115 protein-coding genes, 4 tRNA genes and 1 pseudogene (1 of these 120 running past the window's edge) are annotated in these 110,546 nt (G+C 72.1%); 52 read left to right on the forward strand and 68 right to left on the reverse strand.

Going from position 1 to position 110,546, the window contains the following annotated elements; genetic code table 11:
• Positions 1–226: 226 nt before the first annotated feature.
• The 4 genes and pseudogenes from ABTW87_RS00005 to ABTW87_RS00020 form a co-directional block, all read left to right on the forward strand.
• A pseudogene (locus ABTW87_RS00005) lies at positions 227–448 on the forward strand (type IV toxin-antitoxin system AbiEi family antitoxin domain-containing protein); the annotation flags it as partial.
• A 48-nt stretch (positions 449–496) separates the two neighbouring features.
• Entirely contained in the window at positions 497–1,243 is a 747-nt protein-coding gene (locus tag ABTW87_RS00010) for a type IV toxin-antitoxin system AbiEi family antitoxin (RefSeq protein WP_350647561.1), read from the forward strand.
• 83 nt (positions 1,244–1,326) lie between these two features.
• A complete protein-coding gene (gene purD / locus ABTW87_RS00015; RefSeq protein ID WP_350646939.1) occupies positions 1,327–2,577 on the forward strand; it encodes a phosphoribosylamine--glycine ligase in 1,251 nt (416 codons plus the stop codon).
• A 264-nt stretch (positions 2,578–2,841) separates the two neighbouring features.
• Positions 2,842–4,689: a cell wall-binding repeat-containing protein gene (locus ABTW87_RS00020; protein WP_350646941.1), complete on the forward strand. Its 1,848-nt coding sequence runs from the start codon at positions 2,842–2,844 to the stop codon at positions 4,687–4,689.
• A gap of 137 nt (positions 4,690–4,826) precedes the next feature.
• Here the strand turns inward: ABTW87_RS00020 and ABTW87_RS00025 are convergent, their stop codons facing one another.
• The 3 genes from ABTW87_RS00025 to ABTW87_RS00035 form a co-directional block, all read right to left on the reverse strand.
• Positions 4,827–6,389, reverse strand: a complete 1,563-nt coding sequence (locus ABTW87_RS00025) for an AMP-binding protein (RefSeq protein WP_350646943.1) — start codon at positions 6,387–6,389, stop codon at positions 4,827–4,829.
• A gap of 78 nt (positions 6,390–6,467) precedes the next feature.
• Positions 6,468–7,682: an acyl-CoA dehydrogenase family protein gene (locus ABTW87_RS00030; protein WP_350646945.1), complete on the reverse strand. Its 1,215-nt coding sequence runs from the start codon at positions 7,680–7,682 to the stop codon at positions 6,468–6,470.
• Between the two features lies 1 nt (position 7,683).
• On the reverse strand, positions 7,684–8,136 hold the full coding sequence (locus ABTW87_RS00035) for an SCP2 sterol-binding domain-containing protein (protein ID WP_350646947.1): 453 nt from the start codon (positions 8,134–8,136) through the stop codon (positions 7,684–7,686).
• Between the two features lie 69 nt (positions 8,137–8,205).
• Here ABTW87_RS00035 and ABTW87_RS00040 point away from each other — a divergent pair, with 69 nt between their 5' ends.
• On the forward strand, positions 8,206–8,844 hold the full coding sequence (locus ABTW87_RS00040; protein ID WP_350646949.1) for a TetR/AcrR family transcriptional regulator: 639 nt from the start codon (positions 8,206–8,208) through the stop codon (positions 8,842–8,844).
• 58 nt (positions 8,845–8,902) lie between these two features.
• On the opposite strand, the gene ABTW87_RS00045 is transcribed toward ABTW87_RS00040, so the two are convergent.
• The 3 genes from ABTW87_RS00045 to ABTW87_RS00055 are packed head-to-tail and all read right to left on the reverse strand — an operon-like array spanning position 8,903 to position 11,828.
• Positions 8,903–9,508: a DedA family protein gene (locus ABTW87_RS00045; RefSeq protein WP_350646951.1), complete on the reverse strand. Its 606-nt coding sequence runs from the start codon at positions 9,506–9,508 to the stop codon at positions 8,903–8,905.
• Between the two features lie 56 nt (positions 9,509–9,564).
• Positions 9,565–10,470, reverse strand: a complete 906-nt coding sequence (locus tag ABTW87_RS00050; protein ID WP_350647563.1) for a MaoC/PaaZ C-terminal domain-containing protein — start codon at positions 10,468–10,470, stop codon at positions 9,565–9,567.
• Entirely contained in the window at positions 10,470–11,828 is a 1,359-nt protein-coding gene (locus ABTW87_RS00055) for a 3-oxoacyl-ACP reductase (RefSeq protein ID WP_350646953.1), read from the reverse strand. The genes ABTW87_RS00050 and ABTW87_RS00055 overlap by 1 nt, the downstream gene beginning before the upstream one ends.
• A gap of 55 nt (positions 11,829–11,883) precedes the next feature.
• On the opposite strand from ABTW87_RS00055, the gene ABTW87_RS00060 reads away from it, so the two are divergent.
• A complete protein-coding gene (locus tag ABTW87_RS00060) occupies positions 11,884–13,176 on the forward strand; it encodes an acetyl-CoA C-acetyltransferase (RefSeq protein ID WP_350646955.1) in 1,293 nt (430 codons plus the stop codon).
• 146 nt (positions 13,177–13,322) lie between these two features.
• Here the strand turns inward: ABTW87_RS00060 and ABTW87_RS00065 are convergent, their stop codons facing one another.
• Both ABTW87_RS00065 and ABTW87_RS00070 read right to left on the reverse strand, forming a co-directional pair.
• On the reverse strand, positions 13,323–13,820 hold the full coding sequence (locus ABTW87_RS00065) for a hypothetical protein (protein WP_350646956.1): 498 nt from the start codon (positions 13,818–13,820) through the stop codon (positions 13,323–13,325).
• Positions 13,817–14,185, reverse strand: coding sequence for a hypothetical protein (locus ABTW87_RS00070; RefSeq protein WP_350646958.1), 369 nt, complete (start codon positions 14,183–14,185; stop codon positions 13,817–13,819). Before ABTW87_RS00070 ends, ABTW87_RS00065 begins: the two co-directional genes overlap by 4 nt.
• A 418-nt stretch (positions 14,186–14,603) precedes the next feature.
• Between ABTW87_RS00070 and ABTW87_RS00075 the strand changes: the two genes are divergently transcribed.
• Both ABTW87_RS00075 and ABTW87_RS00080 read left to right on the forward strand, forming a co-directional pair.
• On the forward strand, positions 14,604–15,146 hold the full coding sequence (locus tag ABTW87_RS00075) for a UTRA domain-containing protein (RefSeq protein WP_350646960.1): 543 nt from the start codon (positions 14,604–14,606) through the stop codon (positions 15,144–15,146).
• Between the two features lie 18 nt (positions 15,147–15,164).
• On the forward strand, positions 15,165–15,884 hold the full coding sequence (locus ABTW87_RS00080) for a GntR family transcriptional regulator (protein ID WP_350646962.1): 720 nt from the start codon (positions 15,165–15,167) through the stop codon (positions 15,882–15,884).
• A gap of 138 nt (positions 15,885–16,022) precedes the next feature.
• On the opposite strand, the gene ABTW87_RS00085 is transcribed toward ABTW87_RS00080, so the two are convergent.
• Positions 16,023–18,353, reverse strand: coding sequence for a right-handed parallel beta-helix repeat-containing protein (locus ABTW87_RS00085; protein WP_350646964.1), 2,331 nt, complete (start codon positions 18,351–18,353; stop codon positions 16,023–16,025).
• A 120-nt stretch (positions 18,354–18,473) separates the two neighbouring features.
• The gene (locus tag ABTW87_RS00090; RefSeq protein ID WP_350646966.1) at positions 18,474–19,217 is read right to left on the reverse strand and encodes an SDR family NAD(P)-dependent oxidoreductase; all 744 of its coding nucleotides are present in this window, start codon (positions 19,215–19,217) and stop codon (positions 18,474–18,476) included.
• 122 nt (positions 19,218–19,339) lie between these two features.
• Here ABTW87_RS00090 and ABTW87_RS00095 point away from each other — a divergent pair, with 122 nt between their 5' ends.
• On the forward strand, positions 19,340–19,939 hold the full coding sequence (locus ABTW87_RS00095) for a hypothetical protein (RefSeq protein ID WP_350646968.1): 600 nt from the start codon (positions 19,340–19,342) through the stop codon (positions 19,937–19,939).
• Positions 19,940–20,001: 62 nt separating this feature from the next.
• Positions 20,002–21,426, forward strand: coding sequence for an adenylosuccinate lyase (gene purB / locus ABTW87_RS00100; protein WP_350646970.1), 1,425 nt, complete (start codon positions 20,002–20,004; stop codon positions 21,424–21,426).
• A gap of 111 nt (positions 21,427–21,537) precedes the next feature.
• Here the strand turns inward: purB and ABTW87_RS00105 are convergent, their stop codons facing one another.
• The gene (locus tag ABTW87_RS00105; RefSeq protein ID WP_350646971.1) at positions 21,538–22,104 is read right to left on the reverse strand and encodes a YbjQ family protein; all 567 of its coding nucleotides are present in this window, start codon (positions 22,102–22,104) and stop codon (positions 21,538–21,540) included.
• Between the two features lie 24 nt (positions 22,105–22,128).
• Positions 22,129–22,812 (reverse strand): S1 family peptidase, encoded by a 684-nt coding sequence (locus ABTW87_RS00110; RefSeq protein WP_350646973.1) that lies wholly within the window; start codon positions 22,810–22,812, stop codon positions 22,129–22,131.
• 393 nt (positions 22,813–23,205) lie between these two features.
• Between ABTW87_RS00110 and purS the strand changes: the two genes are divergently transcribed.
• The 4 genes from purS (at position 23,206) to ABTW87_RS00130 (ending at position 27,796) form a co-directional block, all read left to right on the forward strand.
• A complete protein-coding gene (gene purS, locus ABTW87_RS00115) occupies positions 23,206–23,466 on the forward strand; it encodes a phosphoribosylformylglycinamidine synthase subunit PurS (RefSeq protein ID WP_350646975.1) in 261 nt (86 codons plus the stop codon).
• Positions 23,463–24,143 carry a phosphoribosylformylglycinamidine synthase subunit PurQ gene (purQ, locus tag ABTW87_RS00120; protein WP_350646977.1) on the forward strand — a complete coding sequence of 227 codons (681 nt, stop codon included), beginning with the start codon at positions 23,463–23,465 and terminating at the stop codon, positions 24,141–24,143. The genes purS and purQ overlap by 4 nt, the downstream gene beginning before the upstream one ends.
• Before the next feature lie 67 nt (positions 24,144–24,210).
• A complete protein-coding gene (purL, locus tag ABTW87_RS00125; protein WP_350646979.1) occupies positions 24,211–27,033 on the forward strand; it encodes a phosphoribosylformylglycinamidine synthase subunit PurL in 2,823 nt (940 codons plus the stop codon).
• Positions 27,034–27,037: 4 nt separating this feature from the next.
• Positions 27,038–27,796 carry a 2-phosphosulfolactate phosphatase gene (locus ABTW87_RS00130; protein WP_350646980.1) on the forward strand — a complete coding sequence of 253 codons (759 nt, stop codon included), beginning with the start codon at positions 27,038–27,040 and terminating at the stop codon, positions 27,794–27,796.
• Positions 27,797–27,970: 174 nt separating this feature from the next.
• On the opposite strand, the gene ABTW87_RS00135 is transcribed toward ABTW87_RS00130, so the two are convergent.
• Positions 27,971–29,905: a hypothetical protein gene (locus ABTW87_RS00135; RefSeq protein ID WP_350646981.1), complete on the reverse strand. Its 1,935-nt coding sequence runs from the start codon at positions 29,903–29,905 to the stop codon at positions 27,971–27,973.
• Positions 29,906–30,068: 163 nt separating this feature from the next.
• Here ABTW87_RS00135 and ABTW87_RS00140 point away from each other — a divergent pair, with 163 nt between their 5' ends.
• The 5 genes from ABTW87_RS00140 to amcA all read left to right on the forward strand — a co-directional run bounded on the left by ABTW87_RS00140 (position 30,069) and on the right by amcA (position 34,862).
• Positions 30,069–30,422 (forward strand): sterol carrier family protein, encoded by a 354-nt coding sequence (locus ABTW87_RS00140; protein ID WP_350646982.1) that lies wholly within the window; start codon positions 30,069–30,071, stop codon positions 30,420–30,422.
• Between the two features lie 159 nt (positions 30,423–30,581).
• Positions 30,582–32,168 (forward strand): amidophosphoribosyltransferase, encoded by a 1,587-nt coding sequence (gene purF, locus ABTW87_RS00145; RefSeq protein WP_350646983.1) that lies wholly within the window; start codon positions 30,582–30,584, stop codon positions 32,166–32,168.
• 62 nt (positions 32,169–32,230) lie between these two features.
• Complete coding sequence (purM, locus tag ABTW87_RS00150; RefSeq protein ID WP_350646985.1) at positions 32,231–33,385, forward strand: phosphoribosylformylglycinamidine cyclo-ligase; 1,155 nt, start codon at positions 32,231–32,233, stop codon at positions 33,383–33,385.
• Positions 33,386–33,553: 168 nt separating this feature from the next.
• A complete protein-coding gene (gene amcB, locus ABTW87_RS00155; protein WP_350647565.1) occupies positions 33,554–34,657 on the forward strand; it encodes a cyclophane-forming radical SAM peptide maturase AmcB in 1,104 nt (367 codons plus the stop codon).
• Complete coding sequence (amcA, locus tag ABTW87_RS00160) at positions 34,626–34,862, forward strand: multiple cyclophane-containing RiPP AmcA (protein WP_350646987.1); 237 nt, start codon at positions 34,626–34,628, stop codon at positions 34,860–34,862. Before amcB ends, amcA begins: the two co-directional genes overlap by 32 nt.
• A gap of 148 nt (positions 34,863–35,010) precedes the next feature.
• Here amcA and ABTW87_RS00165 read toward each other — a convergent pair whose 3' ends face one another.
• The gene (locus tag ABTW87_RS00165) at positions 35,011–35,226 is read right to left on the reverse strand and encodes a DUF3073 domain-containing protein (RefSeq protein ID WP_155329428.1); all 216 of its coding nucleotides are present in this window, start codon (positions 35,224–35,226) and stop codon (positions 35,011–35,013) included.
• Between the two features lie 295 nt (positions 35,227–35,521).
• Positions 35,522–36,604 carry a Glu/Leu/Phe/Val family dehydrogenase gene (locus tag ABTW87_RS00170; RefSeq protein WP_350646989.1) on the reverse strand — a complete coding sequence of 361 codons (1,083 nt, stop codon included), beginning with the start codon at positions 36,602–36,604 and terminating at the stop codon, positions 35,522–35,524.
• Between the two features lie 222 nt (positions 36,605–36,826).
• Here ABTW87_RS00170 and ABTW87_RS00175 point away from each other — a divergent pair, with 222 nt between their 5' ends.
• The gene (locus ABTW87_RS00175) at positions 36,827–37,666 is read left to right on the forward strand and encodes a DUF8083 family protein (protein ID WP_350646991.1); all 840 of its coding nucleotides are present in this window, start codon (positions 36,827–36,829) and stop codon (positions 37,664–37,666) included.
• Positions 37,667–37,917: 251 nt separating this feature from the next.
• Entirely contained in the window at positions 37,918–38,127 is a 210-nt protein-coding gene (locus tag ABTW87_RS00180) for a BldC family transcriptional regulator (RefSeq protein ID WP_007073996.1), read from the forward strand.
• Positions 38,128–38,206: 79 nt separating this feature from the next.
• Here the strand turns inward: ABTW87_RS00180 and ABTW87_RS00185 are convergent, their stop codons facing one another.
• Positions 38,207–38,587 (reverse strand): PPOX class F420-dependent oxidoreductase, encoded by a 381-nt coding sequence (locus tag ABTW87_RS00185; protein ID WP_350646999.1) that lies wholly within the window; start codon positions 38,585–38,587, stop codon positions 38,207–38,209.
• Positions 38,588–38,745: 158 nt separating this feature from the next.
• Between ABTW87_RS00185 and ABTW87_RS00190 the strand changes: the two genes are divergently transcribed.
• The 3 genes from ABTW87_RS00190 (at position 38,746) to ABTW87_RS00200 (ending at position 41,210) form a co-directional block, all read left to right on the forward strand.
• Entirely contained in the window at positions 38,746–39,546 is an 801-nt protein-coding gene (locus tag ABTW87_RS00190; RefSeq protein ID WP_350647001.1) for a class I SAM-dependent methyltransferase, read from the forward strand.
• A 66-nt stretch (positions 39,547–39,612) separates the two neighbouring features.
• Positions 39,613–40,470 carry a 3-hydroxyacyl-CoA dehydrogenase family protein gene (locus ABTW87_RS00195; protein WP_350647003.1) on the forward strand — a complete coding sequence of 286 codons (858 nt, stop codon included), beginning with the start codon at positions 39,613–39,615 and terminating at the stop codon, positions 40,468–40,470.
• Positions 40,467–41,210, forward strand: a complete 744-nt coding sequence (locus ABTW87_RS00200) for an enoyl-CoA hydratase/isomerase family protein (protein ID WP_350647005.1) — start codon at positions 40,467–40,469, stop codon at positions 41,208–41,210. The genes ABTW87_RS00195 and ABTW87_RS00200 overlap by 4 nt, the downstream gene beginning before the upstream one ends.
• Positions 41,211–41,263: 53 nt before the next feature.
• Here the strand turns inward: ABTW87_RS00200 and ABTW87_RS00205 are convergent, their stop codons facing one another.
• A complete protein-coding gene (locus ABTW87_RS00205; RefSeq protein ID WP_350647006.1) occupies positions 41,264–42,616 on the reverse strand; it encodes an ABC transporter substrate-binding protein in 1,353 nt (450 codons plus the stop codon).
• Between the two features lie 155 nt (positions 42,617–42,771).
• Here ABTW87_RS00205 and ABTW87_RS00210 point away from each other — a divergent pair, with 155 nt between their 5' ends.
• Positions 42,772–43,161: a hypothetical protein gene (locus ABTW87_RS00210; RefSeq protein ID WP_350647008.1), complete on the forward strand. Its 390-nt coding sequence runs from the start codon at positions 42,772–42,774 to the stop codon at positions 43,159–43,161.
• 48 nt (positions 43,162–43,209) lie between these two features.
• On the opposite strand, the gene ABTW87_RS00215 is transcribed toward ABTW87_RS00210, so the two are convergent.
• Positions 43,210–43,659 (reverse strand): hypothetical protein, encoded by a 450-nt coding sequence (locus ABTW87_RS00215; protein ID WP_350647010.1) that lies wholly within the window; start codon positions 43,657–43,659, stop codon positions 43,210–43,212.
• A 123-nt stretch (positions 43,660–43,782) separates the two neighbouring features.
• On the opposite strand from ABTW87_RS00215, the gene ABTW87_RS00220 reads away from it, so the two are divergent.
• Positions 43,783–44,487, forward strand: coding sequence for a DUF2786 domain-containing protein (locus tag ABTW87_RS00220; protein ID WP_350647012.1), 705 nt, complete (start codon positions 43,783–43,785; stop codon positions 44,485–44,487).
• Positions 44,488–44,556: 69 nt separating this feature from the next.
• Here the strand turns inward: ABTW87_RS00220 and ABTW87_RS00225 are convergent, their stop codons facing one another.
• A complete protein-coding gene (locus ABTW87_RS00225; RefSeq protein WP_350647014.1) occupies positions 44,557–45,075 on the reverse strand; it encodes an SRPBCC family protein in 519 nt (172 codons plus the stop codon).
• A 260-nt stretch (positions 45,076–45,335) separates the two neighbouring features.
• On the opposite strand from ABTW87_RS00225, the gene ABTW87_RS00230 reads away from it, so the two are divergent.
• Positions 45,336–46,415 carry a hypothetical protein gene (locus ABTW87_RS00230; RefSeq protein WP_350647016.1) on the forward strand — a complete coding sequence of 360 codons (1,080 nt, stop codon included), beginning with the start codon at positions 45,336–45,338 and terminating at the stop codon, positions 46,413–46,415.
• A 60-nt stretch (positions 46,416–46,475) separates the two neighbouring features.
• Here the strand turns inward: ABTW87_RS00230 and ABTW87_RS00235 are convergent, their stop codons facing one another.
• The 12 genes from ABTW87_RS00235 to ABTW87_RS00290 all read right to left on the reverse strand — a co-directional run bounded on the left by ABTW87_RS00235 (position 46,476) and on the right by ABTW87_RS00290 (position 53,689).
• Positions 46,476–46,811 (reverse strand): YnfA family protein, encoded by a 336-nt coding sequence (locus ABTW87_RS00235; RefSeq protein ID WP_350647018.1) that lies wholly within the window; start codon positions 46,809–46,811, stop codon positions 46,476–46,478.
• Positions 46,808–47,116: a hypothetical protein gene (locus ABTW87_RS00240; protein WP_350647020.1), complete on the reverse strand. Its 309-nt coding sequence runs from the start codon at positions 47,114–47,116 to the stop codon at positions 46,808–46,810. The genes ABTW87_RS00235 and ABTW87_RS00240 overlap by 4 nt, the downstream gene beginning before the upstream one ends.
• Positions 47,100–47,555: a MerR family transcriptional regulator gene (locus ABTW87_RS00245; protein WP_350647022.1), complete on the reverse strand. Its 456-nt coding sequence runs from the start codon at positions 47,553–47,555 to the stop codon at positions 47,100–47,102. The genes ABTW87_RS00240 and ABTW87_RS00245 overlap by 17 nt, the downstream gene beginning before the upstream one ends.
• The gene (locus ABTW87_RS00250; RefSeq protein WP_350647023.1) at positions 47,552–47,908 is read right to left on the reverse strand and encodes a hypothetical protein; all 357 of its coding nucleotides are present in this window, start codon (positions 47,906–47,908) and stop codon (positions 47,552–47,554) included. The genes ABTW87_RS00245 and ABTW87_RS00250 overlap by 4 nt, the downstream gene beginning before the upstream one ends.
• A 185-nt stretch (positions 47,909–48,093) precedes the next feature.
• A tRNA-Phe gene (locus tag ABTW87_RS00255) sits at positions 48,094–48,167 on the reverse strand.
• A gap of 97 nt (positions 48,168–48,264) precedes the next feature.
• Positions 48,265–48,341 (reverse strand) — tRNA-Asp (locus ABTW87_RS00260).
• Between the two features lie 25 nt (positions 48,342–48,366).
• Positions 48,367–48,439 (reverse strand) — tRNA-Glu (locus ABTW87_RS00265).
• Between the two features lie 142 nt (positions 48,440–48,581).
• Entirely contained in the window at positions 48,582–49,379 is a 798-nt protein-coding gene (locus tag ABTW87_RS00270) for a polysaccharide deacetylase family protein (RefSeq protein ID WP_350647024.1), read from the reverse strand.
• Between the two features lie 94 nt (positions 49,380–49,473).
• Positions 49,474–50,451 (reverse strand): MerR family transcriptional regulator, encoded by a 978-nt coding sequence (locus ABTW87_RS00275; RefSeq protein WP_350647026.1) that lies wholly within the window; start codon positions 50,449–50,451, stop codon positions 49,474–49,476.
• Positions 50,441–51,031: an isopentenyl-diphosphate Delta-isomerase gene (gene idi / locus ABTW87_RS00280; RefSeq protein WP_350647028.1), complete on the reverse strand. Its 591-nt coding sequence runs from the start codon at positions 51,029–51,031 to the stop codon at positions 50,441–50,443. Before idi ends, ABTW87_RS00275 begins: the two co-directional genes overlap by 11 nt.
• Positions 51,028–52,509 carry a phytoene desaturase family protein gene (crtI, locus tag ABTW87_RS00285; protein ID WP_350647029.1) on the reverse strand — a complete coding sequence of 494 codons (1,482 nt, stop codon included), beginning with the start codon at positions 52,507–52,509 and terminating at the stop codon, positions 51,028–51,030. Before crtI ends, idi begins: the two co-directional genes overlap by 4 nt.
• A 31-nt stretch (positions 52,510–52,540) precedes the next feature.
• Positions 52,541–53,689, reverse strand: a complete 1,149-nt coding sequence (locus tag ABTW87_RS00290) for a polyprenyl synthetase family protein (protein WP_350647030.1) — start codon at positions 53,687–53,689, stop codon at positions 52,541–52,543.
• A gap of 64 nt (positions 53,690–53,753) precedes the next feature.
• Between ABTW87_RS00290 and ABTW87_RS00295 the strand changes: the two genes are divergently transcribed.
• Positions 53,754–54,719 (forward strand): phytoene/squalene synthase family protein, encoded by a 966-nt coding sequence (locus ABTW87_RS00295; RefSeq protein ID WP_350647032.1) that lies wholly within the window; start codon positions 53,754–53,756, stop codon positions 54,717–54,719.
• Here ABTW87_RS00295 and ABTW87_RS00300 read toward each other — a convergent pair.
• A complete protein-coding gene (locus tag ABTW87_RS00300; RefSeq protein ID WP_350647034.1) occupies positions 54,700–55,506 on the reverse strand; it encodes a PH domain-containing protein in 807 nt (268 codons plus the stop codon). The two genes, ABTW87_RS00295 and ABTW87_RS00300, sit on opposite strands and share 20 nt — an antisense overlap.
• Positions 55,507–55,650: 144 nt before the next feature.
• Here ABTW87_RS00300 and ABTW87_RS00305 point away from each other — a divergent pair, with 144 nt between their 5' ends.
• The gene (locus tag ABTW87_RS00305; RefSeq protein WP_350647567.1) at positions 55,651–57,102 is read left to right on the forward strand and encodes a dihydrolipoyl dehydrogenase family protein; all 1,452 of its coding nucleotides are present in this window, start codon (positions 55,651–55,653) and stop codon (positions 57,100–57,102) included.
• Here ABTW87_RS00305 and ABTW87_RS00310 read toward each other — a convergent pair.
• Positions 57,099–57,860 carry a crotonase/enoyl-CoA hydratase family protein gene (locus ABTW87_RS00310; RefSeq protein WP_350647036.1) on the reverse strand — a complete coding sequence of 254 codons (762 nt, stop codon included), beginning with the start codon at positions 57,858–57,860 and terminating at the stop codon, positions 57,099–57,101. The genes ABTW87_RS00305 and ABTW87_RS00310 overlap by 4 nt on opposite strands.
• Positions 57,861–57,958: 98 nt before the next feature.
• On the opposite strand from ABTW87_RS00310, the gene ABTW87_RS00315 reads away from it, so the two are divergent.
• Positions 57,959–58,810, forward strand: a complete 852-nt coding sequence (locus ABTW87_RS00315; RefSeq protein WP_350647037.1) for a Rieske (2Fe-2S) protein — start codon at positions 57,959–57,961, stop codon at positions 58,808–58,810.
• A gap of 111 nt (positions 58,811–58,921) precedes the next feature.
• Here the strand turns inward: ABTW87_RS00315 and ABTW87_RS00320 are convergent, their stop codons facing one another.
• From ABTW87_RS00320 to ABTW87_RS00375, 12 genes are read right to left on the reverse strand one after another with little or no spacing between them, the layout of a single operon-like run.
• Positions 58,922–60,115 carry a LysM peptidoglycan-binding domain-containing protein gene (locus ABTW87_RS00320; protein WP_350647039.1) on the reverse strand — a complete coding sequence of 398 codons (1,194 nt, stop codon included), beginning with the start codon at positions 60,113–60,115 and terminating at the stop codon, positions 58,922–58,924.
• A gap of 14 nt (positions 60,116–60,129) precedes the next feature.
• Positions 60,130–60,561 (reverse strand): pilus assembly protein TadG-related protein, encoded by a 432-nt coding sequence (locus ABTW87_RS00325; protein ID WP_350647041.1) that lies wholly within the window; start codon positions 60,559–60,561, stop codon positions 60,130–60,132.
• Positions 60,558–61,031 carry a TadE/TadG family type IV pilus assembly protein gene (locus ABTW87_RS00330; protein WP_350647043.1) on the reverse strand — a complete coding sequence of 158 codons (474 nt, stop codon included), beginning with the start codon at positions 61,029–61,031 and terminating at the stop codon, positions 60,558–60,560. The genes ABTW87_RS00325 and ABTW87_RS00330 overlap by 4 nt, the downstream gene beginning before the upstream one ends.
• Entirely contained in the window at positions 61,016–61,471 is a 456-nt protein-coding gene (locus ABTW87_RS00335) for a TadE/TadG family type IV pilus assembly protein (protein ID WP_350647044.1), read from the reverse strand. The genes ABTW87_RS00330 and ABTW87_RS00335 overlap by 16 nt, the downstream gene beginning before the upstream one ends.
• A 4-nt stretch (positions 61,472–61,475) precedes the next feature.
• A complete protein-coding gene (locus ABTW87_RS00340; protein ID WP_350647046.1) occupies positions 61,476–61,667 on the reverse strand; it encodes a hypothetical protein in 192 nt (63 codons plus the stop codon).
• A 25-nt stretch (positions 61,668–61,692) separates the two neighbouring features.
• Positions 61,693–62,559 (reverse strand): type II secretion system F family protein, encoded by an 867-nt coding sequence (locus ABTW87_RS00345; protein ID WP_350647569.1) that lies wholly within the window; start codon positions 62,557–62,559, stop codon positions 61,693–61,695.
• Positions 62,559–63,503, reverse strand: coding sequence for a type II secretion system F family protein (locus ABTW87_RS00350; RefSeq protein ID WP_350647571.1), 945 nt, complete (start codon positions 63,501–63,503; stop codon positions 62,559–62,561). Before ABTW87_RS00350 ends, ABTW87_RS00345 begins: the two co-directional genes overlap by 1 nt.
• Positions 63,464–64,987, reverse strand: coding sequence for a TadA family conjugal transfer-associated ATPase (locus ABTW87_RS00355; RefSeq protein WP_350647048.1), 1,524 nt, complete (start codon positions 64,985–64,987; stop codon positions 63,464–63,466). The genes ABTW87_RS00350 and ABTW87_RS00355 overlap by 40 nt, the downstream gene beginning before the upstream one ends.
• Positions 64,977–65,777: a CpaE/TadZ family protein gene (locus ABTW87_RS00360; RefSeq protein ID WP_350647050.1), complete on the reverse strand. Its 801-nt coding sequence runs from the start codon at positions 65,775–65,777 to the stop codon at positions 64,977–64,979. The genes ABTW87_RS00355 and ABTW87_RS00360 overlap by 11 nt, the downstream gene beginning before the upstream one ends.
• Before the next feature lie 3 nt (positions 65,778–65,780).
• Positions 65,781–66,440 (reverse strand): SAF domain-containing protein, encoded by a 660-nt coding sequence (locus ABTW87_RS00365; protein ID WP_350647051.1) that lies wholly within the window; start codon positions 66,438–66,440, stop codon positions 65,781–65,783.
• The gene (locus tag ABTW87_RS00370) at positions 66,437–67,363 is read right to left on the reverse strand and encodes a hypothetical protein (RefSeq protein ID WP_350647053.1); all 927 of its coding nucleotides are present in this window, start codon (positions 67,361–67,363) and stop codon (positions 66,437–66,439) included. The genes ABTW87_RS00365 and ABTW87_RS00370 overlap by 4 nt, the downstream gene beginning before the upstream one ends.
• Positions 67,357–67,923 carry a hypothetical protein gene (locus tag ABTW87_RS00375; RefSeq protein ID WP_350647054.1) on the reverse strand — a complete coding sequence of 189 codons (567 nt, stop codon included), beginning with the start codon at positions 67,921–67,923 and terminating at the stop codon, positions 67,357–67,359. Before ABTW87_RS00375 ends, ABTW87_RS00370 begins: the two co-directional genes overlap by 7 nt.
• A 583-nt stretch (positions 67,924–68,506) precedes the next feature.
• Here ABTW87_RS00375 and ABTW87_RS00380 point away from each other — a divergent pair.
• The 3 genes from ABTW87_RS00380 to ABTW87_RS00390 all read left to right on the forward strand — a co-directional run bounded on the left by ABTW87_RS00380 (position 68,507) and on the right by ABTW87_RS00390 (position 72,511).
• The gene (locus ABTW87_RS00380) at positions 68,507–69,259 is read left to right on the forward strand and encodes a prepilin peptidase (RefSeq protein WP_350647056.1); all 753 of its coding nucleotides are present in this window, start codon (positions 68,507–68,509) and stop codon (positions 69,257–69,259) included.
• 39 nt (positions 69,260–69,298) lie between these two features.
• Positions 69,299–69,976 carry a DUF1028 domain-containing protein gene (locus tag ABTW87_RS00385; RefSeq protein ID WP_350647058.1) on the forward strand — a complete coding sequence of 226 codons (678 nt, stop codon included), beginning with the start codon at positions 69,299–69,301 and terminating at the stop codon, positions 69,974–69,976.
• A gap of 150 nt (positions 69,977–70,126) precedes the next feature.
• Positions 70,127–72,511 (forward strand): glycoside hydrolase family 65 protein, encoded by a 2,385-nt coding sequence (locus ABTW87_RS00390; protein ID WP_350647060.1) that lies wholly within the window; start codon positions 70,127–70,129, stop codon positions 72,509–72,511.
• Between the two features lie 27 nt (positions 72,512–72,538).
• Here ABTW87_RS00390 and ABTW87_RS00395 read toward each other — a convergent pair whose 3' ends face one another.
• Complete coding sequence (locus ABTW87_RS00395; RefSeq protein WP_350647062.1) at positions 72,539–73,018, reverse strand: DUF8243 domain-containing protein; 480 nt, start codon at positions 73,016–73,018, stop codon at positions 72,539–72,541.
• A gap of 219 nt (positions 73,019–73,237) precedes the next feature.
• Positions 73,238–73,606 carry a zinc finger domain-containing protein gene (locus ABTW87_RS00400; RefSeq protein WP_350647064.1) on the reverse strand — a complete coding sequence of 123 codons (369 nt, stop codon included), beginning with the start codon at positions 73,604–73,606 and terminating at the stop codon, positions 73,238–73,240.
• Positions 73,607–73,646: 40 nt separating this feature from the next.
• Between ABTW87_RS00400 and ABTW87_RS00405 the strand changes: the two genes are divergently transcribed.
• The 4 genes from ABTW87_RS00405 to ABTW87_RS00420 all read left to right on the forward strand — a co-directional run bounded on the left by ABTW87_RS00405 (position 73,647) and on the right by ABTW87_RS00420 (position 79,107).
• Positions 73,647–74,480, forward strand: coding sequence for a helix-turn-helix domain-containing protein (locus tag ABTW87_RS00405; protein WP_350647066.1), 834 nt, complete (start codon positions 73,647–73,649; stop codon positions 74,478–74,480).
• A gap of 142 nt (positions 74,481–74,622) precedes the next feature.
• The gene (locus ABTW87_RS00410) at positions 74,623–75,561 is read left to right on the forward strand and encodes an alpha/beta hydrolase (protein WP_350647573.1); all 939 of its coding nucleotides are present in this window, start codon (positions 74,623–74,625) and stop codon (positions 75,559–75,561) included.
• Positions 75,542–77,365, forward strand: a complete 1,824-nt coding sequence (locus tag ABTW87_RS00415; RefSeq protein ID WP_350647068.1) for an ABC transporter ATP-binding protein — start codon at positions 75,542–75,544, stop codon at positions 77,363–77,365. Before ABTW87_RS00410 ends, ABTW87_RS00415 begins: the two co-directional genes overlap by 20 nt.
• Complete coding sequence (locus ABTW87_RS00420) at positions 77,362–79,107, forward strand: ABC transporter ATP-binding protein (RefSeq protein WP_350647070.1); 1,746 nt, start codon at positions 77,362–77,364, stop codon at positions 79,105–79,107. Before ABTW87_RS00415 ends, ABTW87_RS00420 begins: the two co-directional genes overlap by 4 nt.
• Here ABTW87_RS00420 and ABTW87_RS00425 read toward each other — a convergent pair.
• Positions 79,104–80,993: a cell wall-binding repeat-containing protein gene (locus ABTW87_RS00425; protein WP_350647072.1), complete on the reverse strand. Its 1,890-nt coding sequence runs from the start codon at positions 80,991–80,993 to the stop codon at positions 79,104–79,106. The two genes, ABTW87_RS00420 and ABTW87_RS00425, sit on opposite strands and share 4 nt — an antisense overlap.
• 122 nt (positions 80,994–81,115) lie before the next feature.
• Here ABTW87_RS00425 and ABTW87_RS00430 point away from each other — a divergent pair, with 122 nt between their 5' ends.
• Complete coding sequence (locus tag ABTW87_RS00430; protein WP_350647074.1) at positions 81,116–81,958, forward strand: hypothetical protein; 843 nt, start codon at positions 81,116–81,118, stop codon at positions 81,956–81,958.
• Here the strand turns inward: ABTW87_RS00430 and ABTW87_RS00435 are convergent.
• The 6 genes from ABTW87_RS00435 to ABTW87_RS00460 all read right to left on the reverse strand — a co-directional run bounded on the left by ABTW87_RS00435 (position 81,933) and on the right by ABTW87_RS00460 (position 85,983).
• On the reverse strand, positions 81,933–83,204 hold the full coding sequence (locus ABTW87_RS00435) for a hypothetical protein (protein ID WP_350647076.1): 1,272 nt from the start codon (positions 83,202–83,204) through the stop codon (positions 81,933–81,935). The two genes, ABTW87_RS00430 and ABTW87_RS00435, sit on opposite strands and share 26 nt — an antisense overlap.
• Positions 83,201–83,584, reverse strand: a complete 384-nt coding sequence (locus tag ABTW87_RS00440) for a hypothetical protein (protein WP_350647078.1) — start codon at positions 83,582–83,584, stop codon at positions 83,201–83,203. The genes ABTW87_RS00435 and ABTW87_RS00440 overlap by 4 nt, the downstream gene beginning before the upstream one ends.
• A 101-nt stretch (positions 83,585–83,685) precedes the next feature.
• Positions 83,686–84,450, reverse strand: coding sequence for an ABC transporter permease (locus ABTW87_RS00445; protein ID WP_350647080.1), 765 nt, complete (start codon positions 84,448–84,450; stop codon positions 83,686–83,688).
• A complete protein-coding gene (locus ABTW87_RS00450; RefSeq protein WP_350647082.1) occupies positions 84,447–85,259 on the reverse strand; it encodes an ABC transporter ATP-binding protein in 813 nt (270 codons plus the stop codon). The genes ABTW87_RS00445 and ABTW87_RS00450 overlap by 4 nt, the downstream gene beginning before the upstream one ends.
• Positions 85,256–85,633: a DUF1048 domain-containing protein gene (locus ABTW87_RS00455; RefSeq protein WP_350647084.1), complete on the reverse strand. Its 378-nt coding sequence runs from the start codon at positions 85,631–85,633 to the stop codon at positions 85,256–85,258. Before ABTW87_RS00455 ends, ABTW87_RS00450 begins: the two co-directional genes overlap by 4 nt.
• A gap of 2 nt (positions 85,634–85,635) precedes the next feature.
• Positions 85,636–85,983, reverse strand: coding sequence for a PadR family transcriptional regulator (locus tag ABTW87_RS00460; protein WP_350647086.1), 348 nt, complete (start codon positions 85,981–85,983; stop codon positions 85,636–85,638).
• 196 nt (positions 85,984–86,179) lie between these two features.
• Here ABTW87_RS00460 and ABTW87_RS00465 point away from each other — a divergent pair, with 196 nt between their 5' ends.
• Entirely contained in the window at positions 86,180–87,514 is a 1,335-nt protein-coding gene (locus ABTW87_RS00465; RefSeq protein ID WP_350647088.1) for a low temperature requirement protein A, read from the forward strand.
• A gap of 21 nt (positions 87,515–87,535) precedes the next feature.
• Here ABTW87_RS00465 and ABTW87_RS00470 read toward each other — a convergent pair whose 3' ends face one another.
• The gene (locus ABTW87_RS00470) at positions 87,536–87,898 is read right to left on the reverse strand and encodes a DUF1330 domain-containing protein (RefSeq protein ID WP_350647090.1); all 363 of its coding nucleotides are present in this window, start codon (positions 87,896–87,898) and stop codon (positions 87,536–87,538) included.
• A gap of 121 nt (positions 87,899–88,019) precedes the next feature.
• On the opposite strand from ABTW87_RS00470, the gene ABTW87_RS00475 reads away from it, so the two are divergent.
• Complete coding sequence (locus tag ABTW87_RS00475; protein ID WP_350647092.1) at positions 88,020–89,087, forward strand: DUF2855 family protein; 1,068 nt, start codon at positions 88,020–88,022, stop codon at positions 89,085–89,087.
• A gap of 616 nt (positions 89,088–89,703) precedes the next feature.
• On the opposite strand, the gene ABTW87_RS00480 is transcribed toward ABTW87_RS00475, so the two are convergent.
• The 5 genes from ABTW87_RS00480 to ABTW87_RS00500 all read right to left on the reverse strand — a co-directional run bounded on the left by ABTW87_RS00480 (position 89,704) and on the right by ABTW87_RS00500 (position 93,303).
• A complete protein-coding gene (locus tag ABTW87_RS00480; RefSeq protein ID WP_350647094.1) occupies positions 89,704–90,156 on the reverse strand; it encodes a SitI3 family protein in 453 nt (150 codons plus the stop codon).
• Positions 90,157–90,171: 15 nt separating this feature from the next.
• Entirely contained in the window at positions 90,172–90,558 is a 387-nt protein-coding gene (locus ABTW87_RS00485) for a CdiA C-terminal domain-containing protein (protein ID WP_350647575.1), read from the reverse strand.
• Positions 90,559–90,758: 200 nt separating this feature from the next.
• Entirely contained in the window at positions 90,759–91,286 is a 528-nt protein-coding gene (locus tag ABTW87_RS00490) for a DUF6244 family protein (protein WP_350647096.1), read from the reverse strand.
• Between the two features lie 122 nt (positions 91,287–91,408).
• The gene (locus ABTW87_RS00495) at positions 91,409–92,089 is read right to left on the reverse strand and encodes an HAD family hydrolase (RefSeq protein WP_350647098.1); all 681 of its coding nucleotides are present in this window, start codon (positions 92,087–92,089) and stop codon (positions 91,409–91,411) included.
• Positions 92,086–93,303 carry an NsdA family TPR-like regulatory protein gene (locus ABTW87_RS00500; protein ID WP_350647100.1) on the reverse strand — a complete coding sequence of 406 codons (1,218 nt, stop codon included), beginning with the start codon at positions 93,301–93,303 and terminating at the stop codon, positions 92,086–92,088. The genes ABTW87_RS00495 and ABTW87_RS00500 overlap by 4 nt, the downstream gene beginning before the upstream one ends.
• A 223-nt stretch (positions 93,304–93,526) precedes the next feature.
• Between ABTW87_RS00500 and ABTW87_RS00505 the strand changes: the two genes are divergently transcribed.
• From ABTW87_RS00505 to ABTW87_RS00550, 10 genes are all read left to right on the forward strand, one after another.
• On the forward strand, positions 93,527–94,192 hold the full coding sequence (locus ABTW87_RS00505) for an HAD family hydrolase (RefSeq protein WP_350647102.1): 666 nt from the start codon (positions 93,527–93,529) through the stop codon (positions 94,190–94,192).
• Positions 94,189–95,028, forward strand: a complete 840-nt coding sequence (locus ABTW87_RS00510) for a nucleotidyltransferase domain-containing protein (RefSeq protein WP_350647104.1) — start codon at positions 94,189–94,191, stop codon at positions 95,026–95,028. Before ABTW87_RS00505 ends, ABTW87_RS00510 begins: the two co-directional genes overlap by 4 nt.
• Before the next feature lie 926 nt (positions 95,029–95,954).
• The gene (locus ABTW87_RS00515) at positions 95,955–97,007 is read left to right on the forward strand and encodes an aminotransferase class I/II-fold pyridoxal phosphate-dependent enzyme (RefSeq protein ID WP_350647576.1); all 1,053 of its coding nucleotides are present in this window, start codon (positions 95,955–95,957) and stop codon (positions 97,005–97,007) included.
• A 29-nt stretch (positions 97,008–97,036) separates the two neighbouring features.
• Positions 97,037–98,095 (forward strand): tryptophan--tRNA ligase, encoded by a 1,059-nt coding sequence (gene trpS / locus ABTW87_RS00520; protein ID WP_350647106.1) that lies wholly within the window; start codon positions 97,037–97,039, stop codon positions 98,093–98,095.
• An 11-nt stretch (positions 98,096–98,106) separates the two neighbouring features.
• Positions 98,107–99,165, forward strand: a complete 1,059-nt coding sequence (locus ABTW87_RS00525) for a phosphotransferase (protein WP_350647108.1) — start codon at positions 98,107–98,109, stop codon at positions 99,163–99,165.
• Positions 99,165–100,091 (forward strand): LLM class flavin-dependent oxidoreductase, encoded by a 927-nt coding sequence (locus ABTW87_RS00530; protein ID WP_350647578.1) that lies wholly within the window; start codon positions 99,165–99,167, stop codon positions 100,089–100,091. The genes ABTW87_RS00525 and ABTW87_RS00530 overlap by 1 nt, the downstream gene beginning before the upstream one ends.
• Positions 100,092–100,238: 147 nt before the next feature.
• Positions 100,239–100,310: transfer RNA gene (locus tag ABTW87_RS00535), tRNA-Lys, on the forward strand.
• A 422-nt stretch (positions 100,311–100,732) separates the two neighbouring features.
• Positions 100,733–100,870, forward strand: a complete 138-nt coding sequence (locus ABTW87_RS00540) for a hypothetical protein (protein WP_350647110.1) — start codon at positions 100,733–100,735, stop codon at positions 100,868–100,870.
• Between the two features lie 129 nt (positions 100,871–100,999).
• The gene (locus ABTW87_RS00545; RefSeq protein WP_350647112.1) at positions 101,000–101,476 is read left to right on the forward strand and encodes an anthrone oxygenase family protein; all 477 of its coding nucleotides are present in this window, start codon (positions 101,000–101,002) and stop codon (positions 101,474–101,476) included.
• A gap of 84 nt (positions 101,477–101,560) precedes the next feature.
• Positions 101,561–102,622: an NAD-dependent epimerase/dehydratase family protein gene (locus ABTW87_RS00550; RefSeq protein WP_350647114.1), complete on the forward strand. Its 1,062-nt coding sequence runs from the start codon at positions 101,561–101,563 to the stop codon at positions 102,620–102,622.
• Between the two features lie 3 nt (positions 102,623–102,625).
• On the opposite strand, the gene ABTW87_RS00555 is transcribed toward ABTW87_RS00550, so the two are convergent.
• The 7 genes from ABTW87_RS00555 to ABTW87_RS00585 form a co-directional block, all read right to left on the reverse strand.
• Positions 102,626–103,801 carry a hypothetical protein gene (locus tag ABTW87_RS00555; RefSeq protein ID WP_350647580.1) on the reverse strand — a complete coding sequence of 392 codons (1,176 nt, stop codon included), beginning with the start codon at positions 103,799–103,801 and terminating at the stop codon, positions 102,626–102,628.
• 85 nt (positions 103,802–103,886) lie between these two features.
• Positions 103,887–105,080: a GNAT family N-acetyltransferase gene (locus tag ABTW87_RS00560; RefSeq protein ID WP_350647116.1), complete on the reverse strand. Its 1,194-nt coding sequence runs from the start codon at positions 105,078–105,080 to the stop codon at positions 103,887–103,889.
• A gap of 47 nt (positions 105,081–105,127) precedes the next feature.
• The gene (locus ABTW87_RS00565) at positions 105,128–105,847 is read right to left on the reverse strand and encodes a PP2C family protein-serine/threonine phosphatase (RefSeq protein ID WP_350647118.1); all 720 of its coding nucleotides are present in this window, start codon (positions 105,845–105,847) and stop codon (positions 105,128–105,130) included.
• A gap of 79 nt (positions 105,848–105,926) precedes the next feature.
• Positions 105,927–106,283, reverse strand: coding sequence for a hypothetical protein (locus tag ABTW87_RS00570; protein WP_350647120.1), 357 nt, complete (start codon positions 106,281–106,283; stop codon positions 105,927–105,929).
• Positions 106,284–106,312: 29 nt separating this feature from the next.
• On the reverse strand, positions 106,313–106,558 hold the full coding sequence (locus tag ABTW87_RS00575; RefSeq protein WP_350647122.1) for a hypothetical protein: 246 nt from the start codon (positions 106,556–106,558) through the stop codon (positions 106,313–106,315).
• 82 nt (positions 106,559–106,640) lie between these two features.
• Complete coding sequence (mscL, locus tag ABTW87_RS00580) at positions 106,641–107,099, reverse strand: large conductance mechanosensitive channel protein MscL (protein WP_350647124.1); 459 nt, start codon at positions 107,097–107,099, stop codon at positions 106,641–106,643.
• Positions 107,100–107,138: 39 nt separating this feature from the next.
• Positions 107,139–107,822 carry a FadR/GntR family transcriptional regulator gene (locus ABTW87_RS00585; RefSeq protein WP_350647126.1) on the reverse strand — a complete coding sequence of 228 codons (684 nt, stop codon included), beginning with the start codon at positions 107,820–107,822 and terminating at the stop codon, positions 107,139–107,141.
• Between the two features lie 278 nt (positions 107,823–108,100).
• On the opposite strand from ABTW87_RS00585, the gene ABTW87_RS00590 reads away from it, so the two are divergent.
• Positions 108,101–109,282, forward strand: coding sequence for an MFS transporter (locus ABTW87_RS00590; RefSeq protein WP_502891512.1), 1,182 nt, complete (start codon positions 108,101–108,103; stop codon positions 109,280–109,282).
• 6 nt (positions 109,283–109,288) lie between these two features.
• On the opposite strand, the gene ABTW87_RS00595 is transcribed toward ABTW87_RS00590, so the two are convergent.
• The gene (locus ABTW87_RS00595; RefSeq protein WP_350647130.1) at positions 109,289–109,645 is read right to left on the reverse strand and encodes an STAS domain-containing protein; all 357 of its coding nucleotides are present in this window, start codon (positions 109,643–109,645) and stop codon (positions 109,289–109,291) included.
• A gap of 163 nt (positions 109,646–109,808) precedes the next feature.
• On the opposite strand from ABTW87_RS00595, the gene ABTW87_RS00600 reads away from it, so the two are divergent.
• On the forward strand, positions 109,809–110,546 hold the 5' portion of the coding sequence (locus tag ABTW87_RS00600) for an STAS domain-containing protein (protein ID WP_350647132.1). The gene runs 120 nt beyond the window's last position; 738 of the gene's 858 nt are visible here — the first part of the coding sequence; it begins with the start codon at positions 109,809–109,811; its stop codon lies off the right edge, out of view.

Below are 110,546 nucleotides of genomic sequence, written 5' to 3' on the forward strand. Positions count from 1 at the left end.
TGGCGGACGAACCTTCCCTACCGGGGCTCCGCTGCATTAACACCCATCAACACACCCTTGACACCGAACCGCTACCGCTAACTACGCGGCATTGCCCCTAACCCTCCACCCGTTACCCCCCGTCCCCGCCGCCCGTCCCGCGCGCCCTCCGCGTTGATCATGAAGTTATAGCTCTGCGGATCGGCGTGTCGCCGCTATAACTTCATGATCAACGGGGCGGCGGGTGATGGGCGTTGTCCACAGGTGGGCGAGGGTTATCCACAGGGGGTTCCGGGGCTTCGCGTCGGCCGGGACAGTTGCCGGGGTGGATCCTCTGACTGTGGTGAGGTGGGTCGCGGCGACCCGGGACGGGATCGTGACCCTCGCCCAGGCGCGAGCGGCCGGGCTCTCCGTCCATGACGTGCAGCGGCTCTGTCGGTCCGGCCGTTGGCGTCCCGTTGCGCGAGGCTGCTATCTGTTAGACGCGGATCGCCACGAGGTAGTCTCCCGCCGCGCCATGATCAGGGCCGCCGTGGCGTCCTTCGGCCCAGCGGCAATCGCCGTGTTGTCGACCGCGGCCGAGTTGCACGGCTTGGCGGGGTTGCGGCGGACCGACGAGATCCACGTGTCCATGCCGGGCGGCGCGGCGCGACCGGCCCGGCCCACCCAGCCGGGCGTGATGGTCCACCAGCTCACGATCCCGCCGGGTCACCAGACCCGGGCCGACGGCATCGCCGTGACCACACCGCTGCGGACCATCGCCGACCTGATCCTTCGGGAACGTCGGTATCCCGCCGTCTGCCTGCTCGACTCCGCGCTGAACAAGGGGCTCGTCACGGAGCCCGACCTGTCCGCCGTACCCGGGATGATCAGGGGACGGCGAGGCGCCGTGGCGGCGCGAGGCTATCTGGCCGAGGCGGACGGGCGGGCCCAGTCCCCGCTGGAGACGCGGACGAGGCTGCGCTGCGTCGACGGACGGGTTCCTCCGGACGTCCTCCAGATCCAGGTACGCGACGACGACGGCTACCTGCTCGGTATCGGCGACCTCGGCTGGCGCGCCCCGCGGGTGATCGCCGAGGCGGACGGCCGGGCCCCGCACGAGATCCCCGAAGCGGTCTTCGCCGACCGCCGCCGCCAGAACAGGCTCGTCAACGCCGGCTGGACGATCCTCCGCTTCACCTGGCAGGACACGCTGGACCCCGGCTACATCCCCTGGGTGGTCCGCCAAGCGTTGACCTCCCCCGCTCGAACATATCGATCATGAAGTTGTCGCCTTCCCCACCGGCGTGTCGGCGCTACAACTTCATGGTCAACCGATGTGGGGACGGGTCCCGTAGGATCTGCGCCGTGCGGGTTCTTCTTCTTGGTGGCGGCGGGCGGGAGCACGCGCTCGCGCTCGGGCTCAGCTCGGATCCGAGTGTCGAGGCGTTGATCGCGGCGCCGGGGAATCCGGGGATCGCGGGGATCGCCGAGATCCGGAGCGTCGATCCCCTCGACCCGGCGGCCGTGGCCGCCCTGGCGGTGGAGACCGCGGCCGACCTGGTCGTGATCGGTCCGGAGGCGCCGCTGGTCGCCGGGGTGGCCGACGCCGTACGCGCCAAGGGTATCGCCGTCTTCGGCCCGTCCGGTGAGGCGGCCCGCCTGGAGGGCTCGAAGGCCTTCGCCAAGGACGTGATGACGGCGGCCGGCGTGCCGACCGCTCGCGCGTACGCCTGCACCGACGCGCGGAGCGTCGCGGAGGCGCTTGCCGAGTTCGGCCCGCCGTACGTGGTCAAGAACGACGGTCTCGCCGCCGGCAAGGGCGTGGTCGTCACCGACGACCGCGAGAAGGCCGAGCAGCACGCGCGGGAGTGCGGCCGGGTGGTGATCGAGGAGTACCTCGCCGGCCCCGAGGTGTCCCTCTTCGTCGTCACCGACGGCGACACCGCCGTCCCGCTGCTGCCCGCCCAGGACTTCAAGCGCGTCGGCGACGGCGACACCGGCCCGAACACCGGCGGCATGGGGGCGTACGCGCCCCTGCCATGGACGCCACCGGGCCTGGTCGACGAGGTGATGCGGGACGTGGTCCACCCGACGCTTGCGGAGATGCGCCGCCGGGGCGTCCCGTTCTCCGGCCTGCTCTACGTCGGTCTCGCCATCACGACCGCGGGCCCCCGGGTGATCGAGTTCAACGCGCGCTTCGGTGACCCGGAGACTCAGGTCGTCCTGGCGCTGCTCGAGTCGCCGCTGGCCGGGCTGCTGCACGCCGCCGCCACCGGCACGCTGGCCGCGCACCCGCCGCTGCGCTGGCGCGACGGCGCAGCCGTCACCGTCGTGGTCGCCGCTGAGGGCTACCCGGCGAAGCCGCGTGCCGGAGACGTGATCACGGGAGCGGAGCGCCCGGGCGTCATCCACGCCGGCACCGCCCGCCGGGCCGCCGACGGCGCGTTGCTCTCCGCCGGAGGCCGGGTTCTCTGCGGTACGGCCACCGGCCCCGACCTGGCCGCCGCGCGCGACGCCGCCTACGACCTGGTACGCGGCATCGACCTGCCCGGCTCGCACCACCGCACCGACATCGCGGCGGACGCCATCGAGGGCCGGATCGCCGTTGCCCGCTGAAACGGCGGACGTGCGCGACCTGCCGCTGGCCGAGTCCGCGATGCCTCGCGTCATCCGTTCGACCGAATATCCCTGCTGAGCGGCGTCCAGGGCTGTGCGTAGCCGTGGATGATCTTCTAGGGTGCTGATCGTCCGCTCCGGATCAGCCGGTGGACGGGTGCATTCCACGACACCTCACTGCAGCGGGGAGTTTCCTTGCCTTCATCCTCCGTTCGCCGTTCCGCGGTGCTCGTGTCGGCCCTCGCGTTGGGCTCGACCGCGCTCGTGACTGGCGTCCCTACCGCCAGCGCCAGCCTGCCGGGCTCCGGCAATGTGCTGACCACCAGCAACAACGGCGTCTCGCTGCAGATCTTCAATGACCCCAGCCGCAGCACCATCGGCAATCCCTACGGCGAGGCGATGCGTGACGTCGCCTGGTCGCCGGACGGTAGTGTCGGCGCTCACATCGACATGCAGGGTGGCCTCAGCGTCATCCGGTGGGACGGCGCAGAAACCTACCACCGCCTGTTCCGTGACAGCGTGAACACGCATCTCGAGAGCCCTACCTGGCTGGGCGACGGCACCAGCTTGGTGTGGGCGGAAAAGTCGGAAGGCGTGCCCTGGCGGATCCGCATCGCGCCGAGCTCGCTGTCCTCCGGGGACGCCGTAGAGCAGTTGTCCCCGATCGGTGATACGCGGCACTACCGCAACCCGGACGGCGGTCCGGACCAGAAGGTGGTGTTCCAGCGCCAGGCGGACAACGGCTCGGGCAGCCCGACGGGCCAGTCCAGCGTCGTGCTCTACGATCCGGCGAAGCCGGCGGAGCAGCGCATCACGCTGGTGGATGACAACGGGTCCAATCCGGCCCTGTCGCCCGACGGGACGAAGGTGGCGTTCGTGCGCGGCGAGCAGATTCTCGTCTCGGATCTGGCTGGCGGCAACGAGATCGTCGTGGCCGGCAACGCCGGTGTGAAGGACAACCCGGTCTGGTCGCCGGACGGCAAGACCATCGCCTTCAACCAGGGCGGCGCCCTGGTGGCGACCGTCGCCACGAACGGCTCGCAGGCGGCCGGCCCGGTGACCGTGCCGGGTGCCACCGGGAAGCCGGCGTACCAGCCGCGGAAGCGGGACCGGGTGGTGCGGTTGGCCGGGCAGACCCGGTACACCACGGCCGTCGCCGTCTCCCAGTCGCACTGGAAGACCGTCGCGGACGCGTTGGACACCCGGGAGCAGGCGCGGTCGGTGGTGCTGTCGCGGTCGGACACGTTCGCTGACGCGCTGGCCGGTTCGGCGCTGGCGGTGGCCAAGCGCGGTCCGTTGCTGATGACCCCGCCGACGGCGTTGCAGGCCGACACCAGGGCAGAGATCCAGCGGGTGCTGGTCCCCGGCGGGACCGTCTATCTGCTGGGCAGCCCGGGTGCGCTGTCCACCGACGTGGCGAACGCGGTCAAGGCATTGGGCTTCTCGGTGGAGCGGCTTCAGGGCACGGACCGGTTCGGCACGTCCGTGGCGATCGCCAAGGAGATAGACCCGACGCCGGACCTGGTGCTGCTCGCGACCGGGATGAACTTCCCGGACGCGCTCGCCGCAGGTGCGGCCGCGGGTTCGTACAACACCCCGGGCAGCCCGCTGTCCGCGGTGGTGGTCCTCACCAACGACCACGTACTTCCCCCGATCACCAGGAGTTTCCTGGACACCCTGTCGGGGACGGACCGCACCCTCTACGGCGTCGGGGGTTCCGGCTGGTTTGCTGGATCGACCTACGACCCGGCAGTCATCGAGGTCGCCGGCGAGACCCGGTACGAGACGGCGCGGCAGGCCGCGTTCCGGTTCTTCGGCGGGCAGAGCCACGTGGGTATCGCGACCGGCACCAACTGGCCGGACGCCCTCGCCGGCGGTGCGCTGATGGGCCTGCTCGACGGCCCGCTGATGCTCACCCCGGGCACCGCCAACGACCTCGGCTCCCAGGCCGCGTTCCTGCTCGGCCAGTCCGGCGGGTCAACCCGGGAGGTGCTGGTCTTCGGCTCTGCTGCCGTGGTGACCGACCGGCAGCGTAGCCAGGCGGGCTACTGGATGAGTGGCCCCCTCGGCGCGGCGGCGGTGACCAACCCGACCGACGTCACGGGCCGCTGATCGCGCGCGGCGGCTGGCGCCGTCCGCGCGGTCAAGCCGGCCGGGTCGAGGACTGCGCCGGCTCGGCCGCGCGTCGTGCGAGCCGAGGTTGCCCGAGCTGGTCGAACACTTCGCTGGCGAACGAGTGTGGGTGGCCCTCAGTCGTAGTAGCGGCGCAGCTCCCGGGTGAGGACCTTGCCGGTGGCGTTGCGGGGCAGGTACTTCACGAACACGACGTCCCGCGGCACGGAGAACCGGGCCAGGTGCCGCCGGACGTACTCGCGTACCGCCTCCGGGTCGAGTGTCTCGTCGGGGTGCAGGGCGAGGAAGGCGGCCAGCCGTTGCCCGTACTCGCTGTCCGGTACGCCGATCACGGCCACCTCCCGGACCTGGGGGAGTTGGCCGAGCAGGGTCTCCACCTCGGACGGGAAGACGTTCTCCCCACCGGAGACGATCATGTCGTCGGCGCGGCCGTCGACGAACAGCAGGCCGTCGGCGTCGAGCCGGCCGAGGTCGCCGGTGTCGACCAGGCCGTCGCGGCGTTCCCGGTCGGCGCCCGACGTGTAGCCCTCGAAGAGCATCTCGTTGCCGACGAAGATCCGCCCGACCTGACCGCGCGGCACCGGCGCGCCGGTCTCGTCGAGGATGACCAGGCGGGTGCCGTGCGGCGGCCGCCCGGCGGTGGTCGGGGCGGCCCGCAGCTCCCTGGGACCGGCGATCGAGGCCCAGGAGACCTCGGTGGAGCCGTACAGGTTGTAGAGGACGTCGCCGTAGGCGTCCATGAAGGCGGTCGCGAGGCCCCCGGGCAGCGCCGATCCGCTGAGCGCGACCGCCTTGAGCCGGGGCCGCGGTTCCGGCGGCGGCACCTCCAGCAGCCGCTGCACCATCACGGGTACGGCGAACAGCGCGTCGCACCGTTGCGCCGCGAGGGCGGCGAGCGTGGCGGCCGGGTCGAAGCGGCGGTGCAGCACCACGGTGGCCCGCAGCGCGAAGCAGATCTGGAGCGCGGCGAAGCCCCAGGTGTGGAAGATCGGGGCGGCGATCAGCACGCGGTCCCGGGCGTGCAGCGGGATCCGGTCGATGATCGCGACCAGCGGACCGAAGCCGTGCGGGGTGGGCCGGCGGGCACCCTTCGGCGCGCCGGTGGTGCCCGAGGTGAGCACGATGATCCGGCCGTCACGTTCCGGCGGGCTCAGTACGCCGGGCAGGGAGTTGGCGACCAACCCCTCCCGGGCCTGCTCGGTCACCCGGGGCAGCTCGGCGGGGAGCCCGAGGAGGCGTTCGGCGAACTCGTCGTCGTGGACGAGCACCCGCAGCCGCTGCTCGTCGGCGACGGTGGCGAGCTGGGTGGCGGACAGCCCGGTGTTGACCAGCACGGCGTCGACGCCGAGCACGGTCGCGGCGACGATCGTCTCGATCAGGCCGTGGTGGTTGCGGCAGAGCACCCCGATCCGGTCCCCGGCCTGCAGCCCGTACGTGGCGCGCAGCGCCCGGGCCAGCGCCTCGGCGCGGCCGAGCAGGTCCGCGTACGTCAGCTCGGCGCCCTGCTCGTCGATGACGGCGGTGCGGCCGGGGTCCCGGGCGGCGGCCTGGCGGAGCTCTCCGGCGAGGCTGAAACCCCACCGGCGCAGCGCGTTGAGCTGGGCCGCGACGCGGACCGGACGGCCGGGGGTGAGCAGCCCGCGCCGGGTGAGGGTGGTGACGACGAACGGCAGGTCCATGGGGGTGGGCCTCCTTCGGCGGTACGCGAAGGGCCCCCGTTCCCGGGGGCCCTCAGCGCGCTTGGTCAGGCGTGCCGGTCAGCGGATCTGCATTCCGGAGATGGCCCGCGAGATGACGAGCCGCTGGATCTCCGAGGTGCCCTCGAAGATGGTGTAGATCTTGGCGTCCCGGTACCAACGCTCGACCGGATGGTCGCGCAGGAAGCCGGCGCCGCCGAGCAGCTGCACCGCCTTGTCGGTGACGGCGACGGCGACCTCGCCGGCCTTGAGCTTGGACATCGAGCCCTCGCCCGCGGCGAACGGCCGGTTGTTGCGCCCCATCCAGGAGGCACGCCAGACCAGCAGCCGGGCGGCGTCGATCTCCATCTTCATGTCGGCCAGCGCGAACGCCACCGCCTGGTTCTCGATGATCGGCCGCCCGAACTGGACCCGCTCCTTCGCGTAGTCCAGGGCGTACTCGTAGGCGGCCCGGGCCACGCCGAGCGCCTGCGCGCCCACCGTCGGCCGGGACAGCTCGAAGGTGCGCATCGCCGCCTGGCCGGAGGCCCGTTGCCCGGAGCGGGCCCGGGCCAGCCGCTCGTCCAGCGCGTCCTTGCCGCCGAGCAGGCAGCGCCCGGGCACGCGTACCCCGTCGAGGAAGACGTCGGCGGTGTGCGAGGCGCGCAGGCCGAGCTTGCGCAGCTTGCGGGTCGCGCTGAGCCCGGCGGTGCCCGGCGGTACGACGAACGCGGCCTGCCCCCGCGACCCCAGCTCCGGGTCGACCGAGGCGGTGACCACGTGCACGCCGGCGATGCCTCCGTTGGTGGCGTACGCCTTCTGCCCGTTGAGCACCCACTCGTCGGCGGCCTCGTCGTAGACGGCGCGGGTGCGCATCGCCCCGACGTCGGAGCCGGCCTCGGGCTCGCTGGTGCAGAACGCGGCGACGGCGGGGGAGTCGACGTCGCCGAAGCACTGCGGCACCCACTCGACGAGCTGGTCGGGCGTGCCGGCGCCGTAGATGGCGGCGACGGCGAGCGAGGTGCCGAAGATGCTCAGACCGATGCCGGCGTCACCCCAGAAGAGCTCCTCGCTGGCGATCGGCAGGGAGAGGCCCGTCGGGTCGGCCCAGCAGGTCGCGAGGAACTCGAAGCCGTAGAGCCCCACCTTGGCCGCTTCCTGGATGACCGGCCAGGGCGTCTCTTCCCGCGCGTCCCACTCGGCCGCGGCCGGGCGCACGACCTCGGCGGCGAAGCCGTGCACCCAGTCGCGGAGATCCCGCTGTTCCTCGGTCAGGTCGAGCGAGAACTCGGCCACGTCAGGCCTTGGGGATGTCGAAGAGGTTCGAGATGTTGGCGGCCAGGCCCAGGTCGCCCTTGGCCTTCAGCTTGCCGGTCATGAACATCATGACCGGGTTGGCGCCACCGGAGACGGTCTTGAGGAACTCGACCGGGCCCATGGTGAGGCTGAGCTTCGGGTCGTGCTGCGGGGTCTGGTTGACCGTGCAGGTGCCGTCGGCGATGACCACCTCGTAGGTGTCGGTGCCACCGTCCGGGCGGCCGGTGATGTTCCAGTGGATGACCGCGTTGGTCGAGCCGGCCCGGTCGGCGCGGAACAGCTGCGGCATCCGGCCGAAGACCTCGTCGAGGATCTTGCCGCGCATCTCGCCGGACATCACCTCGGCGATCTTGTCGTCGGGGGTGGACTTGACCAGCTGCGCGAACTCCTTGGGGCCGACGTTGGCGAAGTTGGCCGGGTCGAAGTCAGTCATGAGGGCGCACCTTCCGAGATTTTGGCTACTCGTGCGTAACCCTACGCACGAGTAGGTATGCTCGCAAGAGTGCCCAGCCTCCCCACCTTCAAACGCCTGCCCCGGGCCGTCCGGGAGCAGCAGATGCTCGACGCGGCCGTCAAGGTCTTCTCCCGGCGGGGCTTCCACGCGGCGAGCATGGACGAGATCGCCGACGACGCCGGCATCTCCAAGCCCATGGTGTACGCGTACCTGGGCACCAAGGAGGAACTCTTCGTCGCCTGCCTGCACCGCGAGGGCACCCGGATGATGCAGGCCATCGCCGGTGCCGCCGCCCCGGACCTGCCGGCCGACGAACGGCTCTGGCGCGGCCTGCGCGCCTTCTTCGGGTTCGTCGGCGCCCACCGGGACGGCTGGGCGGTGCTCTACCGGCAGGCCCGGGGCGAGCAGCCCTTCGCCGGGGAACTCGCCGCGATGCGCAGCCGGATGGTCGAGGTCGTCGCCGGGATGCTCGACCACGCTTTGCGCGCCGACGGGCGTGAGGTGCCCGAGACCGAATTGGAGGTCGTCGCGTACGCCCTCGTCGGCGCGACCGAGTCGCTCGCCGACTGGCTGGCCGACCACCCGGAGGCCGATCCGGAGAAGACCGCCACGCGGATGATGAACGTCGCCTGGCTCGGCGCCGCCCAACTCCTGCGCGGCACCACCTGGCGCCCGCCCTCGACGTAAGGAAGGGCCCCTTCTTAACGCCTGCGGTAGAGGAAGGGCCCCCTGTTAACAGCGAAACTCACCGACGGGCCGCGACCCGCCGCCGGACCCGGCGGACCGCCTCGATCAGCAGCGTGACCACCACCGACAGGCCCAGCCCGGCCAGTACGGCCCGGAGCGGATCCTCCTGGAAGGCCAGCCCGCCGAAGTAGCCCAGCAGGACGCAGTAGAGCGCCCAGCTCAGCCCCGCGACCGCGTCGTAGAGCAGGAACCACCGGGGCGGGTAGCGCAGCGCGCCCATGGTCAGCGTGACGGCCGTCCGGCCGCCCGGGAGGTACCGGGCGGTGGTGAGGATCAGGCCGCCGTGCCGGCACACCGCCCGGCGGGCCCACTCCGAGCTGGCCCGCCGTCTGCTCTCCTCCGGCAGGCGGGTCAGCCGGCGGGCGCCGCCACCGCGCCCGATGGCGTAGGAGGCGTGGTCCCCGGCGACGGCACCGAGCGCGGCGGAGGCGGTCACCGCGACCAGGTCCGGCTCGCCGCTCATGGCGAGCACCGCCGCGGTGATCACCGCCACCTCACCGGGCACCACGGGGAAGATCGCGTCGGCTGCGGTGAGCGCGAACAGCAGCAGGTACACCAGGGGCGAGGTGACCAACTGCCGGAGCAGGTCGAGCGCGGACTCCATGCCCTCATGCTCTTGGGCCGAGGTGTTAACAGGGGGCCCTTCCTATACAAAAGGCGTTAAGAAGGGGCCCTTCCTTCCTCCGTGACCGTGCCCTGGAGGTGGGGGCGGCCGCGCGAGTCGTGCAGGGCGAAGTCGCCGGCCGGGGTGCTGCTGAAGCTGACCGTGCTGGGCAGCGGCAACGGCAGCTTGAACGCCACGTCGACGTGGTACGCGTCCGGCAGCCGGTTCTCCAGTGCTCCCAGGCACCGGGCCTTGCTCCACATGCCGTGCGCGATCGGGCGCCGGAACCCGAACAGTCGCGCCCCGAGGCGAGAGGTGTGGATCGGGTTGTGGTCGCCGGAGACCCGCGCGTAGGCCGGACCGACAGCCGGTTCGACCCGCCAGTGCGCGGAGGCGGCCGGCGCCGGAGGTCGCTCGCCCCGGTCGCGCCGCTCGCCCCCGCCGGGCGTGCGCTCCCGGCCGAGGTACGTGGACACGCCGCGCCAGACCTCCTCCCCGCCGACCGCGCCGATCAGCACCACGTCGATCTGCCGGCCCCGGTCGTGCGGGCGCAGGTTCTCCGCGTACGTGGTGAAGTCGAGTGTCTCGTCGGCGCCGATCGGCCGGTGGACGGTGATCCGGTTACCGACGTGCACCACGCCGGTGAGCGGGATCGGGAAGTCCGGGGTCGTCATCAGGCGCAGCGCGAGCGGGAAGCCCATGATGTGCGGGAACGTCGCCGGCAGCCGGTCGGTGAGCCGGAACCCGCAGACCCGGTCGTACGCGGCGAGGTGCGAGCGGTCGACGGTGACTCCGTCGACGCACAGCTCGACGGCCGGCGGGTGGGCGGGGCGCCGGCCGCCGAGTCCGGGCAGCGCACCGAGCAGCGCCCGGCGGTACAGCGCGCCCGCCGCCGGCACCTGCGGCAGCTGGATGCGGTTCCGGGTGACCGACGTGGCCGGTTCCCTGCTGCTCTCCACCATCACGCCCCCAGCAGGCTCTGGCCGCAGACCCGGACGATGTTGCCGCTCACCGCGCCGGTCGCCGGCCAGGCGAGCCAGCCGATCGTCTCGGCGACGTCGACCGGCAGCCCGCCCTGGGCCATGCTGTTCATCCGCCGGCCGGCCTCGCGGAGCATGAGCGGGATCCGGGCGGTCAGCCGGGTCTCGATGAACCCGGGCGCGACCGCGTTGACGCTGACGTGGCGGTCCCGCAGCGCCGGGGCGAGCGACTGGACCAGACCGATCACACCCGCCTTGCTGGTGGCGTAGTTCGTCTGCCCTCGGTTGCCGGCGATCCCCGCGATGGAGGAGACCGAGACGAGGCGCCCGCCGGCGGGGATCAGCTCCCGCTCCAGCAGCACGTCGTTGATCCGCTCCTGGCTGGACAGGTTGACGTCGAGCACGGCGTCCCACCGGTCGGCGTCCATCCGCCCGAGCGTCTTGTCCCGGGTGATGCCCGCGTTGTGCACGACGACGTCGACCCGGCCGTGCCGCGTGGCCAGGTGCTCGGCCAGCCGGGCCGGCGCGTCCGGGGCGGTCAGGTCGAGCTGGACGGCGGTCGCACCGATCTCGTTCGCGACCCGGGCCAGCTCGTCACCGGCGGCCGGGATGTCCAGGGCCACGACCTGGGCGCCGTCGCGGGCGAGGACCCGCGCCAGCGCCGCGCCGATTCCGCGCGCCGCGCCGGTCACCAGGACGATCTGTCCGTCCAGCGGTCGGTCCCAGTCCGCGGGCGGCTCCGCGCGCCCCGCGCCGACCCGGATCACCTGACCCGAGACGTACGCGGACCGCCCGGAGAGCAGGAACCGGAGGGTGGCCTCCAGGCTGGTGGTCGTGCCCTCGTCGCCGTCGGTGGTGACCTGGACGAGCTGGGCGGTGACGCCCCGGCCGAACTCCTTGCCGATGCTGCGGGTCAGCCCTTCGAGGGCGCGCTGGGCGGTGGCCTCGCGGGGCGACGGGCACTCGGCGGGCGGGGTGCCGAGCACGATCACCCGGCCGCTGGGCAGCACCGACCGGGCGTGCGGGTGGAAGAAGTCGTAGAGCTGGCGCAGCCCGGTCGAGTCGGTGATGCCGGTCGCGTCGTACACCAGGGCACCGAAGCGCGCCGTGCCGTCGGTGCCGGCGGCCGGGTCGCGCAGCTCGACCCCGGCGGCGGTCAGGATCTTGCCGACCGGCCCGGCGAGGCGGCCACCCGCGGCGGCGCCGAGCAGGACGGGCCCGGGTACGAGGGGGTCGCCGGGGCGGTGCCGGCGCAGTCGCGGAGGGTCGGGCAGCCCGAGGCGCTTGACCAGCGCGCGGCCGGCCCCTGTCTGGACGAAGCTCGCGTACCTGTCGGTCATAGGCGTAGCCTACTGGCGAGTAGGTTGAGGGCAAGCCTTTCGAGGAGGCGGGATCGTGCAGAACATCCGGCGGGTAGCGGTCATCGGCGGCAACCGCATACCCTTCGCCCGCTCCAACTCGCGCTACGCCGAGGCGTCCAACGCGGACATGCTCGGCGCGGCGCTGGACGGGCTGGTCGCCCGGCACGGCCTGGCCGGCCGGCGGGTCGGTGAGGTGGTGGCCGGGGCGGTGCTGAAGCACTCGCGGGACTTCAACCTGACCCGCGAGGTGGTGCTCGGCTCGAAGCTCGACCCGCACACCCCCGCGTACGACATCCAGCAGGCCTGCGGCACGGGCCTGGAGGCGGCAATCCTCGTCGCCAACAAGATCGCCCTCGGTCAGATCGACGTCGGCATCGCCGGCGGCGTCGACACCACCTCGGACGCGCCGCTCGCCGTCAACGAGGAGATGCGCCGCACGCTGCTCAAGCTGAACAGCGCCCGGACGCTCGGCGAGCGGCTGAGGATCGCGGCGCGGCTGCGCCCGACGCAGCCGTTCCGGCCGGACATCCCGCGCAACGCGGAACCACGGACCGGCCTGTCCATGGGCGAGCACGCCGCCCGCACCGCCCTCCGGTGGCAGGTCGACCGGCGGGCGCAGGACGAGTTGGCGCTCCGCTCGCACCAGCGGCTGGCCGCCGCGTACGAGCGCGGTTTCTTCGACGACCTGCTGACGCCGTACCTCGGCCTGACCCGGGACCAGAACCTGCGGCCGGACACCACCCTGGAGAAGCTCGGCGGCCTGAAGCCGGTCTTCGGGACGAAGGGGCCGGACGCCGACCAGGCCACCATGACCGCCGGCAACTCCTCACCGCTGACCGACGGCGCCTCCACCGTGCTGCTGGCCAGCGAGGAGTGGGCCCGGGAGCACAACCTGCCCGTGCAGGCCTGGTTCACCTGGTCGGAGGCCGCCGCGGTGGACTTCGTGCACGGCGACGAGGGGCTGCTCATGGCCCCCGCGTACGCGGTGCCGAGGATGCTGGCCCGCGCCGGCCTGACCCTCCAGGACTTCGACTTCTACGAGATCCACGAGGCGTTCGCCTCGCAGGTGCTGGCGACACTCGCCGCCTGGGAGTCGCCGGAGTTCTGCAAGGACCGGCTCGGGCTGGACGCTCCGCTCGGCGCGATCGACCGGGACAAGCTGAACGTCAACGGCTCGTCGCTCGCCGCCGGCCACCCCTTCGCGGCGACCGGCGGGCGGATCGTGGCGACGCTCGCCAAGCTGCTCGCCGAGAAGGGCAGCGGGCGTGGGCTCATCTCGATCTGCGCCGCCGGCGGCCAGGGCGTGACCGCGATCCTGGAGCGCTGACCGCCGGCACTGGGCTGCACCGCTCTGCACCGCTTCCCGGAGCGGGTGAGGAGCACAACGCACCTGGGGCCCTTTGGAGGTGATGTCGCGAACGAATCGCTGCACACCTGGGCTTCGCGATCTTCCGCGCCAGCAGCGACAGCTACCTACCCTCCGGTCGGCCCGCCGGCAGCTTCGGAGAAGCCTCGGCGGTCGGGCAGCCAGCCGAGGAACCGCTCGTAGAGCAAGGCCGGCGGCACCTGGCGCAGGTCCGAGGCTGCTTCGGCCAGTTGGGTGCCGAGGTAGACGTGCAGGGTGATGCGTTCGATGGCGTACCGCTCCAGTAGCCGCCGGCGGCGGTCGGGGCACGGCCACGCCTGCCCGCAACCGGTGCAGGTCCAACTGGGCCGGGCGGGTAGGTGCGCGGCGGGTCGTTGCACGGCTGCCGGGCGTACGGCGTCTATGCGGGCCAGCACCCGGCGCTGGCGTGGCCCGCGTGGGTCGCCGAGGTCGACACCGCGTAGGTGGATCCAGAGCCCGTCGCTGTGCTGCTCCCGGCGGCCCAGCTCCACGATCCGCAACGTGAGCTTGCCCAGGCCGTAGCAGTAGTGCTGCTCGGCCAGGTCAACCACATCGCCCACGGCGAACGGCAGTGCCCCGGTCACGGGGTGACCCCGCCAGCGCGGGCCGCCCCGAGCCGGACGATCCAGGCGTACGTGAGCAGTGGCGCCCGGCGCGGCGGCAACCGTCGGGGCGGCGATTCCGGGCTGGATCGGTCCGTCCGCCTCGGGGCGAACCAGCCGCGTAGGCCGGTGCGCCGCTGTCTCGGCTCGATGGCCGGCAGCACCGGTCGACCGAGGTCGACCAGGCGGTTGGCCGCCGCGTTGGCCGGCGTGCACGGCCCGGGACGCAGGCAGATCACACAGAGGCCGGTATCCCGGTCGGGCACGTGGCTGGCCAGGATCTCGCGCGCCGCCTCGGCCTCCGCCTCCTCGCGGTGCCAGGACACGCTCGATCGGTAGACGCCCATCTCCCACTCCTGTCGGTTGAGGGCGGGCGCACGGCACGCACCGGGCCGCGCCGCGGGGGCATCGCGGTCGCGGTCGGGTGCCGGACGCGGACGTACGCCCGCCCCGTCACGGGCCGGTGCCGGGCAGGTCGGCGCGGCACCGGGTTGGTCGGGAACGGTCACGGCCGGACGCGCCACGCCCATCACCGGGTACGCGCTGACGCGCGGACGGTGGTAGACAGGAGAAGAGTCGATCCCCGGGCGTGGTCTAGCGTGGCTGCTCCCTCGACTCGTCCGGACCGGAGTGGGAGGCCGCCAAACCAACCCCACTCCGGTCCGCTTTCGTGTTCCGAGGTAACCTTACTGCGATATCAGTAAGGCATCAAGGCTGTCGTGAATGGTTCGGCGGGTGCCAGGCCGACGATCAGTGGGAGAGAAGATGAGCGCAACTGAGTGGCTCAGCGTCTCGACGCCCTATGTCCTGCCTCGGTCTGAGGGGCAAGGGGATGCCTGGGCTGAGGAGGCCGCACAGCAGGGCGGTGTCGGCACTCAGCGCCTCCTGAGGGTCGGTGAGTTGATGCCCGCTGCGCACGTTGCACAAGCTCTGGGCATCGAGGACGACGAGCCGGTGGTTGCCCGACAACGGTTGATGTTGTTGGATGATCGGCCGGTCGAACTGACTTACTCGTACTATCCGGTGTCGATCGCCCGGAACACCGCCCTTGCCGAGCCAGGCAAGATCCGCGGAGGTGTGGTCAGCCTTCTCGCGGAATTGGGCTATCGTCCGAGACGGATCATGGAGGACGTGTACACGCGCCAGCCCGACGACGCCGAGCGCCGTCTGCTCGACCTGAGCGATCGAGAGTGGGTGTTGGGCCTCACCCGCGTGTCGAGCACGGACCAAGGGTGCCCGGTCGAGGTGAGCGTCATGACTATGGTGCCGTGGGGGCGGCGCCTGCGATACGAATTGTTGGTCGACTGACAGAGCGGAGCACCTGACATGGCGAGCGGAACCGACGGCCGCCCGCGCCATGAGCAGATCGCGGCCGACCTCCGCGCACGCATCATGTCCGGAGATCTCGCCCCAGGGTCCCAACTGCCGTCGATCCCGATACTGGTGACGCAGTACTCCGCCGCCACTGCAACAGTGCAGCGCGCACTCGCCTCGCTGAAGGCGGAGGGATCCGTGCACAGCGCGGTTGGCAAGGGTGTCTATGTCCGGGACCGGCGACCGCAGGCAGTGGAGGCGGTTCCGTACCTTGCCCCCTCGGTCGCCGGCTATGCCTATCGGCTCATCGCCGTCCGGGAGGTCGTACCGCCGATCGAGGTGGCGGAGAGCCTAGATCTGGCCGACAACGACCGAACGGTACTGCGGCATCGGCTGCTCCTGCACGACGGCGAGCCGGTCGAGCTGTCCTGGTCGTATTACCCGGCCAGCATTGCTCGCGGCACTGAGCTGGCGGAGCGACGCAAGATCCGTAGTGGAGCGCCGCGAGTGCTGGCAGAACTTGGCTACCCGCCACAGGAGATGCGCGATCGAATCTCTGCGCGGATGCCGACGACGGAGGAGGTCGAGACGCTGTCCTTGCCACCGTACGTACCCGTGCTCCGGCAGGTCCGTGTGATCTGCTCGGTGGATGGCCGGCCTGTTGAGGCGTCCGTCCTGGTCAAGGGTAGTCACCTGCACGAGCTGCATTACCGCCAGCGGCTGGATTCCTAGTCGAACGGGATGACGCGGGAAACGTCCCGGCTCGCGCGCCGCTTCGCCATCCGGCCATGCCGTGGTGGCTATGGCGCCGCGATCAGACACGCTCGGCGCCCGCCACGAGTGTTCGTGACGGGCGCCGAGCGTGGTGGGTCAGCGCAGCAGGAAACGCTCGGTGAGGCCGATCGAGGTACGGCTGGCGGTCAGCGGCGTGGTGGTGCTGGTGCCCACCGTGACGTACCGGTTGTTGGCGGCGGCCTTGAGGCTGACCGTGCCGTCGGTGTTGCGGACCAGCGTGAACGTCGCCGTCGGGCCGACCGCGCCGGTGCTGTTGATCAAGGGCAGCGAACCGTTGTTCGGGGTCCAGACGAAACGGTTGTTGGCGTGCGCGAACAGGGCGACCTTGCCGCTGCCGAGGTCGACGACGTCGAACCGCTGGTTCCTGCCGAGCGTGGTGCCGCTGGCGGTCAGCGGCTTCGCGGCGGCGGTGTCCGCGGTCACGTACTGCTTGCGGATCGCCGGCCGCAGGCTCCTACCGGCGTCGGCGAGGTTCACCCGGTGGAACTTCTCCGTCAGCCCGACCTGGCTCGCTTCCGGGATCAGGGGCCCGCCGGAGCCGTACGTGCTGACGTACCGGCCGGTGGACGCCTTCAGGCTGAAGCTGCCGTCGGAGTAACGGGTCATGGCGAACGTCTCGTTGGGACCGACGGCCGCGGCGCGACCCGTCACCACGTAACCGCCGTCGTGCTCCAGGGTCAGGTAGCCGCCGGTGGCGTGCGAGAGCAGGGCCACCTGGCCGGTGCCCACGTTCACCAGGTCGAACGCCTGCGCGGTGGTCAGGGTCGGGTGATCGGCGTGGAGGGCGGCGCCCGGCTTCGACGGGCGGCCGACGCCGACGTAGCGGTGGTGGGCCGGTGACAGGAGACCGATCGTTCCGGCGCGCGGCAGGAAGCTGACCTGGTACGCCCTGCTGCCCGTCATGGTGTCCACCAGGGTGGCCTGGATGCTCACGGTGCGCGTCCCGTGCGTGCGGTACTGGTGCCGGGCCACCGGCCCGGCCTGGGTCACGACCGTGCCGTCACCGAAGTCGAACCGGTACGACGCGACCGGACTGAAGCCCGGCGCGGTGGACGAGGCGTCGACGGTGACCCAACCGGTGCCCGGTTCATGCTTGAAGGAGGCGACCACGGTCGGTTGGGCGAGGGTCTCCCAGGGGCCGCGGTCGGCCCAGGGGACCGGACCGGCACCGAGGTTGGCCCGCGACGGGTCGTCCCCGCGGCCGCGCCCGTCGAAATCCCTGGCCGGGAAGCCCGGTGCCGCCGAGTTGGCCGAGTCGATGCGGCCGAACGTGGTCGTCTCGCGGATGTCGTGGGCGGCCTGCCCGGACGCGGCCCGGAACTGCTCCAGGGTCATCGGTGCGCCCCAGGCGTAGCCCCTCTGCGAGTTGGCCGTGTTGTTGTAGTCGACCACGGCCTTTCCGCGCGACTCGCCGTACACCCCGATCTCCACTCCGTCAGTGGGAGCGGACTCGCAGAGACTCGTGGCGCCCGGGCCGCCGTACCCGTTACGCAGGACGAGATTGTTCTGCACGGAGATGCGTTCTGACGGGCCGTCGACGCGGACGCCGTTGCCGCAGCGCTTCTCCACCCTGTTGTTGCTGAGGGCGGTGCCGGTCGCACCTCGGATCTGGATGCCGTCGCCGTAGCCCTCGTCGATCTGGCTGTTGGCGATCACCGTGTGGACCGCACCTGAGCGGACGGCGATGCCCGCCCCGCGGAACCCGGACACGAGAGTCTCGAGAATCCGGGTGTCGGAGGAGGCGACGTCGATGCCGACGCCTTCCCCGGCCTCGGTATTCCGGTTGGTGAAGATGGCCGACGTGATGGTCACCCCGCTGCTTGCCGAATCCAGAGACAGGCCGTTGGCGAGTCCCGGCCCGGAGGCGATGACATGCTCGCCGGTGAATCCGGTAACTGCGGACAGGCGAAACGCCGGCTGAGTCGAAGCCGCCGTCGCTCTCACCATCAGCCCGTTGACGGCGACCCCGCTGGCTTGATGCAGGTCCACCGCGGGTGCCTCGAGTTCCCCGTACACCTGGAAGCCCTGAATGGTGACGTGGCGCTGGCCGCGGATGACGAAGCCCGCGGTCGGCCCCTGGAGCAGGGTGCGGGGGCCGCTCGCGGACGCCCACCCATCGATGGTGATCGGCCGGTCCGCCGTGCCGGAGACGGGGACGTCGACCCGTTCCGCGTACGGCCCGCCCGACACCTGGATGGTCTGACCGGGGCCGGCTTTGGCGGCGGCCGCTCCGATGGTGCAGAAGGGCAGCTCCAGGCTGCCGCCCTCGGTGTCGGAGCAGGCCTCGGGGTCGATGTTGTTGACGTAGAGCCTGGTGCCGTCGGCGTGGGCGGGGGTCGCGGGCGACAGCAGGGTGCCGCTGATCATCGCGACCGCCGCGAGCCCGACGAGGCGGGATCTGCGCATGCGGTGTCTCTCAAGCGAAGAGGATGGAGGCGGCCGAACTGGCCGGAGACCTCTGATCATGACGTATCGGCCGCGTTCTGTCCGCCCCGAACTCGCGGCAGCGACAATTTCCGCCGCCGGTCAGGCGGTCGAGCCGCCGTCGACGGCGATCGACGCGCCGGTGATGTGCCGCGCGCCCTCGCCGACCAGGTGGCTGACCATCGCCGCCACGTCGGCGGGCGTCGCGTACCGGCCGAGGGCGATGTGCGACCGCTGCGCGTCGGCGCCCGCGCTGTCCGCCGGGTTCATGTCGGTGTCCGTCGAACCCGGCAGGATCAGGTTGACGGTGATGCCGCGCGGGCCGAGTTCCCGGGCGAGGGCTCGGGTCAGACCGTTCACCGCACTCTTGGTCATGGCGTACGCGCTCACCCCGGGCGCCGGGACGCGGCTGGCGAAGCTGCTGCCGATGTTGACGATCCGCCCGCCGTCCCGCAGGTGGCGCACCGCGGCCTGGGTCACCAGGTACACCCCGCGGACGTTCACCGCGACGGCGCGGTCGAGGAGGTCGAGGCCGACCTCCTCGATCCGCCCGCCGGCGAACACCCCGGCGTTGTTGACGAGGATGTCCAGCCGGCCCAACCGGGCGACGGTCCGCTCGACGGCGTCGACCGCCGCCGCCGCGTCGGCACTGTCCGCGCGGATCGCCAGGCCGGTGCGGCCGTACGACTCGATGTCGGCCACGACGGCCTTCGCCTCGTCCTCGGCGGCGCGGTAGGTGAACGCGACGTGGGCGCCGTCCTCGGCCAGTCGGCGTACGACGGCGGCACCGATACCGCGGCTCCCGCCGGTCACCAGGGCGACCTTCCCGGTAAGTCTGGACGTCATCGTCCGATCCTGACAGTCGACTCAGGATGGAGATCATCCGGGGCGGGTGTTGCCGGTCGTGCCTACCGTGGACGCCAGCCCGCCGGTGAGCGCTGGCGGCGGCACCCGTGAGGGGAGTGGTCATGTCAGATCAGGTCCTGCTCCGCACCACCGTCGTCGCCCTGGCCGCCGTGCTGGCGGTCACCGGCTGCGGCTCCGGCGGCACGACGTCCACGGAGGCCACCGCCGCCACCGAGGTCACCGGGGCACCCGGCGACGCGACGGCGGGGTCCGCCGCTCCGGCTCCGGCGACCACCGCGGCCGTCGAGCCCGGCAGCGGTCCGACCGGCGGCGGATCGACGGGCGGTGGGTCGACCGGTGGCGGCACCGGCAGCAGCGGTGGGAAGTCGGGCACCAGCACCGGCCCGTCCATCGCCTACTTCCGGGTCGCCCAGAAGCCGTCCTGCCCGGCCGGCACCACGGCGAACCCGATCGCGGGCACGCCGGTCGTCCTGGAGTGGAAGGCCAGCAACGTCGACTACGTCGCGCTCTCGATCGACGGTCCCGGCGTCTACGCCGACAACTATCCGCCGACCGGCAGCGAGACGTTGAACTTCCCCTGCTCCGGCGCCGGGGGCGACGTCCAGAAGCACACGTACCTGCTGACCGTGCGCAACGCTCAGGGCAAGCAGACGAAGACGCTCGTGGTGAGTGCGACCGTGCACGACATTCCGGAGGTGTGAGGCAGCCCGGCCGACGCCGGGGGCGGTGCCGGGGACGCCGGCCGGTGTCCGAGAATGGCGAGGTGACGACGATCCCGAACGTGCTCGCCAACCGGTACGCCTCGCCGGAACTGGTCGCCCTCTGGTCCCCGGAGGAGAAGATCCGGATGGAGCGGCGGCTCTGGCTGGCCGTACTCAAGGCCCAGCGGGACCTCGGCGTGGCCGTGCCGGACGGGGTGGTCGAGGCGTACGAGCGGGTGCTCGACCAGGTCGACCTGGCCTCGATCGCGGAGCGTGAGCGGGTCACCCGGCACGACGTGAAGGCCCGGATCGAGGAGTTCAGCGCGCTGGCCGGGCACGAGCACGTGCACAAGGGGATGACCTCCCGGGACCTCACGGAGAACGTCGAGCAGCTCCAGGTGCGGGCGTCGCTGGAGCTGATCCGCGACCGGGTGGTCGCCACCCTGGCCCGGCTGGCCCGGCTCGCCGTCGAGCACTCCGATCTGGTCCTGACGGGTCGTTCGCACAACGTCGCGGCGCAGGCCACCACGCTGGGCAAGCGCTTCGCGTCGGCCGCCGAGGAGTTGTTGATCGCGTACGAGCGGCTGGACGACCTGATCGGCCGGTATCCGCTGCGGGGGATCAAGGGCCCGGTGGGCACCGCCGCGGACCAGCTCGACCTCTTCGACGGCGACGCCGACCGGGTGGCCGAGCTGGAGCGGCGGGTCGCCGGGCACCTCGGCTTCCGCCGGGTGCTGGACAGCGTCGGGCAGGTCTATCCGCGCTCCCTCGACTTCGACGTGCTCTCGGCGCTGGCGCAGGTGGCGGCCGGGCCGTCGTCGCTGGCCACCACGATCCGCCTGATGGTGGGCCAGGAGCTGGCGACCGAGGGCTTCAAGCCGGGTCAGGTCGGGTCCAGCGCGATGCCGCACAAGATGAACACCCGCTCGTCGGAGCGGGTGAACGGTTTCGCCGTGATCATCCGGGGCTACCTGTCGATGGTCGGCGAGTTGGCCGGCGACCAGTGGAACGAGGGCGACGTGTCCTGCTCGGTGGTCCGCCGGGTGGCCCTGCCGGACGCGTTCTTCGCCGCCGACGGCCTGTTCCAGACGTTCCTCACCGTGCTCGACGAGTTCGGTGCGTACCCGGCGGTGATCAACCGGGAGCTGGAGCGGTTCCTGCCGTTCCTGGCCACTACCAAGATCCTGGTCGCGGCGGTCCGGCGCGGTGTGGGTCGCGAGGTCGCCCACGAGGTGATCAAGGAGCACGCGGTGGCGGTGGCCCTGGCGATGCGCGAGAAGGGTGCCCCCGAGAACGACCTCTTCGACCGCCTGGCGGCGGACGGCCGTCTGGGGCTGAGCCGAGCCGAGATCGACGATCTGGTCGCCGACCGCACCGCCTTCACCGGTGCCGCCCCCGCCCAGGTGGCGGCCGTGGCCACCCGGGTAGCCACGGTGGTCGCCGCCCACCCGCAGGCCGCCACCTACACCCCACCCCCCATCCTCTGACCACCACCCCCCGGCCTCCGCGCGTTGATCATGAAGTTGTCGCGGCGACACGCCGTGTCGTGCCGCTACAACTTCATGATCAACGGGATGGGGCGCGGGGTGGGCGGATGGTCAGGAGTCGCGGGTGGGGGTTTCGGCGGCGGTGCGAAGGTTGGGGGCGCTCGCCGGTTCGGCGATGCCGCCGGGTTCCTCCGCGAACTCGCCCTCGTGGGCGGTCTCGGCCGCGACCAGGGGCTGGTCCGGGGGCATGACGTCGGGGACCTTGGGTACGACGATCACCGCTGTGCCGTACGCGCAGATCTCCATCCACATCTCGCCGCAGTCGCGGCTGTCGAAGCGCATGCCGATCACCGCGTTCGCGCCGAGCCGGCGGGCCTCCTCGCCGAGCCGGGCCACCGAGTCGGTACGCCAGCGGGTGAGGTTGTCCGGCGCCATCGGGTCGTACGCGCCGCCGCGCAGGTTCTTCACGCCCTCGCGGTACGGGTTCCGCGTCCTGGCCATCGAGGAGACCACCTCGCCGAGGATCTGGCGGACCTCGTAGCCGGGAAGTTGATCCGTCGTCACGACCAGCACGGTTCCGATGCTGTCAGCCGATCGTGGGGCCCATCGTGAGGCTTGTTCACCTGGTCGGATGCTGAAAAACGGCGCGGCGCGGACGGCCGGCGCTCCGCCGACCATCCGCGCCGCCCGAGGCGCTAACCGTCAGACACCGGCCACCGAGGTGATCCAGGCCCGGTTGTAGGCCACACTGCCGTAGTTCTGGATGTTGTAGCCGTCGGCGGTGGAGGCGACACCGACCTGGCGGCCGTTGTAGAACTGCGGGCCGCCCGAGTCGCCCCGCCACGCGTTCCCGTTGATCCGGGTGCTGCGGATGGCCTGCCCGCCGTACGCGTCGCTGGCGTTGTTGCTGGTCACCTGGACGCTCGCGGTCTTGAGTTGGCTGGAGGCGGAGCAGCCGCTGTAGCAGGTCATGCCCCAGCCGTAGATCTGGTTGGTCGAGCCGACCGGCGGGTTGCTGCTGGCCAGCGTCACGTAGCTGGTGCTCACCGAGCTGGAGAGCCGCATCAGGGCCAGGTCGTAGCGGCCGTAGGTGGCACTCACCGTGCGGGTGACGCCGCCGGAGGAGCGGTAGACGCTGCCGACCCGGACGGACATCGAACCGCCGAGGCAGTGCCGAGCGGTGAGCACCCACTGCGGGGCGATGATCGTGCCGGAGCAGGTGAACGACCCGTTGCTGAACACCGCCGCCGCCCACGGGGCGGACGAGACGTAGCCGCCGCCGATGATGTACGGCGTGGGGGTCGGGTTGGCGAGGGCGCCGGAGCTGGCGCCGAGCACGCCGGCCAGTGCGGTGGCGAAGACCGCGACCAGGGATCGGATGCGCATGGGGCTCCTTCGGGGATGGGACCGGGTTCACCGGGTCTGGTCTGCCGGCCGGCGGGCGGGGGTGGCGCGCCGGCCAGGACATCTATCGATGTCTGACGATGTACCGTAGGGCCCCGCGATGCGGTTCACAAGTGTTTCATCGAAAGAAGTCCATGTCATGTGGGTCGTACCGTCCGGTGGGGCAGAATCGGGCATACCGGGTCGGACGGCAACGGATCCGCATCGGAATCGCAACGAACCCGCAACGGTCTCCGGCCCGCCGCGCTGACGACGACGATCACTGGCTGAACCGCGTGCGGCCGGTGCGTCCGCCGTGGCATCTGCCAGGTAGGCTGGCTGCGCTCGCCCAGCAGTGGGTCGGCACCCAACTGCGTACACAGTCAGGAGTGCCCAGTGCCTCGCGTCGTCGTCGACGTCATGCTCAAGCCCGAGATCCTCGATCCGCAGGGCCAGGCCGTCGCAAACGCGCTGCCCCGGCTCGGCGTCAGCGACGTCGCCTCGGTCCGGATCGGTCGGCGGATCGAGATCGAGTTCACCGGTGAACCGGACCTGGACCGAGCCCGGGAGATCGCCGACAAGCTGCTCGCCAACCCGGTCATCGAGGACTTCACCGTCCGGGTCGAGGCCGACGAGACCGTGGGCACCGGCTCGTGACCGCCCGGGTCGGTGTGGTGACGTTCCCCGGCTCGCTCGACGACGGGGACGCCGCCCGGGCCGTCCGGATCGCCGGCGCCGAGCCGGTGCGGCTGTGGCACGGTGACCCGCAGCTGCACGGGGTGGACGCCGTCGTCCTGCCCGGCGGTTTCTCCTACGGCGACTACCTGCGCTGCGGCGCCATCGCCCGGTTCGCCCCGGTCATGGAGACGATCGTGGACGCGGCCCGGGGTGGCCTGCCCGTGCTCGGCATCTGCAACGGCTTCCAGATCCTCTGCGAGGCCCACCTGCTGCCCGGTGCGTTGACCCGCAACCAGCACCTGCACTTCCGCAACCGCGACCAGGTCCTCCGCATCGAGTCGGCCGGCACCGCGTGGACAAACGCGTTCCAGCCCGGCCAGGAGGTGCTGATCCCGGTCAAGAACGGCGAGGGCTGCTACGTCGCCGACGCCGCGACGCTGGACCAGCTCGAGGCCGAGGGCCGGGTCGTCGCCCGCTACGTCGGCAACCCGAACGGGTCGCAGCGCGATATCGCCGCCGTCACCAACTCCGCCGGCAACGTGGTCGGCATCATGCCGCACCCCGAGCACGCGGTGGAGGAGCTGACCGGGCCCTCCCTGGACGGCCTCGGCTTCTTCACCTCGGTGCTCAAGCACCTGGTGGGGTCCCCGGCGTGACCGTACGCGGCATCATCGGTCGGCTCACCCGCCCGACGGGCGGTCCTGTGCGCAGCGAGGAGAGGTCATGACCACCCAGGATCCGGCTCCGGCCGCCCCGGCGGCGCCCGCCCGGGACGCCGTCGTCACGGACTGGGCCGACGGCGTGGACACCGTCCCCCGCGCCGCTGGCACGCCGGGTGAACTCCAGCCGTACGCCGAGCTGGGCCTCCGCGACGACGAGTACGAGCGGATCCGGCAGATCCTCGGCCGCCGACCCACCCAGGCCGAGCTCGCCATGTACTCGATCATGTGGAGCGAGCACTGCTCCTACAAGTCGAGCAAGGTGCACCTGCGCCAGTTCGGCGAGAAGGCCCCGCCGAGCGACCGGCTGCTCGCCGGCATCGGCGAGAACGCCGGCGTCGTCCGGGTCTCCGACGAGCTGGCGGTGACCTTCAAGGTCGAGTCCCACAACCACCCGAGCTTCGTCGAGCCGTACCAGGGCGCGGCGACCGGCGTCGGCGGCATCGTCCGGGACATCCTCGCCATGGGCGCCCGCCCGGTCGCGGTGATGGACCCGCTGCGCTTCGGCGCGGCCGACCACCCGGACACCGCCCGCGTGCTGCCCGGCGTCGTGGCCGGCGTCGGCGGGTACGGCAACTGCCTGGGCCTGCCCAACATCGGCGGTGAGGTCGTCTTCGACCCCTGCTACCAGGGCAACCCGCTGGTCAACGCGCTCTGCCTCGGCGTGCTGCCGGTCAACCGGCTGCAGAACAAGGCCGCCGTCGGCCCGGGCAACGTCGTGGTGCTGATGGGCGCCAAGACCGGCCGGGACGGCATCGGCGGTGTGTCGGTGCTGGCCAGCGCCACCTTCGACGAGGGCAGCGAGCAGCGCCGCCCGTCGGTTCAGGTCGGCGACCCGTTCATGGAGAAGCTCCTGATCGAGGCCTGCCTGGAGCTGTACGACGCCCAGCTCGTCGCCGGCATCCAGGACCTCGGCGGAGCCGGTCTCACGTGCGCGCTCACCGAGACCGCCGCCGCCGCCGGGACCGGCATGCGGGTCTGGCTGGAGCGGGTGCCGCTGCGCGAGCCCTCGATGGATCCGCACGAGATCCTGGCCAGCGAGTCCCAGGAGCGGATGCTGCTGATCGTCGAGCCGGACAAGCTGGAGGCCGTGCTCAAGACCGCCGAGAAGTGGGGCGTCTGGGCCACCGCGATCGGCGAGGTCACCGCGCCGGCCCCGGACGGCAGGCCGGGCCGGCTGGTCATCACCTGGCGGGACCACCTGGTGGTCGACGTGCCGCCGGGCTCGCTTGTCGACGACGGCCCGGTGTACGCGCGCCCGATGCGCGAGCCGGCCGACCTGATCCTGCTCCAGGCCGACCGTGCGGAGACGCTGCCCCGGCCGAGCGACCCGGAGGCGCTGCGGGAGACCGTCCTGCGGATGATCGCCTCGCCGAACCTGGCCGACAAGACCTGGGTCACCGAGCAGTACGACCGGTACGTCCTGGGCAACACCGTGCTCGCCCAGCCGGAGGACTCCGGGGTGATCCGGATCGACGAGCGCACCGGCCTGGGCGTGGCGCTCTCCGTCGACGGCAACGGCCGGTACGCCCGCCTCGACCCGTACAGCGGGGCCAAGCTCGCGCTGGCCGAGGCGTACCGGAACGTGGCCGTGACCGGCGCGAAGCCGATCGCCGTCACCGACTGCCTCAACTTCGGCTCGCCGGAGGACCCGGGCGTCATGTGGCAGTTCGCCGAGGCCGTCCGCGGCCTCGCCGACGGCTGCGCCGAGCTGGGCATTCCGGTGACCGGCGGCAACGTCAGCTTCTACAACCAGACTGGCGCGGCGGCCATCCACCCGACGCCGGTGGTGGGTGTGCTCGGCGTGCTGGACAACGTGGCCGACCGGGTGTCGATGGGCTTCGTCCCGCGCGGCGGCGACCACGACCAGATCTACCTGCTGGGCGAGACGCACGTGGAGCTGTCCGGCTCCGAGTGGGCGTGGGTGACCCACGACCACCTCGGCGGCGTACCTCCGCAGGTCGATCTCGGCCGCGAGCGGGCGATCGCCGACCTGATGGCGGAGGCCGCCCGGGCCGGTCACGTCAGCTCCGCGCACGACCTCTCCGACGGGGGTCTCGCCCAGGCTCTGGTCGAGTCCTGCCTGCGGCGCGGTGTCGGGGCCCGGATCGCGGTGCCCGAGCGGTTCGCCGGCGGTTCCATGCCGTTCGTCTTCCTGTTCAGCGAGTCCGCCGGCCGGGTGCTGGTTTCGGTGCCGCGCGGGCACGAGAAGGCGTTCACCGGCCTGGCCGCCGAGCGCGGGGTGCCGTACGAGCTGATCGGCGTCACCGATTCGGCCGGCGGCGCGCTGGAGGTGCACGGCCAGTTCCGCATCGGCCTGGACGAGCTGCACGCCGTGCACAGCGCCACGCTCCCGCGTCTCTTCGGCGGCGCGGAGCTGGTGGAGGTGGACGCTCCGGCGGCCGGCGTGGCCGGCGCGGTCGAGGCGGTGCCGCTGCCCACGGAGACCGACGCCGAGCCGCTCGACCCGGCGGAGGTCGTGAGCGAGCCGATCGCCTCGTCCGGCCCCGACCCGATGACCGGGGCACCCGAGCCGGTGTCCGAGGCCGCCGAGCCGGCAGCCGCAGGCGAGGAGCCAGCGGTTGAGGGGCCGGCAGCTGAGGAGTCGGCGGCTGAGGAGCCTGCGGCTGAGGGGTCGGCGGCTGAGGGGTCGCCGGCGGAGGCCGGGGAGCCGTCGGCGGGCGCGGGCGACGTCGCCTCGCCGGGCGGTGTGATCGCCACTGAGCCGGTCGAGACCGCCGAGGAGCAGGCCGCGACGACCGACGCGGGGCCGTCCGGGTCGGCATCCGGCGACTCCGAGCAGCCCTCCGCACCCGACAAGCGCTGAGGCGTTGACCGCGGCCGTCCACGCCCAGCCCGGCTCCGGCGCCCGGTTCGAGTGGGGACTGGCGGGGGCGGCCGAGTTCGGGCGGGTCTGCGCGGTGCTGGTGGTGGTGGTGGACGTCCTCTCGTTCACCACCGCCGTCGAGGTCGCGGTCTCCCGGGGCACTCGGGTGCACCCGTTCCCGTGGGGTGAACAGGCCGCCGAGTACGCCCGCCGGGTGGGTGCCGTCGCCGCGGTGGGCCGCCGCCGTACCTCGCCCGAGCACCCCTGGTCGCTGTCGCCGGCGGCCTTGACCGCCGCGCCGGCCGTCCCCGAGCTGGTCCTGCCGTCGCCGAACGGTTCGGCGATCAGCGCCGCCGCCAGCGCCACCGGGCTGCCGGTGGTCGCGGCCTGCCTGCGCAACGCCCGCGCCGTCGGGCGCTGGCTCCGCCATCAGGGGTACGGCTCGACGGCGGCGCCGATCGGGGTCGTCGCCGCCGGGGAGCGCTGGCCGGACGGATCGCTGCGACCGTCGGTGGAGGACCAGCTCGGGGCGGCATGCGTGCTCGACGCGCTCTCCGGGGTGCCCGGTGGACTCTCCGTCGAGGCGGCAATGGCGCTCGCCGCACTGGCCAGCACCCCCGACGTACCGGCCGCGGTCCGCGGCAGCGTCTCCGGGCGGGAACTCACCGAGGGCGGGTTCGCCGCCGACGTGGAGATCGCCGTGCAGGTCGGCGTCTCGGACGTGGTGCCGGTGCTTCGCAACGGCGTCTTCGCGGCGGCCTGACGACGGCCCGCTCCCCGGGGATCGTGCTCGAAGCACGAAGAAGTGGTGTCGCCATCGCAGGGAAGCCACTGCATCTGCGTTGCAGCGTGATCATGCACGGGCGCGCACCGGGCCGGGACCGGAACGGCTGAGGGGCCGTCCGAGTCCGGACGGCCCCTCAACCGTGGGGTTCGCTCAGTCGTCGAGCCAGTCGAGCCGCCGACCGCCCCGCTCCTGTGGTGGGCCGTCGGGTCGGCCCCGGCCGGCCTGGGCCGGGTCACCGTACCCGCCGCCGTAGCCGCCCTGGTCGTAGCCGCGGTCGTCGTAGCCGCCACGCTGCGCCGGAGGTTCCTGGCCGTAGCCGCCCGGCTGGCCGTAGCCGCCCGGCTGGCCGTAGCCGCCCGGCTGGCCGTACCCGCCGCCGTAGCCGCCCTGGTCGTAGCCGCGGTCGTCGTAGCCGCCGCGCTGGGCCGGGGGTTCCTGGCCGTAGCCGCCCGGCTGGCCGTAGCCGCCCTGGTCGTACCCGCCGCGCTGGTCGTACCCGCCGGTCGGCTCGCCGCCTCGGCCGTAGGACGCGGGCTCCGACTGGCCGTAGCCCGCGTCCTGCTGGTACGTCCCGGTCGCGTACGGGTCGGCCGGCGCCGGGTACTGCGTGGCTTCGCCCTGGTACCGGCCGGTCGGCTCGTCGTACCGCTCGCCGTAGCCGGGAGCGCCGCCGGGGACGGGCGGGTACCCCGCGCCAGCCGTCGCTCCGGCGGGAGCGCCGTAGTCGTTGCCGCCGTAGCCGCCGCCGGCCGGGGACGGGGTGCCGTAGCCACCGCCCGAGGACGGGGCGTTGCCGTAGCCGCCACCGGAGGACGGGGCGTTGCCGTAGCCCGGGGCGCCGTACGCGCCCGGCCCGGCCGGCTCGTCGCCGTACCCGCTGCCGGCCCAGCCGCCCTGGCCGGCGGGCGTGCCGTACGCCTGCGGCGGCGCACCGTACGGGTCCGGCGGGACGTCGTCCACCATCGGTCGGTGCATCATCGTCGGGGCGTCGCTGATGGCGGAGCCACCGACCATCGTGGGGGCGACCCCCGCCGGGTTGACCACCCGGGTGTGGTCGTCCGCTCCCCGGTAGGCGCCCCGGGCCGCCGGGACCGCGCCCGCGGCGGCGGTGACCGGGGCGACGCCCTCATCGGCCTCGTCACCGTTTTCCTTGCGGCGCATCCACAGCAGCACGATCGTGCCGACACCGGCGGCGACGAGGAGGCCGCCGAGCAGGATGATCAGGAGCGAGCCGATGCCGCCGGAGTCCTCGTTGCTGGCGTTCGTGGGGGCGGCAGCGGCCGGGTCCACCGACTCCTCGGTGCCCTCCTCGGTCGCCTCCTCGCTGGGCAGCGCCTCGACGCTCTCGGACGGGGTGGCGCTCGGGGTCGCCTCGGTCTTGATGGCGAGGGCGATCCGCTGGCCGGTGATGCTCTGCCCGGCGGAGGCGTTGAAGCTCTTGAAGGCGCGCACGTCGCCCACGCTCGCGCCGATGTCCAACCGGCCGGGGGCGATCGGGCTCGAGGTGGAGCCGTTGAAGCGGAAGTTGCCGCTGTCGTCGGTGATGTCGTCGAACCGCTTGCCGCTGGCGTCCTGGAGGATCACCACCGCGTTCGGCACGGCCTTCCCGTCGGTCTGGTTGACGACCTTGCCGGAGACCGTCTTGACCGTCTGCGCCTGCGTCGGCGGCGCCGCCTTGCCCTTGACAGTGAGCTGGAAATTGGCCGTGCCGGGGCCGGAATCGGCCTCGACCCGCACGGTCACGTTGACGTTGGCGTCACCGGCGTTGTCGTTCGCCTTGATGGTCAGCAACTGGGACCGCGGCTGCCCGGACTGGCCGTTGAAATTGATCTGGCCGCATCCGCCGGAGCAGGAGACCCCGGAGGGCAGGCCGGTGAGGCTGATCTGGGCGTTCTCGTCGTCGGGGCCAGGGGTGACCTGAACGGTGACCGTTGCGTCGCTGCCGGCGTTCACGGTGACCGAGCCCGGAGAGACTGAGACACTGGCCGCGAAAGCTGGCGTAGCGGGGACGGTGAGCAGGGCGCCGACCACCAACGCCACGACCACACCGGCCCGCTGCTTCCAGGCACGTCGGTGTGTTGACACGTCCACCGCCTTCCGGACTTGCTTTCCCTCCGCGGCCGGCGGTCGCCGGGCCGGGGATCATCACGGTACGAATACGCCGTCGGCAACTATGCCTTGTCTGACCGGATCAGCGCGACCCAGGGCCAGCGTGAGACCGGCCGCGCACGAGTCGTATCGTCCCGTCGTGTCCTCTCCGCACGTTAAGTCCGCCGCGGTCGCGGCAGCGTTGTCGGCGCTCGACGAGGGGCGTACGCCCGATCGGCCGGTGTTCCGAGAGGCGGTCCGTGCCCTGTTGACCGCCCTCGTGGAGCGCGCCCCCGGCCGATCGGTGGAGGTGCGTGTCCCACCTTACGGTGCAGTTCAGTGCGTGCCGGGTCCTCGACACACCCGGGGCACCCCACCGAACGTGGTGGAAATGGATCCGGAGACCTGGCTGCGGGTCGCCACGGGGAGCCTCGACTGGGCGGAGGCGGTCACGGAGGGTCGCGTACGGGTCAGCGGGACCCGGGCGGATCTCTCTGCGCACCTGCCGCTCTAGCTGCGGTCATCCAGGCCAGTCCGTGACGTTCCGCAGCGATTTCATGACTTTCTGTGTCGACTCGGGTTCGCGTACACTGTCAGGCGACGACAGTGGTCCCGGCCGAGGAGTGCGGATCCCGTGATCCCGCCAGGCCAGTCCAGCATGAGGGAGCGGCAGGTGCCCCGAGGCGATGGCCGGCTGAGCCACGACCTTGATCCCCAACGTCCCGGCCCCCAGGACGCGTGCGGCGTCTTCGGTGTCTGGGCCCCGGGCGAGGAGGTCGCCAACCTGACGTACTTCGGGCTGTACGCTCTGCAGCACCGGGGACAGGAGGCGGCCGGCATCGCGGTCAGCGACGGCTCGGGCGTGGTGGTCTACAAGGACCTCGGCCTGGTCGCCCAGGTCTTCGACGAGCCGACCCTGGCGAGCCTGCGCGGGCACGTGGCGATCGGCCACGCGCGCTACTCGACGACCGGCGCCTCCACCTGGGAGAACGCCCAGCCGACCATCCGCGCGACGACGTCCGGCACGACAATCGCGCTGGCCCACAACGGCAACCTGGTCAACACCGCCGAGCTGCAGCGTGAGGTCGCCGAGCGCGGGATGGCCGCCGACGGCGCCACCAACGACACCTCCCTGGTGACCATGCTGCTGGCCAGCCGGCCCGACCTGTCGGTGGAGGCCGCCGCGCTGGAGGTGCTGCCGCGACTGCGGGGCGCGTTCAGCTTCGTCTTCATGGACGAGTCGACGCTGTACGCGGCCCGCGACCCGCACGGGGTCCGCCCGCTGGTGCTCGGCCGGCTGGAGCGTGGCTGGGTGGTCGCCAGCGAGACCGCCGCCCTCGACATCGTCGGCGCCAGCGTCGTCCGCGAGGTGGAGCCCGGCGAGCTGATCGCCATCGACGAGGACGGGCTGCGCTCCGCGCGGTTCGCGCCGCCGGAGCCGAAGGGCTGCCTCTTCGAGTACGTCTACATCGCCCGTCCGGACGCCACCATCGCCGGACGGAACGTGCACGCCGCACGGGTGCAGATCGGCCGCCAGCTGGCCAAGGAGCACCCGGTCGAGGCCGACCTGGTGATCCCCGTCCCGGAGTCCGGCACGCCGGCCGCGATCGGTTTCGCGGCGGAGTCCGGCATCACCTACGGCGCGGGCCTGGTGAAGAACCCGTACGTGGGGCGGACGTTCATCCAGCCGTCGCAGACGCTGCGCCAGCTCGGCATCCGGCTCAAGCTCAACCCGCTCCGCGAGAACGTGCGGGGCAAGCGCCTGGTCGTGGTCGACGACTCCATCGTCCGCGGCAACACCCAGCGGGCCATCGTGCGGATGCTCCGCGAGGCCGGCGCGCTGGAGGTGCACGTCCGCATCTCCTCCCCGCCGGTCACCTGGCCGTGCTTCTACGGCATCGACTTCGCCACCCGCGCCGAGCTGCTCGCCAACGGCCTGGACAACGAGGGCGTCCGGCGGTCGATCGGTGCCGACACACTGGGGTACGTCTCGCTCTCCGGCCTGATCGCGGCCACCGAGCAGCCGAAGAGCCGGCTCTGCCGGGCCTGCTTCGACGGCGAGTACCCGATTGAGCTGCCTGCCGCCAACCTGATCGGCAAGCACGTGCTGGAGGGGGTCGGCCGGCGTGTCACCGCCGGAGCCTCCGACCAGCACACCCCTCCGCTCGTCGCCAACCCGGGCGGCGACGACGGTTTCGACCCGGCGCGCCTGACGTCGCGTTCCGACCTGGAACCGTCGGTTACCACCCACCGCCCGTAGCACCACCGGGCGCGGCCCGGCCACCGCCGGTCCCCGCGCCGGAACCACCAAAGGGGAGAACCGTGACGCACGTGTCCGAGCGCAGCGGCGCAGGAAGCAGCCCGACCGGCGCCGGCGGCGACCGCCAGCCCTGGACGGCCGGCACCGGCCGCCCGGCGCGCAAACGCTCGGTCTCGTACGCGGACGCCGGGGTCTCGATCGAGGCGGGTGACCGCGCGGTCGAGCTGCTGAAGTCGAAGGTGAAGCAGACCCGGCGGCCGGAGGTGATGGGCGACCTGGGCGGCTTCGCCGGCCTGTTCCGGCTGGACACGAAGAAGTACAAGAACCCGATCCTCGCCTCCTCCACCGACGGTGTCGGCACCAAGCTGGTGATCGCCCAGCAGATGGACATCCACGACACGGTCGGCATCGACCTGGTCGCCATGGTGGTGGACGACCTGGTCGCCTGCGGTGCCGAGCCGCTGTTCCTGCTCGACTACATCGCCACCGGCGAGGTCGTGCCGGACAAGGTCGCCGAGATCGGCGCCGGCATCGCCGACGGCTGCCGGTACGCCGGCTGCGCGCTGCTGGGCGGCGAGACCGCCGAGCACCCGGGCGTCCTCCGCCCCGACGAGTACGACATCTCCGCCACCGGCGTCGGCGTGGTCGAGGAGAGCGAGATCCTCAGCTCGGAGCGGGTCGAGGTCGGCGACGTGGTGATCGCCATGCGCTCGTCCGGCCTGCACTCCAACGGCTACTCGCTGGTCCGGCACGTGCTGCTCGGCGCCGGCCGGATGCGGCTCGACGTGGTGATCGACGACTTCGGGCGGCAGCGCACGCTCGGCGAGGAGCTGCTCACCCCCACCAAGATCTACGCGCAGGACTGCCTCAAGCTGATCGCCGAGGCGGAGGTGCGGGCGCTCGCCCACGTCACCGGCGGCGGCATCCCGGGCAACCTGGTCCGGATCCTGCCCGAGCACGTCGACGCGGTGGTCAACCGGGCCACCTGGAAGCCGCAGCCGATCTTCGACCTGGTGCAGTCCAAGGGCCGCATCGAGGACGCGGAGATGGAGGCGACCTTCAACATGGGCGTCGGCATGTTCGCCATCGTCTCGGCCGAGGACGCCGACCGCGCTCTGGCCACGCTCACCGGCCGCGGGGTCGACGCCTGGCAGGCGGGCGAGATCATCGAGGGCTCCGGCGACGTCCAGATGATCGGGCAGCACACCCGCGGTTGATCACGCTCTGGTGATCGTACGGACACCTGATCAGGGGTTCACCCGGGTGGCCGTCGCCGCCTAGCCTGAAGGGCACCCTCAACGCTGTCGGGCACGCCTGGTGCCTGGTCAGCTCCTCAGGCACGGCAGAGGAGGGCGATGGCTGCACGGGGACAGTCGATCAACGGGATGCGTGGCCTGGCCACGGTCCCGACGTACGTGGTGATGCAGCCCACCACCCTCTGCAATCTCGACTGCGCGTACTGCTACCTGCCGTTCCGTGCCAAGGACCGGCGGATGCCGGTGCGGGTGGCGGAGGCGGTGGCGGCGTCGGTCAATCCGTGGGCGCGGTCCGGGCGGTTCTCGGTGGTGTGGCACGGCGGCGAGCCGCTGGCTGCGGGGCGGGAGCATCTCGCCGCTCTGATCGCCCCGTTCGGTCCGGAGGTCGAGCATCACGTCCAGACCAACGCGACGCTCATCGACGACGCCTGGTGCCGGTTCTTCGCCGAGCACCGGATCCGGGTCAGCGTCAGCGTGGACGGGCCGCGGGAGCGCAACGAGGACCGGGTGACCAGGGCGGGACGTCCGGCGTACGACCGGATCGTGCGTGGCGTCGAGGCGCTGCGCCGGCACGGGTTGCCGTTCTCGGCGCTGGCCGTGGTCGGCCGTCCCGAGCCGGGTCTCGCCCGCGAGCTGTACGACTACTTCCTCGACCTCGGCCCGGACGTGCTGGGCATCAACATCGAGGAGGCCGAGGGGGTCAACACCCGGTCCAACCGGCACGACGCGGCTGCGGTGACCGCCTTCTGGGCGGAACTGGTGGCGGCCTGGCGCCGGGATCCGCGCATCCACCTGCGCGAGGTCGAGTGGTCGTTGCGTTACGTCGCGGCGGTGCTCGACGGCAGCGGGGACGACCTGCTGCCCCGGCGCCTGGACCCGATTCCCACGGTTGGTCACGACGGGTCGGTGACCGTGCTGTCGCCCGAGCTGGCCGGTTTCACCGACCCCCGCTACGGCGACTTCAGCAGCGGCAACGTGCTGGTCACGCCGCTGGGGGAGATCCTCGCCGACGCCGAGCGGACGCCCTGGGTGGGCGAGTTCCTCGCCGGTGTCGAGTCCTGCCGCGCGTCCTGTCCGTACTTCGGCTTCTGTGGCGGTGGTCACGCGGCCAACCGCTACTTCGAGCTGGGACGTTTTGACGGTACGGAGACCGAGCACTGCCGCAACAGCAAGATCCGCCTACTGGAGGGAGTGTTGGAGCATGCCCGAGACCACCGGTCACCGGCAGCCTGAGCGCGCGACGGGTGCCGCCCTGGAGGAGGTCGCCGACCGCGTCCGAGCGGCGGGTAGCGGCCTGACCGCGCTGCTCCACGAGGCCGAGGTCGCGCGTCGACTACGCGCGGAGGTGGCGGGCGGCGACGGGGCCAGCGCGGTGTGCGCCTGGAACCACTTCGAGAACATCCCGACGTTCTACAACTGGAACAACCGACCACGCTGAGCGCGGGCAGGCCACGAATGGTGGTCGGTGTCCGGAGTCCCAGCCCGGGACTCCGGACACGGCCTGGTCGGATCGTCAGGACGCCGCTGCCGTGCGGGCACATACGTGAGCACGCGGGTCGTACCGCGTGCTCAGATGGGACCGGGGGTCAGCGGGTGGGACGGACCCAGGACTCCGGGTCGTCGTCCGCGTGGTCCTCGTCATCGTCGTCGACATACTCTTTGTAGTCGTCGTCGAAGTCGTGGTCCGACTTGCGGCTGCCGCCGAGTTCTCGCTGCAAGGCGGCGAGGTCGGTGTTCGGGGAGTGGTACTTCAACTCCCGCGCCACCTTTGTCTGCTTGGCCTTAGCACGGCCGCGCCCCATGGCTCGACCCCCTCGCACAGAATGCGGGGCAGCCCGAAGGCGGGCCCCGATGACGTCAGGCATCTCTCGTGGCTCTTACGGTACATGGGGATGCCGTCGTTCGGCACCTCGGGTTACCGTCGACCGGCTCCGCGCGTCGCGGTGGTCCGGTCGTCACACAGTGTACCCGGTAAGGACCGACCCTGGGGAGCGCCCGTGACACCGGACGAATCACCGCGAACTACAGCTTAACGGCCACTGCCCGGGCGAGGAGGCCCAGGGGCGGAACCAGACCCGGCCCGCCCCCGGGTCGCGGTCACGGCAGGTGGATGGTCCGCAGCCGGCCCACCTCGGCCATCCGCCGCTCGGCCAGCCGGTCCGCGGCGACCGCCGGGGGCACGCCCTCGGCGTCGGCGAGGCGGAGGATCTCCCGCGTGGTGTCGTAGATCCTCGTCGCCCGCAGCTTGGCCCGTTCGAAGTTGAAGCCGTCGATCTCGTCGGCGACCTGGATCACCCCACCGGCGTTGACGACGTAGTCGGGCGCGTACAGGATGCCGCGGTCGGCGAGCACCTTCTCGATGCCGGAGTGGGCGAGCTGGTTGTTGGCGGCGCCGGCGACCACCTTCGCGCGCAGCGCCGGGACCGTGTCGTCGTTGAGGGCACCGCCGAGCGCGCAGGGCGCGTACACGTCGATGTCGGCGGCGACGAGCGCGGCGGCGTCCTCGACGAGCGTCACCTGCGGGTGGGTCGTGCGGGCCCACTCGAGGGCCTTCGGGTTGACGTCGGTCGCCACGACCTCGGCACCGTCCTCGAGGAGGTGACCGACCAGGTACTTGCCGACCTTGCCGAGGCCGGCCACGCCGACGCGCCGCCCGCGCAGCGTCGGTGCGCCCCAGACGTGCTCCGCGGCGGCGCGCATGCCCTGGAACACACCCCAGGCGGTGAGGATCGAGGAGTCGCCGGCGCCACCGTGCTCGACACTGCGGCCGGTCACGTACCGGGTCTCCCGGGCGATCACGTCCATGTCGGCGACATAGGTGCCGACGTCGCAGGCGGTGTAGTACCGGCCGCGCAGCGTCTCCACGAAGCGGCCGTAGGCGCGCAGCAGCGCCTCGCTCTTGATCCGCTCCGGGTCACCCCAGATGACCGCCTTGCCGCCCCCCAGGTCGAGACCGGCGAGGGCGTTCTTGTACGCCATGCCGCGAGACAGGTCGAGCACGTCGGCGAGGGCGGCCTCCTCGCTCTCGTACGGGTAGAACCGGGTGCCGCCGAGCGCGGGGCCCAGCGACGTGGAGTAGATGCCGATGATCGCCTTGAGGCCGGTCTGCTTGTCCTGGCAGAACACGACCTGTTCGTGACCGGCCGACCCGGGGTCGTCGGTGGTGGCGAAAACGCCCATGACTCGCTCCTGGTGTGGTGTGCGGCCTTGTGGGCCGCGGACCTGTGGACGCCGGCGGGATGCTGCCGGTGCCGCTGAGCCTAGTATCGGCCGACGTCGCCCCGCCGTCCCCGGCGTGTGCGTCCGTACGGCGGGACCGGGTGCCTCCGGACCGCCCGCCCGCGGCGTACGTGAATGCGGTGCCGCCGGGGCTTCGCGTCCGACTCGTGGGAGGATCGCGCCGTGCCGTCGCTCTTCGCTTCATACCTGCGCGTGTACGAACCGCTGACCGCCTTCGACCGTGACCGTCAGACGTACTGGCGCCGTTACGTCGAACAGGGACGCGCGGTCGCCCCGGGCGAGGGGCCGGGCCGGCAGCGTACCTCGGTGATCGAGGCCCTCGGCGCGGGGTGGACGCGGCTGCCGGAGCTGCCGGAGGAGGCGTACGTCCTGGAGGCGGACGACACGCTGCTGGTGTGCCCGTGGAACCTGCGGATCCGGGTGGCGGAAGCGGCGCTGAGCGCGCGGGACGGCGTACCTCCGGTGCTGGCCGACGCCTTCGTCCCGCCGGTCCTGGCGGGGCAGGCGAAGGCGGTGGTGGACGACTGGCGCAGTGGGGCGCGCGTGCTGGAGCACGGTGTCCCGCGGGTGCACGAGCAGGTCGCGACCTGGGGTGTGCCGCTGCGGTGGTTCGTCCTCTTCGCGCCGGAGGAGCGGCACCACGTCACCGAGCCCGGCCGCCGGGCGCTGCGGTACCGCACCGAGATCTCCAAGGCTCGCCGCCGGTCGTCGCGTGCCCTCGCCGTGCTGCGCAAGTCGGTGGGTGCCGCGCCGATCACCGAGGCCGTGGAGGAGGCCGCGCGCTGGCTGGAGGAGTTCCATCCCCGGTCGGTGGTCGAACTGGACTACGGGGGACTGGTGGAGTTGCTCTCCGACGAGACCCTCGCCGCCGACGACTCGCCCGAGCTGGTGGCGACCGGTCTGGCCGGGCTGTCCCGGGGCGAGGCGGAGGAGGCGTCCGCGGCGTACGACAAGCTGGTCGCCCGGTGGCGGGCGGTGCAGTTGCTCGAGCGGTGCAACTAAGCGCAAATCGCCCATAATAGCGGCTGAAGGCGAGGCGCGTTCGTAGTTGACGCATCACGAACCGTGATCATGAGTCCGAATAAGGTACTTTCTGGCGCGTAAAAGTCGCATAATTCGGGCATGGTTCATCCGTCCGTCTAGGGACGTTCGGCCGTTCGGCCCATGTCGGACATCGGGGACTAGCCGGACCATGGGAGACGCGTCGGCCGGCGGGACCCCGGCCGATGTCTATACATGTGGAGGAGTGACCCATGGCATCGCGAACGCACGAACCGGAGCCGCTGCTCACGCCGGCCGAGGTGGCGTCGATGTTCCGTGTCGACCCGAAGACGGTGACCCGGTGGGCGAAGGCCGGCAAGCTGAGCGCCATCCGGACCCTCGGCGGGCACCGTCGATACCGGGAGTCGGAGGTCAGGGCCCTGCTGCAGGGGCAGATCCCGCAGCAGCGCCAGGGGGACTGACCGGGGCGACAGCCAACAGACGATGTGTGCGAGGGCGGCGGACGATCGGTCCGCCGCCCTCGCGCATGTCCAGGGGCCGTCAGTCCTTGAGCGTCACCCGGATGCCGACCGTGCCCTGCTCGCCCCGCCGCAGCCGGCTGCCGAGCAGGGTGAGCCGCCCGAGCAGCCGGTACTTCTCCTTGATCAGGGCACGGACCCGGCGGGTTCCCGGACCGTCGGAGAGCGTGGCGTGGCCGGGCACCGCCGCGCCGTGCGGCCGCCCCCGGACGTCACAGGGGGCCACCGTCACGTCTCCGCTGCGGCGGATCCGCTTCACCTTGCCGGAGTCCGCCACGGTCCACACCGCGAGCGCGTCGCCGTCGCGGACCGCCCAGACCGGCGTCGCCACCGCACGACCGTCCTTGCGGAAGGTCGTGAGCAGGATGTACTTCTCCGCGGCCAGCCGGTCCAACGTGGTCACGTCGCCCAGGATATGACCGCCGCGGCCGGCTGAGTGGGCGGTTAGGGCGTGTCGTCCGTACCTGTCGCTGACCAGGGACGATCGGGGCCGCAGGGTCGCCGGTCGGTGGTGCGGTCGCGACGTGGGCGGGTCGGCGGCCCAGGCCGTACCGTGAGGGCATGATCGGCGAGCCGCGCACCGGCGACGCGTACGGGGAGATGTTGCGCGACGCGCTCGCGGTGGCCACCGGGGTCGGCCCCCGGCCGCTCGCGGGTGGCCGGCTGCCCCGGCCGGTCATCGAGATCATCGAACGGGACGACGGTCTGATCAACGGCGCCCCGGCGGCGCACTACCTGGACGGGCCCGATCGGTGGCAGCCGTACGACCACCGCGCCGTCGACCGGGTGCGGGGCGACACGCTGGACATCGGTGTCGGTGCGGGTCGGATCGCGCTGCTGCTCCAGGAGCGCGGCGTGCCGGTCACCGGACTGGACACCTCGCCGGGCGCGCTCGGCGTGTGCCGCCGCCGGGGCGTACGTGACCTGGTGCACGCGACCGTGGACGCGCACGTCGCCGACGGGCGGCGGTACGACACCCTCCTGCTGCTCGGCAACAACCTCGGGTTGATCGAGGGGCGTGAGCGGGCACCCGGATTCCTCGCCGCGCTGGCCGCGCTCGCCCGCCCCGGCGCGCAGGTGATCGCGCACGGCACCGACCCGTACGGCACAAACGACCCGGCGCACACCGCGTACCACGAACGCAACCGCAGTCGGGGACGCCTCGCCGGGCAGTTGCGGCTGCGGCTGCGCTACCGGGACCTCGGCACGCCCTGGTTCGACTACCTGGTCTGCTCCCCCGAGGAACTGGGCGCGCTGGTCCACGGGAGCCCCTGGCACCTTGCCGACGTGGACGACGGGGACGCCCCGTACTACCTGGCGACCCTGCGGCTGCGCGAGGGCGGGCGCGGCCGGGAGTGTTAACAAGGGGCCCTTCCTCTACCGGAGGCGTTAAGAGGGGGCCCTTCCTTACCCGCTAGGGTCCCCGGGATGAGCGAACACTTCGTCGTCGTCGGGGCCGGCACGATGGGCCTCGGGATCGCGTACGTGGCGGCCGGCGCCGGGTATGCCGTGGACCTGGTCGAGGTCGACCGGGCCCGGGGCGGGGCCGCGACCGCGCGCCTCGGCGAGCTGTGGGACCGGGCCGTGGCCCGGGGCCGGCTGACCAGCGAGCAGGCCGAGAGCAACCGGGCCCGGGTGACCCTGCGGGGAGCCCTCGCCGAGGTCGCCGAGGGCCCGGGGATCGTGGTGGAGGCCGTGCCGGAGCGGGCCGACCTCAAGCGGTCGGTGCTGCGGGAGGCCGAGGCGCTGGGTCCCACCCTGCTCGGCAGCAACACCTCCAGCATCTCCATCGCCGAACTGGCCGGCGGGCTGGCCCGGCCCGACCGGTTCCTCGGGCTGCACTTCTTCAACCCGGTCTGGGCGATGGCGCTGCTCGAGGTCGTGGTCGGCCCGGCCACCGCACCGGAGACCACCGACGCGGCCCTCGCGCTCGCCGGCCGGCTGGGCAAGGACCCCGTCGTCGTACGCGACATGCCCGGCTTCGCCACCTCCCGGCTGGGTGTGACGCTCGGCCTGGAGGCGATCCGGATGGTCGCCGACGGCGTGGCGAGCCCGGCCGACATCGACAAGGCGATGGTCCTCGGGTACCGGCACCCGATCGGGCCGCTGGAGCTGACCGACCTGGTCGGGCTGGACGTCCGGCTCGACATCGCGCGCACGCTCCAGGCCGCCTACGGTGACCGGTTCGCCCCGCCGCCGCTGCTGGTCGAGATGGTCGCGGACGGCCGGCTGGGCAAGAAGTCCGGCCAGGGCTTCTACCGCTGGGAGAACGGGGTCAAGGCATGACCGGGCTGCGGATCGAGGAGCACGCGGACCGGGTGGTGGCGACGCTGGACCGACCCGAGAAGCGCAACGCCATCGACGCCGATCTGGTCCGCGAGCTGCACGAGCTGTGCGCCCAGCTGGAGGCCCGGCCACGGCTGCTGCTGCTCACCGGCGGCGCCGACGGCGTCTTCGCCGGGGGCGCGGACATCGGGCAGCTCCGCGAGCGCGGGCGGCTGGACGCGCTCGCCGCGATCAACTCGGCCGTGTTCGCCCGGATCCGGGCGCTGCCGATGCCGACCGTGGCGGCCGTCGACGGGCCGGCGCTGGGCGGGGGCGCCGAACTGGCGTACGCCTGCGACCTGCGGGTCTGTACGGCGCGTGCGGTCTTCGGGCAGCCCGAGATCCGGCTCGGCATCCTGGCCGGTGCCGGCGCCACCCACCGGCTGCCGGCCCTCGTCGGCGAGGCACGGGCGAAGGAGCTGCTCTTCACCGGCCGGCGGGTGGACGCCGAGGAGGCGGCACGGATCGGCCTGGTCAACCGGGTGGTCGCCGAGCCGGCGGAGCTGCTGCCGGCGGCGCACGACCTGCTCGACGAGATGGCGAAGGGCTCCGCCCTGGCGCTACGGCTCACCAAGCTGGCCGTGGACGCGCCGGCCGGCGCCCACCCGCACCTGGATCTGGTCAGCCAGGCGGTGCTCTTCGAGGACGAGGAGAAGTACCGGCGGATGACCGAGTTCCTGGAGCGGCGCCGCCGGTCCTGAAACGGCGACGGCCGCACCGGTGCACCCGGTGCGGCCGTCCTCGTCCGCTCGGCTCAGCGCCGCAGTTCGACCCCCGCGTCGACGAGGGCGCGGATCACCGCGGCCGACTCACCGAACCCGATGATCAGGACGGCGTCCGCCCCGAAAGTCTTGATCTCCTGAGCGCCGGAACCGAAGTCGACCGGCTTCGCCTTGGCGTCCTCCGGCGGCTCGTACGTGAGCAGCTTCAGCCGGTCGGCGCCGATGCCGGCCTTCTCCAGCTCGGTACGCACGATGTTCTGCAGGCCCTCGCCGTAGGAGTCCTTGCGGGCGACGATCGCGACCTTCTCCGGACCGTCCCGCAGGATCACGTCGGCCAACGCCCGGCCCTGCAGGCTGTCCGGCGGAGCGGTGCGGAAGTACAGACCCTTGTCGTCCAGGTCGGTGAGGCTGGCGTCGGTGTTCGACGGGGAGAACAGGATCAGCCCGGCCCCGACCACGTCGGGGAGCACCTGCCGGGAGATGCCCGAGCCGCCGGCACCGATGATGACGTGCACCCCGGCCGCGACGTGGCTCGCCACGGTGGCCTTGGCGACCGCCGGGTTGGTGCCGTCGTCTCCGTCGACCCAGGTGACCGGGTCGCCGAGGACGCCACCGGCGGCGTTGACCTCCTTGAGCGCGAGAGCGGCGCCGGCGCCCATCGGCGGGTAGGCCAACGCGAGGTCACCGGTCTTCGGCAGCAGGCCGCCCAGCACCAGCGGGGAGCCGTCGTTGCGGTCGGCCGCGCCCTTGCCCTGCTTCTTCGGCTTGGGGGGCGCCGCGGTGCTGGCGGCCGACTCGGTGCCCGCGCCCACGAACTCGGTCTTGCCGTCGTTGATCTGCTGCCCGTCGAAGTGCAGCGTGGCGTAGCTCGCCGTGGACGGCTCGCCGGCGTCGGTGAACCCGGCCCGGGTCATCGAGACGCTGCGGTACTCGATGTCCTGCCCGTTGCGCGCCAGCTGGAGGCAGGTCGCCGCGGTCTCGCAGCGCTGGCCGCCGTTGGTGACGCCGACGATCTGCTGCGCGATGGCCGCCGGGTCGGTGGTGCCGGCGAGCTGCGCGGCGAGCGCACTGATCAACACCGCGTCGTACGTCTCTGACGCGTAGAGGTAGTCGGTCAGGCGGGGGTCGATGGACCGCAGGCGGTTCTTGAAGTCCTCCGGTAGCGGGGTCAGCGGCGTCGTGCCCTTCATCCCGTCGACCAGACCGGCGCGCTCCTTCAGCTCGGCGGGGTACGAGTTGAGCATGTTGCCGTCCGTGCCGTAGAGGCGCACCTGGGTGGTGGTGTCACCCTCCTCGGGCTGGTCGGTCCCGCAAGCGCTGATGGCGAGCAGGAACGTCGCGCAGGCGGCCAGGGTGGCTGCTCGCGTGGCGCGTGAGATGAACATGGTCGTCCTTCCTCCGGCGAAGGTCCGCTGGGCAGATTAGCGTGCCGGGCTTCCGCGCGGGACCGTGGCTACACCTCAATCCGCAGGTAGACCGCGTTGATTACGGAGAGTAGCTGCCGGGCGGTGGCTTGACCGGCCGTCCTACCGTGCCCTGCGTGACCGAATCACCACAGCAGACGCTCGACGACGCCGCGGCGGTGCTGCGCTCGGCGCTGGCCGGCGACGGCGACGGGGTCTGCGGCACCTTCGACGCCGTCGTCGACCGGTCCGGCCTGGCCGGGGCGTACGGGGTCGCGTGGTGTCTCGCGGCGACGATGGTGGGTGAGCCGGGGGCGGCCGGCACGTGCGCGCTCGACTTCCCCGGCATCGACGAGGCGGGCTACGACACCCGCTGGGTGGCCCGGTTCGTCAGCGCGTACGCCAACTCCGACGGCGACACCGGTGCCGCGCTGTTCGGCGCCGCGGCGGCCGACGGGCTGCTGCCCGACTGCCTGCTGACCCTGGCCGGGTCGACAGTCGCCACGCTCCGCAGCCGCGCCAGGTGAACCGTGCGGCACCCGGTCGGGGGGCCGGGTGCCACACGGCGGGTCGGATCAGAACGCGTGGTACGAGATCAGCGGCCCGTACTCGTAGCGGCGGTTGTCGAAGCGAACCCGGAAGTTGACTCCGTCGCGCACGTTCGTGGCCACCACCGTCCAGCCCGACCCGGGCGGCAGGTAGGTCCAGTAGTTGCACTGGTCGGTGCGGTCCACGAAGATCACGCAGGCGTCCGTTCCGAAGGCGCTGGCATTGCGGACGTTGATGTCCCGGCAACGGCTGGTGGTGCGGTAGGGGCCGGCGTCGCCGCCCCAGCCGCCGGTGGCGAAGTAGGCGCGCTTGGCGCCGCCGTAGCAGGTGGCGAGCGGGGCGGTGAGGTTGGCCGCCGGGGTCGCGGCGGTCTCCGGGCTTTCGACCGTCGCGGGGGTGGCGCGTGCGGGGGACCCGACGGCGAGCACGATCAGTGCCGCCGTCGTGGCCAGCAACCGGGTCACCGGAGCTGACATCTGTGCCTCCAAAGCTGTCGATGACCGTCCGTAATGGACGGTGTTGCGGGTCGTGACGATGATACGGATCGATGAGCCGTGCCGCCGCCCGGTCCCGGGCCGCCACGTGGTACGCCTGTGCGCATGTCCGAGGCGATGCTGAGCAAGGTCCGCAAGCTGCTGGCTCAGGCCGAGGACCCGGCCTGCACGCCGGCCGAGTCGGCGGCGTTCACTGCGAAGGCGACCGAGCTGATCGCCCGCTACGGCGTCGACCGGGCCCTGCTGGCCGCCCGTGACCCAGCCACGGATCCGGTCGGCGACCGGGTGGTCGAGATCGTCGCCCCGTACGCCCGGGACAAGGCCGGGCTGCTCGCGGCCGTCGCCGATCCACTGCGCTGCCGCTGCGTCCGCCGGCGACAGGGCAGCGGCTTCGCGATGCACCTGTTCGGTTTCGCGAGCGACCTGGAGCGCGTCGACCTGCTCTTCACCTCGCTGCTCGTGCAGGCCGCCCACGGGCTCGCCGGCACGCCCGTGCCGTCGGACGAGCACCCGGCCGCGTTCCGGCGCTCGTGGCTGGCCGGTTTCGCACAGGTCGTCGCGGAGCGGCTGCGCGCGGCGGAGGCGGACGCGGCGGCCTCCTCGGGCGGGCCGTCCGTCGCCCTGGTCCTCGCCGACCGGTCCGACCGCGTGCAACGCCGGCTCACCGAGGTCTACCCGCGACTGCGTACGGCCGCGCCCCGCCGGCTGGCGGGCACCGGGTTCGGTTCCGGTGCCGAGGCCGGCCGTCGGGCCGACCTCGGCGGACGGGGTGTCGACAACCGCTCCTGGCGGGTGGGCCTCGGGCGCTGAGCTGCGCAGCGCGCTGCCGCGCCGGGTCGGAGCGCCTCAGCCGGTGGCGCGAGTGACTCAGCCGGTGACTCAGCCTGCGGCGCGCTTGGCGACCACGCTGGCGTAGCGGGAGAGCAGCTCGTGCCACCCGGCGGTCAGCGCCTGGCGGTAACCCTCCGCGGCCTCGCCGTGGCGGTCGAAGTGCCGGTGCTCCACCTCGACCCGGGTCCGTCCCGACCCCTCGGGCTGGAACAGCACCTCCACCTCGCTGGCCCGGGCCGGATCGGGCACCGGGGCGCGGTCCGGCCCGATCTGCCAGGTGAAGACGAGCCGGCGGGGCGGGTCCCAGGTGAGCACCCGGCCCCAGTCGCTGCGGAAGCCGTACGGGCCGATCTCGTAGAGCATCCCGCCGGCCCGGGGCTCCATGCCCAACTCGGTGAGGAGGCCGGGGCCGGACCACGTGTACTCGGTGACCCACCAGTCGGTCATCGCGCCGGTGAACAGCTCGAACGCCTGTTCGGTCGGGGCGGGAACCAGGAGCGAGCTGAGGAGTGAGAACCTTTCGAGATTCTGCCGGATGTCGGCCGGATCGGCCATCTCCTGTCCCATAGGCCCGGACCATACCGGCTGATGCCCGGGTGCGCAGCTTCACTAGGCTGCCCGGTTCCGGACAGCCCCGTCGCATCGTGCGGCTCCGCCGACGATCGACGCTGGTCAGCGCCCCCGTCGGGTGGTTCGCGTAACCGGACCGCGGCCACCCGGGCCGCCGCCCGACCGGATGGACCGTGCCGGGTCCGGATGGCCGGGCGCAAAGCGGGTAACCGCGCCCGACGGTCCGTGCGGGGCCGGGTGGAGCGGGAGCGGGAAGCATGAGCGAGGACGCGCAGCGACGGGATCCGGACCGGTCCGGTGGCGGGCCGACGGGCTGGAGGGTGAGCGCGGAACCGGCCCGGCGGGAGCACGGTACGGCCGGGTCCGGCGGAGGCGCCGAGCCGGACGTCCTGCTGGACGTGCCGGAGGTCTCGGTCGACTCGATCCGGCTGGCGGTCGACAGCCTGGACGCCGACCTCTCCCTGCGCGCCCGGCTGGCCAACCTCCTGCAACTGGACGCCGGCGTCCGCGTCCACCTGCAGGGGGTCGAGTTGGACATCACCGGGGTGCACGCCGAGGCGCTGCTGAAGGTGCGCCTGGAAAAGCTGGTGGAGATCCTCGACCGGGCCCTCAGCACCATCGACCGCAACCCGCAGATCATCGAGGCGCTGGCCCGTACGACGACCAACTCGATCGACGACGTGAACCGGGCGGCGCCGCAGGCCGAGCAGCTGTCGGTGGCCGCGCAGCGGATCACCGACGCGACGGCGGAGGGCGTCCGCGCGAGGCCTCGCACGGGTGCCACTGACGAGTTGGGTCAGCAGGTCGGGGCGATGGTCGACCGTGGCCAGGGCCGTGCCGGTGGGGCCGGTGGACCCGGCGGCGGACGCGAGCGGGGTGGCCAGGGCCGGCCGGGTGAACGAGGCACGGGGCTGGCCAGTGGAGCCGGCGGCGGCGGGGAGTTCGGCGCCGCCGAGCGGGCACGCGGGCGGGCCGAGGAGATGGGCGGGCCGGGAGGCTCGGCGGAGGAAGGCCGTGCGGGCGGGCAGCCTGAGGAGGCTCCCGCAAAGGCGGGCGGTGCGGGCGGGCGGCCTGAGGAGGCTCCCGCGAAGGCGGGCGGTGCGGGCGGGCGGCCCGGGGAAGGTCCGGCGGAGGAAGGCCGTGCGGGCGGGCGGCCCGAGGCGGGCGCCCGGAGCGACGCCGGTCCGAAGGAGGAGGCCGGCGAGGCACCAGGCGAAGGACCGCCGAGCGCCCTGCAGTTGGCCGAGCAGGCCGGCGAGACGCTGCGGCAGGCGGGCCGCAGCGTGTGGGAGGCGATCCAGGGTGGCATCGCCGCCCGCCGCGACGCGGACCGGTGATCGGAAGGCTTGTCGGCGCGGCGGGTCGGACGAGCCGGTCGGGTGCCACCGTTGCCGGTGTCAGCCGCCGCGCGGGGCGTACATGATGACGGCGACGCCGACGAGGCAGATGACCGCGCCGATCAGGTCGTAGCGGTCGGGCCGGAAGCGGTCGACGACAACTCCCCAGGCCAGCGAACCGGCGACGAAGACGCCGCCGTACGCCGCCAGGATGCGGCCGAAGTTGGGGTCGGGCTGGAAGGTGGCCACGAAGCCGTAGAGCCCGAGCGCGATCACTCCCGCCGCGATCCACAGCAGCCCCCGGTTCTCCCGCCAGCCCTGCCACACCAGCCACGCGCCCCCGATCTCGGCGAGTGCGGCGAGCAGGAACAGCAGGATCGAGCGGGCTACCGTCATGCGTCGGACCGTAGCGTGACCACCTCCCGCTCGCGCTGGCCACCCTGATCGCACGAGCAGCCGCCGCCGGCGCACCGGGCGCTGTGGCGGCGCCTGCCGGCCCACCACCAGGACAGGCCGGCGAGCCCGGCCAAAGCGACCGCGACGCCGGGCAGGAAACGGTTGACGGCGGCCCAGCCGGCACCACCGAGCACCCCGGCGGCCAGCAGCGGCGGCAGGATGCAGCAGGCGGCGCAGGCGGTCGCCGCCAGCCCGGTCGTGCCGGAGGGGAGCAGGCGGCGCATCCGGTCAGCAGGTGTCGGCACGGTCGTTCCTCTCGGCGAGTTCCGCGAACGGCAGGGGGCAGCAGGGGCTGTCGGCGCAGGTGACCAGGTCGTCGCAGCCCGCGGCGACGGCGGCGCGCAGGGTGTCGCGGATGACGGTCAGATCGGCTAGCTTCTGTTCCACCTCGGCGAGCTTGGACCTGGCCCGCGCCTGGAGGCCGGTTTCGGGCCGGCCGTGCTGGTGCCGGCCGTGCTGGTGCCGGCCGGCGTCGAGCAGGCCGGCCACCTCGTCGAGGGTGAAACCCAGGCGCTGCGCGGTCTTGATGACCCGCAGCAGGGTGACCGCGTCGGACGGATAGAGCCGATGCCCACCCGGCGACCGCCGCGGGGCGGCGAGCAGCCCCCGGCGCTCGTAGTAGCGCAGCGTCTGCGGGTTGACCCCGGCCGCGGTGGCGAGTTCGCCGCTGCGCAGGGCGCTCATCGCAGTCCCGCCGCGGACCGCGCCCGACCGGCGAGGCCGTCCAGCACGTCGACGTGCGCCGCAGGTACCCGGACGTCCAGCGTCAGCGCGTCCGGGCCGGGCCGGGAGAGGTCGAAGGTGAAGAACGAGCAGCAGGACGACTCGCGGGCGGTCAGGTCCCGCGCCTCGTCCTCGGCCTGCGAGGTACCGACGAGCCGCAGCCGAAGGTGCTGCGGCGACAGCCGGTCGACACCGCGCAGGGCGGCGTGGAAGAACCTGTCGAACTCGACGAGCCGCAGCGGTCGCTCGGCCGTCGGCAGGGTGCACGCGTCCGGCACCCAAGCGCCGCCCGTGGTGGGGTGTTGTTCGCTCATGCTTCGACGGTAAGCCTGTACCTGCGTACCGGATGCAAGCCCGACCGGCGGCGGACGCCCCAGCCCAGTCAGGCATGGGTGGGCCTACCCGGGACGGAGACGGCCGAACCGGCCCTCGGCGACCAAGCAAAACGCCGACCGGCGTTTCCGCTGGTCGGCGCTGCTTAGCCCGGCGAAAGGCTATGTGGCCAGGGGCGGGGTCGAACCGCCGACCTTCCGATTTTCAGTCGGACGCTCGTACCAACTGAGCTACCTGGCCGTGCTCGGCCCATGCTACCCGGCCGCCGGGGTCGCCGCTGACCAGGGTCACATGCACCGATACGCAGAACGCCGCGCGGATGGCGCGGCGTCAGCGCTGGCGGTCCTGACGGGACTTGAACCCGCGACCTCCGCCTTGACAGGGCGGCGAGCACTCCGACTGCTCCACAGGACCTAGCTCTCCGGCCGAAGCCGGACCGTGCCCCCAACGGGATTCGAACCCGTGCTACCGCCTTGAAAGGGCGGCGTCCTGGGCCGCTAGACGATGAGGGCGGCCCCGCCATCATTGCATACTCGCAACTTCAAGCGGACTTGCTCCCATCCGGCCCCGCCGGAGGCTTGGAAAGCATACGTGATGCCGTACCGGTCGACCAAACCGGTATGGCTGGAGCCACACGCCCCCGGAAATCCGCAGCTAGCGGAGCCGGACGACCCCGTACCTGCGCTTCAGGTCGGTGATCAGTGCGGGGCAGGCGGCCAGGGTCGCGGCGCGGTCCCCGCCCCCGTCGTGCAGCAGGACCACCCCACCGGGCCGGACCGCGCCGTGCACCCGCTTGCTGATCGTCGCGGCCGGTGGTTTGCCCCAGTCCCGGGGATCGACCGTCCAGTGCAGCGACCGCATGCCGAGCTCCTTGGCGACCTTCACCACCTCGGGTGTCCATCGCCCGCCGGGCTGTCGGTAGAACGGCACCTTCGCCCCGGGAACCGCCGCCCGGATCGCCGCGGTGGTGCGCTGGAGGTCCGCCCGGATCTCGGCGACCGGCCGCCGCCCCAGGTCGACGTCGTGGCGCCAGCTGTGGTTGCAGAGTTGGTGCCCCTCGCGCACGATCCGGCGGACCAGCTCCGGGTGGCGGCGGACCTGCGTACCGACGACGCAGAACGTGGCCGGAACGCGGGCCGTACGCAGCCGGTCGAGCACCTGCGGGGTCCAGGTCGGGTCGGGCCCGTCGTCGAACGTGAGCGCGACGCCCTGGACGCCGGTGGTGCGGTGCAGGCCGGCGGGCAGCGTGGCCGGCAGAGGCCGGAGCGGGCGGACGGTGGGGGTGCCGCGCGGCGGTTGTGGCGTGGCGGCCGGCCCCGGCTCGGCCGGGAGGGTGCCGGACGGGACGGGGGTGGGACCCCCGCCGGCCCGCAGCCGCCCGGCCTCCCCGCCGCAGCCGCCGACGAGGACGACCAGGGTGAGACCGGACGCGAGGAGAGCGCGCAGGCGCATCGTTCGCTCCCGAGAGGGGTTCGGGGCCGACGGACCACCCGGAGGCTACGTGACGGCGCCGTTCGCGGACACCCTCGCGGGACCTGCCTCACAGTTACGCGATGTCGTCGACACCCTCGGTGACGCTTTCCGCCCGTGGCGACCGGTCCAGCGAGTCACGCACGGCCGCCGCCAGCGAGACCGCCTCGGCGAGGTCGGCCGGCCGCCCCACCCCGGCGGGGAGGGCGTCGCCCCGCCAGCCGGGGCCGGCGGCGAGCACCAGCAGCGGCCGGCGCCGCGCCTTGAGCAGGGTGGTGAGCTGCGCGGGGTCGGCGGTGTGCCTGCTGTGCGACCAGATCACCACCGCCGCCGGCCCGGTGCGGTTGACCGCCGCCAGCAGCGCCCGTGCCGGTACGCGGGCGCCGAGCATCCGGTACGCGATCCCGACCTCCGCCAGCGCCGCACCGAGCGCTTCCAGGGGCAGGCTGTGCTGCTCCTCGTCGGCGCAGCTGAGCAGGATGTGAGGTGGACCGGCGGGTGCGTGGGCGCGGGCCACCGCGGCGAACGCCTCCGACACGCACCGGGACATCAGGTGCTCGACCTCGATCAGGCCCGCGGTGGCGGCGTGCCGTTCGCCGATCCCGGCGAGGACCGGCCGGACCAGCCCGTCCCAGGTGGCGACGACACCCTGCGCCCGGATGGTGCGGTCGATCGTCTCGTTGATCACGGTCGAGTCCAGTCGCATGGCGGCGCGGGCCAGGCCCCGGGCGGCGGGCCCGGCCCGGCCGACGGGGATCGTCGCGCCCCCACCGCCACGAACGCCGCCGGCCTGCGGCCCGGTGCCGGCACCGACCGGCCGGGCATCCGGCGCCTGGCGGGCCCACCGGGCCGCCTCGGCCGGCGTGACCCCCTGGGCGGTGAGCCGCCGCATGATCTCCAGCCGGGCGAGGTCGGCCGGTGTGTACCGGCGGTGGTGCCCGGGGACGTGCTCGCTCGGCCCGAGCCCGTAGCGCTGGTGCCAGGTGCGCAGCGTCGTCACGGCGACGCCCAACCGCCGGGCGACCGCGCCCGCGCTCAGCGCCTCATCGACCACCCGACCGCTCCGCGGCGTCGTCCGTCGGATTCGCGGACCCGGGCCCGGCCGGGTGCCGTAGGCGGTTCACCACGCCGCCCAGCCACGGGGCGTACGCGTACGGGTCGGCGTCGAGGTTCGCCTCCAGCTCGGCCGGGTCCACCCAGCGCAGCTCGGACACCTCCGCCGGATCCGGGCGCAGCGGAGCGTCGGGCGGGAGGTCACCGCGCAGGACGTGGTCGTACTCGAACTCGACCCGGCCGGTGACCGGATCCTCGGCGTAGTAGACGTACACCCCGATCTCGGTCAGCTCGACCGGCCCGACGCCAAGTTCCTCCGCGAGCCGGCGGTTCGCGGAGACGGCCAGCGGCTCGCCGGGCGCCGGGTGGCCGCAGCACGAGTTGCCCCATCGCAGCGGGAAGCGGGTCTTCGCCGCGGCCCGGCGCTGGAGCAGCACCCGACCGGCCGGGTCGACGAGCAGCACCGAGAAGGCCCGGTGCAGCCGCCCCGGCGGCTGGTGGGCGGCCGACACCGTGGTCTCGCCGGTCGCCCGGCCGGTGTCGTCGACCAGCTCCACCAGATGGGCTTCGCGGATGGTCACGGGCGCTCTCCGGTCACTCGGGCGGCGGCGAGCTTGCCGGAGATCAGCACCATCGGCACCCCGACGCCGGGTTGGGTGCCCGAACCGACGAAGACGACGTTGGCCAGGCCGCGGTGCAGGGTGGGCGGGCGGAACGGGCCGGTCTGGAAGAGGCTGTGCGCGGAGGCGAACGGCGTGCCGGCGGCCATACCCTGCTCGGCCCACTCGGCGGGGGTGACCGTCCGCAGCACCTCGATGCCGTCCCCGAAACCCACGTAGCCGCGCTCCTCCAGGGTCCGCACCAGTTGGTCGGCGTACCGGTCGGCGAGCCCGCCGCGCCAGTCGAACGGCGCCCGGTCGAGGTTGGGCACCGGCGCCAGCACGTAGTAGGTGTGCCGGCCGGCGGGCGCGACCGACGGGTCCGTCCGGCTCGGGTTGGTGACCAGTAGCGACGGATCGCTCATCAGCTCGCCGCGCTTGATGACCTCGTCGAAGGTGCCGCGCCAGGACCGCCCGAAGTGGATGTTGTGGTGAGCGATCCGGCCATAGCTCCGCGTCGACCCGACGTGCAGGACCACGCAGGACGGGGAGTAGGTCAGCCGGCGGCGGCGCGCCGGTGGAAGAAGGTCACGGTACGCAACCGGCAGGTCCGGGTTGAGCACGACCGCGTCGGCCGGGACGAACTCCCCGTCCGCGGTCCGCACGCCGGTGGCGCGGTCGGCGGCGGTCTCCACCCGGGTCACCGTGGTGCCGTAGCGGATCTGCACGCCGTGCTTCTCGGCCGCGCCGGCCATGGCCCGCGAGACGGCGTGGATGCCGCCGCGCGGGAAGTACACCCCGGCCACCGAGTCGAGGTACGCGATGACCGCGTAGATGGCGAGCGCGTCGTGCGGTGCGAGCCCGGCGTACATGGCCTGGAAGGAGAAGACGCGCTGCGTGCGCGGGTCCCGGAAGAACTGGTTGATCTTCGTCTGGAGTCGCCGGAACGCGCCGTTCGCGAGCAGCTTGAGCAGGTTGCCGGTCAGCAGGTCGGTCGGCGCGTCCAGGTTGCGCTCGATGAAGTCGGCCCGCTCGAGCCGCCACAGCTCGCGGGCGTACGCCACGAAGCGCAGGTAGCCGTCGGCCTCGCGGGGCCCGCAGACCTTCGCGATCTCGGCGGCCATCCGGGTCGTGTCGGTGATGACGTCAAGGGTGGAGCCGTCCGGGTAGTAGGCCCGGTAGGCGGGGTCGAGCGGCGTCAGGTCGAGCCAGTCGGCCAGTTCCTCGCCCACCGCGCCGAGCGCCTCGGCGATCAGGTCGGGCATGGTCAGGACGGTGGGCCCGGTGTCGAACTCGTACCCGTCGACGCTGAGCCGCCCGGCCCGGCCGCCCGGCACCGGCTCGCGCTCCAGCACGGTCACCTGCCGGCCGCTGCCGGCCAGGTGCAGCGCGCAGGCCAGCCCGCCGAGCCCCGCCCCGACGACGACCACCCGGTCCGTACGCCCGCTCACGGTGCGCACGCGACCACCTCCTTCTCCGCGAGGTTGCCCATCATGCCCGCCGGCTCGTGGCGGCGGTGGCGAGACCCGTCAGGGCGGTACGGGCCGTCCCGTCGATCGGGGCGTCGTCGAGCGCCGCCAGCGCCTCGGCGACCCGGTCCGAGATCAGGCACTCGATCCGGGCGACCGCCCCGGTGTCGGCGACCAGTTGGGCGAGCTGCTGGACCTCCCGGTCACCGACGCCCGCGCCGGCCCGTTCCAGGGTCCGGCGCTGCGCCGGGGTGGCCAGTTCGCGGGCGAGCAGGAGCAGCGCCGTCGGCTTGCCGGTGCGCAGGTCGTCGCCGGCCGGCTTGCCGGTGGTCGCCGGGTCACCGTAGACGCCGAGCAGGTCGTCGCGGAGCTGGAACGCCTCGCCGACGGCCAGCCCGTAGCGGGTGTACGCGGCGATCACCGGCGTATCGGCGTCGATGCCGGCCAGGCACGCCCCGAAGAGCAGCGGGCGTTGCACCGTGTAGCTGGCGGTCTTGTACCGGGCGACCCGCAGGGCCCGGTCCACCGACCAGTTCGCCGGGTCGCTCTCGCCGAGGACGTCCAGGTACTGCCCGGCGACCGTCTCCACGCGCATCTGGTCGTAGCACCGCCGGACCTCGAGCAGCCGGGCCGGTGGCACAGCGGCGCGGGAGAGCAGCCGGTCGGCCCAGATCATGCACAGGTCGCCGATCAGGACCGCGACGGTCTCGCCGAACCTGCCCGGGTCGCCGCGCCGCCCGGCGGCGGCGTGCTGGGCGGCCACGGTCACGTGCGCGGTGGGCCGGCCGCGCCGGGTGGCGGAGGAGTCCATCACGTCGTCCTGCACGAGCGCGAACGTGTGCAGCAGCTCCAGCGCGGCGACCGCCGGCAGCACGGGAGCCAGGGCCTCGTCGCCGCCGACGACCCCGCGCCAGCCCCAGTAGGCGAACGTCGGGCGGACCCGCTTGCCGCCGGCCAGCACGCTGTCGCGCGCCGTGGCGGCGAACCCGCCCATGGCCGCGTCGATCTCCGCCAGCGCGTCGACCTCGGCGGCCAGGAAGGCGGCCAGCGTGTCGTCCACCGCCCGGACGAGGTCCCTTGTGTACGCGGCCAGGACCGAGCGGACCGGGTCGTCCGCCGAGTGGGCCGGGGCGACCCGGAGGAAACCGCCGGCAACTGCGTCGTTGGCCATGCGGGCGAGCGTACCCTAGGGTTACGAGTTGCGTCGATTGGTGCGTCGATAAAGAGGAGGGCCGGTGGACACGGATCTCACCGCTGCCTACGACAGGTGCCGTGAGCTGCACCGGAGTCACGGCCGTACCTACTATCTCGCCACCCGACTGCTCCCCGCTTGGAAACGGCGGCATGTGCACGCTTTGTATGGCTTCACGCGCTACGCCGACGAGATCGTCGATCGCACCGAGGACCTACCCCCGGCCCAGCGGGCCGCCCGTCTCGACAACTGGGCCGGCCGGTTCGTCGCCGGCCTGCACGGCGAGCCCGTCGACGACCCGCTGCTCCCCGCGGTCCTGCACACGATCGCCGTCTTCGACCTGGACCGCGACGACTTCGCGTGCTTCCTCAAGAGCATGGCGATGGACCTCACCGTCGGCTCCTACCGGACCTACGACCAGCTGCTGGACTACATGGAGGGCTCGGCCGCCGTCATCGGCACGATGATGCTGCCGATCCTCGGCAGCACCGACCCCGCCGCCGCCCGCGAGCCCGCCCGCCAGCTCGGGTTCGCCTTCCAGCTGACCAACTTCATCCGGGACGTCGCCGAGGACCTCGACCGCGGCCGGACGTACCTGCCCGACGAGGACCTGGCCCGGTTCGGCGTCACCCGCGACGACCTGGTCGCCGCCCGCGCGGCCGGGCACAGCACCGAGCCGATCCGCGCGCTCGTCCGGTACGAGGTGACCCGCGCGCAGGCGCACTACGCCGCCGCGGCACCCGGCATCACGATGCTGCTCCCCGCCTCGCAGGCGTGCATGCGCACCGCGTACGCGCTCTACGGCGGCATCCTGGACGAGGTGGCGGCGCAGGACTTCGACGTGTTCGCCAGCCGGGCCGTGGTGCCGCGGCGCCGGCGGCTGGCGGTGGCCGCCCGCGCCCTGCTCACCCCGGCCGGCACCCCGGTCACGATCCCCGGCCCACGGCTGTCGGCCGCGGCGCTCACCCTTCCGGGCAGCGCCGACCGGGTCAGCTCTCCCAGACGGTGACCTTGAGCAGCATCCCGCCGTCGTCCTCCGTGTTCACCACCTGCACCCAGGCCGGACGTCCCGCGGAGGTGGTGAAGCAGAACTGCTGGTTGCCGCCGCCGACGTACCTGTTCGTGAACGTGTCCCGCTTGGCCTCACGGTAGGTCCGGCAGCGGGCCGCGGCGCCCTCTTCCGGGCCCTCGTTGCTGTCGTCGTACATCGCGCTGTGCCGGGCACTGGAGTAGAGCATCTGGCCCCACTCCAGGTAGAGGTCGACCGCGGCGTCGTGTTCGTACCGGCGGACGGCCCGCCGGTCGTCCAGGTCGACGCCGGTGTCCTTCTCCAACTGCACCACGTCGCTGAAGAAGGTGGCCGCCGCCTCCGTACCCGGGCCGGTCGCGTCGGCGGCGGGGCTGGACGCCGCAGTGGCCGGCGGCGTGCCGGACGTCGGACCGTCGGGTGCCGGCGCGGCGCTCGTCGCGCCGTGCGCGGCCGGCGTGCCGTTCCCCGGCCGCTCGCCCGCCCGGGTGAGCGCCAGCAGCGTACCGCCGCCGACCAGGAGCAGCAGCACGACGAAACTCACCGCGGCCGGCCGCCAGCGTCGCTGGCGCAGCCGGTACGCCATCAGCCCGCCGAGGGCGACGACACCCACGAGGATCCACACCGGCCACCACGGATCCGCGCGCAACGCCTGGACCAGGCCGATCAACGCCGTCACGGCGCTGAGGACGTTCGCGACCAGCAGGGAACGGTCGCGGGTGCCGTGGGCGTCGGCGGGGCTCTCCGGGCGCGGCGTCTCGGTCTCCACGATCACGAGAGCGTACCGACCGTGAGCGGGCGGTGACACCATCAGCTCGGTCCGCTATCCGTCACTCCGATGTGAGGTGTTAACAGGGGGCCCTTCCTCTACCGGATGCGTTAAGAAGGGGCCCTTCCTTACGCTGGCGGCATGGTGGGGCCGGAGGTCGTGGATGTGGTCGTCGTTGGGCTCGGGGTGGGCGGGGAGGAGGTGGCCGGCCGGCTCGCCGAGGCCGGGCTGGACGTCGTCGGCGTCGAGCGGCGTCTGGTCGGCGGCGAGTGCCCCTACTGGGGTTGCATCCCCAGCAAGATGATGATCCGCGCGGCGAACGCGCTCGCCGAGGCCCGCCGGGTCGACGGCCTCGCCGGGACCGCGCAGGTGCGACCCGACTGGGCGCCGGTGGCGAAGCGGATCCGCGAGGAGGCCACCGACACCTGGGACGACCGGGTGGCCGTGGAGCGGTTCGTCGGCCGGGGCGGCCGTTTCGTCCGGGGCAGCGGGCGGCTCGACGGGCCGGGTCGGGTCCGGGTCGGCGATCAGGTCTTCCAGGCCCGGCACGGCATCGTGCTGGGCACCGGCACCCGCCCCTCGGTGCCGCCGGTCGACGGGCTGGCCGACACGCCGTACTGGACGAACCGGGAGGCCGTCGAGGTCGAGGAGCTGCCCGCGTCACTGCTGGTGCTCGGCGGCGGCGCGATCGGTCTGGAACTGGCCCAGGTCTTCGCCCGGTTCGGCGTCCGGGTCACCGTGGTGGAGGCGCTGGACCGGGTGCTCGCCGTGGAGGAGCCGGAGGCGTCCGAGGTGGCCGCCGCCGCGTTGCGCGCGGACGGGGTGGAGATCCACGCCGGGGTGACCGCCGAGCGGGTCGCGCACGACGGCCGTCAGTTCACCCTGCACGCGGGCGGCACGGCGTACGCGGCCGAGCGGCTGCTGGTGGTGACCGGCCGCCGGGCGTACCTCGACGAGCTGGGGCTGGAGACCGTCGGCGTCCGCGCCGACCAGCGCTACCTGCCGGTCGACGACCGGCTGCACGTCGCCGACGGGATCTGGGCGGTCGGCGACGTCACCGGCGAGGGCGCCTTCACCCACGTCGCCATGTACCAGGCCGGCATCGTCGTCGCCGACGTGCTCGACCACGTCCGGCGGTCCGCCGGGAAGCCCGATCCGAGCGGCACGGCCAACATGATGGGCGGTGCGATGGGGGCCGCCACGCTTTCCGAACACGGGTCGAGCGGCGGCGTCCCCCGGGCGGACTACCGCGCGCTGCCCCGCGTCACCTTCACCGACCCGGAGGTCGGGGCGGTCGGGCTCACCGAGCGGCAGGCCCGCGAGCGCGGCATCAACGTGCAGGTGGGGTTCGCCTCGCTGGGCTCCTCGACGCGCGGCTGGATCCACCGCGCCGACGGGTTCATCAAGCTGGTGGCCGACGCCGACCACGGCGCGCTGGTCGGCGCGACGTCGGTCGGTCCGGCCGGTGGCGAGGTCCTGTCGGCGCTGGCGGTAGCCGTGCACGCGGCCGTGCCGCTGGCGCAGCTGCGCCACATGATCTACGCGTACCCGACGTTCCACCGCGCCATCTCGGAGGCGCTGCGCGACCTGGCCTAGGCCGGCGCCCCGTGCCGGCCGGCGCCGGCGGCGAACCGTGCCGCCCCGGCCGGCGCGTCGGTGGCCAGCGACTCCATCCCGTACGCCAGTTCGGCCGCCAGCGCCTCCCCCTCCGGCAGGGCGGCGGCGGCCAGTACCGACGCCCGGTCGTTGCGCAGGCAGGTCTGCGGATGCCGGGCGATCTCGGCCGCGAGCCGCTCGGCCGCCGCCCGCGCCTCACCCGGCGCGACCAGCCGGTTCACCAGCCCCATGGCGTACGCCTCGGCGGCCGGCACCGGCCGTCCGGTGAGGATCAGGTCCATCGCCCGGCTCTCGCCGATCAGCCGGGGCAGCCGGACCGTCCCACCGTCGATAAGCGGCACGCCCCAGCGCCGGCAGAAGACGCCGAGCACCGCGTCGTCCTCGGCGACCCGCAGGTCGCACCAGAGCGCCAGTTCGAGGCCTCCCGCGACCGCGTATCCGGAGATCGCCGCGACCACCGGCTTGGACAGCGCCATCCGCGTCGGACCCATCGGTCCGTCCCCGTCCGGCTCGACGCGGTTGCCGCGCGGGGTGCCGATCGCCTTCAGGTCCGCCCCGGCGCAGAACGTGCCGCCGGCGCCCCAGAGCACCGCGACCGCCGCCTCCGGGTCCGCCTCGAACGCCCGGAACGCGTCGGCCAGCGCCCGGGCGGTCGGGCCGTCCACGGCGTTGCGGGCCTCCGGCCGGTCCAGGATCACCGTGGTCACCGCTGCGGCGTGCTCGACGCGTACCCCCATCGGCACAGCATGCCCCCGGCGGTGCCGGCACGCCAGACGCAGGCGGATCCGTCCCCGGCGACCGGTTTGCGACCGCGATTGCCGGGAAGTCGGTACTCGTGCGAGCGCTACTGACGAAGATCGAGCAGGCGTCCCGGCTGGACCGGATCGGGGATCCGATCCAGCGGAGGGTCCAGGGCGTCATCCGGCCGCAACGGATCCGCGACTTCCTGCACGGTGTGTGGCTGGGGCATCCCCTGCACCCGGCGATGGTCCAGGTCCCGGTCGGCGCCTGGATCAGCACGGCCGTGCTGGACCTGATGCCGGGCCAGCGACGCGCCGCCACGACGCTCTGCGCCATCGGCACGGCCAGCGCCGTGCCGGCGGCCGTGGCCGGGCTCAACGACTGGGCGACGCTCTCCCGTGACCAGCGGCGGATCGGCCTCGTGCACGCCGCGGCGAACTCGGTCGGCCTGGCCTGTTACGCGGGATCGGTGGCGGCCCGGCTCGCCGGCAACCACCGCCTCGGCCGGACGCTCGGCATGCTCGGCCTCAGCGCGGCGAGCTTCGGGGCGTACGTGGGTGGGCACCTCGCGTACAAGCAGGGCGCGCAGGTCAGCCAGAGCATCTCCGAGCTGCACCTGATGAGCGACGGTTGGCACTCGATCGCCGACATGGCGGCGCTGCCGCAGCGTCAGCTGGTCACCCGGGAGATCGATGACGTGTCGGTGATCCTCTACCGGCACGGCGACGACGTCACCGTGATGCTCGAGCGCTGCCCGCACCAGAGCGGCCCGCTCGGCCAGGGCGAGGTGCAGGAGATCGACGGCCACGCGTGCGTGGTGTGCCCCTGGCACGGCAGCACGTTCCGCCTCAACGGTGGCGAGGTGGTGCACGGGCCGTCCGCCAACGACCAGGTGATCCTGCCGACCCGGGTTGTCGACGGCGTGCTGGAGGCCCGTCTCCCCTGACCGGGCCGCGCCGGGACTGCCTCGATCAGATGATGGTCCGCCGGGCGGATCGGCGGCCGCAGACCGGCTGAGCATCATCTGATCGGTCGCCGTGGTCGAGTCGGCTCCGCTTCAGTCCCGCCGGTGCCGTCCGGCCGGCAGCTCGCGCTGTTGCCGGCCGGTCGCGGTTCGACGGGTCGTCGCGAGGGGAGCGGTCGCCGGGCGGCGGCGTAGGCCGAGCACTGCGCCGATCTGCGCACCGATGATGCTGGAGACGGCCAGGATCGCAGACACGGCAAGCGGGCGGTTGACCCGGTCGGGATCGTGGGGCCGCGCCGCACCCACCGTCATGACCGGCCCGTCCTTCGCCGGTTCCGCAGCCGGCTCCTCCGGCGCAGCCGGTGCCGAGCGCTCCACCGGCGGTGTCGCCGGCGCAACCGGTCGCTGCGGGGTCGGACGCGCGACCAGCCGACCGGTGGCGTGCGGGCGGACGCCCCGGTCCTGGGCCTCGGCGGGCAGCCGCAGCAACTGTCCGGGGTGGATCCGGTTCGGGTCGGCCAGCCGGTTCAGCCGGGCGAGGGCGGGATACTCGCCGAAGCTGTCCAGGTACCGCTCGGCGATCGACCCGAGGTGGTCGCCCTTCGCCACCCGGTAGACCGGCGTGTGCCGCACCGGTTCGGCGGGACCGGTCCTGGCCGGGGCGGGGGACGAGGTCGCCGCGCCGAGCGCCCGCAGCGTCAACGACACCGGCGGTGCGGCGAGGTCACGACCCGCCGCCACCGAGCGCCCCGCTTCCGGAAGCACCGCCGTCGCGGTCGGGCCGGCCGGGACCGACATCGGGCCTGCGCCCACCGCGGTCGGGCCGGTCGGGACCGACATCGGGCCTGCGCCCACCGCGGTCGGGCCCGCTGCCGACGTGCTCGGGCCCGCTGCCAGCGCCGCCGCGCTCGCCGCGGCCGGACTCGCCGCCAGGATCAGCGCGACCGACCCGACCAGAGCCGCGGCGGCCCGCTGCTGACGGCTCATCCCGGGCAGCCGGGGCGCGGGCCGGCGCAGCGTCACCGCGCCCAGCTCGACCAGGACCGACAGGGCGAACGTGGCCCATCCCACCCAGCCGGCCAGCGCGAGCGTGCGAAGGAAGAGCTGACCGTCGTCGCGGGTGGTCAGCGCCGTGCCGACCTCCGCGAGGGTGGGCACCTGGTCGGGCAGCGGGTTGCCGGCGAGCGCGAGCAGCGCCACCGGCGCGCCGACCAGCAGGGCGCAGAGCAGGACGAGCGCGCCGAACCCGGTGAGGACCCGTCCGGCGGTACGAGTCGGTGTGGTCATGGCTGCCTTCCTTCCTACGGCGCGCCGGTGAGCGCCCGGGCGGTCGCTTCGCCGGAGACGGTGACGGTGTCGGCGAAACCGACGAGGCCGAGCAGGGATCTCTGGTAGGTGACGGTGACCCGGACCCGGACGACGGTCTCGCCGTCGACCACCGGGAAGCTGACGGTGTGGCCGGTGGCGCCGGCGGCGGCCAGGTACTCGGCCACGGCGCGGCGCGCCTGCGGCTGGTCGATCCGTTTCGGGCCGCCCTCGATCGCGGTGGCCCGGTCGATCGCCTGGCCGCCGGCCCGCGCCGCCTCGGCGGCCAGGTTGTCCGCCCGGTGCAACGACCGCAGCTGCCCGGCGCCGTCGAAGGCGAGCGCGACGATCGTGAGGACGCCCACGGCGGCGATCGCCAGGAACACGCTCACCCGGCCCGAGTCGTCCCGGCGGCGCGCGGCGGTCATCTCCGGCTCCGGTACCGGTCCAGCGGCGAGGTGAAGCTCGCCGAGACCCGCTTGCTGGTGGGTATCCCGGGCACCGCGTCCAGTCGCAGGTCGGTCAGGTCGACCGTGCAGGAGACGCGGACGGTCACCGAGGCGTCCTGGCCGACCGGGCTGCGGAACGCCGCACCGAAGGTGGTCGCCCGTCCGTTCACGGTGCCGCTGAGGGCGACCGTGGGACTACCGGTGCAGTTGAGCCTCCGCCAGTCGAGTTGCCGGACGGCCGCGTCCCGGGCCTCCCGCCGGGCGGTGCCCGCGTCGCGGGAGATGGAGGCGGCCCGGGCCGCGTCGTGGGCGCCGGCCTCGACCGCCTCGGCCGCCACCGCGGTACGTCCCGCGACCCCGGCCAGGACGAGCAGCGCGATGAAGGCCGGCGCGAGGACCGCCACCTCGACCGACACGCTTCCGCGGTCCCGTTTCACGGCGTGGTCCACCGTTCCACCGTGCCGTGCGCGCTCTGCCGTACCGGGAAGTCGACGCCGGGCACGACGGAGAGCGAGCGGCCCCGCACCGTGCAGGTCACGTCGGTCCCGGTGGTCTGGCAGCTCGGGCCGGGGGAGTCCCAGCCGACCAGCCAGCCGCCGGCCGCCGCCAGGAAGCGCCGGGCACGGGCCTCGCCCGCGCCGGGCGGGGCCTGGTACGCCCGCTCCGCGTTCACCCCGCTCTGCGCCGCGTGCAGCGCCGTCGACCGGGCGACGAACCAGGCGGCGACCTGGATGGACCCGAACAGCAGCACGAAGATCACCGGCATCACCACCGCCAGCTCCACCGGACTGGCCCCCCGGTCCGCGTCGCCACCGGCGAAACGGCGCGCGCCGGCCCGTCGGGCGGGTTTCCCCGCCCGACGGCGACCGGCGGACAGTTCCAGACGCATCGAATCAGGGCGTCGGAATGGCGTTGATCCACTGCCCTGCCTTGGTGGCGACGACCGCCGTGACGGTGATCGCGGCGGCGACCAGGCCGAAGATGATGACCGCGGTGGGGACCGGACTGTCGCCGCGCTCGCCGTCGTTGCGCAGTTCGGCGAGCCGCGCGACCAGCGCGACGTGCAGGTACGTGATCAGTGGCATCGGTTGCTCCTTCGGGGGTGGCCCGTCACAGGCGGGCGATGAACGGGTAGGTCACGAAACCGAGCAGGACGAAGACGAGCAGGGCGCCGGGGATGTCGAGCCGACTGGTCACCCCCTCCGCCCGGGCCAGGTTGTCGGTGCGGATCTGGTCGCGCAGCGAGTCGGCCCGGCTGCGCAGGGTCTCGTGCACCTGCGCTCCCTCGCTGCCGGAGGAGCGCATGATCGCGCCCACGTCGCCGAGTTCCGCGATGCCGATGCGGTCGGCCAGGTCCCGCAGCTCGTCCCAGGGCGAGTGCATCTGGAGCTGGGCGAGCCGCAGCGCCTCCCGGATCCGGTCGAAGACCCAGCCGTCGCAGACCTCCGCCGCCCGCTCCAGCGACTGGACCGGTCCGTGCGCGGCGGAGAGCTGCAACGCCACCAGGTCCAGGTACGTGCAGACGGCGGCGCGGAACTCCTCCCGGGCCGCGGCGGCCTTCGCCAGCACCGCGCGGTGCGCGAGCAGCGCGCACAGCAGCGCCAGACCCAGGCTGCCCAGCACCGGTACGGCCAGCGGCAGCGGTATGCCCGCGGCGGCGAGCGCGACGCTGGCCAGGGCCGGTGAGGCGAGCCCGATCAGGGCGGAGAGCAGCAGTGACAGGGCGTACTGCTCCGGCGTCTGGTCGATCAGGGCGAGCTGCCGGTGCGGCGGCCGTAGCCAGCGGGCCAGCCCGGTCAGCCACTCGAGCCGGCGGGCGGCGGGTGCCGTCGTCGGGGCACCGGGCGGCTGGTGCAGTCGTCGCAGGGCCGGCCCGAGCGCCGGCGTCGCCGGCACGAGTTCCCGGACCACCAGGAAGACTCCGAGCCCGACGGCCGCCCCGGCGGCCACCGCGACGGCGAGCTGCCAGTTGAGGATCACGCGACCACCTCCGCCGGGTCGGGCGCGGGCAGGAAGCGGGCCGGTCGCTGTGGCTGGCTCATCGACCGCACCCAGGCGAGCAGGCCGACGAAGGCCGCGCCCAGCACCGCCATGACGAGCTGCCCGAGCGGGGTCCCGTACGGGCGGATGTAGTCGGTGTTGAGCAGCCCGTACGCGATCACGGCAAGCGTCATGCCGGTGAGGAAGCGGACCGCGAACCGGGGTTGGGTGCGCTTGGCCTCGACCTCCCGTCGGGTGGCGACCTCGGCGGCGGCGGCCGAGGCGATCGAGCCCAGCACGTCACCGAGGCGCTCGCCCCGGTCGGTGAGGTGCAGGATCAACGCCGCCACCGCCTGGTCGCACACCGGGTCGGCGATCTCGTCGGCGAAGGCCAGCAGGGCGGGGCGGGCCAGCCAGCCGGCCTGGAGCCGGGCGGCGAGCAGGCGTACCTCCTCCTGGATCTCCTCCGGCGCTGTCGCGACCGTGCCGGTGATCGCGGACTGGAGCCCCTGACCGGTGGCCGAGACGTCCTTGAGCCGGCGCGTCCACTCGCCGACCGCCTCGATCCGGGCGATGGCCCGCTGCTCGGCCCGGCCCACCGAGAAGAGCCAGGGCGCGCCCGGCACGGCCACGGCGACCAGCAGGCCGACCACCGGCAGCCCGGTCAGCAGGAACGCCAGGGCGCCGGCCATCAGGGCGCCTACCAGCAGCGCCTGGTGTGCTCGTTGCTCGCGGGGCGTGGCGCCGGAGCCGCGCCAGAGCCGGGCGACCCCGCGTCCGGCGCCGGGGGCGGGCGCGGGCGGCCGGCGGGTGCCGACGACGGCGACGACGGCGAGCAGCGCTCCGGCCACGGCGGCGGCCCCGGAGACCACCGCGACGAGTTCGACGTCCACCACCGGGCTCACCGCCGTGCCAGCCGGGTCTGCCGTGGCCGCCGCCAGGCACCGGTGCCGGCCTCGACCCACCGGCTCAGCAGCCGGGCGTCGTAGCCGACCCGCAGCAGTTGGGCGCGGACCCGCTCGGGCAGGTGCCGGGGGACGGCCCGCCCGTCCGGACCGGGCCCGAAGACCGAGGTGGTGATGATCCGGTTGTTGTCGCCGACGCCGATCACCTCCTCGACGTGCGAGACGAAGCGGTGCTTGCGGCCGCCGATCGCGGTCTCGTCCTCGACCGTCACGTAGACGATGAGGTCGAGCGCGTTGCCGGCCATCCGCCGGGCCTGGTCGACGGTCATCTCCCGGCCGTGCGCCAGGGCCAGCTCGACGATGCGTTCGCCGACGCCGGCCGGCGTCCGGGCGTGGATCGTGCACATCGAGCCCCGGCTGGTCGTCATCGCCTGGAGCATTGGGACGATCTCGCGGGACCGGACCTCCCCGACGACGATCCGCAGGACGCCCATCCGCAGCGACACCGGGATCAGGTCGGCGATGCTCACCTCGCCGGCCGGGCGACCGTCCGGCCCCCGCTCGCCGTGGCCCTCGCGCGCCTCGAAGCTCATCACCGCCCGGTGTCGCTGGTTGCGACGGGCCGGCAGCAGCTCCCGGCTCTCCTCAAGCAGCACGTACGGCTCGTCCGGCGGGATCTCGGCCATCAGCGCCCGGACGACGGTCGTCTTACCCGCCCCGGCCAGGCCGGCGACCATGATGTTGAGGCCGGCGCGCATGGCCGCGCGGAGGAAGTCGCGCAGCAGCGGGTCGATCATTTCGTCCAGGTCGTCCCGCCCGCCGGCGAGGTCGTCCAGGCTGACGTCGAGCGTGTTGTGCTTGCGGATCACCGCGTACGGGCGGTGGCTGACCAGGAACACCCCGGCCAGCCGGCTGCCGTCGGGCAGTTGCAGGTCGAGGGTCGGCTTCGAGGTGGACAGCGACCGCTCGGTGGCGCCCGCCCGGCGGGCCGCCGCCTGGAGGATCTCCACCAGCTCGTCGTCGCTGTCGGCGATCGGCTCGGCCCAGTCGACGCCTCCGCCGTGCCGGGTGATGCGCACCTGGTCGCAGCCGAGGATGTGCACCTCCTCGATGGTGTCGTCGACCAGCAGGGTCTGGAGCCGGCCGAGCCCGGCCAGTTCGGCGGTCACCTGGTCGAGCAGCAGCCGCTCCTCGTCGGCCGTGAGCGGGGTGCCGGCCCGGCGGACCGCGTCGGCGTACTCGGAGACGACCGCGACCGCCAGCCGGGCGCGCTCGGTGTCCTCCGCGTCGGCGTCGAACTCCCGCCCGCGCTGCCAGGCGGTGAGCCGCTCGCTCAGCTCCCGGCGCAGTTCGCGGACGACCTGGAAGTCCATCCGGGGACGTGGGGGCGGTTCGGGCGCCGCTGGGGCGACCGGCGCCGGGTGGTGATGCCGGCCGTTCGTCGCGGGCAGCGGCGGCGCGATCGAGGTGGCGGCCGGCGCGACCCGACGTGGATCGGTGGAGACCGGTTCAAACCGCATCCGGCACCCCCTGCGGCACCGGCCAGCTCAGGCGGGCGCGTCGCCGGTCCAGCAGCGCCCCGACCGGCACCTCCAGCGCGCCCGCCGCGCGCATCAACGGCCGTCCGGCCCGCACGGTCCCGCCGAGGGTCAACACCTCGGCGGTACGCGGGTCGTGCGGCAGCCGCGCGATGACCGGCAGTCGCAGGGCCTTGCTGACCTCGCTGCGCCCGTGCCCGCCCCCGACCAGCAGCAGCCGGAGCGTGCCCGGGGGCACCCGGTGCTCGGTGAAGTCCCGCTCGATCATGCGGACCAGCGCCCGGGTGGCGGAGATGTCGGGCAGCCGGGCACCGGTGACCACCAGCACCACCGAGGCGGCGCGCAGGATCGGCCAGGGCGGACCGGACACGTGCAGGCGTCCGCAGTCGACGAGGACGTCGTACGGGGGGTCACCGCGGTCCAGCCCGGTGAAGAAGTCGGCGAACCGCTGCCACAGCGGGGTGACGCTGCCCGCCTGCGCGGAATCGACGACGCCCGGCAGCAGCAGCCGTTCCCGCTTCGGGGCGTCCAGGTCGACCAGCTGCGACCAGAACGCCGTCTCCAGGTTGCCGTCGCGCAGCTCCCCGACGGCCAGCTCGCCGATGCCTCGGGGGCCGTCGAGCGCGCCGCCGAGGAACCCGGCGAGCATCGACCCGCCGGCCGGGTCGCACTCGGCGAGCACCACCCTCCGGTGCCAGGTCAGGGCGCAGGCCAGTGCGGTGGTGGTGACGCCCGGCGAGCCCTTGGCGGCGACCAGCGCGATGATCGCCATGCCTCAGGCCGCCTCGGTGAGGGCGACGGCGATGCGGTCCAGGGCCGCCAGCGCGGCCACCGCCGGTACGTCCCGGACGGCGAGCGCCACGTAGACCACGATCTCGTCGTCGTCCTCCCTGTTCCGGGTGTCGATGACGGTGGCCTCGAAGCGGGTGGCGGTGACGACCGGCCGGTCGTCGTTGCCGGCCGGGGTGCTGACCAGCAGCACCTTGTCGCCGGGGTGGAGTTGGCGGGCCGGCACCTGCGCCGGTTCGAGGCCCAGCGCGAGCTGCTGCTGGCCGGGGCCGAGCAGGGGCGCGTCGGTGAGCTGGTCCATGGTCAGCAGCGTCCCGGGGACGAGGGCCACCTTGGCCCGCTTGCCGACCACGTCGTCGCGCCGCGCGGCGGGCACCGGGGACAGCCCCGCCCCGCCGGAGACCTGCACGGTCACCAGGTCCTCGGCGCCGATCGTCCGGCCGACCTCGACCGGACGGGCCACGGCCAGGTAGGTGCCGGTGGCGCGGACCGAGGTGACGGCGAACGCCGCGCCGAGCCCGCCGAGGGCGATCAGCAGGACGGCCAGGCCGAGCAGTCCCGGGCGCATCCGGCGCTGCCGGACCACCTTGGGCGGGGTGACCGGGGTGTCCACCGGCGGGGTCCCGTTGCGTGTCGCGAGGCTCACTGCGTCACCACCTGAAGTTCGTTGATCTGGATCGTCACGGTGTTGCTGGTCCGGGTGACCGGGATGACGCCGCTCTCGCCGCCGCCGCGCCAGTTCACCGTCCAGAACGTGGTCGCCTGCACCCGGTAGGTGCCGGCTCTCGGGTAGCCGTCGTCGTAGCCGCAGTCGGGCGACGGCTTGCCCGCCAGCGAGTTGTCGGAGCGGTACGGCGTGCCGGGGCCGGGGCAGGTGACCTTGTCGCCGTTGCCCATGTCCCAGACCACCCGGTCGACCTTCGCCTCGATGTAGACGGTCAGCCCCCGGTCGGAGGCGTCGGCGTGCTGGGGGCCGAAGTAGCGGCGGGGTTCGCCGGGCCGATCCGGGCTGGCCCACATCCAGACCGGCAGCCCGACCAGGCCGGGGCCGACGCGCTTGCGGGGCGCGACCGCCACGTTCGGCGGGAGCAGGTCGATCGAGGCGAGCGCGCGCCGGGCCAGTTCCTCCGGGTCGGGCGGCGCGCCGTAGCCGGGCGGGGGAGCGTCGAGCAGCTCCATGTGCTGGGAGCCGAGGTCACCGCCGTTGCAGGTCAGCACGTACCACTGCTGGCCCGGCGGCGCCTCCTGCTGCGGCTCGGCCAGTTTGTAGTAGCAGCCGTTGCTGTTGTTGAACCAGCCGAGATCCTCGTCGTAGCAGGGGATGACGCGGCCGTTCCACTGGCACTTGCCGCCGCCACCGCCGCCGTTGCCACCGCCGTCGCCGCCGCCCGGCCCACCGCCGCCACCCGGGGTGCCCGGATCGTCGTCCCAGACGTCGCAGTTGGTCTGCCCGGGTGGGCACTCCGCGCCCGGCGGGTCGGCCCAGCTGACCGCCGGAGCGGCGGCCACCGCCAGCAGGGCGGCCAGGAGCAGCGCCAGCACCGTGCGGCGCGGGCCCCGGGTCAGCACGGCTGGTCCTCGTGCGAGGCGCCGGCGCTGATCAGCCAGCGGCCGTCGGGGTAGCGGGTGGCGGTCGCGGTGGCCAGGTGCCGGGTGCCCCGGCTGCCCGGGACCACCCGCTTGTCGCGGGCGTAGACGAGGCGCCAGCCGGTCGCGTCGAGGCAGTCCTGGATCTCCACGGTGGGCGGGACTGCGGCCAGGTCGACGGCCGTGACGGTAGGGTCGGAGACCAGCGTGCCGACGCGTACGGCCCCGTGCTGCTTCGCCGTGCGGATCGCCACGCGGACCCGGGTCAGCAACGGATCGGCGAGGAATGTGGACAGTTCCGGATGCTGCGGATCGCTGCGCCCACTGGCCTTCCGGGAAGCGGCGAGATATCCGGAATACGCGGCGAGCGCGGCTTTCCGGGCGGTCTGCTCGTCGGCTTCCGGCTTGGCCGCAGGTGGCCCGGGATCACCGACCGCCGTCGCGGTGGTGGTTGTCTGGTCGGTGCCGCAGCCGGCCACGGCACCGAGCGCCGCGACCGTTGCCAGGTACGCCGTAAGGCTCCTGAGCTGCCGTCCTCGCAATTTCGGGCCCTCCTAGTCGGCCTCCCGGCGGCCGGGTGTCCCGGCGGATCCGGGCATGCGGAAGCGCGACCGAATGAGTGCATCCGGACCTGTGTAAAACGCATCCGCATTTACCGTGACTGATCTTTACGAATAGGAATCCCTGTGTCGTCCCGGTTCTTTCGTCGAGGGTTGCATCGCACCCAAGGGGCGAGCATAGGCTGACGTTCGCCGATGCAACAGAGGCAATTCATTCGAATACTCTGAGTGATGACGGGTGGTGGTGGCCGATGGTGGCGGGCACGTTGCCGACTGGTTGCCGGCAGGCGGCACACGGGCCGGCGTCCCGGCGCCGTCCGGGCGGCCGGTGGGGGTGCCGTCCGCGGCACCCGACCGGCAGGAGTGGGGGTGATCGGCGGCTCCTGTCCGCTTTGTCCCCTGCCGCGGACCGGCCGGCCGGACGTCCGCGCCCGTCGACGGCAAGGTCCGTCGGTCGGCCCCGCGGCCCGGCGAGCCGCTCCGACGGTAAGGCCCGGAGCCGGCCTGACCGTTACAGCACGACGAGCGTCCGACTACGTTTCGTGTTCGACCGGACGGTGTCGGCATGACCCTCACCCAGCCGCGCCGCACCGCGGCCACCCGGCTGCTCGCGGTCCTGGCCGGCACGCCGGTACTGCGGCTCGCTGTCGTCCGGCACGCCGTACCCCCGGGTTCGGCCGCCCGGCGGGGCTGCGACGCCTGCGGCGAGCCGATCGACCTGACCCACCCGTGGCCGGCGCTCGGGCCGTCCGCGCGCTGCGGGTCGTGTCGGGCGCGCGTCGGTCCGCCCCCCGGCTCGGTCGAGGTCACCGCGGTCGCCGCCGCGTCGGCGCTGCTGCTCGCCGGACCGCCGGTCGCCGAACTGGCCGCCGTGGCCTGGTGGCTCGGCTGGGCGGTGCCGCTCGCATTCGTCGATGCGGCGGTGCACCGGCTGCCCGACCGGCTCACCGGCCCGGCCGCGCTCGGCACGTGGCTGCTGCTCGGGCTGGCCGCCGCCCTCGACGGCACCGGCGACCCGTGGCTGCGGGCCACCACCGCCGGGCTCGGGCTGGGTCTCCTGTTCGCCGCGACCACCCTCGTGCTCGGCCGGCGCGGGTTCGGTCTCGGCGACGCCAAGCTCGCCGTCGGTGCGGGCCTGCTGTTCGGCTGGCACGGCTGGACGCTTCCGGTGCTCGGTCTGCTGCTCGCGTTCGGCCTCTCGACGCTTGCCGCCCTGACGCTGCTGGCGACCGGCCGGGCACGCTGGTCGAGCCACCTGCCGTTCGGCCCGTTCCTCGTCGCGGGGACCGGCACCGCCCTGCTGCTGGCGTACGCCTAGGCACGGGCATGCCGGGCGCCGGTCCGGGTACCCGCCGGCGTGACCTTCTCGATCGCCGCACGCTGTCCGCGTACCGGCCAGCTCGGGGTGGGCGCCCTGACCGCCCGACCCGCCGTCGGCAAGCTCGTCGCACACGTCCACGCCGGTGGCGGCGCGGTGGCGACCCAGGCCACCTGCAACCCGTTCCTGGCGTACGACGGCCTGCCGCTGCTCGCCGAGGGCCGCCCGCCGCGGGACGTCCTGACCGGGCTGCTGGCCCGGGACCCGGGCCGGGAGGTGCGGCAGGTCGGCATGGTCGACCGTCAGGGTCGCTCGCACGCCTTCACCGGCTCGCGTACCCGGGACTGGGCGGGGCACCACACCGGGCCGGGCTACGCCGCGCAGGGCAACCGCCTGGTGGGCCCGGAGACCCTTGCGGAGATCGTCCGGGTGTTCGAGGACAGCCGGGACCTCGACCTGGCCGAGCGGCTCGTGCTGGCCGTCGAGGCCGGCGAGGAGGCCGGCGGTGACCGGCACGGCGCACGGTCGGCGACCGTCACGGTGATCGGCGACCAGCCGTACCCGCTCTGGGACGTACGCGTCGACGACGCCGAGCATCCGGCGAGGGAACTGCGCCGGCTGCACGGCGTGTTCCGGGCGGAGGTGCTGCCGACCATCCAGGGACTGCCCACCCGGGACGACCCCATGGGGGAGGCCGCCCGGCAGGCGCTCGGGTAGCCGCGGATGGTCCGGCGCGCGTGTTTGGCGAAGGGCCTGCGGTGGAACTGTGTCCGGCACGCAGCCGACGGCCGACCACCGACCGTCGGCTGAGCGCCCGTCCGGCCGGCCCGCCTCGGCGGACCCGGCCAGCGCAGCCCGGGAGGTCGTGTGCAGCCCACCGCTGACCCGCCGCCGACCGTGCCGACGAGCGGCGACGAGCGTTGGCTGATCCGGCGCACCGCCGACGACGCCGGCCGGCTCGCCGAGACCGAGTCGGTCTTCGCGCTCGCCAACGGCTGGATCGGCTGGCGCGGCACCCTCGACGAGGGGGAGCCGTACGGCATGCCCGGCACCTACCTCAACGGCTTCCACGAACGGCGGGAACTGAGCTACCCCGAGGACGGGTACGCGTTCCCGCAGCTCAGTGACACGGTGATCAGCGCGCCGAACGCCACCCTGATCCGGCTCTGGGTCGACGGTGAGCCGTTGGACCTGCGCACCGGCACCATCCGCGTCCACGACCGGGTCCTCGACCTGCGCGCCGGCGTGGTCGAACGGCACACCGAGTGGGAGTCCCCGGGCGGGCACGCCGTCCGGATCCGCAGCGTCCGGCTGGTGTCGCTGCCCCGCCGGGCGGTGGCCGCCGTCCGGTGGACCGTCGAGGCGCTGCACGCGCCGGTCACCGTACGGGTCTGCTCCGACGTGCTCGCCAACGAGCGGGTGCCGGAGCGCTCCGACGACCCCCGGGCCGCGTCGGTCATCCACGACCCGCTGACCGCCGAGTACCACCGCGTCGAGGGCCACGACGGCGTCCTGGTGCACCGCACCGAGCGCAGCGCCCAGCGGGTCGCGGTGGCGGTCGCCCACGACGTGGCGGTTCCGGAGGGTTTCACCGCCACCGGGGACGAGACCCCCGACCGGCTGCGTCTCGCCGTCGACGGGACGCTGCACCCGGGCCAGCGGGTCCGGGTGACGAAGTTCGCCGCGTACGAGTGCGAGCCGGTCGACGGCACCGACCCGACGCCGCTCGCGGACCTGGTCGTCGCGGAGGCCGGCGCGGCCCGCGCGGAGGGCTTCGACGCGCTCCTCGCCGCCCAGCGCGCGGCCCTCGACGCGCTGTGGGAGACCGCCGACGTCGAGCTGGACGGCGACGACGAGCTGCAACAGGCCACCCGCTTCGCGCTGTTCCACCTCCTCCAGGCGGGCCGCCCGGACGGGGACCGGACCATTCCCGCCAAGGGACTGACCGGCAACGGGTACGACGGCCACGTGCTCTGGGACACCGAGGGCTACGTCCTGCCGGTGCTCACCTATCTGGCGCCCGAGGTGGCCCGGTCGGCGCTGCGGTGGCGGCACGCCCACCTGCCCGAGGCGCGGGAGCGTGCGGCGGAGCTGCGGCTGACCGGCGCGACCTTCCCGTGGCGGACGCTCGGCGGGCGGGAGTGCTCCGGCTACTGGCCGGCCGGCACCGCCGGCCTGCACCTCAACGCCGACGTCGCCGACGCCGTCCTGCGGTACGTCGCCGCCACCGGCGACGAGACGTTCCTCGTCGAGACCGGGCTCGAGCTGCTGGTGGAGACCGCCCGGCTGTGGCAGGGCTTCGGGCACTTCACCGACGACGGCGCGTTCCACCTGCACGGGGTCACCGGCCCGGACGAGTACAGCGCGCTCGTCGACGACAACGTCTTCACGAACCTGATGGCGCGGCGGAACCTGCGGGGCGCCGCCGACGCCGCCGAACGGCACCCGGAGGCCGCGGCCCGGCTCGGCGTCGACCCGGCCGAGGTCGCCGGCTGGCGGGCCGCCGCCGACGCGGTGCACGTCCCGTACGACCGCAAGCGGGGGGTGCACCAGCAGTCCGCCGGGTTCACCGAGCTGCCCGAGTGGGACTTCGCGAACACCTCCGACGACGACTACCCGCTGCTGCTGCACTTCCCCTACCTGGAGCTGTACCGCAAGCAGGTGGTGAAGCAGGCCGACCTGGTGCTGGCCATGCAGCGCTGCCCGGGCGAGTTCACCGCCGACGAGAAGGCGCGCAACTTCGCGTACTACGAGGCCCGCACCGTCCGGGACTCGTCACTGTCGGCCCCGGCGCAGGCCGTGCTCGCCGCCGAGGTCGGGCACCTCGACCTGGCGTACGACCTGTTCGCCGAGTCGGTGCTGCAGGACCTGGCCGACCTCGGCGACAAGACCGCCGACGGGCTGCACCTGGCGTCCCTGGCCGGGGCGTGGCTGGCGCTGGTGCAGGGCTTCGGCGGGCTGCGCGACGACCGCGGGGTGCTCTTCTTCGACCCGCGGCTGCCCCCGGCGATCGGGCGGCTGACGTTCTGCCTGCGCTGGCGGGGCCACCGCCTGCGGGTGACGCTCACCGCCGGCGAGGCCCGCTACGAGCTGCCCGACGCCGCCCCGGATGCCACCGTCGAGGTGTACCACCACGGCGAACGCCTGGCGCTGACCGGCGCGTCGCCGCTCACCCGCCCGATGCCCCCCGTCCCCGCCCCCGGCCCCGAACCCCCCTGCCCCCGCCGCCCGAAAGGAAGGGCCCCCTATTAACGTCTCCGGTAGAGGAAGGGCCCCTTGTTAACACCCGGGCGGGCCGGCGAGGGCTGAGCCCCCCGCCATCCGCTGGCGTACCTCCTCCAGGGCCTCGAAGGCGTACGCCCAGTTGTGGCACTTGAAGCTGCGCAGCCCCTCGATCGGGGTGCGGCAGTCGGCGCAGCGCACCCCGGCGATCGCGTCCGGGATCTCGGTGTTGACGAACTTGCGGTCGCCGAGGATGACCGTCGCGATCATCATGCGGTCGTGCACCCCGGCCAGCGCGGAGTTGACGATGTCGTACCAGTTGACCCGGCGGCCGCACTTCGGGCAGTCGGGCTCGTCGCCGCTCACCCACAGCGGCGCCCCGATGCTGCGGGGCGGCATGCCGAGCAGCTTCTCGATCCGGCGTACGTCCGACTCGCCGGTCGTCCAGCGGTGCCGGCCCGGCAACGAGGCCGGCGAGTCGTAGACGGCGCGGAACAGCTCCTGGTCGACCTCCACGGTCTCGCGCTGACGGGTCATCGGCGTCCCCTCCTCGGCCGTCGGTGCCCCACCGTCGTCACAGGTCGCGGGCACGGTCAACCGGATCAACGACAGGACGGCGCCCCGGTGGCAGCTCCCCGGTCACAGGGCGGTACCCAGGAGGACAAACACCGCATGGGTGATCATTGACGCAGCCACCTCATGACCGTCTCGACCACGTACGCCACTTCGTGCAGGTTCGCGTCTCGCGCGTGACAGTCAGCGGAGCGGAACGGGAAGTGGTACCTCCCCGCTGATCGCCTTCTCGGCCAACTCGGCGCGCTGGGGGTGGAGGATGTTGTCACGGAGCGGATAGCCGGGCGCGCTGATACAGCCCTGGCCCGGCAGGGACCTGCAGACCGGACATTGGAGGAACAGGCCACTGGACGGCACCAGTTCGACGCCCTGGGCCAGGGCTGCCCGGCCGATCGTGACGATCGCCCGGTAGAGATCGTGATCCTGGTGCCGTGTAGCGGCCGCGGCCACCTCGCGCATCCCTTCCCAGAACAGCTCGGCGGCCCTCGGCTCGTCTATGTCGACATGCACGGGCAGGCCTTCCCGTCCACGCCGCAGGCGAAACCTCGTCACGGCGACGACACCGTTGCCGGCTGCTCGTAACATGACGAACGTGCCACTCGTCGGCCTGGTTCGTGTCGCCGGGGCCGCGCTGGACATCGCGGTCCCCTCCGCGTCGGATCGCGTGGCGGGCGTCAGCATGGCCGGCTTCCGCGGTCGAGCGAAGGATCCGGCCGCCTTTCCGGTGATCCCGTACCCGGCAATCACGGTGTTCATCGATTTCGGCGACGCCGAACTCGTCGACGACGCCAGCGGTGAGCGGAAGCGGGGCAGCGTCGTCGTCGGCATGGCGCCGGGCAGCCTCCGAGGGTGCGGGCGCGACATCGACGTTCTGCAGGTACGGCTTTCGCCGGTGGTCGCGCACGCGGTGCTGGGTGCCTCCGCCGAGCCGGGCGCGGCCGTGGTCGCCCTGGCGGATCTCTGGGGGCGCGAGGCCGAACGAATCCGGGAACGACTGTGGGCCGCCCGGTCGTGGGACGAGCGGTTCGCGGTCATGAGGACGGCGCTCGTGCGACGACAGGAGTTCGGCCGGCCGGTGGACCCGGAGATCGCCTTCGTCTGGGAGACGATGCTGAGGAGCCGGGGGCGGGTCCGGGTGGAGCGGCTGACGGCCGAGGTGGGCTGGAGCCGCCGGCGGCTGTGGTCCCGGTTCCGAGCGCAGGTCGGTCTGACGCCCAAGCGTGCCGCGATGCTGGTCCGGTTCGACCATGTGGCGCACCGCCTCGCCGCGGGCCAGGGCACCGCCCGGGTTGCGGCCGAGAACGGCTTCGCCGATCAGTCCCACCTGTGCCGGGACGTCATGACCTTCACCGGGATGACCCCCAGGGCCGTGGCCGCCGCGCCGTGGCTCACGGTCGACGACGTCGCGTGGCCCGCGCAGGTTTGACCTGAGTCGATGCTCCCGGCCGGTGCCGGAGCGGAACATTTTTCCAAGACGACCCGGCGGCGTGCTGGCGATGCTGGCGGTCATGAGAGCCAGAGCGCCACTGGGCACCCTGATCTTCCGGGACAGCCGGGACTGGGAAGCCATGACCGACGATCAGGTGATCGCCCTCCGCGAGAAGGTCAACCGCGCGGCGTCGTCCCCGCTCGGACGGATCGTCACTGGTCTGCCGGACCGCCGTGCCCGCATCGAGGAGACACGGATCGATCTTCCGGGCCGCCGGCTGATGCTGCGCGTACACCGCCCGAAGAAGGCAGATCGGAAGCTACCCCTGATCGTGTCGTTCCATGGTGGAGGGTTCGTCGGGGGCACCGCCGCGCAGAACGACTGGCTCAACAGCCACCTCGCGGCCCGCTGCCCGGCCGTGGTCGTCGCGGTGGAGTACCGCCTCGCCCCGGAGCACCCGCTGCCCCGACCGATCGAGGACGGCTACGACACGGTCGCCCGGATCGTCGACGATGCCGACCGCTGGGGCGTCGATCCCGCCGCCGTCGCGGTCATGGGTGAGAGCGCCGGCGGCACGATCGCCGCGCTCGTCGCACTGCGCGCCCGCAAGGACGGCCCGCCCATCCGCGCCCAGGTACTGATCTACCCGGGCACGGACTGGACCGAGACGGTCCTCGAATACCCGTCGATCGAGGAGAACGCCGACAACCCCACGCTCTCGCTGTCGCGACTGCGCGCAGCGCGCAAACTCAGCCTGCCCCCGACGTTGGACCCGCGCACCGTCTCCCCGGTGAAGTTCGACAACCTCGCCGACCTGCCACCGGCACTGGTCGTCACCGCCGGGCTGGATCCGGTGGCGGACCACGGACGCCGGTACGTCGAACGGCTCCGCGAGGACGGCACCGATGCCCGCCTGAGCTGCTACCCGCGGGCCACCCACACCTTCCTCAGCACCCCCGGCCTGGTACCGGCCGCCCGGCCCGCGCGCCGCGAGATCCTCGCCTTCCTGCGCGAACGCCTGCGCCCGGGTCGCCAGGTCGGCGACGAGAGGCAGCGGGATGACCGCCACCGGCCATGACGCCGTACGCGAGCGGCCCGCGCCACCCGTCAGCGCCGGAAACAGCCCGGCACGACTGCTGGGCCCACATCTGCCGGGTTTCGCGGCCGTGGTGCTGCTGCAGATCATCGGTGCCATCGCGGGGCTGGCGCCGCTGCTCGCGGTGGTCGAGCTTGGCCGCGCCCTGCTGTCGCCCGGCCCGGTCGACCGGAGCCACGTCTGGACCGTGGTGGCCCTGGGCGCGGCCGGCCTGTTCGTCCGGCTGGTGTTCACCGGCGCCTCGTCGGGGCTCGGCCACGTTCTCGACGGCAAGGTGCAGCTGTCGCTGCGTCGGGAACTGGCCCGCAGCCTCGGACAGGCGCCCCTCGGTTGGCTGGCCCGCCGCCGCAGCGGCGAGCTGGCGAAGGTGGTCGGCGAGGACGTCAGCGCCGTGCACCCGTTCATCGCCCATGCTCCCGGCGAGCTTGTCTCCGCGTTCGTCGTACCACTGGTTTCACTTGTCTACCTGGTGACCGTCGACTGGCGGCTCACGCTGATCACCCTTGTTCCCGTGGTGCTGGCCATCGCGCACGTCCCGCTGCTGATGACCTCGGCCCGTACGCGGGAGCAGGCCGACTTCGACGCGGCGATGGGTCGGATCGCCAGCTCGGCCGTCGAGTTCGTGCAGGGCATCGCCGTGGTCAAGGCGTTCGGCGGTGCCGGGCGCGCCCACCGCAGGTTCCGCACCGCCGCCGACGATTTCGTCGACATCTTCACCCGGTGGGTGCGTGGCGTCTCCACGGTCGCCGCCGGTATGCAGCTGGTGCTGTCGCCGCCCTTCGTACTGCTTGTGGTGCTGCTCGGCGGCACGGCGCGGATCGCCTCCGGCGGCATGGCTCCCGCGGATCTGCTGCCCTTCCTGCTGCTCGGGTTGGGTCTGACCGCCCCCGTCGCCGCCCTCGGCCACGGCTTCGACGACCTGCAGGCCGCCGGCCGGGCGGTCGGTCGCATCCGCGAGGTGCTCGAAGTGCGGCCGTTGCCGGAGCCCACGCACCCGGCCGTGCCGCAGGACAACCGGGTCGAGTTGCGTGACGTGCGGTTCGGCTACGACGGCGGCCCGGAGGTGCTGCGCGGGATCGACCTGGTGCTCGAGCCGGGCACGCTCACCGCGCTGGTCGGGCCGTCCGGCAGCGGGAAGTCCACCCTTGCGCAACTGCTGCCGCGGTTCTTCGACCCCACCGGTGGTTCCGTGCGGCTCGGCGGCGTCGACCTGCGCGACCTCGACGGCAGGGAGCTTCACCGCAGGGTCTCCTTCGTATTCCAGGACGTCCGCCTGCTGCGGGCGTCCGTCGCGGACAACATCGCGCTGGCGGTTCCGCGGGCGACCCCCGACGCCGTGATCCGCGCCGCCCGGCTGGCGCACATCCACGACCGCGTCCTCGCCCTGCCCCGCGGTTACGAGACCGTGATCGGCGAGGAGGTCGAGCTCTCCGGCGGTGAAGCGCAGCGCATCGCCATCGCGCGTGCCCTCGCGGCCGACACGCCCGTCCTGGTGCTCGACGAGGCAACCGCCTTCGCCGACCCGCTGACCGACCGGGCCGTACGACAGACCCTGGCGACGCTGCGCGACCGAACCGTCCTGGTCATCGCACACCGCCCGGAGACCATCGCCGACGCCGACCTCGTCGTGATGATCGAGGACGGCGCGGTCGTCGAACAGGGCACGCCGAGCGACCTGCTGGTCCGGGACGGAAAGCTCGCCGCCTTCTGGCTGGCCCGGCGGCCGGCGGTGACCGACGACGGCGAACCTCACGGTGACGTGTTGCAAGGAGACCCGGCCCGATGATCAGGATGCTCTTGCGCGTGCTCGGCGACGAGTACGCCAGACCGATGAGCCGCACGATCGCCCTGATGACGACGACCGCCGTGCTGGAGGGCCTGCTCTACGCGCTGCTGGTGCCTGTGCTGCGCGCCCTGTTCGGGGCAACCCCGTCGGACGCCTGGCCGTGGCTGGTCGCGTTCGCGGCGTCCGTCGCGGTCTACGCGGTGCTGCGCTACACCAGTGACCTGTCCGGCATGCGCGTCGGGACCAGGATGCTGCGGGGCATGTACCACGGCCTCGGCGAGCACCTGGCCCGGCTGCCCGTCGGCTGGTACGACGCCGCCCGGGTCGGAGCGGTGTCCGTCATGGCCAGCCGTGGTCTGCTCGCCGCGATGGGTGTGTCGGCGCACCTGCTCGGGCCGTTCATCTCCGCCTGCGTGACGCCACTGACGATCGTGGCCGTGATGACGGTGTTCAACTGGCAGTTGGGGCTGGCCGCGCTGGTCGCGGCGCCGCTGGTGGTGGTCACCCAGATCTGGACCGCACGCTCGACGGCCGCCAACGACGCCGAGAACGCCGCGCGCAGCAACGAAGCCAGCGCCCGGGTCATCGAGTACCTGCAGGCCCAGCCGGTGCTGCGGGCGGGTGGCCGGACCGCTGAGCGGTTCTACCTGCTCGACGACGCGTTGCAGGGTGTCGAACGGGCCTCCCGACGTCAGGTGATGTCCGTGCTGCCGGGCATGGTGGGTCTGACGCTCACCGTGCAGGCCGCCTTCACCGCGACCCTGGTCCTGGGGGCGTACCTCGCGCTCGGCGGCGACATCGGGGCCGCGGAGGTCCTGGCGATCCTGGTGCTCGCCGCCCGCAGCGCCGACCCGCTGCTGTCGCTGTCCGACATCGGCGGCAAGCTGCGTAGCGCCCGCGCCGAGCTGGACCGGCTCGACAAGGTGCTGCGCACCGAGCCGCTTCCCGAGCCGGTCCAGCCCGTCCGGCCGCGCCGGTTCGACCTGGAGTTCGACGCGGTGACCTTCCGCCACGGCGACCGCGCGGTGTTCGACGGTGTGTCGCTGTCGATACCGCAGGGGCAGCGGGTGGCCGTCGTCGGTCCGTCCGGCGCGGGCAAGAGCACCCTGCTGCAGTTGCTCGCCCGCTTCCACGACGTGGCGGGTGGCGCGGTGCGCGTGGGCGGTGTCGACGTACGGCACATCGATCCCGGAGTGCTGATGGCGCAGATCGCCATCGTCTTCCAGGACGTCTACCTCTTCGACGGCACGATCGAGGAGAACGTCCGGCTCGGCCGCCCCGGGGCCAGCGAGGCCGAGGTGCGGGCGGCGGCGACCGCCGCGCGGCTGGACGAGGTCGTCGAGCGGTTGCCCGGCGGGTGGTCCGCGAACGTCGGCGAGGCCGGCGCGTCGCTCTCCGGCGGTGAGCGCCAGCGCGTCGCCATCGCGCGGGCGCTACTGAAGAACGCGCCGATCGTGCTGCTCGACGAGGTGACCTCGGCGCTTGATCCGGTGAACGAGGCCGCCGTCCACGACGGCCTCGAGCGCCTGCTGGCGGGCCGGACGGTGGTGCTGGTCGCGCACCGGATGCGGACCGTCCGGCGCGTGGACCGGGTCGTCTTCATCGACGGCGGCAGGATCGTCGAGGAGGGCAGCCACGAGGAGCTGCTGCGCCACGGCGGCCGCTACGCCGACTTCTGGTCCGCCGCACACGACGGGCCGGGCATGCTCACCCCGTCCATCCGGTCGTCAACAGCTGGCTAGCGTCCGAGGCCCGTGGGGTTGCTCAGCGAGGTGGCGCCGAGCGGACCGCCGAGCCACATCCCGACCTGCGCCTGCTGCCCCGAACTCACCACCGCGGGCGAGCCGAACACCAGGCCGGTGTGCACCGAGCCGCTCGACTCCTTCAGTTGCGACGCGGCGGCGGCGCCGAGCGTGGCGGCGGTGCCCGGGGTGAGCATCAACGGGCCACCGAGCACGCCCATCAGCGCTCCGCCGGTCAGCGCGTCCGGCCAGTTGGTCCCGGTGGCTATGCCGGCGTACCGCTGGCCCTCGAAGAGTTCGTGGGCGACCGCGTACGCCGTCTCGTACCGGTCCTGGCCCGAGTATCCACGGACGTACGGGCTGTTCGGCTGGTACGTGTAGGCCGCCTCCACGCCCTGCCTGCCGATGCCGTACAGCATCCGCTGCTCCCGCGGTTGCGCGTCGAGGTACGCCTTCGTCGCCGGTGGGATCACCGCGTCCCTGGTGAGCAGCACCACCGCGGACCGGTAGCGGCTGTGGCCGGCGTTGGTGGCCCCCGCTGCGGCGCCGGCGGCCAGCGCGTCCGGGAAGTTCATCCCGGTCACCAGCATCACCTGCTCCGGAGACGGGTCGACCGCCTTCGCGATCTCCACCGACGTCGCGAAGCGATCCGGACCGGCGAGCCGCCGCACGTAGTAGCCCATCGCCCGGACCTGATCCTCGACCGCCTTCGACAGCGCTCCGGCGCTGCCCAACACGTAGACCGTGCTGTGCCCGGGAATCAGGACCCGCTGCAGCTCCGCCTTCGTCGTCGCGTCCAGCCGATCCGGAGGCGTCATCAGCAGTGGGCCGCCCTTGGCCGCCGCCAGGGCCGAACCGCCCAGTGCGTCGGCGTAGATGTCCGAGCGGGTCAGGACCGCCGCGAGTGCCGAGCTGTCAGCCCACCGCGCCCGGGAGACCGCTACCGCCGTCTGGAACCGGTCCGCACCGGAGAGCCGGGCGACCCGCTCCTTGCGCTGCGGCTGGTACGCCGGCACGCCATCCAGGCCCGCCACCGCCACCGGCTCCGCCGAACCGTTGGCCGGCGCGGTGTGGACCGGGCGGGCGGCCGTCGACGTGACCCGGCTGAACGCCAACGAGGTGCCAGTTGGCGACCAGGTGGGGTCGTCGTACTGGATGCCGGCGGGGGTGATGGTCACCTCGTTCTCACCGGCCAGGTCGGACACCACGATGCGGCCGGCGCGGACGAACGCCACCCGGGAACCGTCCGGCGAGATCGACGGGTTCGACCCGTTGTCGTCGACCAGCCGCCAACGCTCGAAATGCTCCTTCGAACCGTCGTACAGCATGACGGCCGGCTGGCCGGTCGGCTGCCCCGAACCGTTGTCCGCCTGGCGCTGGCAGACCAGCAACTGGCCGGGACCGCCATCCGGATTCAGGTAGTGCCTGCCGTCGTTGGGTGAGATCCACGCGTGGCCCAGGGGGTACCCACCGACCTGATCCGACACGACCTGCCAGGGTCCAGTGGCCGAGGCCTTCTCCGACCACGCGACGGCGCTGCCGTCGGCCCACCACGTCACGCCACCGCGTCGAATTCCGGCATCCGGCGATGACATCACCGTGTAGCGGGAAGCGCCGTCGTTGAACCGGATCCGCTTGATGCCCGACTCGCGGTCGAAGTAGACGGCCTGGCTGCCGTCTGGGGACCAGGTGGCACCGGTGATGGTGTCCGGCGAGGTGAGCGACGTCCGCGCGGGGTCGCCGTGGAACCGGATGGCGTTTGCGCCGTTGCTGCTGGTGAGCACGTTGCCCGAGCCGGGGAGGCTGGCCGTGGCGGGCGGGGCGCCGGTCACCAGGGCGGTCGCGGCGATTGCGAGGGCCGACGCGACAGCGACCGGCCTGCGCACGGGGGATCGAGGCAACGTACGCACTCCTTGCGAGGGGAAGGCGCCGCATCTCCGCGTCCAGCAGGATGGCGCGCACCGGACACTCTATCGGTCGAAGATCGATCTCGCTATCGTCGGTGGATATGGCGGCTGACGGCGATTTTCTCTACGTCGGCGTACGGCTCTTCTACCCGGTCCGGCCGGAGCAGCCCGGTTCACCAGCGGCACTGACGGCGGTGACGGCCGGCGTGCTGCGGGAATACCTGGGGCAGGACCTGGACCTCGTCGTCCTGTCCACGCCCTACCCGCACGTGCGGTACTCGGCCACCGCGGCGACTCCGTACGCCTCGACCCGACTTCGACTCGCCGCGGCCGAGTGGAAGCCGAGCGACGGCACTCCGGTCGACGAGGCCGATGGGAGCCTCCTCCTCGAATTCCGGGCCACCGACCGGATGTTCCTGCGTGACCTGGTGGACCGGCGCGACGTCGACTATGGCCTCTCCGAGGCCTTCCAACGGAAGTCCGTGCACTGGGGGACGCAGAACTGGGGTGGGCTCACCTTCCGGTTCGAGGACGCCGGCAGGCTCTTGTACTGCTGCGACGTCGACGTCTTCGCTTCCGGGGACGTCGCCGAGCTGGACGGGCGCATCTTCGTGTTCGCGGTCTCCGTCGATCCCACGCACCCGAACGCCACCACGTCCGTGCGTTGGACCCGAACCGAACTGCCGGCAGCGGCGCCCGCCCCGACCCGGGATCAGGAAGCGCAGGACGACGTGACGACGGTGCATGTCGGAGTGTGCCTCCACTGCGGCGACGAGCTCACCGTCCCCCGTTCCCTCTACGACGTCAGCGCGCGGCACGGCGGACAGGCGATAGTCCCGTGCCCGCAGTGCAACCGGAATCAGTTGCTGCGGGTGCTGGGCGACGCCGAGGCACGACGTCAGGGACACCGTTTCGAGGTCATCGACGGTCCGGATGCGCAGTAGCCGACCGTTGCCTGCCCGATGCGATCAGCTCGCTCAGGTAGCCGTCGTACAGGTTGTCTAGCAGGGTGCTGTAGGTCACCTGGTCACCGAATATCTCCTGGGTCAGATAACGCATCGCCAGCATGGTGTCCACCCGGTTGAGAGCCACGCAGGACCGGTGTCCCGGAGTCGGGATGATGCCGGCGGACAACGTCGTTCGCCGGGCCGCGTCACGCATCAGGCCCAGGACATATGCGTCGCCGTACGCCGTCCGGAGGTCGGCCTTGCGGACGAAGGGAACTCTCCTTGTCCGCACCATGTCATCATCGGCGTAGAAGCACGTGGGTGGCACGGGTGTCGCCGCCAGGCTCTCGACATAACCGTCGAGGCGGAAGTCGGCGCCGCGGAGGGCCTCCTCGTACTGCCGCCGGTAGTCGACCAGGTCGCGCGCCCCTAGGTAGTAGCGGGCGGTCGCCTCGTCGTCGCCGAGCTGCCACACCTCGTAGCGCTCGCGCCGCAGCGCGGCACGGAGGCTGCGTTCGATGGCGGGTGCGCCACACAGCCGGTCCAGCAGACCGGGCCAGGCGCAGTTCGTCGCGGCGGTGAAACGACGCAGTGGCGACTCGGCGCCGTACAGGCACCACATCAGCACCCGGTTGATCCGACGCAGGTTGCGCGTGAACGGTTCGCCGGGCACCATCAGCCGGTTCACGACCGCGGTGTACTTGGTCGGGACCGTGCCGCTCCACTCCGTCCAGCGTCGGGCCAGCAACTCCTCCCCGAGCAGGGGCGCCAGAGCCTGGTACTCCGTGACCACCGCGTTCGCCTCCAGCAGGTCGGAGACGCTCAGCGCGCCCAGCCAGTCGACCGTCGCCGTCGCATAGCAATCGGCGAACACCCGCCGATGTTCCCGGACGTCGCGGCGGTGCCGGGCGACCAGCTCACGTTCCTCGTCGTTGAGCATGTCCGCCTGTGGCGTCGACCCGCGGGCGAAAGCGGATGCGAGCACCCGGCCACCGATGGCGTTGCGCTGCACCTCGAGCAGGAAACGGTGGAAGAGGAACGGGGTCAGCAGGGCATCGTGAAAGTGGCGGATCTCGTGGTGGATCGTGGCGAGCGCCCCCAGCCGGTCCGGCTCCGGGTGCTGGCCGGTCGTGCCGTGCACCGGCCAGGCCTGGGGGTCGAGCCGGGACAGGACATCCGACCGGAGAAAGATCACCGGCACCCCGATGAGGTGTGCCCCGACCCGGCCGCTGAGCCGCGTCACCGTTCGAGGATCCGGCGGATCTGCTCCTCCGTGAGCTGACCGAGGTTGTAGTTGACGTTGTTGACCGTAATGTTGATCTCCACCTTTGCCGGTTCGTGCCCGGGCTTGCCGGATCGTCGGTTGCGGACCCGGTCAACGAGTTCGCACAGGGAGGCGGCTGCGTCCACTGCCGACAACACGAGGGCGCCGAGAGCCACCAGCAGGTCGAACTCGAAATGCAACTCGTCGAGCCCCTGTGCGGCCCGGTCCGCTGGCTGCAGGCCGGATCCGTCGGCGAAGAGGGTCTCCTTCACCTCGGACGGCTCCAGGCCGGCCGGCAGCCGGAACGAGATCGTCACCTCGTGCGCCACGTGGTTCTCCTCCATCTCGGTCAATGCCATTGTTGGCCGCCCGGGCAACCCGCTGGCACGCGTGGCTGAACCGCGCAGCGGACAGCGTCGCATCCGTGCGGATGCGACGCTGTCATCTCTCTTGCGATCGGCTAGCTGATCTTCTTGCGGTAGATCGCTGTCGCGCCGGCGTACGCGACCACGAGAAGCCCGACGCACCAGGCGAGGGCGATCCAGAGGTCGTTGCCGACGGGTTGCTGCGCGAACAATGCGCGGAGCGTGTTCACGATGGACGTCACCGGCTGGTTCTCGGCGAACCACGCGACCGGGCCGGGCATCGAGTCGGTGGGGACGAACGCCGAGCTGATGAAGGGCAGGAAGATCAGCGGATAGCTGAAGGCGCTCGCGCCGTCGATGGTCTTGGCAGTCAGGCCCGGCATCACGGCGAGCCAGCTGAGGGCGAGGGTGAACAGGATCAGGATGCCGGCGGCGGCGAGCCAGTCGACCACGGATGCGCCGGTGCGGAATCCCATGATCAGGGCGACACCGATGACGATCACGAGCGAGGCCAGATTGGCGAAGAGCGAGGTCAGGACATGCGCCCAGAGCACGGAGGGTCGCGAGATCGGCATCGACTGGAAGCGCTCGAAGATGCCGCCCTGCATGTCGAGGAACAGGCGGTACGCCGTGTAGGCGATGCCGGATGCGATCGTGATGAGCAGGATGCCCGGGAGCATGTAGTTGATGTACGACTCGTCGGATCCGGTGTTGATGGCTCCACCCAGCACGTACACGAAGAGCAGCAGCAGCGCGATCGGGGTGACCGCTGTGGTGATGATGGTGTCCGGGCTGCGGAGGATGTGGCGTAGGGAGCGGCCGGTGAGGGTTCCGGTGTCGCTGAGAGCGTGGGCGGTCATCGGGTTTCCTCTCCTGCCGTCCTGACGGCCGCGTCGGCGGTGTCCTTGGTGTCGCCGACGAGGGCGAGGAAGACGTCCTCCAGGGTCGGCTGCTTCTCGACGTACTCGATCTTGGTGGTCGGGAGGAGCTGCTTCAGCTCGGCGAGGGTGCCGTTCTGGATGATCGTGCCCTTGTGCAGGATCGCAATCCGGTCGGCGAGTTGCTCGGCCTCGTCGAGGTACTGGGTGGTGAGCAGGATGGTCGTGCCGTCCTTGGCGAGCTGCTTCACCGTCTGCCAGACCTCGATGCGCGCCTGCGGGTCGAGGCCGGTGGTCGGCTCGTCGAGGAACACGACGGGCGGGTTGCCGACAAGGCTCATCGCGATGTCCAGCCGCCGGCGCATGCCGCCTGAGTACGTCGCCGCCCGGCGGTTCCCGGCATCGGTGAGCGAGAAGCGGGCGAGCAGGTCGTCGGCGATCGCACCCGGGTTCTTCAGGTGGCGGAGCTTCGCGACCAGGACCAGATTCTCCCGGCCGGTGAGGACTTCGTCGACTGCGGCGAACTGCCCGGTCAGGCTTATCGACTTGCGTACGTCGGCTGGAGCCGAGGAGACGTCGGAGCCGTGGACCGTCGCAGTGCCGGCGTCTGCCTTCAGTAACGTCGACAGGATCCGTACCAGCGTGGTCTTTCCGGCGCCGTTCGACCCGAGCAGCGCGAAGATGCTCCCCGCCGCCACGTCGAAGTCGACGCCTCGCAGCACGTGCAGGTCCTTGAACGACTTGGTGATGGCCTGCACCCTGATCGCGGGTTCACGCGTCTCGGCGGTCATGCGCTCTTCTCCTCACCCTTGTCGTCGGCAGCGTCGATTGCCTTCCGGAGGCGCTCGCGTTCCTTGTCGATCCACTGCCTGCCGGCGTACGCCTGAAGAAACGTCTCGGCGAACTCGACCGGATCGTCGCCGGCGATCGCGCGGACCGGCGTTCCGTCGGCGGCCGCACGCTCCCAGAGGTCGACGAAGTCGCCGAGCATCGTTACGAGCGTGTCACCGTCGAGGATTCCGCCGCGGTACATGAAGTACCGCTGAAGCGCCTTGGCCGCGCCGCGATGGGGCTCCGGCAGGGCCTCGATCCGGGCCATGTGGTGCTTGTACTGCTTCTTCTGCTCGAGTGACCCGACAAGCGTCTCGATCCACTTCGCGGCCATGCTCATTCTCCCCGGTCGTGTTGGCTGTCGTTGTGGTGAAGTTGCTCGATGCGCTCCGCGAGGACGCTCCACGTCCTCCAGAACTCGGTGAGTTGGTCCCGCCCCTTCGCGTTGAGCGAGTACACCTTCCGCGGGGGCCCCTTCTCGGAGGGAACCTTCTCCACGTCCACGAACCCGCGTTGCTCGATACGGACGAGCAGCGCGTAGATGGTGCCTTCCGCGATGTCCGAGAATCCGCGGTCGCGCAGCCACGCGGTGATCTCGTAGCCGTACGCGGACCTGCGGGCCAGGATCGCCAGGACGATGCCTTCGAGAGTGCCCTTCAGCATCTCCGTCATCTGGTTGCCCATGCCGTCTTCCCTCACTATTAAGCGACGCTGACTACCGGTAGACGGTAACACTAGGTACCGGTAGATAGCAACGCTGAATACCGACGGATTCGCGGGTGCCGGTGGGTCGCCGTGGTTCTGGCTGGGAGCGGCCCCGGTGAGCACGTTTTGCGCGTTTTTGCAGGTGTTCGTTTCGTGCAGGTTGAAGACTGAACCGGTGATCGAGGGTCAGGCCGGTGGCCGGGATGACGAGGGCGGACGGAGTCCGGATCCGCCCGCCCGCGACGGGGCCAGGACGGTGAACGCCGGCCGAGACGGCCGCCGGGCGAACTTTCTGGAGCTGTTCTTCGATCTGGTGCTGGTCTTCGCGTTGTCGGGAGTCGTCTCGCGGGTCGCGCCGGACCTCTCCGCCGACACCTTCGCCCAGCGGTGGGCGGGACTTCTGTACGTCCTCGTGCTGGTCCTGCCGATCATGTGGCTGTGGACCACCACCGCTCACATCACGAGCCGCTTCGACCCGCGCCGGCCGGCCGTTCAGTTGATGGTGCTGCTCACCGCACTGGGTGTGGTGTTCATGGCCTCGGCCCTGCCGTACGCGTTCTTCGAGCGCGGCTACGCGTTCGCCGTACCGTACGTCGTCCTTCAGATTGGACGACCGTTGGTCCTCATCGCGCTCGTGCGCGATCGTGCACAACGAAGCCTCAACACCCGCTTGGCGCTCTGGTTCACCGTGTCGGCCGTGCCGTGGCTGGCCGGCGTCCTGGCTGAGGGCTGGCAACGGGTGGGCCTGTGGGCGCTGGCCATCACGATTGACCTCCTCGCAGCCCGCTCCGCCTGGCCGGTGCCCGGCATGAGCCGGACGCTGGACAGCGCCTGGGAGCCCACCAAGACCCATCACCTCGCCGACCGGTACGAGCAACTCCTACTGATCGCACTCGGCGAGAGCGTGCTGTCGCTGGGCCTCACCTACACCGACACGCCGGTGTCGCCGGCCACGACGCTGGCGCTGCTGGTGGGGTTCGCTACCACGGTGCTGCTGTGGCGGATCTACTACTACCGGGCCGGGCAGGTGCTCCCCGAAGCCGTCGACTGCGCTGGTGACCAGGTCAGAGCCGGCCGGAACACCGGGCGCGCCCACATACTGATGGTCCTGGGCATCGTGCTCGTCGCGATCGGCTATGAGATCGTCCTGTCCCACCCGGGTGGCCCCGTGCGGCCGGCCTGGCTCGTCCCGGTTCTCGGCGGCCCGATCGTGTACGTCGTCGGCCGGATCATATTGGAACGCGTGGTCTTCAACCGGCTCGCTCGGCGCAGACTCGTCGGCATCGCCGCCCTGGCCGCCGCGGCACTACCGCTGCTCTTCACCACACCGTTGATCGTGGCCAGCGGCGCCCTCGTGATACTCCTCGGGATGGCCCTGGCCGACGCCCGACAGGCCCGGGGCGACCGCCAGAGGCCCCATCACCGGCCGGTGCCCAGTCGAAGAGCGCCTGAACCCGCAGAGTCCACGGACGGCGAGCCCGAAAGGGCCCTTACCCGCGGAGGGGTGTAGTGCTCGATGACGTCTGGCGGCTTACCAGGGTCGCGTCGGTTGAAGTACCGCCTCGGCGAGTGCCTGGCGGCGCAGGTGGGTGATCTGCTGGTAGTCGGGATCGTTGATCATGTCGCGGAAGGCATGGCGGGACGGGTAGCGCACGAGCAGGACGGCGTCCCACTGTTGTCCGGTCTCCGCGACCAGAGGACTGCCGCCGTCGCCGGCGTAGATCACCTTGACGCCGTAGCGTGGGCCGACGGCCTTGCCGAAAGCCTTCGTGTACTGCTCGTACAGCGGGCGGCCGCCGCTGGCGAAGCGGAGCAGGTTGAGCATGACGACGGGACTGTCCGCGTCGTCGGCGAGAAAGTCGGTCAGGAAGTCGCCGTCGGGATCGATCGCCATGCACCGGCCTCCGCTCTCGGTCGGGGGTGCAAGTATCGCCGATGTGACGTCGGAGTGCGCAGTGGGATTTTGCACTCCCAGTGCACTTGTATGGGGTGGCCAGGGAATCTAGCGTCACGCCATGGTTGATTCATGGACGTTCGCCGTCGCCCGCGATGACCTCGGTCGGACCACCGTCGTCGCCCGAGCGACCCCGCAGATCCGACCCGGTGAGGCGCTGCTGCGGGTGGAACGGGTTGGGCTGACCGCCAACAACGTGACCTACGCGGTCCTCGGTGAATCGATGCGGTACTGGCAGTTCTTCCCGGTCGAGCCGCGAGGGCTGAGCGCGGAGTGGGGCCTTGCGCCACTCTGGGGTTTCGCCGAGGTGGTCGAATCAGCCGCTGCCGGCGTCGAGGTGGGGATGCGGGTCTACGGCTATCTGCCGCCGGCCGGCCATCTGGTGGTGCGGCCGGAGCGGGTCGACTCGACCGGGTTCCGTGACGGCAGCGCTCACCGTGTCGACCTGCCGTCGCCGTACAACGTCTACCGGTCGACCGCGAACGATGCCGCTTACCGCGCGGACCAGGAGGACCTGCTGGTGCTTTACCGGCCGTTGTTCTTCACCTCCTTCATGTTGGCTGACCAGGTCATCGACAACGACTTCTACGGGGCGCGACAGTTGGTCCTCTCGTCGGCCTCCAGCAAGACCGCGTACGCCGCCGCGTTCGAGTTGCATGGTCGCGGACCGCGGCTGATCGGCCTCACATCGCCCGGTAACGTGGCCTTCACGCGGTCCCTAGGCAGCTACGACGAAGTCCTGTCATATGACGAGGCCGCCGACCTGGAGGCGGTATCGACGGTCTATCTCGACCTGTCCGGAGCCCCAGCGACGCGTGTTGCGCTGCGCGAACTCCTCGGTGAATTGCTCGTGCGCGACATTGCCGTCGGCCTGACCAGCCAGATCCCGAACGCGGACGCGGCCGGCGAGGTGTTCTTCGCGCCGGTGCAGATGCGCAAACGGCGCCAGGACTGGGGTCGTGACGGCCTGGCCCAGCGCTTCGCCGAAGCCTGGCGACGATTCGCCGACGCGGCGGGGGCATGGCTCGAGGTACGCGCCGGTGAAGGTCCGGAAGATCTCCGACGTTTCTGGCTGGACGTCTACCACGGCCGCAGCGAACCACGCGTTGGCCATATCGTCCGGTTCTAGTAGCGCCGGGGCGGGCTCGTCAGGCTGCCTCGGCCATCGATCGCGTGCTGGGCACAGGTCGACGGCGACGTAGCCCGCCGCCGCGATGGTCAGGTGTGCGTCGAGGATCGTGTCGATGGCCGCTTTGACCTCGGGCAGGGGCAGCTGCTGGAACTGCACCAGTGCCGAGCGGTCCGAGCCGCGTGTGGTGGCGTGATTGCGGACCCGGCCGTCGTGCCACGGGTACACCAGCTTCGGCCCGTCGAGAACGTGCTCCGGGCGGACGATCGCCGGGTGTCGGACGGCGGCGTGGAACTAAACGCTCGCCGATGTGAACCGCGCGCTGCCGCAGTGGTAGCTGTCTTGACGAACCAGCGGCGCCCGTACGCCTCGACGCCGTAGGAGACGCATCCCGAGCCTTGGGCGTCGAAGACCGCGAACGCGGACGCCAGCGGTAGGTCCAGCACGCCGGTGAGCCTATGCGCCTCCGCCGAGGGCAGCGCCGCGGGAATTCTGCGTCTCCCATCGGTGGCGTGATGTGGCGGCCTGCCGCGCGACACTCGCCGCCCAGGTGGGTGCAGCGGTCGGCCGTGCGGTGGGGGAGTGCGTTGTCGGCACTGGCCTCGTAAAGCCGGATTCAGTGGGCGACCATGCCTCTGACACCGTAGGTGTCCCACCACGAGGGCCGGTGTGCGCGTAGCTCTCCGGCGACTCGCGTCAGGAGGAGCCAGTTGCCGTTGAGCACGAGTGCGGCGTCTTCGGGTCGGCTGGCCAGGACACGGGCGACGGTCGACACCATGGAGGGAACCGCACCCTCCGGTGGGTCGTTCTTGCGCAGGTCGAACACGACGCTGGTGTACGTGTCGGGTTCCCATTCCCATTGGGTGCCGTTGTCGTCTTCGGCGTCGAGGTAGCCGTTGCTGCCTGCGTAGATGGTGACCGTGTAGCCGAGTTCCTCTCTGAGGTCGGCGCTGAGGAGCCGGGGGTAGCCGGGCTGTGTCGATTCCTCGACGCCGTGTGGGGCGACGAGGGGAGCGAGGTCTCCCAGCGGGATGTCGCCGGCCAGGGTCAGTCGGTACTCGATGCCCACGTGCTGCCTGCTTTCTCAGTCTCGTCGGACGATCTGAATGATCGCACCGCTTCGGGTCACCGCTGCCAGTTCCTTGAGCTGCGGGACTGGCCAGTCGTCGAACTGCTTCTGCAGGGCGGTGATGTCACCGCGCCAGTCCTGCAGGTTCAACACCACCCGCTGGGTCTGCTGCCTCGCCACCTTCTGCGACACCTCCGTCCACACCCCGCGTACCGCCTTGCCGGGGGTGGGCGCGTAGCAGTCGAAGACGTGGCCCTCGATGAGGTAGTCGGGTTCCTTGTCCGGCTTGCCCACGTCGCCGGTGCTCTGGCGTGCGTTGGCGATCTCCCGCCGTGTCGGGTTCTGGTGTACGCGGTAGCCGTCGTGTGCGAGGGTGTCGGCGCACTCGTTCTCCAACTCCAGTGAACGCCGTACTGCTTCGTCCTCCCGGGGTGGGATTCTGGTTCGTGGTCCGGTCGGCGAGCCGCCGGGAACGCCGGTAGGCGCTCTGCTCCACGGGGTGGGGCCCGATCCGGGCAGGTCGGGGTCGCTCATGGCGGGTGCGGTCGGGCCGCCGGTGGAGTCGGGGGAAGGGCTGGCCGGGGAGAGTCCGCCAGCCCCCGTCAGTTTCCCGCTGATCCCAGCTGTCGTGCTTCGGCGGCTGCTGCGTCGACGAACTGCCGGGCGGTGCCGGTAAGTTGAACGATGAGCACCATGACCTGCTTGACGCCGTCTAAGGCTTGTAACAGGGGGCCCGGCTGCCCGCCGAGTAGGACGGCCGTGACGAGTTGCTGCGCCGCGCCGACCTGATTGATCACTGCGGTCGCCGCGTCGCGGGCGCCGTCCACCGCGCTCTGCACCGGCGCTAGCCCGGAGATCGTCTCCTGCGGTGTGCCTTGGCGGGGCACCGCCGCGTTGGTTTGCGCCGCCTCCCCGATCGACGTGGAGAGGCGTCCCAGACCAGCCTGGATCTCACCGATCGCGCTATGGACCCGGACCATGCCGGCAGCCACCGCGGCGAAGCCGGCGCCCGCGGCTCGAACCCCGACCTCCTGCGCCTGGGTGCCGGCTGCGGCGGTGAGGGTGCGAGCTCGGTCGACGCCGGCTGTCAGGGCACGCAACTCGGCGTCAACCTTCTCGATGTTGGACATGGGGCTACTCTCCACCCGTTCGGCGCCGGTCTACTTTCAGCTGCGCTCAGGCGAAGACAGGCCGCCGTCTAGGAACCCTGTCTCTGCCGGTCCCCAGCAGGTTCGCACTTCGACGACCACCGTCAGTTCTCAATGCCAATGTTCCGAAGGCGTTGAGGCAGCTCAACGAGGCTGTCGACGCGAAGGTGCGCCTGCTCCACCTCGGATCGAGTGGCGTAGAAGTAGCCCCACGGTCCGCGGCGGATGAAGACGGTCGTCAGGCCGGCGGCCAGCGCGGGGAGAATGTCGTTGTCGAGGCGGTCGCCCACGTATGCGATCTCCTCCGGCGCGCACCCCGCCGACTCGACCAGCTTGACGAAGAACTCAGGGGTCGGCTTCTCCGCGCCCCAGTCGTCCGACGTCGCAATCAGGTCCACACCCAGGTTCAGCTCATGTAGCAGCCGGCCGGCGCGAGCGGTCTGATTGCCCGCCACACCGACAAAAAAGCCGTCGGCCTTCAGGGCGGCGAGGCAGTCCCGGACATCAGGATAGAGGTCGCGGCCGTTGAAGTGCTCCGCCAATCCGGCTTCGGCCCGGCGCTGCCGCTCAAGTGCGAGGTCGAATCCAGGCTGGAAGTGCTGGAAGACCTCGCGGTAGTCCCGCCCCTGCGCGATGACCTGCCCGAACACCGCAGAGAACGTGTGCCGGGGAACGCCGAGCCAGTCCGCCCAGGTGCCGTACTCGGTGGACTCGTTGATCAGCGTCTCGCCCACGTCGAAGTAGACAGCGCGAATTCGCCGTGGGGAAGAGGTCTGGACGGTCATGCGGTCAATGCACCCAATCGCTCGTCAAGGTCAGCAACGACGGTGGCATCGTCCCACGGCCTCAGCCGGGTACGGAACTCCTGAAGGCGGGTGCTCGCGGTGGCGTAGCCGGCCATCGCCAGGGTCGCGGCGGCGTCTCCGGCGAGGTCACATGCCTGGTCGAGCTGAGGGTGGTCGCCGAGATACGAGCTGGCGATGTCGATGAGGAACACCGCCTTCTGCTTGACCGCCACGGGACCGAGTCCACGTAGCGCCGCCGCGAGGGCGGATCGGGCCTCCTCGGGGCGACCGAGCTGAAGGAATGCCCGACCGCGGAATCCGTCGAGACGGTCCGCCGAGTAGTAGTCGAACCATACGGGCGGTGCCGCGTCTGCGGGGCGGGAAAGGCGTACGGCTGCTTGGTCGAGAGCACGTAGCGTGCCGGCCGCGTTCGCTGTGCCCAGCACCTCGGACTCCACCGCCGCGATCCACGACTGGACCACCGGCACGCCACTTCGTCGGGCGTGATCAGCAGCGCCAGCGAGATAGCTGATGGCCGCTGAGGTGTTGTGCTCGGCCGCCGGCACGAACGCGAGATGGCCGAGCGCGGCTGCGGCGAGGAGGTCGTCGCCCACCTGCATGGCCGCTTCGTGGGCGAGCCCGAAGTAGCCCCGCGCGTCGGCCGGTCGCTGCAGGTCGAAGAACGTCAGCCGGCCGGCCAGCGTGGCGACTTCGCTGCGGGTGCGTAGGACTCGGCGCTTGAGTCCTCCGTCGGGCAGTTGCCGCATGACGTCGACCGCGGTGTCAAGGTGATCGCGTGCCAGGCTGAGCAGATCGCAAGGTTTCCCAGACCCGTGGTACAGGTGCCGGTATATCTCCGCATTGCGTTCGAGTCGGCTCACTTGAAGCTCCGGAACCAATTCAGCCTGATCGACGAAAGCGAGCGGGGAAACCGCCATCGCCTTGATCGCAGTCCGCCGGCGCATTTCATCCTCCTGGTTCCCAGGTCGGGTCAGGGCCGCTGATACCCGACCGTATGTCTTCACGAGCAGGCCGTCCACGCCGAGTGCCCGGTCGCACACCTCGGCGAGCTCCATCGAACCTGGCTTCTCGCCTCGCTCAACCTGCCCCAGGTACGTGAAGTCATAGCTGGTCAGTACCTGCAACTTCCGGAGCGACAAGCGTCGCTCCTGACGAAGCCTGCGCAGCACCTGCCCGAAAGTCTCACCGTTCACCCGGTCCCCCTGACCAGTGCCCAGGCGTAGGCCACCGTGGGCCTACGCCCTGTGGCTTCCGACGCACACACCGTACCGACCAAGCTCGATGTGTACAGCAACCGCATCGACGGCGGCGATACCCAAGCCGGCACCGAGGCGGGTGCCGGAGAGCACGCGCGCTTCCCCCGGCCCGCGAGCTGAACCCGCCCGCCTCGGTGCCTCTCATTCCAAGGGAGGGCACATGAACGGCGCGAACACCCAGAGGTACAGGCCGATCGAGGTTCACGAAGACTTCCGGCCACGGCCCGTCCTGGTGCTGGACGTCTGCGGGGTTCTGTTGGCGGAGCCCATGGCACCTCTCTTTCGAGCTGTCTCTCAGGAGGCCGGAACCTCTTCCGACCGGGTCGAAGCGATCTTCCGCCACTACTTCCGGGACGCGTTGTGGTCTGGGCTGCTCGACGAGTCCGCGTTCTGGCCTGCGTTCGCAGCGGCGTGCGGTCTCGGGCAGCCATCGCCAGCCTGGCGGTCGGTGCTGCGGTCGACGATGATGCCGCTACCGGCCGTCTCCCGGCTACGCAATTGGTCGAGGGGGGCGCAGATCTGGCTATTGTCCAACCATCGCCACGAATGGTTGGTGCCCGCACTGCAGACGGCCGGCCTGCATCGGCAAACCCATCGAATCTTTATCTCCAGCCAGACCGGCGCGGTCAAGCCGAATCCCTCCGCCTACGTCCAGGTTCTTGAACAGGCGTCACCCGGTGACAATCTCCTGTACGTCGATGACAAGGAGGTCAACGTCGAAGCGTTCAGGAGCCTGGGGGTCGACGGCGTCCAGGCCGACACGACCGGCTCCTGGACCGCCGTCGTCGATGGTTGGCTTGCCGCATCAACGCGGAGGACCTGGTGAGCGGCCCTTACCGTGACATCGCCGCCCAGAGCTTCCTCGACGAGATCCCTCAACTCATCGACACCCTGAGCGCGGCGACGGAGAGCATTCCGGCTGGGGACCGGGTCTGGGTCTTCTACGGCAGCCGGATCACCGGCACGGCAACCGCAGCCAGTGACTTCGACGTGATGATGCTCCATCGCGAGGACGAGGTTCCACCGACCCGCGTTGGCACCACCTATCGCGACGCTCCGGTGACCGTCTACTCGCTGCCTTGGTCGGCCCTGTACCGCGACGGGCAGGACCGCGCGTACGGCGGCTACTTCGCGCTGAAGATGTTCAGCCCGTTCATCTGCACACCGGCCGGCGAGGCCTCGGAGCTGTTGACGAGCGTGGCGCGGTTCTTGGCTCCGCTGGCCGCTGAGGTGGCCGGCCGACTCGACGCGATCACCAGAACTCGCCACCAGATCCTCGCCGACTCCTACCTGGCGTTCCTCGACATCTATCCAGACTTCGACAGCTACGTGGCCCGAGTCCTGGAGGCACCGGTGCTGGCATCGCCGTTGTGGCGACGGCAAGCGCAGGTGATCGTGGACGCCTATCAGCAGGCGCAGATGGTCGATTCCACGGTGGATGGCCGTTACGCCTACTCCCGGCAGGCGGCGATCGGGGACCTCCGGCACGAGCGAGCCATCACGGCGGCCCGGTTCTGGGCGTTCGGCGCGGTCTGCCACGACAGCGACGTCCGTTTCCCCGACCTCTACCGCGACAAGGCCCGCCAGCGCACGACCGTCGGGCAGCGGCAGCGAGTCTACGAGTCGCTGCAACGGATCTCGCGTGGGCGAGCCGGCCGATGAGCGCCTTGCTCGCCGAGTGGCACGCGGCCCGCAATAGGCTGGTAGCGGACGAGCACGCGGAAAGGGCACGCCGTTTCGGGCTCCAACTGCTCGGTCCCGACTCCGAGGGCCTACCGCCGGTGATCGACAGCCTCACGGGCCGGACCATCTGGGCCTGGCAGCCTGCGAGCCCAGCACTGGCCGCGACTGGTGACGATTGTGGGGACGTGCGCGTCGGTGTTGCCGGAAGTCGGCTGCACCTCGGCCATCTCAGTCTCGCGCGGGACGTCGCATGGCTGCAGAATAAAGGCCACTCCGTGTCCTTCATGAGCCGCCAAAACCGCACCACGGCCTCCGCACCGGTTGTCGAGCTCTTGGCAGAACGGGTGAAGCAGTTCGGCGGACGCGCCCCCGATCGCCTCATCGACCTCGACACGGCCGAGGTCCGGGCCTTCGAGGACGATGTGTTGTCCGCGCTGGTGTTGCGCCGGATGCGGCAGGTCTATGGCTGGTCCGATGACACCAGACTGAATCTGCTGCGGGACGCGGTGACGATGATGAGCTTCTTCCTGTATGAGCAGAGCGTGGGAGGGTCGATCGCGCTGGTTGACGCCGGCCAGGTGACGCATACGGCGCTGATGAGGACCGTGTCGGATCGCCTCGCCGCACCGATGCCGTACGTTGCCTATCGACGGTTGGTGCCGAACCTGCGGCGTCGTGGTGGCCGGGCCAGCATCAACGATCCGGCCTCCACGATCCTTCTGACCGATAGTCCCGACACCGTCCGGGAAAAGTTCATCGGCGCGGTGACCGGCGGCCGGGCCCGCGCCGAGGAGCAGCGCCAATATGGGGGTAACCCCAACGAGTGCCCGGCCTTCGAGGTCATCGAACTATTGTCCGCACCTGAGCGGGCGACCACCGTGGCGCGTCGATGCCGAGCCGGCGAGATGCTGTGCGGGCAGTGCAAGATCGAGCACCTCGACGACGTGGTTGCCGGCGTTCGCGGTGACGATCGACAGGTCGCGCTCGCTCGTGTCGGCACAAGTCGCGCCGTACCGACGGCGGTTACCCAGGCCGCTCCCAGCCTGTACCGACCACCGAGCCGGGAGCCGGTGGGCCTGGAGGCCGAGATCGCCCGGTACGCCGGGGTAGCGGCGGAACAGGTCGTGGTTGGCCAAGGCACAACCGAGATCCTCGACTGGACCATGCGTGAGCAAGCCTCAGCCGGTGGGGCGGTGCTCGCGACCGCTCCCACCTTCGAGCTCTACGAACAGCTCGCCACCCGAAACGGATTGCGCTACGACGAGGTCGCGTGGGATAGCGGCGCACTCACGCATGACCTGGCGGCGCTGCGAGCCGCGCTGGAGGATGATCACATCGCTGTGTTGGTTGATATCCCCCACACTGTCTCCGGCATCTCGGTACCGTTGCCCGACTTGCTGGCCGAGGTCGCGCCTCGACTGCCCAGCGGAGCGAAGCTGATCATTGACAACGTCTACGGTGAGTTCATGGCACATCCCCTTGCGCTGACGCCGCGACTCCTTGAGGAGCGCGATGAGCTGGTGGTGTGCCGTTCGCTGTCGAAGGCACACTGTCTGCTCGGTGCCAGGGTCGGGTACGCGGTCACCAGCGCCGGCTACGCCGACCGGCTGCGTCGACATCGGCTTCCGTACGCCGTCAGCGCGCTGGCCGCCACGGCGGCACGCGCGTCCCTGGGCGACGACAGCAACCTTCGGCGCACCATCGCCTTCAACCGGCGGGCGTACGCGACACTGACCGCCGAACTCGACCGGCTGCGCATCGGGTATGCCCGATCGGACGCGAACTTCCTTCTGATCGATCTCGGGGACCGGCGCGACCAAGTCCTCGCTCTACTCCGGGCCCGGGGGCTGCGGTTCCGTGACGGCTCACGATGGCGACTTCCGACGATGATTCAGGTTCATCTCATCGACGAGGCGACCGTCGCCCCGTTGGTGCGCGCCCTGCGCGACCGTCGTTGACCCGTCACGCCGCGAAAGGCCCCATCGTCATGACCGCTCAGCGGATGCTCACCGGTGACCGCCCCACCGGGAAACTGCACCTTGGCCACTACGTCGGCAGCATCGCCAACCGAGTGAAGCTGCACCGAAAGTACGAGAGCTTCTTCATCATCGCCGACCTGCACATGCTGACCACCAAGAACACCCGCGACGACATCGCGAGGGCCACCCAGAACGCCCGGGACATGGTGGTCGACTCCCTCGCCGCCGGGATCGACCCGGACGCCGCCACCTTCTACCTCCAGTCGGCGATCCAGGAAGTCGGAGACCTCAACACCCTCTTCCAGAACCTGGTCACCGTGCCGCGCCTGGAGCGGGTGCCCTCGCTCAAGGACATGGCCCGTGACGCCGGCAAGGAGGAGATGCCGTACGGCCTGCTCGGTTACCCAGTCCTGCAGGCCGCCGACATCCTCTGCGTCAAGGCCCACGTGGTGCCCGTCGGCAAGGACAACGCCGCGCACGTCGAGGTCACCAGGGAGATCGCCCGCCGCTTCAACCACCTCTACGGCGAGGTCTTCCCTGTCCCCGACCTGGTCAGCGCCGAGACGCCCACCCTGGTCGGCACCGACGGCCGAGCCAAGATGAGCAAGAGCCTCGGCAACGCCATCGCCCTCTCCGACGAGCCGGCCGAGGTCCGCCGCAAGGTCATGGGCATGTACACCGACCCGAACCGGATCCGCGCGGACGTGCCCGGCACGGTTGAAGGCAACCCGGTGTTCCAGTACCACGACGTCTTCAACCCCAACCGGGCCGAGGTTGACGACCTCAAGGGCCGCTACCGCGAGGGCAAGGTCGGCGACGTCGAGGTCAAGGAGAAGCTCGCCACCGCGCTGAACGCGTTCCTCGACCCCATGCGCGAGCGACGCGCTCGCTACGAGGCCGACAAGGGCCTGGTCGACGAACTGATCGTGGAGGGCACCGAACGCACCCGACGCGAGGTTCAGCAGACCGTATTCGAGGCGCGCAAGGCGATGGGCCTCACCGGCGTCTACACACAGCTCCGCCGCAAGGCCGAACGGTCCCGCAAACCCGCAGCCACCACCGCGTAAAGAGGACCCTCATGAGTAGCCACGAAGCCGGCCGGCAGGCCGGCAGCTTCCTGCTGCGAAAAATCAGGTCGGGGACCTCGAGAGCTGAGGTGTTCCTCCTGCGGCAACCCGGCGGTGCGGCCGTCGCCACGAAGGTCACCCGCAACCCAAGGGTCAGCTCGTCCGTGCAGGCCCAACGGCACGCCCTCATGAAGAAGTACTTCGCCTCGCACACCCCGGCCGTGCTCGGCACCGCAGCCGAGGCCGGCCTTGACGTAATCGTCACGGCGGCACCCGCCGTGTGGAGCCTCGACGAGGCCATCGACCGCCTCGGACCGACACCGGAGCTTTACGCGGTCTGGCGGGACGTGGTGGCCGCTCTTGTCACGGTGTGGCGGTCAACCGCCCGACCCGGTTTCGATCCCGCCCACGCCACCCGCAATCACGATCTGCGGTGCAGGCGCGGCCTTCAAGGGCTGGAGGACGCGCTCACCACAGACCTCGAACCACCGTCAGCGTGGTCGGGCCTTGTGATCAACGGAAGCGACATGGGCTCGTGGGCTGGGGCTTTCGAGCGGCTCTTCGGCGTCGGCAGACCCGACTTCCGGGTCACCTGCCACGGCGACCCGCACGCCGGCAACGTGCTGGTCGCCCATGACGGGACCTGGCACCTCGTGGACTGGGAATGGTCCGGCGAGCACCACGACTGGCGCATGATGGTCAGCCACCTGATCGGCAGTTGGTACGTCCGCGACCTCCTGGACCACGCCTCCGGCACGGTCACAGCGGGACCCGACGGGCTCGTGCTGGACTACGTCATCGGTGAATCGCCCCGGCTGCGCCGGTTCGGGGATCCGGCGGCCGAAGCGTACCGGCGAATGACGACGTCGACCCGCACAGAGCAGGATCTCAGTGACGTGGCGCGATATGTTGCACTGCTTCTGCTGCGGGAGATACCCCGAGCCGTGCTGGCCGGGCGACGTCACCTCATCGCACCACTGCTCGGCGAATGCGTCCGGCTCACCACTGGCGAGCACACACGTCATCCGGCCATGCGGCTGCTCACGGCGCCGGTACGGGCGGCGGCGTGATGCAGCTCGGGCTGGCATTGCCGCACTACCCCTTCTCCTTCCCGACACCGCAGCCCTCCATCGCCCGACGGGCGATCGACTACGCCACCCTGGCCGAGGACGCGGGATTCCACCAAGTGTGGGTCTCCGACCACTTCTGGGTCGACGTCGCCGCGGCAGGGCGACCAGAGCGACGACAGGAGCCGGCCGAGTGCTGGACCCTGCTGGCCGCGATCGCGGCCACGACCACCCGCATCCGCATTGGCTCGTTGGCAACGCCCATCGGATTCAGGAACCCCAACCTTCTCGCACGCATGGTGACGACCGTGAACGAACTCGCCGCCGGGCGACTCGACGTCGCCGTCGGAGCCGGATGGAACGAGTCGGAACACCGGGCGAATGGCCTGGACTTCCCGCCAGCAGGACAGCGACTGGCATCGCTCGCGGACATGGTCCGCTTCCTTCAGCGGCAAGTGCCGGACGTGCCCGTCTGGGTTGCCGGGAAGCGCCCAAAGCTACTTGAGGTCGCCGCGATCGCGGACGGGTGGAACACCGCATGGGACAGCACGATCGCCGAATACCGGCACCGGGATGCGACGTTGCGGCAAGCCTGCCAACGTCACAGGCGCGACCCCGTGGCGGTTCGGCGGTCTCTGGGCCTGACGACGCTCATCGGCCGCGACAACGACGACCTTGAGAGAAGATGGCGCATGCTGCAGCGCTGCGCCCCCGGCAACGCACTGGCTGACGTCTCGCTACAGAGCTGGGCACAGTCCCGCCTGGTCGGTACACCGGCGGAAGTTGCCCAGCAGCTCCGCCGATGGGGGGAAGCGGGCGTCGAGCAGGTCATCTGCGCCTTCGGAGCGCCATTCGCCGTGTGTGACAACCAGCAGCTTGAGCTCGCTGCACAAGCTATGGCGATCTTCTCTAGCTCCCAAGGTCCGTAGACGGGCTGGCGGTCGCATCCCGGCTGCGCGGGCGTGGTGTCGCTTTGGTTCTTCTGGCCGGCGGCCAGCGGACTGCCATCGGCAGCGATCTAGCACCCGGCGGGCATCAACCCGAGTCGGGGTGATCGGGTAGCCTGATGGCACGACGGGCCGTTAGCTCAATGGCAGAGCTGAGGACTTTTAATCCTTAGGTTCTGGGTTCGAGTCCCAGGCGGCCCACCGACCGTTATCCCTGTTCAAGCATGCGGCCGACGACCCGGACGGACCGCGTCAAGGTTCGGGCCGACGCCCTCAGTCCGCACTGAGTCCGCAGGCTCTGGCGGCCGACGACACCGCAGCAGTCCAGGCTGTCGTTTGGTGGGATCGTCAAGGTGGCGCGAACATCACCACTCACCGACGTCGACAACATCGCTGACCTGAAGCGGGCGATGGGCGACCTCAGCACCATCTGGTGGGGCACTTCGCAAGCCCAGCGTGGCCCAGCCGCCCGCGATGGAGGTCGGGGATGTGATCCGGGTGCCGGAGGACGGTTACCTGTTCGGCACCGGGGTCGCCTGCGAGCCCACGTACCGTCGCGACCGACCTGGCGCTGTGCCGCCTGCGGCATCGCGTGGCCGTGCTCGCCGGCGAAGCTGCGGCTGTTGGCCGAGTACCGGGTCGACTGGGTTGCACTCCTGATCTACCTCGGCACCCTTCAGGCCGAGGCGGCCGGGCACCTCGACCGGTACGACGCGCCCGACCTGACCGACCGCTTCATCGCCTGGGCCCGCCCGCGCTGACCGGCCAAGTGTAGATCCTGAAAGGATGGACCGGAGGGCGCGGAGGTGATGACGTGAACGGGGCAGCTCCGAAGCGGGCCAGGGAGGACTTGTCGCCGCCGGCCGCCCAGCAGACGGGGAGGTAATGCCATGTCCATCCGTCTCGCCGCGCTTGCGGCCGCGACGTTGACCAGCGGGCTGACGGCCGGGCTGTTCTTCGCGTACGCCTGCTCGGTCATGCCGGGTCTGGCCGCGACCGACGCGCGGACCCTGGTCGGGACGATGCAGTCGATCAACCGGAAGATCCTCAACGGCTGGTTCCTGATCGTGTTCCTCGGCGCTCCGGCACTTACCGCGTTGGCCGTCGCGCTGCACCTCGGCGACGGCCCGGTGCTCGCCTGGAGCGTCGCCGCGCTGGTGGCGCACCTGGTGATGTTCGGGGTCACCATGCGGGTGAACGTCCCGCTCAACAATCAGCTCGACGCGGCCGGTCCGGTGGACCGGATCGGCGACCTGGCCGCGGTGCGGGACCGGTTCGAGGGGCCCTGGGTGCGCTCGAACCTGGTCCGAACGGTCGCCTCGGTGGCCGCCTTCGCCGCGCTGGTCGGCGCCCTGCTGGCCGCCTGAGCAAGATCGCGCAGGAAGGCGCGATCTTGTCACGCAGGTGGCGCTGGGCGGTTGGCGGGCGAAAGACCGGGTACGGGGCCGGACATGCGGATCGTGGTGGTGGGAGCGAGCGGCAACGCCGGCACCGGGCTGTTGCGCCGGCTGCGCCGGGAACGCGGGCTGGACCTCGCCGGAGTGGCCAGGCGGCTGCCGGGCCCGGACGCCGGTGAACCGTACGACCGGGTGGAGTGGCACTCGTGCGACATCGGGACGCCGGGGGCGGTCGACCAGCTCACCGAGGTGTTCGCGGGCGCCGGGGCGGTGGTGCACCTCGCGTGGCAGATCCAGCCCAGCCATGACCAGCGGGTGCTGCACCGGACCAACGTCGGCGGCAGCCGCGCGGTGATCGACGCGGTCGTCCGGGCGGGCGTGCCGGCCCTGGTGTACGCGTCGTCGGTCGGCACGTACGCGCCCGGGCCCAAGGACCGCCCGGTCAGCGAGCGCTGGCCGGCGACGGGGGTGGCCGGCTCCTCGTACAGCCGGGACAAGGCGGAGGTCGAGGCGCTGCTCGACCGGGTGGAGCGGCAGCACCCGGAGTTGCGGGTGGTGCGCCTGCGACCGGGGCTGATCTTCCAGCGGGCGGCGGCCACCGAGATCGCCCGCTACTTCATCGGCCCGTTCGTGCCGCTGCGCCTGCTGAAGTACGGCCGGCTGCCGCTGGTGCCGACGAACCGGCGGCTGCGGATGCAGGCGGTGCACGCCGACGACGTGGCCGACGCGTACGCCCGGGCGGTGCTGGGTGACGCGCGCGGCCCGTTCAACGTCGCGGCCGACCCGGTGCTCACCCCGGAGCTGGTGGCCCGGCACTTCCACGGCTGGACGGTGCCGGTGGCCGGCCCGGTGCTGCGCACCGCCGCCGCGCTGACCTGGCGGGCCCGGCTGCAACCCATTGACGCCGGCTGGGTGGAGCTGGCTTTGAACGTGCCGCTGATGTCCAGCGAGCGCGCCGAGACCGAGCTGGGCTGGACCCCGCGCCACGACGCCCTGAGCGCCCTCAAGGAACTCTTCGCCGGCATGGCCGAGGGAGCCCACACCCGGACCCCACCGATGGCCCGGGCTTTGAACGCCTCCCGCAACCTCGTCCCCGGCCACGGCAACCCCTACTGAGGGTCAGCTCAGGCGCGATCCGCTGACCGTCGGCGGGCGGGCGCCCAGGAAGAAGATGCCCGGGAAGCCCCGGGTCTCGAAGCCCCGGCTCGGGTTGCGGCGCAGGGTCGAGTTCTCGATCCGCAGGGTGCCGGTGCGGTTGTTGCTGACGAAGAAGATCGCCCCGCCGCCCTCGTTCGCGTCGTTGCCCTCGATGACCGTGCCGGCGATCCGGACGTTGAACTCGTTGCCGTCGCAGTAGATCGCCCCACCGCTGCCACCGCCCGGCGTGCCGGCCCGGGCCGGGTTGGCGCCCCGCCCGATCGCCTCGTTGTCACGCAGCACGCTGTTCAACACCACCCACGAGACGCCGATGCTGCTCAACGCGCCGCCGTTGGCGCAGGAGCCGCCGGTGAAGGTGCTGTTCACCACGTACACCGGCTTGTTCTCGTACTGGCTGAGCACCCGTACGGCCGCGCCGCCCAGGTCCGGTCCAGTGCGGTCGCACCGGTTGCGGACGAACCGCGAGTTGACGATCTTGAACCGGCCGCCGCGGACGAAGATGGCACCGCCACCGCCGCCCTCGGCCTCCTCCCCGGTGGAGTTGCCCTCGGCGAAGGTCAGGTTCTGCACGGTGAGCTGGGGGTGGTCCTGGTTCTGGCAGTGCGAGGTGGTCCAGCCCTGGGCCCGGTCGCAGGTGTTCATGTAGAGGATCCGCCGCTTCCCCTGGCCGCTGAGGGTGACCCGGCCGCCGCCGTCCAGGACCACCTTCGGCCCGTTCGCGTTGCGCACCTTGGCCGTGGCCGTCATGGCGATGGTCACCGGGTCCGGCCCGCAGTCGAAGGTGATGATCCCGCCGGCCGCGACCGCCTTCACCACCGCCGCGGACGTGCAGCTCGCCGGGGTGCCGGTGCCGATCGTGCGGGTCGGCCTCGAGGTGTCGACCGCCCGCGCCTCGGCCGGCACGGCGGCGCGGCCGTCCGGGTTCCCGGCTGCCGCCGGGCGCGTCGACGGGCGCGGGCTGGGCGACGGAGCACCCAGGCCGGTCCGGGCGGCCGGCTGGTCCGCGGTTGACGACGTGGCGGACGGGGCCGCCGAGGACGCGGCGACCGGAGCCGGCGTCCCCGGCTCGGCGGAACCGCAGGCGGACAGCGTCGCGGCGGCGACGGCCAGAGCGGCCAGGACGGCGGCGGGCTTCAGGCGCACCCCGTGATGGTAGGAGCGGGCGGGCCGGACGTTGAAACCGTTAAGGAGGACCTAAGGAACGCGTGCCGGGCCGGTCGCGTCAGAAGTCCGCGAAGAGGTACGGCAGCCGGCGCGGGAACAGGCGGCGCAGCTCGGCCGCGGCGTCGGCGGGCACGTCGCCCAGCCCGCGCAGCTGCACCTCCACCGGGTCCAGCACCCCGTACGCCAAGCCGGACAGGCCGGCGGCGGTCAGGGTGGCGGACGGCGCGGTGCCGGCCTCACCGCGGACCAGTTCCAGCGCCCCGGTCGTGCCGTCGAGCAGGTACGTCCCGGCCAGCCAGCGGTCCCCGGTCAGCTCCACCCGGACCCGGCCCGGTCCGGCGGGCAGCCCGGCCAGCGCGTCCGTCGACAGCAGCCGGGCCATCGGCGCGCAGGAGCCCGGGCGGGTGATCCGCGTCTCGACGTGCACCTCCAGGTCGGTGAGCCACAGCTCGGGCGTCTCGTCGGCGGGCACGTCGAACCGGACCGTCGCCACCTGGTCGATGTGCCGGGCGAAGAACTGCAGGAGCAGCGCCCGGGCGTACGGGTCGGTGGCGAGCAGGTCGTCGGCGGCGAGCGTGCCGCCGTGGTCCTCGATCCGGTAGGTCACCGCGCCGGCCACCGCACCGTCGACCCGGGCGGTCAGCAGCCACCGCTCGTCCCGGTCGCGCAGCGCGACGTCCCGGTAGTCGGGGAAGATCGCGAAGCCGTGCCGTTCCCGCAGGCAGCGCTCGGTGAACGTGCGCCACGTCGGGTAGCCGGCGCCGATCCGTTCCCACCGCACCTCACCGGGCAGCTCCGCCCGCACCAGCGGCGCCAGGTCGGCCACCGGCAGGGTGGCGGTACGCGGCATCGGCAGCCCCACGTACCCGAACCGCTCGTAGAACGACGGGCGGAACGGCCAGAGCGCGGTGAGCTGGTGCCCGTCGTCGAGCATCTCGTCGAGGAGCCGGTGCAGCAGGGTGCGGACGTGCCCCTGCCGGCGGGCCAACGGGTGGGTGACCACCCCGGCGACGCCGGCCATCGGGAGCACCCGGCCGCGCAGGTTCTGCCGCATCGGGATGGCGGAGACCGCGGCGCGTGTCTCCCCCGACTCCTCCACGACCAGCGTCCGGTTGCCCTGGTTGTAGGGCAGGTACGCGCGGAACTCCTCGGCCCGCGCCGCGCTGCGCGGGGAGGCCTCGAAGGCGTACGCCTGGAGCGGGAAGCTGCTGGTCAGACGTTCCTTGGAGGATGACACCCGCCGGATGGTCATCCGTCCATCCCAACCCGGCCCGGCGCCGCCCGCAACCGGGTTGCCGGTCAGGCCGCCGTGACGTCGGAGACCACAACCGTGACGTTGTCCGGCGCGCCGGCCTGGTGGGCGAGCTTGACCAGCTGCTCCCCGCAGAGCTGGCGGTCGCCGTACCCCGCCAGCGCGGCGGCGATCGCGGCGTGCTCCACGTAGTCCGACAGGCCGTCGCTGCACAACAGCAGCCGGTCCCCGGCCGCCACCGTGAGGGTCCCGATCGCCGGTGGGGTGTCCGTGCCCTGGACCGCGCGGGTGACCAGCGACCGCTGAGGGTGGTGGCGGGCCTGCTCGGGGGAGAGCGCGCCCTGGTCGACCAGCGCCTGCACGAACGTGTCGTCCCGGGTCAGCTGGGTCAGCTCCCCGTCCCGTAGCAGGTAGCAGCGGGAGTCGCCGACCTGGGCCAGCACCAGTGTGTCGCCGGCGAGCAGCGCGGCGGTCAGCGTCGTACCCATGCCCTCGCGGGCGGGGTCGACGGTGATGGCGGCGTGGATGCGCTGGTTCGCGGTGCTCACGACGGCGCGCAGCGCGTCGGCGGCCTCTTCGGGGGTGGTCGGGGGCGTCAGCTCATCCAGGATGCGGATGACGATCTCGCTCGCCACCTCGCCCGCAGGCAGGCCACCCATCCCGTCGGCGACAGCGACGAGGCGCTCGCCGGCCAGCGCGGAGTCCTCGTTGTTGGTCCGGACCAGGCCGATGTCGTTGAGGATGGCCGAGCGGAGGATCAGCGTCATGGGATCAAGCTTGCCAAGAACACCCTCCGTTCGTCTCTACGCGCTCGTGGGTGGATTGGGAAAGTCGCGCCCCGACTCCTCACTCCTCGGCCGGCAGCTGCGCCAGCGGGACGTCCAGGCGGACCGCGTCGGTGACGGTCGCGATCTGATCGGCAAGCACGTACACCGCTCCGGTACGGACCCGATCGGTGGAGACCTTCAGGTAACCGGCGTGCCGCAGCCGGGCCGCCAGATCGGCCGGCACGTCCGGCTCCTCGACCGCGGTCGCCTCGATCAACTCATCCAGGCTGCTGCCCGGGTCGGCGGTCGGTGCCTGCACGGTCACCGCGTTCGGGTCACCGCGCTGGACCAGGTCCACGGTGCCGATCTCGGTGCCGGCGGCGTCGACCACCGGCATCCCGGTGGTGACCCGGGAGAGGACCTGCTGTTCGCTCATGCAGGCGCGGTTCCCGGCCGATCCTCGCGCTAAACGCCACCCCAGCCGCCCGGCGGGCGGGGCGACAGCTCGCGCCACGTGCCGGTGCCCTGGAGCAGTGCCCGGACCGTCTCCTCGGCCTCCTCGGCGGTGTCGTACTCGTAGAACCTGGAGACGCCCTCCGACCCGCCGGCGCGCTGCTCGACGTACCACCGGTCGGCGTCGACCCGGAGGAAGACGTCCCGCCGGGCCAGGCGGCCCCATTTCCCGTTCCACCAGTGCTTCCGCTGCTCCATGGCGGGGACTCTATCGAACAGACGTACGAAAATACGCGGCCCCCGCGGGATTCCCGCGAGGGCCGTCGTGCTGCTGCGACGTTCAGTACCGGGTGGGCGGTTCCTCCCGCCGGCCGAGCGCGTCGTCGAGGGCGCCGCGCTGCTGGGTGGGGGTGGTGCGGCCGGCCGCGACCAGCGCGTCCCGGATCTCGGTGAGCAGCTTGATCTCCTCGCTCGGCGCCTTCGGCGGCGGCTCCTCGCCCCGCTGCCGCCGCTCGGCCAGCTTGTTCATCGGGAAGACCACGAGGAAGTACAGCACCGCGGCGGTGAGCACGAAGGTGATGATCGCGTTGAGGAACGCCGCCCAGTCGAAGACCTGCCCGCTGATCGTCCACCTGCCGGCGGTGAGGGCGGTGCCACCACCGAGCAGCTTGATCAGCGGCTCCAGGAACGACTTGGTGAGCTGGGTGACCACGCCGGTGAACGCGGCGCCGATCACGATGCCGACCGCCAGGTCGACCACGTTGCCGCGCATGATGAAGTCTTTGAAGCCCTTGAGCATCCGTACTCCCGAGGTGTCCGGTCTTCCGTCCGGCACAACCTATGCCCGCGACGGCGGCTCCAGAAAAGCGCCCGCCTCGACCGCCGCCCGCTCCGGGTCGCCGCCCCGGATCGCGTCCACCAGCCGGGCGTGGTCGACGTAGCGTTCCGGCTCCAGCGCGTCGCCCATCGACTGGGTCAGCGTGCCGCGCATCGCCGCGCCGATCGACGCGTACAGCTCGGCGAGCATGCCGTTGTGCGCGGCCGCGACGACCGCGGTGTGCAGCGCGGCGTCGGCCTCCACGAACTCGTCCACCCGGCCGCCGCGCCACGCGGCCTCCCGGGCGTCGAGCGCGCCGTCGAGCGCCGCCAGGTCGTCGGGAGTACGCCGGAGCGCGGCCAGCCGGGCGGCCTCCACCTCGAGGGCGCGCCGTACCTCGACCACCTCGGCCATCCGGTCGTCGCTGAGCCGGCGCGCCACCACCGGGGCCAGCTCGTCGGTCGACACCACGTACGTCCCCGAGCCCTGCCGGCACTGCAGCACCCCGGCGTGCACCAGGGCGCGGACCGCCTCGCGGACGGTGTTGCGCCCCACGCCGAGGGCCGCCACGAGCTGCGGCTCGGTCGGGATCCGGCCGCCGACCGGCCACTCGCCGCCGAGGATCCGCTCGCGGAGCTGGGTGATGGTCTCCTGCACCCGTCGACCGCGTGGCGGCACGGCGACGGAATCAGCGGCGCGTGTCACCGGTTACAACCCCTGCCGGAAATTCATCCCATGATTGTAGGTTCGAACCCATGACCCCGCCACCACCCCCGGCCACCCCCACCCCCGCGCCCACCACCCCCGCGCCCACCAGGAGGCCGCACTTTCCCCGAAAGAGCGGCCACCAGAACGCGGGAGGCCGCACTTTCCCCGAAAGTGCGACCACGGGCGGCGGGGCGGGGGCGACCACGGGCGGCGGGGCGGGGGCGGTCGCGGGCGGCGGGGCGGTTGCGGGCGGCGGGGCGGGGGCGGCTGGCGCGCTGCGCGGGGGTGCGCTCGTGCTCGTCGGGATGCTGCTGGTCGCGCTGAACCTGCGGGCCGCCGTCACCAGCCTCGGCGCGCTGCTCGACGAGGTGCGGACCGGGCTCGGCCTCTCCGGGGCGATGGCCGGCCTGGTCACCACGCTGCCCACCGTCGCGTTCGCCGGGCTCGGCGCGCTCACCCCGTGGCTGGTCCGCCGGGTCGCTCCGGCCCGGGTGCTGGTGTTCGCCATGGTCGCGCTCGCCGCTGGGCAGGTGCTCCGGGCGGTCACCGGCTCGGCGCTGGTCTTCGTGCTCACCAGCGCGCTGGCACTGGCCGGGATCGCGGTGGCGAACATCCTCCTGCCGATGCTTGTGAAGCAGCACTTCCCGCACCGGACGGGGCTGGTCACCGGGGCGTACACGATGGCCCTGACCCTCGGCACGACGGTGGCCGCCGCCTCGGCGGTCCCGGTCGCGCACGCCTTCGGCTCCTGGCGCGCCGGGCTCGGCGTCTGGGCCGGCCTGGCCGCGGTCGCCGTACTTCCGTGGGTGCCGCTGGCGCTGCGTGCCCGCGCGGCGGCCCGACGGGCGACCCCGACGGCCGTCACCGCCCGCGTCCGGGTACGTCCGGCGCGCACCCGGCTCGGCCGGGCGATGGCGCTGTACTTCGGCGCGCAGTCGCTCAGCGGGTACGCGATCATGGGCTGGCTGGCGCAGCTGTTCCGGGACGCCGGCTACCGGCCGGAGGCGGCGGGCCTGCTGCTCGCCGGGGTGACCGCGCTGGGTGTCCCGATCGCGCTGCTGATGCCGACGCTGGCCGGGCGACTGCGCACGCTGCGACCTCTCGTGCTGTCCCTGACCGTCGCGTCGACGTTGGCCTACCTGGGCCTGATGTGGTGGCCGCACGACGGCGCGCTGCTGTGGGTCATGCTGCTGGCCGTCGGGCAGGGCGCGTTCCCGCTGATCCTCACGACCATCGGGCTGCGGGCCCGCACCGCCGACGGGACGGTGGCGCTGTCCGCGTTCGCGCAGAGCACCGGCTACGTCATCGCGGCGCTGGGGCCCCTGCTGGTCGGCGTGCTCCACGAGACGACCGGAGGTTGGACCGCGCCGATCGGGTTCCTGCTGGCGGCTCTCGTCGTGCAGACCGGCGCGGGCCTGGTCATCGCCCGGCCCCGGTACGTCGAGGACGAGGCGTGACCGAGGTCAGGAGGAGGCCGGAGTGGGGTCGCCCGCGACGGCCTGGTCGACCGTCGGGTACGTGTGCAGCACCTCGACGAGGCCACTGACCTCGAGGATGCGCAGCACGCCCCGCTGCGGGGCGGCCAACCGCACGACGCCGCCGGCCTCGTCGCAGCTGTTCTTGGCGCGGACGAAGACCGACAAGCCGGTGGAGTCGCAGAACGAGACGTCCGCCAGGTCGAAGACCAGCCGGCTGCGGCCCTTGTCCAGCAGGTCGGTGATCTGGTCCTGCAACTGCGGTGCGGTCGCCATGTCCAGCTCGCCCGCGACCGACACGACGACGACATCGCCGCGCTGTTCCGTGTGCACCGTCAAGGACATTCGCCAGACCTCCTGTTATCGGGGAAACGGTATCCCACGAACGGGGTCGTACGCAGATCGGGCCGTGGTGTGTGGTGTCGGCCGTCATTCCGTTGCTTCTCGACAAGTAGCTGTCGGGTGTGCGGTGATAGAGTCCGCCCGGTCCGGGTCGAGGGGGGTTGTCATGGCGCTGAGCGCCGAGCAGAGCAGTCGACTGGTGGGTCTGCTGACCAGCCACGCCGACCAGATCACCAAGCGGTGGACGGAGACCGTCGCCGGGTCGTTGCGCGGCCGGCTCAGCCAGGCCGAGCTGCTGCGGCAGGTGCAGGAGCTGCACCGCGGCATGGTCACCGTCGGTGAGCAGGGCGTCCTCGACCTCGACGCCGAACACGGCGCCGAGCTGCGCGCCGTCCTCGGCGAGCTGTCCCGCAACCGCGCCCGGCAGGGCTTCTCCGCCACCGAGACGGCGGTCAGCGTGTTCGCCCTCAAGGAGGCCCTGCTGGAGCTCCTCGACGCGGAGCAGACCAGCTCGGCGCTGCGCGACTACGTGGCCTTCGCCGCCCTGATCGACCAGATGGGGCTGTTCACCTTCGAGAGCTACGTCCGCACCCGGGAGAGCCTGATCGCCGACCAGGCCGAGCAGCTGCTCGAGCTGTCCACCCCGGTGGTGAAGCTGTGGGAGGGTGTGGTCGCCGTCCCGCTGGTCGGCACCCTCGACTCCGCCCGCGCCCAGGTGGTGATGGAGCGGCTGCTGCAGACCCTCGTCGACACCGGCTCGCCGTACGCGATCATCGACATCACCGGTGTGCCGGCGGTCGACACCCAGGTCGCCCAGCACATCCTCAAGACCGTGGTGGCGGCCCGCCTGATGGGCGCCGACTGCATCATCTCCGGCATCCGGCCGCAGATCGCCCAGACGATC

Source organism: Micromonospora sp. NPDC126480 (assembly GCF_040302465.1).
Taxonomy (GTDB): domain Bacteria; phylum Actinomycetota; class Actinomycetes; order Mycobacteriales; family Micromonosporaceae; genus Micromonospora.

Bases quoted from the DNA above. Each gene is read 5' to 3' on its own strand.
- trpS (WP_350647106.1), top strand. From the start codon at position 97,037: ATGACCGCTCAGCGGATGCTCACCGGTGACCGCCCCACCGGGAAACTG.
- ABTW87_RS00595 (WP_350647130.1), bottom strand. From the start codon at position 109,645: ATGTCCTTGACGGTGCACACGGAACAGCGCGGCGATGTCGTCGTCGTG.
- ABTW87_RS00310 (WP_350647036.1), bottom strand. From the start codon at position 57,860: ATGGGGGTACGCGTCGAGCACGCCGCAGCGGTGACCACGGTGATCCTG.
- ABTW87_RS00250 (WP_350647023.1), bottom strand. From the start codon at position 47,908: ATGAGCGAACAACACCCCACCACGGGCGGCGCTTGGGTGCCGGACGCG.
- ABTW87_RS00010 (WP_350647561.1), top strand. From the start codon at position 497: ATGATCAGGGCCGCCGTGGCGTCCTTCGGCCCAGCGGCAATCGCCGTG.
- ABTW87_RS00560 (WP_350647116.1), bottom strand. From the start codon at position 105,080: ATGACCATCCGGCGGGTGTCATCCTCCAAGGAACGTCTGACCAGCAGC.
- ABTW87_RS00445 (WP_350647080.1), bottom strand. From the start codon at position 84,450: ATGACCGCCCACGCTCTCAGCGACACCGGAACCCTCACCGGCCGCTCC.
- purL (WP_350646979.1), top strand. From the start codon at position 24,211: ATGACCACCCAGGATCCGGCTCCGGCCGCCCCGGCGGCGCCCGCCCGG.
- ABTW87_RS00530 (WP_350647578.1), top strand. From the start codon at position 99,165: ATGCAGCTCGGGCTGGCATTGCCGCACTACCCCTTCTCCTTCCCGACA.
- ABTW87_RS00045 (WP_350646951.1), bottom strand. From the start codon at position 9,508: ATGGAGTCCGCGCTCGACCTGCTCCGGCAGTTGGTCACCTCGCCCCTG.
- ABTW87_RS00420 (WP_350647070.1), top strand. From the start codon at position 77,362: ATGATCAGGATGCTCTTGCGCGTGCTCGGCGACGAGTACGCCAGACCG.
- ABTW87_RS00080 (WP_350646962.1), top strand. From the start codon at position 15,165: ATGGCGAGCGGAACCGACGGCCGCCCGCGCCATGAGCAGATCGCGGCC.
- ABTW87_RS00105 (WP_350646971.1), bottom strand. From the start codon at position 22,104: ATGGTCGGCGGAGCGCCGGCCGTCCGCGCCGCGCCGTTTTTCAGCATC.
- ABTW87_RS00325 (WP_350647041.1), bottom strand. From the start codon at position 60,561: ATGACCGCCGCGCGCCGCCGGGACGACTCGGGCCGGGTGAGCGTGTTC.
- ABTW87_RS00320 (WP_350647039.1), bottom strand. From the start codon at position 60,115: ATGACCACACCGACTCGTACCGCCGGACGGGTCCTCACCGGGTTCGGC.
- ABTW87_RS00515 (WP_350647576.1), top strand. From the start codon at position 95,955: ATGCTGTGCGGGCAGTGCAAGATCGAGCACCTCGACGACGTGGTTGCC.
- ABTW87_RS00055 (WP_350646953.1), bottom strand. From the start codon at position 11,828: ATGACCGACAGGTACGCGAGCTTCGTCCAGACAGGGGCCGGCCGCGCG.
- ABTW87_RS00410 (WP_350647573.1), top strand. From the start codon at position 74,623: ATGACCGACGATCAGGTGATCGCCCTCCGCGAGAAGGTCAACCGCGCG.
- mscL (WP_350647124.1), bottom strand. From the start codon at position 107,099: ATGCTCAAGGGCTTCAAAGACTTCATCATGCGCGGCAACGTGGTCGAC.
- ABTW87_RS00180 (WP_007073996.1), top strand. From the start codon at position 37,918: ATGGCATCGCGAACGCACGAACCGGAGCCGCTGCTCACGCCGGCCGAG.
- ABTW87_RS00380 (WP_350647056.1), top strand. From the start codon at position 68,507: ATGACCCTCACCCAGCCGCGCCGCACCGCGGCCACCCGGCTGCTCGCG.
- ABTW87_RS00075 (WP_350646960.1), top strand. From the start codon at position 14,604: ATGAGCGCAACTGAGTGGCTCAGCGTCTCGACGCCCTATGTCCTGCCT.
- ABTW87_RS00490 (WP_350647096.1), bottom strand. From the start codon at position 91,286: ATGTCCAACATCGAGAAGGTTGACGCCGAGTTGCGTGCCCTGACAGCC.
- ABTW87_RS00495 (WP_350647098.1), bottom strand. From the start codon at position 92,089: ATGACCGTCCAGACCTCTTCCCCACGGCGAATTCGCGCTGTCTACTTC.
- ABTW87_RS00415 (WP_350647068.1), top strand. From the start codon at position 75,542: ATGACCGCCACCGGCCATGACGCCGTACGCGAGCGGCCCGCGCCACCC.
- ABTW87_RS00475 (WP_350647092.1), top strand. From the start codon at position 88,020: ATGGTTGATTCATGGACGTTCGCCGTCGCCCGCGATGACCTCGGTCGG.
- ABTW87_RS00200 (WP_350647005.1), top strand. From the start codon at position 40,467: ATGACCGGGCTGCGGATCGAGGAGCACGCGGACCGGGTGGTGGCGACG.
- ABTW87_RS00430 (WP_350647074.1), top strand. From the start codon at position 81,116: ATGGCGGCTGACGGCGATTTTCTCTACGTCGGCGTACGGCTCTTCTAC.
- ABTW87_RS00110 (WP_350646973.1), bottom strand. From the start codon at position 22,812: ATGCGCATCCGATCCCTGGTCGCGGTCTTCGCCACCGCACTGGCCGGC.
- ABTW87_RS00190 (WP_350647001.1), top strand. From the start codon at position 38,746: ATGATCGGCGAGCCGCGCACCGGCGACGCGTACGGGGAGATGTTGCGC.
- ABTW87_RS00195 (WP_350647003.1), top strand. From the start codon at position 39,613: ATGAGCGAACACTTCGTCGTCGTCGGGGCCGGCACGATGGGCCTCGGG.
- ABTW87_RS00570 (WP_350647120.1), bottom strand. From the start codon at position 106,283: ATGAGCGAACAGCAGGTCCTCTCCCGGGTCACCACCGGGATGCCGGTG.
- ABTW87_RS00270 (WP_350647024.1), bottom strand. From the start codon at position 49,379: ATGCGCCTGCGCGCTCTCCTCGCGTCCGGTCTCACCCTGGTCGTCCTC.
- ABTW87_RS00550 (WP_350647114.1), top strand. From the start codon at position 101,561: ATGCGGATCGTGGTGGTGGGAGCGAGCGGCAACGCCGGCACCGGGCTG.
- ABTW87_RS00230 (WP_350647016.1), top strand. From the start codon at position 45,336: ATGAGCGAGGACGCGCAGCGACGGGATCCGGACCGGTCCGGTGGCGGG.
- ABTW87_RS00340 (WP_350647046.1), bottom strand. From the start codon at position 61,667: ATGCCACTGATCACGTACCTGCACGTCGCGCTGGTCGCGCGGCTCGCC.
- ABTW87_RS00565 (WP_350647118.1), bottom strand. From the start codon at position 105,847: ATGACGCTGATCCTCCGCTCGGCCATCCTCAACGACATCGGCCTGGTC.
- ABTW87_RS00225 (WP_350647014.1), bottom strand. From the start codon at position 45,075: ATGGGACAGGAGATGGCCGATCCGGCCGACATCCGGCAGAATCTCGAA.
- ABTW87_RS00460 (WP_350647086.1), bottom strand. From the start codon at position 85,983: ATGGGCAACCAGATGACGGAGATGCTGAAGGGCACTCTCGAAGGCATC.
- ABTW87_RS00505 (WP_350647102.1), top strand. From the start codon at position 93,527: ATGAACGGCGCGAACACCCAGAGGTACAGGCCGATCGAGGTTCACGAA.
- ABTW87_RS00215 (WP_350647010.1), bottom strand. From the start codon at position 43,659: ATGTCAGCTCCGGTGACCCGGTTGCTGGCCACGACGGCGGCACTGATC.
- amcA (WP_350646987.1), top strand. From the start codon at position 34,626: ATGCCCGAGACCACCGGTCACCGGCAGCCTGAGCGCGCGACGGGTGCC.
- ABTW87_RS00545 (WP_350647112.1), top strand. From the start codon at position 101,000: ATGTCCATCCGTCTCGCCGCGCTTGCGGCCGCGACGTTGACCAGCGGG.
- ABTW87_RS00470 (WP_350647090.1), bottom strand. From the start codon at position 87,898: ATGGCGATCGATCCCGACGGCGACTTCCTGACCGACTTTCTCGCCGAC.
- ABTW87_RS00085 (WP_350646964.1), bottom strand. From the start codon at position 18,353: ATGCGCAGATCCCGCCTCGTCGGGCTCGCGGCGGTCGCGATGATCAGC.
- ABTW87_RS00455 (WP_350647084.1), bottom strand. From the start codon at position 85,633: ATGGCCGCGAAGTGGATCGAGACGCTTGTCGGGTCACTCGAGCAGAAG.
- ABTW87_RS00205 (WP_350647006.1), bottom strand. From the start codon at position 42,616: ATGTTCATCTCACGCGCCACGCGAGCAGCCACCCTGGCCGCCTGCGCG.
- ABTW87_RS00235 (WP_350647018.1), bottom strand. From the start codon at position 46,811: ATGACGGTAGCCCGCTCGATCCTGCTGTTCCTGCTCGCCGCACTCGCC.
- ABTW87_RS00025 (WP_350646943.1), bottom strand. From the start codon at position 6,389: ATGGACCTGCCGTTCGTCGTCACCACCCTCACCCGGCGCGGGCTGCTC.
- ABTW87_RS00165 (WP_155329428.1), bottom strand. From the start codon at position 35,226: ATGGGGCGCGGCCGTGCTAAGGCCAAGCAGACAAAGGTGGCGCGGGAG.
- ABTW87_RS00050 (WP_350647563.1), bottom strand. From the start codon at position 10,470: ATGGTGGAGAGCAGCAGGGAACCGGCCACGTCGGTCACCCGGAACCGC.
- ABTW87_RS00355 (WP_350647048.1), bottom strand. From the start codon at position 64,987: ATGCGGTTTGAACCGGTCTCCACCGATCCACGTCGGGTCGCGCCGGCC.
- ABTW87_RS00070 (WP_350646958.1), bottom strand. From the start codon at position 14,185: ATGGGCGTCTACCGATCGAGCGTGTCCTGGCACCGCGAGGAGGCGGAG.
- ABTW87_RS00095 (WP_350646968.1), top strand. From the start codon at position 19,340: ATGTCAGATCAGGTCCTGCTCCGCACCACCGTCGTCGCCCTGGCCGCC.
- ABTW87_RS00575 (WP_350647122.1), bottom strand. From the start codon at position 106,558: ATGGAGCAGCGGAAGCACTGGTGGAACGGGAAATGGGGCCGCCTGGCC.
- ABTW87_RS00395 (WP_350647062.1), bottom strand. From the start codon at position 73,018: ATGACCCGTCAGCGCGAGACCGTGGAGGTCGACCAGGAGCTGTTCCGC.
- ABTW87_RS00525 (WP_350647108.1), top strand. From the start codon at position 98,107: ATGAGTAGCCACGAAGCCGGCCGGCAGGCCGGCAGCTTCCTGCTGCGA.
- ABTW87_RS00220 (WP_350647012.1), top strand. From the start codon at position 43,783: ATGTCCGAGGCGATGCTGAGCAAGGTCCGCAAGCTGCTGGCTCAGGCC.
- ABTW87_RS00035 (WP_350646947.1), bottom strand. From the start codon at position 8,136: ATGACTGACTTCGACCCGGCCAACTTCGCCAACGTCGGCCCCAAGGAG.
- amcB (WP_350647565.1), top strand. From the start codon at position 33,554: ATGCGTGGCCTGGCCACGGTCCCGACGTACGTGGTGATGCAGCCCACC.
- ABTW87_RS00245 (WP_350647022.1), bottom strand. From the start codon at position 47,555: ATGAGCGCCCTGCGCAGCGGCGAACTCGCCACCGCGGCCGGGGTCAAC.
- ABTW87_RS00450 (WP_350647082.1), bottom strand. From the start codon at position 85,259: ATGACCGCCGAGACGCGTGAACCCGCGATCAGGGTGCAGGCCATCACC.
- ABTW87_RS00090 (WP_350646966.1), bottom strand. From the start codon at position 19,217: ATGACGTCCAGACTTACCGGGAAGGTCGCCCTGGTGACCGGCGGGAGC.
- ABTW87_RS00290 (WP_350647030.1), bottom strand. From the start codon at position 53,689: ATGGCCAACGACGCAGTTGCCGGCGGTTTCCTCCGGGTCGCCCCGGCC.
- ABTW87_RS00440 (WP_350647078.1), bottom strand. From the start codon at position 83,584: ATGGCATTGACCGAGATGGAGGAGAACCACGTGGCGCACGAGGTGACG.
- ABTW87_RS00360 (WP_350647050.1), bottom strand. From the start codon at position 65,777: ATGGCGATCATCGCGCTGGTCGCCGCCAAGGGCTCGCCGGGCGTCACC.
- ABTW87_RS00335 (WP_350647044.1), bottom strand. From the start codon at position 61,471: ATGCGTCTGGAACTGTCCGCCGGTCGCCGTCGGGCGGGGAAACCCGCC.
- ABTW87_RS00170 (WP_350646989.1), bottom strand. From the start codon at position 36,604: ATGGGCGTTTTCGCCACCACCGACGACCCCGGGTCGGCCGGTCACGAA.